110 protein-coding genes and 1 riboswitch (1 of these 111 only partly in view) are annotated in these 112,316 nt (G+C 62.0%); of the genes, 56 read left to right on the top strand and 54 right to left on the bottom strand.

The features are described 5' to 3' along the window. The 3 genes from DL86_RS16465 to DL86_RS16450 all read right to left on the bottom strand — a co-directional run. Positions 1-290, bottom strand: the 5' portion of a protein-coding gene (locus DL86_RS16465; protein WP_084572980.1) for a GNAT family N-acetyltransferase. It extends 289 nt beyond the left edge of the window; only the first 290 of its 579 coding nucleotides appear in the window; the start codon lies at positions 288-290; its stop codon lies beyond the left edge, outside the window. 552 nt (positions 291-842) lie between these two features. Then, complete coding sequence (locus DL86_RS16455) at positions 843-1,547, bottom strand: response regulator transcription factor (RefSeq protein WP_051953607.1); 705 nt, start codon at positions 1,545-1,547, stop codon at positions 843-845. Between the two features lie 1,058 nt (positions 1,548-2,605). Then, complete coding sequence (locus DL86_RS16450) at positions 2,606-3,973, bottom strand: cobyrinic acid a,c-diamide synthase CobB (RefSeq protein ID WP_425348937.1); 1,368 nt, start codon at positions 3,971-3,973, stop codon at positions 2,606-2,608. 32 nt (positions 3,974-4,005) lie between these two features. On the opposite strand from DL86_RS16450, the gene DL86_RS16445 reads away from it, so the two are divergent. Next, positions 4,006-5,121, top strand: coding sequence for a cobalt-precorrin-5B (C(1))-methyltransferase (locus tag DL86_RS16445; protein WP_051953605.1), 1,116 nt, complete (start codon positions 4,006-4,008; stop codon positions 5,119-5,121). On the opposite strand, the gene cobM is transcribed toward DL86_RS16445, so the two are convergent. Genes cobM through DL86_RS16430 form a run of 3 tightly spaced genes read right to left on the bottom strand, consistent with a single transcriptional unit; the run spans position 5,115 to position 7,473 of the window. Continuing rightward, a complete protein-coding gene (gene cobM / locus DL86_RS16440; protein ID WP_036263633.1) occupies positions 5,115-5,876 on the bottom strand; it encodes a precorrin-4 C(11)-methyltransferase in 762 nt (253 codons plus the stop codon). The two genes, DL86_RS16445 and cobM, sit on opposite strands and share 7 nt — an antisense overlap. Then, the gene (locus DL86_RS16435; protein ID WP_051953658.1) at positions 5,873-6,253 is read right to left on the bottom strand and encodes a cobalamin biosynthesis protein; all 381 of its coding nucleotides are present in this window, start codon (positions 6,251-6,253) and stop codon (positions 5,873-5,875) included. The genes cobM and DL86_RS16435 overlap by 4 nt, the downstream gene beginning before the upstream one ends. Next, entirely contained in the window at positions 6,250-7,473 is a 1,224-nt protein-coding gene (locus DL86_RS16430; protein WP_036263628.1) for a bifunctional cobalt-precorrin-7 (C(5))-methyltransferase/cobalt-precorrin-6B (C(15))-methyltransferase, read from the bottom strand. The genes DL86_RS16435 and DL86_RS16430 overlap by 4 nt, the downstream gene beginning before the upstream one ends. 32 nt (positions 7,474-7,505) lie before the next feature. Between DL86_RS16430 and DL86_RS16425 the strand changes: the two genes are divergently transcribed. Beyond that, a complete protein-coding gene (locus DL86_RS16425; RefSeq protein WP_036263626.1) occupies positions 7,506-8,267 on the top strand; it encodes a cobalt-precorrin-6A reductase in 762 nt (253 codons plus the stop codon). Here DL86_RS16425 and cobJ read toward each other — a convergent pair. Genes cobJ through cobW form a run of 6 tightly spaced genes read right to left on the bottom strand, consistent with a single transcriptional unit; the run spans position 8,234 to position 16,286 of the window. Beyond that, a complete protein-coding gene (gene cobJ / locus DL86_RS16420; protein WP_036263624.1) occupies positions 8,234-9,013 on the bottom strand; it encodes a precorrin-3B C(17)-methyltransferase in 780 nt (259 codons plus the stop codon). The two genes, DL86_RS16425 and cobJ, sit on opposite strands and share 34 nt — an antisense overlap. Next, the gene (locus DL86_RS16415; protein ID WP_036263622.1) at positions 9,010-9,753 is read right to left on the bottom strand and encodes a precorrin-2 C(20)-methyltransferase; all 744 of its coding nucleotides are present in this window, start codon (positions 9,751-9,753) and stop codon (positions 9,010-9,012) included. Before DL86_RS16415 ends, cobJ begins: the two co-directional genes overlap by 4 nt. After that, a complete protein-coding gene (locus DL86_RS16410) occupies positions 9,750-10,397 on the bottom strand; it encodes a precorrin-8X methylmutase (protein ID WP_036263620.1) in 648 nt (215 codons plus the stop codon). The genes DL86_RS16415 and DL86_RS16410 overlap by 4 nt, the downstream gene beginning before the upstream one ends. Continuing rightward, the gene (cobG, locus tag DL86_RS16405; protein ID WP_051953603.1) at positions 10,394-11,740 is read right to left on the bottom strand and encodes a precorrin-3B synthase; all 1,347 of its coding nucleotides are present in this window, start codon (positions 11,738-11,740) and stop codon (positions 10,394-10,396) included. Before cobG ends, DL86_RS16410 begins: the two co-directional genes overlap by 4 nt. Beyond that, positions 11,734-15,237, bottom strand: a complete 3,504-nt coding sequence (cobN, locus tag DL86_RS16400; RefSeq protein WP_036263617.1) for a cobaltochelatase subunit CobN — start codon at positions 15,235-15,237, stop codon at positions 11,734-11,736. Before cobN ends, cobG begins: the two co-directional genes overlap by 7 nt. Next, the gene (gene cobW, locus DL86_RS16395) at positions 15,237-16,286 is read right to left on the bottom strand and encodes a cobalamin biosynthesis protein CobW (RefSeq protein ID WP_036263614.1); all 1,050 of its coding nucleotides are present in this window, start codon (positions 16,284-16,286) and stop codon (positions 15,237-15,239) included. Before cobW ends, cobN begins: the two co-directional genes overlap by 1 nt. Before the next feature lie 125 nt (positions 16,287-16,411). Next, a riboswitch (cobalamin riboswitch) is annotated at positions 16,412-16,622 on the bottom strand. 16 nt (positions 16,623-16,638) lie between these two features. Here cobW and DL86_RS18910 point away from each other — a divergent pair. The 4 genes from DL86_RS18910 to DL86_RS16370 all read left to right on the top strand — a co-directional run bounded on the left by DL86_RS18910 (position 16,639) and on the right by DL86_RS16370 (position 19,846). Next, the gene (locus DL86_RS18910) at positions 16,639-17,112 is read left to right on the top strand and encodes a hypothetical protein (RefSeq protein WP_156964715.1); all 474 of its coding nucleotides are present in this window, start codon (positions 16,639-16,641) and stop codon (positions 17,110-17,112) included. A 30-nt stretch (positions 17,113-17,142) separates the two neighbouring features. Continuing rightward, entirely contained in the window at positions 17,143-17,613 is a 471-nt protein-coding gene (locus DL86_RS16380) for a hypothetical protein (RefSeq protein ID WP_156964714.1), read from the top strand. Positions 17,614-17,759: 146 nt separating this feature from the next. Beyond that, positions 17,760-18,380: a cob(I)yrinic acid a,c-diamide adenosyltransferase gene (gene cobO / locus DL86_RS16375; RefSeq protein WP_036263607.1), complete on the top strand. Its 621-nt coding sequence runs from the start codon at positions 17,760-17,762 to the stop codon at positions 18,378-18,380. A gap of 26 nt (positions 18,381-18,406) precedes the next feature. Then, positions 18,407-19,846: a cobyric acid synthase gene (locus tag DL86_RS16370; protein WP_036263603.1), complete on the top strand. Its 1,440-nt coding sequence runs from the start codon at positions 18,407-18,409 to the stop codon at positions 19,844-19,846. Here the strand turns inward: DL86_RS16370 and cbiB are convergent. Next, positions 19,830-20,837, bottom strand: a complete 1,008-nt coding sequence (gene cbiB / locus DL86_RS16365; RefSeq protein ID WP_036263601.1) for an adenosylcobinamide-phosphate synthase CbiB — start codon at positions 20,835-20,837, stop codon at positions 19,830-19,832. The two genes, DL86_RS16370 and cbiB, sit on opposite strands and share 17 nt — an antisense overlap. Between cbiB and cobD the strand changes: the two genes are divergently transcribed. From cobD to DL86_RS16250, 23 genes are all read left to right on the top strand, one after another. Further along, positions 20,836-21,897 (top strand): threonine-phosphate decarboxylase CobD, encoded by a 1,062-nt coding sequence (gene cobD, locus DL86_RS16360; protein ID WP_036263599.1) that lies wholly within the window; start codon positions 20,836-20,838, stop codon positions 21,895-21,897. The two genes, cbiB and cobD, sit on opposite strands and share 2 nt — an antisense overlap. Positions 21,898-22,096: 199 nt before the next feature. Continuing rightward, positions 22,097-22,639, top strand: coding sequence for an iron transporter (locus tag DL86_RS16355; protein WP_036263597.1), 543 nt, complete (start codon positions 22,097-22,099; stop codon positions 22,637-22,639). Positions 22,640-22,695: 56 nt separating this feature from the next. Further along, on the top strand, positions 22,696-23,034 hold the full coding sequence (locus DL86_RS16350) for a cupredoxin domain-containing protein (RefSeq protein ID WP_036264003.1): 339 nt from the start codon (positions 22,696-22,698) through the stop codon (positions 23,032-23,034). 177 nt (positions 23,035-23,211) lie between these two features. After that, positions 23,212-24,669 carry a 4Fe-4S binding protein gene (locus tag DL86_RS16345; protein ID WP_084572979.1) on the top strand — a complete coding sequence of 486 codons (1,458 nt, stop codon included), beginning with the start codon at positions 23,212-23,214 and terminating at the stop codon, positions 24,667-24,669. A gap of 454 nt (positions 24,670-25,123) precedes the next feature. Beyond that, positions 25,124-26,890: a nif-specific transcriptional activator NifA gene (gene nifA, locus DL86_RS16340; RefSeq protein ID WP_051953599.1), complete on the top strand. Its 1,767-nt coding sequence runs from the start codon at positions 25,124-25,126 to the stop codon at positions 26,888-26,890. 359 nt (positions 26,891-27,249) lie between these two features. Further along, complete coding sequence (locus DL86_RS16335; RefSeq protein WP_036263594.1) at positions 27,250-27,444, top strand: 4Fe-4S dicluster domain-containing protein; 195 nt, start codon at positions 27,250-27,252, stop codon at positions 27,442-27,444. A 197-nt stretch (positions 27,445-27,641) separates the two neighbouring features. After that, a complete protein-coding gene (locus DL86_RS16330) occupies positions 27,642-28,460 on the top strand; it encodes a 4Fe4S-binding leucine-rich repeat protein (RefSeq protein WP_084572978.1) in 819 nt (272 codons plus the stop codon). Between the two features lie 470 nt (positions 28,461-28,930). Continuing rightward, positions 28,931-30,520 carry a nitrogenase cofactor biosynthesis protein NifB gene (nifB, locus tag DL86_RS16325; protein ID WP_036263592.1) on the top strand — a complete coding sequence of 530 codons (1,590 nt, stop codon included), beginning with the start codon at positions 28,931-28,933 and terminating at the stop codon, positions 30,518-30,520. Between the two features lie 77 nt (positions 30,521-30,597). After that, a complete protein-coding gene (locus DL86_RS16320) occupies positions 30,598-30,819 on the top strand; it encodes a YfhL family 4Fe-4S dicluster ferredoxin (protein WP_036263591.1) in 222 nt (73 codons plus the stop codon). Positions 30,820-30,821: 2 nt separating this feature from the next. Further along, positions 30,822-31,187, top strand: a complete 366-nt coding sequence (locus tag DL86_RS16315) for a HesB/IscA family protein (protein WP_036263588.1) — start codon at positions 30,822-30,824, stop codon at positions 31,185-31,187. Positions 31,188-31,199: 12 nt separating this feature from the next. Further along, positions 31,200-31,727: a hypothetical protein gene (locus tag DL86_RS16310; protein WP_036263586.1), complete on the top strand. Its 528-nt coding sequence runs from the start codon at positions 31,200-31,202 to the stop codon at positions 31,725-31,727. Then, entirely contained in the window at positions 31,717-32,505 is a 789-nt protein-coding gene (locus DL86_RS16305) for a 4Fe4S-binding leucine-rich repeat protein (protein ID WP_036263584.1), read from the top strand. Before DL86_RS16310 ends, DL86_RS16305 begins: the two co-directional genes overlap by 11 nt. A 100-nt stretch (positions 32,506-32,605) precedes the next feature. Further along, positions 32,606-32,941, top strand: a complete 336-nt coding sequence (locus DL86_RS16300) for a nitrogen fixation protein NifZ (protein WP_036263583.1) — start codon at positions 32,606-32,608, stop codon at positions 32,939-32,941. Further along, the gene (locus tag DL86_RS16295; RefSeq protein WP_245276406.1) at positions 32,938-33,198 is read left to right on the top strand and encodes a nitrogen fixation protein NifZ; all 261 of its coding nucleotides are present in this window, start codon (positions 32,938-32,940) and stop codon (positions 33,196-33,198) included. The genes DL86_RS16300 and DL86_RS16295 overlap by 4 nt, the downstream gene beginning before the upstream one ends. A gap of 718 nt (positions 33,199-33,916) precedes the next feature. After that, positions 33,917-35,053 carry a cysteine desulfurase family protein gene (locus DL86_RS16290; protein ID WP_036263578.1) on the top strand — a complete coding sequence of 379 codons (1,137 nt, stop codon included), beginning with the start codon at positions 33,917-33,919 and terminating at the stop codon, positions 35,051-35,053. A gap of 40 nt (positions 35,054-35,093) precedes the next feature. After that, entirely contained in the window at positions 35,094-35,306 is a 213-nt protein-coding gene (gene nifT, locus DL86_RS16285; protein ID WP_036263576.1) for a putative nitrogen fixation protein NifT, read from the top strand. An 8-nt stretch (positions 35,307-35,314) separates the two neighbouring features. Continuing rightward, positions 35,315-35,590 carry a hypothetical protein gene (locus DL86_RS16280; protein WP_036263574.1) on the top strand — a complete coding sequence of 92 codons (276 nt, stop codon included), beginning with the start codon at positions 35,315-35,317 and terminating at the stop codon, positions 35,588-35,590. Further along, positions 35,587-36,738, top strand: coding sequence for a DegT/DnrJ/EryC1/StrS family aminotransferase (locus tag DL86_RS16275; protein ID WP_036263573.1), 1,152 nt, complete (start codon positions 35,587-35,589; stop codon positions 36,736-36,738). The genes DL86_RS16280 and DL86_RS16275 overlap by 4 nt, the downstream gene beginning before the upstream one ends. A gap of 69 nt (positions 36,739-36,807) precedes the next feature. Next, positions 36,808-37,113 carry a 2Fe-2S iron-sulfur cluster-binding protein gene (locus DL86_RS16270; protein ID WP_036263572.1) on the top strand — a complete coding sequence of 102 codons (306 nt, stop codon included), beginning with the start codon at positions 36,808-36,810 and terminating at the stop codon, positions 37,111-37,113. Positions 37,114-37,160: 47 nt separating this feature from the next. Next, entirely contained in the window at positions 37,161-37,385 is a 225-nt protein-coding gene (locus tag DL86_RS16265) for a hypothetical protein (RefSeq protein ID WP_036263999.1), read from the top strand. Further along, positions 37,385-38,242 (top strand): SIR2 family NAD-dependent protein deacylase, encoded by an 858-nt coding sequence (locus DL86_RS16260; RefSeq protein WP_036263570.1) that lies wholly within the window; start codon positions 37,385-37,387, stop codon positions 38,240-38,242. Before DL86_RS16265 ends, DL86_RS16260 begins: the two co-directional genes overlap by 1 nt. Before the next feature lie 64 nt (positions 38,243-38,306). After that, positions 38,307-38,723, top strand: a complete 417-nt coding sequence (locus DL86_RS16255) for a group II truncated hemoglobin (protein ID WP_245276405.1) — start codon at positions 38,307-38,309, stop codon at positions 38,721-38,723. Continuing rightward, complete coding sequence (locus DL86_RS16250; protein ID WP_202899223.1) at positions 38,707-39,297, top strand: hypothetical protein; 591 nt, start codon at positions 38,707-38,709, stop codon at positions 39,295-39,297. The genes DL86_RS16255 and DL86_RS16250 overlap by 17 nt, the downstream gene beginning before the upstream one ends. Positions 39,298-39,370: 73 nt before the next feature. On the opposite strand, the gene DL86_RS16245 is transcribed toward DL86_RS16250, so the two are convergent. From DL86_RS16245 to rplU, 7 genes are all read right to left on the bottom strand, one after another. Beyond that, the gene (locus DL86_RS16245; protein ID WP_084572976.1) at positions 39,371-39,961 is read right to left on the bottom strand and encodes a nicotinate-nucleotide adenylyltransferase; all 591 of its coding nucleotides are present in this window, start codon (positions 39,959-39,961) and stop codon (positions 39,371-39,373) included. 32 nt (positions 39,962-39,993) lie between these two features. Further along, a complete protein-coding gene (locus DL86_RS16240; RefSeq protein WP_036263564.1) occupies positions 39,994-41,292 on the bottom strand; it encodes a glutamate-5-semialdehyde dehydrogenase in 1,299 nt (432 codons plus the stop codon). 116 nt (positions 41,293-41,408) lie between these two features. After that, positions 41,409-42,572: a glutamate 5-kinase gene (gene proB / locus DL86_RS16235; RefSeq protein ID WP_036263561.1), complete on the bottom strand. Its 1,164-nt coding sequence runs from the start codon at positions 42,570-42,572 to the stop codon at positions 41,409-41,411. Further along, complete coding sequence (obgE, locus tag DL86_RS16230) at positions 42,560-43,597, bottom strand: GTPase ObgE (RefSeq protein ID WP_036263558.1); 1,038 nt, start codon at positions 43,595-43,597, stop codon at positions 42,560-42,562. Before obgE ends, proB begins: the two co-directional genes overlap by 13 nt. Positions 43,598-43,682: 85 nt before the next feature. Next, the gene (locus tag DL86_RS16225; RefSeq protein ID WP_036263556.1) at positions 43,683-44,345 is read right to left on the bottom strand and encodes a GNAT family N-acetyltransferase; all 663 of its coding nucleotides are present in this window, start codon (positions 44,343-44,345) and stop codon (positions 43,683-43,685) included. 188 nt (positions 44,346-44,533) lie between these two features. Beyond that, positions 44,534-44,809: a 50S ribosomal protein L27 gene (rpmA, locus tag DL86_RS16220; protein WP_036263554.1), complete on the bottom strand. Its 276-nt coding sequence runs from the start codon at positions 44,807-44,809 to the stop codon at positions 44,534-44,536. Between the two features lie 111 nt (positions 44,810-44,920). Next, positions 44,921-45,271, bottom strand: coding sequence for a 50S ribosomal protein L21 (gene rplU, locus DL86_RS16215; protein WP_036263551.1), 351 nt, complete (start codon positions 45,269-45,271; stop codon positions 44,921-44,923). A 664-nt stretch (positions 45,272-45,935) separates the two neighbouring features. Here rplU and DL86_RS16205 point away from each other — a divergent pair. After that, positions 45,936-47,948 (top strand): M23 family metallopeptidase, encoded by a 2,013-nt coding sequence (locus DL86_RS16205; protein ID WP_036263546.1) that lies wholly within the window; start codon positions 45,936-45,938, stop codon positions 47,946-47,948. Positions 47,949-47,999: 51 nt separating this feature from the next. Here the strand turns inward: DL86_RS16205 and DL86_RS16200 are convergent, their stop codons facing one another. Beyond that, positions 48,000-48,575, bottom strand: a complete 576-nt coding sequence (locus tag DL86_RS16200) for an arylesterase (protein WP_245276404.1) — start codon at positions 48,573-48,575, stop codon at positions 48,000-48,002. A gap of 182 nt (positions 48,576-48,757) precedes the next feature. Here DL86_RS16200 and DL86_RS16195 point away from each other — a divergent pair, with 182 nt between their 5' ends. From DL86_RS16195 to DL86_RS16170, 6 genes are all read left to right on the top strand, one after another. Continuing rightward, entirely contained in the window at positions 48,758-49,462 is a 705-nt protein-coding gene (locus DL86_RS16195) for an ABC transporter ATP-binding protein (protein WP_156964713.1), read from the top strand. 259 nt (positions 49,463-49,721) lie between these two features. Continuing rightward, complete coding sequence (locus tag DL86_RS16190) at positions 49,722-50,156, top strand: YeeE/YedE family protein (RefSeq protein ID WP_036263541.1); 435 nt, start codon at positions 49,722-49,724, stop codon at positions 50,154-50,156. After that, positions 50,153-50,635: a YeeE/YedE family protein gene (locus tag DL86_RS16185; RefSeq protein ID WP_051953597.1), complete on the top strand. Its 483-nt coding sequence runs from the start codon at positions 50,153-50,155 to the stop codon at positions 50,633-50,635. The genes DL86_RS16190 and DL86_RS16185 overlap by 4 nt, the downstream gene beginning before the upstream one ends. 12 nt (positions 50,636-50,647) lie before the next feature. Continuing rightward, entirely contained in the window at positions 50,648-51,013 is a 366-nt protein-coding gene (locus DL86_RS16180; protein ID WP_036263537.1) for a cupin domain-containing protein, read from the top strand. A 142-nt stretch (positions 51,014-51,155) separates the two neighbouring features. Then, on the top strand, positions 51,156-53,786 hold the full coding sequence (locus DL86_RS16175; RefSeq protein ID WP_084572999.1) for an ABC transporter permease: 2,631 nt from the start codon (positions 51,156-51,158) through the stop codon (positions 53,784-53,786). A gap of 211 nt (positions 53,787-53,997) precedes the next feature. Next, positions 53,998-54,783: a Bax inhibitor-1/YccA family protein gene (locus DL86_RS16170; protein WP_036263535.1), complete on the top strand. Its 786-nt coding sequence runs from the start codon at positions 53,998-54,000 to the stop codon at positions 54,781-54,783. A gap of 78 nt (positions 54,784-54,861) precedes the next feature. Here the strand turns inward: DL86_RS16170 and DL86_RS16165 are convergent, their stop codons facing one another. After that, positions 54,862-55,284, bottom strand: a complete 423-nt coding sequence (locus DL86_RS16165; protein WP_036263533.1) for a DUF2794 domain-containing protein — start codon at positions 55,282-55,284, stop codon at positions 54,862-54,864. A gap of 206 nt (positions 55,285-55,490) precedes the next feature. Here DL86_RS16165 and htpG point away from each other — a divergent pair, with 206 nt between their 5' ends. From htpG to DL86_RS16135, 7 genes are all read left to right on the top strand, one after another. Then, positions 55,491-57,431, top strand: coding sequence for a molecular chaperone HtpG (gene htpG, locus DL86_RS16160; RefSeq protein WP_036263531.1), 1,941 nt, complete (start codon positions 55,491-55,493; stop codon positions 57,429-57,431). Then, positions 57,428-58,321 carry a peptide chain release factor N(5)-glutamine methyltransferase gene (prmC, locus tag DL86_RS16155; protein ID WP_245276403.1) on the top strand — a complete coding sequence of 298 codons (894 nt, stop codon included), beginning with the start codon at positions 57,428-57,430 and terminating at the stop codon, positions 58,319-58,321. Before htpG ends, prmC begins: the two co-directional genes overlap by 4 nt. Before the next feature lie 718 nt (positions 58,322-59,039). Then, positions 59,040-60,008, top strand: a complete 969-nt coding sequence (locus DL86_RS18905; RefSeq protein ID WP_084572975.1) for a DUF4167 domain-containing protein — start codon at positions 59,040-59,042, stop codon at positions 60,006-60,008. A gap of 116 nt (positions 60,009-60,124) precedes the next feature. Continuing rightward, entirely contained in the window at positions 60,125-60,376 is a 252-nt protein-coding gene (locus DL86_RS20885) for a GCG_CRPN prefix-to-repeats domain-containing protein (protein ID WP_084572974.1), read from the top strand. A gap of 309 nt (positions 60,377-60,685) precedes the next feature. Then, entirely contained in the window at positions 60,686-63,283 is a 2,598-nt protein-coding gene (gene clpB / locus DL86_RS16145) for an ATP-dependent chaperone ClpB (RefSeq protein ID WP_036263528.1), read from the top strand. A gap of 208 nt (positions 63,284-63,491) precedes the next feature. After that, positions 63,492-63,980, top strand: a complete 489-nt coding sequence (locus DL86_RS16140) for a hypothetical protein (RefSeq protein ID WP_036263525.1) — start codon at positions 63,492-63,494, stop codon at positions 63,978-63,980. 212 nt (positions 63,981-64,192) lie between these two features. Then, on the top strand, positions 64,193-64,615 hold the full coding sequence (locus tag DL86_RS16135) for a hypothetical protein (protein WP_036263986.1): 423 nt from the start codon (positions 64,193-64,195) through the stop codon (positions 64,613-64,615). Positions 64,616-64,731: 116 nt separating this feature from the next. Here DL86_RS16135 and DL86_RS16130 read toward each other — a convergent pair whose 3' ends face one another. After that, positions 64,732-64,986, bottom strand: a complete 255-nt coding sequence (locus DL86_RS16130) for a hypothetical protein (protein WP_036263523.1) — start codon at positions 64,984-64,986, stop codon at positions 64,732-64,734. A gap of 397 nt (positions 64,987-65,383) precedes the next feature. Between DL86_RS16130 and gyrB the strand changes: the two genes are divergently transcribed. The 3 genes from gyrB (at position 65,384) to DL86_RS18900 (ending at position 69,389) form a co-directional block, all read left to right on the top strand. Beyond that, positions 65,384-67,846, top strand: a complete 2,463-nt coding sequence (gene gyrB / locus DL86_RS16125) for a DNA topoisomerase (ATP-hydrolyzing) subunit B (RefSeq protein ID WP_036263520.1) — start codon at positions 65,384-65,386, stop codon at positions 67,844-67,846. Between the two features lie 31 nt (positions 67,847-67,877). After that, complete coding sequence (gene msrB / locus DL86_RS16120; protein WP_036263983.1) at positions 67,878-68,279, top strand: peptide-methionine (R)-S-oxide reductase MsrB; 402 nt, start codon at positions 67,878-67,880, stop codon at positions 68,277-68,279. A 264-nt stretch (positions 68,280-68,543) separates the two neighbouring features. Further along, positions 68,544-69,389 (top strand): hypothetical protein, encoded by an 846-nt coding sequence (locus tag DL86_RS18900; protein ID WP_051953593.1) that lies wholly within the window; start codon positions 68,544-68,546, stop codon positions 69,387-69,389. A gap of 56 nt (positions 69,390-69,445) precedes the next feature. Here DL86_RS18900 and DL86_RS20630 read toward each other — a convergent pair whose 3' ends face one another. Continuing rightward, a complete protein-coding gene (locus DL86_RS20630; protein WP_245276402.1) occupies positions 69,446-69,796 on the bottom strand; it encodes a hypothetical protein in 351 nt (116 codons plus the stop codon). 264 nt (positions 69,797-70,060) lie between these two features. On the opposite strand from DL86_RS20630, the gene DL86_RS16105 reads away from it, so the two are divergent. Continuing rightward, complete coding sequence (locus DL86_RS16105; protein WP_036263517.1) at positions 70,061-70,759, top strand: alpha/beta hydrolase; 699 nt, start codon at positions 70,061-70,063, stop codon at positions 70,757-70,759. Between the two features lie 243 nt (positions 70,760-71,002). Here DL86_RS16105 and DL86_RS16100 read toward each other — a convergent pair whose 3' ends face one another. The 11 genes from DL86_RS16100 to zapE all read right to left on the bottom strand — a co-directional run bounded on the left by DL86_RS16100 (position 71,003) and on the right by zapE (position 84,012). Continuing rightward, entirely contained in the window at positions 71,003-71,764 is a 762-nt protein-coding gene (locus DL86_RS16100; RefSeq protein ID WP_036263514.1) for a class I SAM-dependent methyltransferase, read from the bottom strand. Positions 71,765-71,834: 70 nt separating this feature from the next. Then, positions 71,835-73,232, bottom strand: a complete 1,398-nt coding sequence (gene lpdA / locus DL86_RS16095; protein ID WP_036263512.1) for a dihydrolipoyl dehydrogenase — start codon at positions 73,230-73,232, stop codon at positions 71,835-71,837. Positions 73,233-73,309: 77 nt separating this feature from the next. After that, positions 73,310-73,600, bottom strand: coding sequence for a DUF2442 domain-containing protein (locus tag DL86_RS16090; protein WP_036263509.1), 291 nt, complete (start codon positions 73,598-73,600; stop codon positions 73,310-73,312). Beyond that, positions 73,597-73,848 (bottom strand): DUF4160 domain-containing protein, encoded by a 252-nt coding sequence (locus DL86_RS16085; RefSeq protein ID WP_036263507.1) that lies wholly within the window; start codon positions 73,846-73,848, stop codon positions 73,597-73,599. The genes DL86_RS16090 and DL86_RS16085 overlap by 4 nt, the downstream gene beginning before the upstream one ends. Positions 73,849-74,053: 205 nt before the next feature. Beyond that, a complete protein-coding gene (gene odhB, locus DL86_RS16080) occupies positions 74,054-75,298 on the bottom strand; it encodes a 2-oxoglutarate dehydrogenase complex dihydrolipoyllysine-residue succinyltransferase (RefSeq protein WP_036263975.1) in 1,245 nt (414 codons plus the stop codon). 256 nt (positions 75,299-75,554) lie between these two features. After that, on the bottom strand, positions 75,555-78,599 hold the full coding sequence (locus tag DL86_RS16075) for a 2-oxoglutarate dehydrogenase E1 component (RefSeq protein WP_084572998.1): 3,045 nt from the start codon (positions 78,597-78,599) through the stop codon (positions 75,555-75,557). Between the two features lie 432 nt (positions 78,600-79,031). Further along, positions 79,032-79,916: a succinate--CoA ligase subunit alpha gene (gene sucD, locus DL86_RS16065; protein WP_036263504.1), complete on the bottom strand. Its 885-nt coding sequence runs from the start codon at positions 79,914-79,916 to the stop codon at positions 79,032-79,034. A 4-nt stretch (positions 79,917-79,920) separates the two neighbouring features. Continuing rightward, a complete protein-coding gene (gene sucC, locus DL86_RS16060) occupies positions 79,921-81,117 on the bottom strand; it encodes an ADP-forming succinate--CoA ligase subunit beta (protein ID WP_036263502.1) in 1,197 nt (398 codons plus the stop codon). A 46-nt stretch (positions 81,118-81,163) separates the two neighbouring features. Next, a complete protein-coding gene (locus DL86_RS16055; RefSeq protein ID WP_036263501.1) occupies positions 81,164-81,373 on the bottom strand; it encodes a hypothetical protein in 210 nt (69 codons plus the stop codon). A gap of 111 nt (positions 81,374-81,484) precedes the next feature. After that, a complete protein-coding gene (gene mdh, locus DL86_RS16050) occupies positions 81,485-82,450 on the bottom strand; it encodes a malate dehydrogenase (RefSeq protein ID WP_036263500.1) in 966 nt (321 codons plus the stop codon). A gap of 305 nt (positions 82,451-82,755) precedes the next feature. Next, entirely contained in the window at positions 82,756-84,012 is a 1,257-nt protein-coding gene (zapE, locus tag DL86_RS16045) for a cell division protein ZapE (RefSeq protein ID WP_084572973.1), read from the bottom strand. 435 nt (positions 84,013-84,447) lie between these two features. Between zapE and DL86_RS16035 the strand changes: the two genes are divergently transcribed. Then, a complete protein-coding gene (locus tag DL86_RS16035; RefSeq protein ID WP_245276401.1) occupies positions 84,448-85,329 on the top strand; it encodes a trypsin-like peptidase domain-containing protein in 882 nt (293 codons plus the stop codon). Between the two features lie 105 nt (positions 85,330-85,434). Here the strand turns inward: DL86_RS16035 and DL86_RS16030 are convergent, their stop codons facing one another. From DL86_RS16030 to DL86_RS16020, 3 genes are all read right to left on the bottom strand, one after another. Next, positions 85,435-86,112, bottom strand: coding sequence for an HAD family hydrolase (locus DL86_RS16030; RefSeq protein WP_036263493.1), 678 nt, complete (start codon positions 86,110-86,112; stop codon positions 85,435-85,437). Between the two features lie 29 nt (positions 86,113-86,141). Then, entirely contained in the window at positions 86,142-87,125 is a 984-nt protein-coding gene (locus tag DL86_RS16025; RefSeq protein ID WP_280948998.1) for a beta-ketoacyl-ACP synthase III, read from the bottom strand. Between the two features lie 208 nt (positions 87,126-87,333). Further along, positions 87,334-87,612, bottom strand: coding sequence for a hypothetical protein (locus tag DL86_RS16020; protein WP_036263491.1), 279 nt, complete (start codon positions 87,610-87,612; stop codon positions 87,334-87,336). Between the two features lie 556 nt (positions 87,613-88,168). On the opposite strand from DL86_RS16020, the gene DL86_RS16010 reads away from it, so the two are divergent. Continuing rightward, the gene (locus tag DL86_RS16010) at positions 88,169-88,372 is read left to right on the top strand and encodes a hypothetical protein (protein ID WP_084572997.1); all 204 of its coding nucleotides are present in this window, start codon (positions 88,169-88,171) and stop codon (positions 88,370-88,372) included. A 37-nt stretch (positions 88,373-88,409) separates the two neighbouring features. Here the strand turns inward: DL86_RS16010 and DL86_RS16005 are convergent, their stop codons facing one another. After that, on the bottom strand, positions 88,410-88,991 hold the full coding sequence (locus DL86_RS16005; RefSeq protein WP_084572996.1) for an SH3 domain-containing protein: 582 nt from the start codon (positions 88,989-88,991) through the stop codon (positions 88,410-88,412). 449 nt (positions 88,992-89,440) lie between these two features. Here DL86_RS16005 and DL86_RS16000 point away from each other — a divergent pair, with 449 nt between their 5' ends. Beyond that, the gene (locus tag DL86_RS16000) at positions 89,441-90,436 is read left to right on the top strand and encodes a 2-hydroxyacid dehydrogenase (protein WP_036263966.1); all 996 of its coding nucleotides are present in this window, start codon (positions 89,441-89,443) and stop codon (positions 90,434-90,436) included. 38 nt (positions 90,437-90,474) lie between these two features. Here the strand turns inward: DL86_RS16000 and DL86_RS15995 are convergent, their stop codons facing one another. Next, a complete protein-coding gene (locus tag DL86_RS15995) occupies positions 90,475-90,780 on the bottom strand; it encodes a hypothetical protein (RefSeq protein ID WP_036263962.1) in 306 nt (101 codons plus the stop codon). A gap of 558 nt (positions 90,781-91,338) precedes the next feature. Here DL86_RS15995 and DL86_RS15990 point away from each other — a divergent pair. Continuing rightward, entirely contained in the window at positions 91,339-91,857 is a 519-nt protein-coding gene (locus tag DL86_RS15990) for an Hsp20/alpha crystallin family protein (protein ID WP_036263486.1), read from the top strand. Between the two features lie 99 nt (positions 91,858-91,956). Here DL86_RS15990 and DL86_RS15985 read toward each other — a convergent pair whose 3' ends face one another. Then, positions 91,957-93,963, bottom strand: a complete 2,007-nt coding sequence (locus tag DL86_RS15985; RefSeq protein ID WP_036263959.1) for an acetyl-CoA carboxylase biotin carboxylase subunit — start codon at positions 93,961-93,963, stop codon at positions 91,957-91,959. 507 nt (positions 93,964-94,470) lie between these two features. On the opposite strand from DL86_RS15985, the gene DL86_RS15980 reads away from it, so the two are divergent. Beyond that, complete coding sequence (locus DL86_RS15980; protein WP_156964711.1) at positions 94,471-96,471, top strand: TonB-dependent receptor; 2,001 nt, start codon at positions 94,471-94,473, stop codon at positions 96,469-96,471. A 25-nt stretch (positions 96,472-96,496) separates the two neighbouring features. On the opposite strand, the gene DL86_RS15975 is transcribed toward DL86_RS15980, so the two are convergent. Continuing rightward, positions 96,497-98,029, bottom strand: a complete 1,533-nt coding sequence (locus DL86_RS15975) for an acyl-CoA carboxylase subunit beta (RefSeq protein ID WP_036263484.1) — start codon at positions 98,027-98,029, stop codon at positions 96,497-96,499. Positions 98,030-98,114: 85 nt separating this feature from the next. Between DL86_RS15975 and DL86_RS15970 the strand changes: the two genes are divergently transcribed. After that, entirely contained in the window at positions 98,115-98,513 is a 399-nt protein-coding gene (locus DL86_RS15970; protein ID WP_036263482.1) for a DUF4260 domain-containing protein, read from the top strand. A gap of 20 nt (positions 98,514-98,533) precedes the next feature. On the opposite strand, the gene DL86_RS15965 is transcribed toward DL86_RS15970, so the two are convergent. The 4 genes from DL86_RS15965 to DL86_RS15950 form a co-directional block, all read right to left on the bottom strand. Next, the gene (locus tag DL86_RS15965; protein WP_036263954.1) at positions 98,534-99,100 is read right to left on the bottom strand and encodes an HdeD family acid-resistance protein; all 567 of its coding nucleotides are present in this window, start codon (positions 99,098-99,100) and stop codon (positions 98,534-98,536) included. A 250-nt stretch (positions 99,101-99,350) separates the two neighbouring features. Further along, the gene (locus DL86_RS15960; RefSeq protein ID WP_084572995.1) at positions 99,351-100,190 is read right to left on the bottom strand and encodes an ATP12 family chaperone protein; all 840 of its coding nucleotides are present in this window, start codon (positions 100,188-100,190) and stop codon (positions 99,351-99,353) included. 115 nt (positions 100,191-100,305) lie between these two features. Further along, complete coding sequence (locus tag DL86_RS15955) at positions 100,306-100,953, bottom strand: HAD-IA family hydrolase (protein ID WP_036263949.1); 648 nt, start codon at positions 100,951-100,953, stop codon at positions 100,306-100,308. A 197-nt stretch (positions 100,954-101,150) separates the two neighbouring features. After that, positions 101,151-101,417 carry a hypothetical protein gene (locus DL86_RS15950; protein ID WP_051953589.1) on the bottom strand — a complete coding sequence of 89 codons (267 nt, stop codon included), beginning with the start codon at positions 101,415-101,417 and terminating at the stop codon, positions 101,151-101,153. 135 nt (positions 101,418-101,552) lie between these two features. On the opposite strand from DL86_RS15950, the gene DL86_RS15945 reads away from it, so the two are divergent. Beyond that, a complete protein-coding gene (locus tag DL86_RS15945; RefSeq protein WP_036263941.1) occupies positions 101,553-102,494 on the top strand; it encodes a 50S ribosomal protein L11 methyltransferase in 942 nt (313 codons plus the stop codon). A 103-nt stretch (positions 102,495-102,597) separates the two neighbouring features. Here DL86_RS15945 and DL86_RS15940 read toward each other — a convergent pair whose 3' ends face one another. Then, a complete protein-coding gene (locus tag DL86_RS15940; protein WP_036263480.1) occupies positions 102,598-104,034 on the bottom strand; it encodes a lipopolysaccharide biosynthesis protein in 1,437 nt (478 codons plus the stop codon). A 324-nt stretch (positions 104,035-104,358) separates the two neighbouring features. Between DL86_RS15940 and DL86_RS15935 the strand changes: the two genes are divergently transcribed. Next, positions 104,359-105,090, top strand: a complete 732-nt coding sequence (locus tag DL86_RS15935) for a cytochrome c biogenesis CcdA family protein (protein WP_036263478.1) — start codon at positions 104,359-104,361, stop codon at positions 105,088-105,090. A gap of 15 nt (positions 105,091-105,105) precedes the next feature. Here the strand turns inward: DL86_RS15935 and DL86_RS15930 are convergent, their stop codons facing one another. The 6 genes from DL86_RS15930 to DL86_RS15905 are packed head-to-tail and all read right to left on the bottom strand — an operon-like array spanning position 105,106 to position 110,544. Then, positions 105,106-106,233: a branched-chain amino acid ABC transporter substrate-binding protein gene (locus DL86_RS15930; protein ID WP_051953587.1), complete on the bottom strand. Its 1,128-nt coding sequence runs from the start codon at positions 106,231-106,233 to the stop codon at positions 105,106-105,108. Between the two features lie 19 nt (positions 106,234-106,252). Then, complete coding sequence (locus tag DL86_RS15925) at positions 106,253-106,597, bottom strand: DUF6867 family protein (RefSeq protein ID WP_051953585.1); 345 nt, start codon at positions 106,595-106,597, stop codon at positions 106,253-106,255. Then, positions 106,594-107,343, bottom strand: coding sequence for an ABC transporter ATP-binding protein (locus DL86_RS15920; protein WP_036263476.1), 750 nt, complete (start codon positions 107,341-107,343; stop codon positions 106,594-106,596). The genes DL86_RS15925 and DL86_RS15920 overlap by 4 nt, the downstream gene beginning before the upstream one ends. Then, positions 107,325-108,245: an ABC transporter ATP-binding protein gene (locus DL86_RS15915; protein ID WP_036263475.1), complete on the bottom strand. Its 921-nt coding sequence runs from the start codon at positions 108,243-108,245 to the stop codon at positions 107,325-107,327. The genes DL86_RS15920 and DL86_RS15915 overlap by 19 nt, the downstream gene beginning before the upstream one ends. Next, complete coding sequence (livM, locus tag DL86_RS15910) at positions 108,245-109,618, bottom strand: high-affinity branched-chain amino acid ABC transporter permease LivM (protein ID WP_036263473.1); 1,374 nt, start codon at positions 109,616-109,618, stop codon at positions 108,245-108,247. Before livM ends, DL86_RS15915 begins: the two co-directional genes overlap by 1 nt. A gap of 8 nt (positions 109,619-109,626) precedes the next feature. Continuing rightward, entirely contained in the window at positions 109,627-110,544 is a 918-nt protein-coding gene (locus DL86_RS15905; protein ID WP_036263938.1) for a branched-chain amino acid ABC transporter permease, read from the bottom strand. 345 nt (positions 110,545-110,889) lie between these two features. On the opposite strand from DL86_RS15905, the gene DL86_RS15900 reads away from it, so the two are divergent. Continuing rightward, complete coding sequence (locus DL86_RS15900; protein WP_051953583.1) at positions 110,890-111,408, top strand: flavin reductase family protein; 519 nt, start codon at positions 110,890-110,892, stop codon at positions 111,406-111,408. A gap of 563 nt (positions 111,409-111,971) precedes the next feature. Here the strand turns inward: DL86_RS15900 and DL86_RS20185 are convergent. Next, positions 111,972-112,316 (bottom strand): FG-GAP repeat domain-containing protein (locus DL86_RS20185; protein WP_162180451.1); only part of this gene is annotated, 345 nt, incomplete at its 5' end.

The raw sequence follows: 112,316 nt of genomic DNA, 5'->3' as shown, positions 1-112,316 counted from the left end.
ACGATATGAACGGCGCCGAGGATTTCCTCCGGCGTCTGCCCGGGGAGCGTCGTCGCCACCAGGGCCACTTCCGTCTTCGGGTCGAGATGGGCCAGGCGTTTTGCCATATGGCCGGCAAAATCATGCATCGCGCCGAAGCAGCGATAGTGAATATCCTCCGGCGAGGCCTGCGCAAACATGGCCCGGAGACGCGCTTCATCGTCGCGCCGGACGCTGCGCAGGATGATATGTGCGCCTTCCCGGAGAGCAATCTCGCGATCCGGCATGAGGGGGTCTGCTTGCAGGTTCATGACGTCGCCATTTGCCAGTGGTGATGCCGCGCCATGGCCAGGAGCGGGGAGCCTAGGACGGCGAAGGGTTCAATGTGGATCGGCTCTGATTCTTCGATCTTGGCCCGATCGATGAATGAAATATCTGATCGGCGCGCTTCTGAGCCTAGCGCTTCAGGGCTAATCGATCATGCCCTTGTGAGCTTCCTTATAGCGCATGGATGAGCCCAATCTTGTCCAAAAACGATGTAAATTATTTGACAGGATGGAGCGCCGGAGGATTTTTCAGTTTCGGGGGAGCGCGGCAAGCGCTTTCTGCCTCCGCAGATTCAGATAGCAACTCTAGATTGCTATTTTATTGCATGTCTTGCCGCGAATTGGGCAACTGCTTCGCAAAACGCGCTCAGCGTCCGCAGGCACTGATTGTCGGGGTTTGCTCGCCGGGACTCGGCATCCGGTTCGCTTGAAGGTGCCCCGCTTGGTTAGAAGGGCGTCGATGCCCCTGCGCGCCCGGCAAATCGCCTCGGCATGTTGCCGATCAAGGCGCAGAGCTAAGCGCAAGCCGAGGAGGGTTCAGCGCTTCATTTCCATATAATGACAGATCGCCTGGGTCCGATTGCGGACATCGAGCTTGCCGAACAGGTTTCGCAAATGAAATTTGATCGTATTGATGGATACTCCGAACTCCCGCGCCAGTTGAGCGTTGCTCTGCCCTGACTCGCCAAGAGCGGCGAGAAGATCGCGCTCACGGTGGGTAAGGCTTGCGAGCGGGTCCATCCGGCCCTTCTGCATATCGACGAAGGGAAACACCATGTCTCCGCCAGCAACGGCGGCGAATACTTCCAGCAGCCGTTCGGGGGGAGAGAGCTTGCTTACGAAACCAGCGCCTCCGAGCCGCCATGTTTCGGTTGGCGCCGCCGGATCCTTGGTGCCGCTATAAACGACGATTTTGGGCGCGCTGGGGCGCTTTGAAAGCGCGTGCAAGATTTCGCGGGCATGCATCAGCGGCAATTCCCAGCCAATGACGCCGAGGCTGACCGGGACGGGAAGCCGCCCTAAATTGTTTAGAAATTGCTCTCCGTCGCTCGATATGAGCACCAGATTGAACCGCTTGTCCTGAGTGAGCAGCGCCTTAAGAGCGGCGAGCACCATTGGATTCTTGTCGGCGATGGCGACATTGACGGGAAAAACGGTTCGAACCCGCTCATTGGGAGCGGCCCCCTCTAGGAAGGGCGCCTCATTTTGGTGGAAACCGCGCGGATTATCATTGACAGGCATGCGATCATTGTTCAGTGAAAGATCAGCTGATTTCCTGCGTCGAGATGCCGCGGGCAAGCCGTCGAACGCCTGGGCATGCCCAGTCCCCATCCTCGTCGAAGGCTCCTGAACCAAGGTGTCCTCCCGCGGTTCTCTATTCCATCCGGCGTTGCGGCGCCCTCATGAATCCGAAGTAAAAGACCCATGATGTTGACATGATGATCGAAGGAGACGGGAGACCCGTCGCCTATCAAACCTTGCCTATAATCCAGATGAGGCCTTGCTGATTGGGCGGCGCGCTGACATGCCGGAGACGGCCCCAAAACGCTCGCCAAAAAACGCTCGCTCGTCTTAGACAAGCGCGACTGGGCCTCTTATGTCAATGATGGATGCAGCGCGAGACGCCTCTGGACCGTTGTTCAGCGCAAGCTCCGCTGCCGATCCAGAGAATGCGTCAAGATCTTTAGTCGGTGAGAACCCACCGGCCAAAAAAGAACAAGGCGGCTCCGCCAGCAATCGCGGCAATCGCGCCGATCGGCGTCGAAAGGTAGCCCAGCAAGTCCAGAATTGCACCCATTGTTTCCTCCTAAGATTTGATTACGCGATGCGGCGTATTATCGGTGCGCTTTTGTATAATCTAAATCTTCTTGTCAATCTAGATTGGCGCAACTTGCAATAAGGCATCTCTTATTACAAGAATTCCGAATTGGCTCATCGAATATGTAACCGGGAATTTCCTCACCGCGGACTGTTTCTTTACGCACGCGGTTCGCGTCGGACTTTCCAGGCAACACCTAGAAGCCCTCCAGTCTTTCCTCGATTTGCCCTTATAAAAGGAATTCTAACTCGGGGTCAAGCGGCACTTGCGGATATCTCCTTGGCAAAGAAGGCCAAAGCGCCAAGGGTGACGACTAGGAAAAAGCCTCTTTTATCAGTCGCCGTTTGAGTATGGAGCTTTCGAACAGACGTTGACGGTCCGGGCGGGACATCTTCGTCGTCCCAAGCTTAAATATGGCGCAGCAAGATCTATTGTGCTCCTTTCGGCTGTCCCGCTTCCCGCGCCGGCAGAGCATTTCGGACTATATCTTGGTCAGTCCGTCCGATCGCGCGGCGCTCAAGACGTGGAAGAAACTCCCGGTCGCATGGCCGCGTCTGGCCCCTTCGGCTTGTTCGGGATTTCCATGCGCATCCTTGACGAAGGCGAAAGGCGGGTCGGATGCGTCCGCCGCCTCGACGGTCGCATAATGGAATTCATGACCGCGCAGGCATGCGCCGGCGGGGCCTAAAGGGTGGTCGGCGGCGATCCGCGCATCGCGATAGCCCAGGTGGAGTTTGCGCTTCGCGAAGCTGAAGGAAGCGCCAAGCAGGCCGGCCATGCGATGCGTCTTCCCATCCTTGTCGACCAGTCCTTGACCTAAAACCATGTAGCCGCCGCATTCCCCGTGGACCGGTTTGGTTTGCGCGAAGCGGCGCAGACCATCGAGGAAAGCGGAGGCCGCGGCAATTTGTCCCGCATGGAGTTCCGGATAGCCGCCCGGCAGCCAGCAAAGGTCGCAATGCTCGGGCGCCGGCTCGTCGGCGAGGGGCGAAAACCAACAAATTTCCGCCCCGGCGCTTCGCCAGCCAGCGAGGATATGTGGATAAAGAAAGGAAAAGGCCTCGTCCCGGGCGATTGCGATCCGCTGGGCGGGCGGCGCTAAGGCGGACATTTGAGCATCGACCCCAACCGCCGCCGCCTGCGCGCGGGGCAAAATAGCCTTCAAGTCGATATGCTCGCTGACAAAGCCGGCGATTGCGTCGAGCAGCGCCTCGAGATTTTCGGTCTCCCCGGCTTGCACCAGGCCGAGATGGCGCTCCGGCAGCTGAACGCTTTTCGCGCGCGGCAATGCGCCGAAAACCGCGATGCCCTGACTTTCTATGGCTCGCGCAGCGAGTTGGCGATGACGCTCGCTGGCGACGCGGTTGAGGACGACGCCGGCGATCTCGATGCGCGGATCGTAAAGCGCGCAGCCCTTGGCGATTGCGGCGGCGCTTTGCGCCTGGCCGCTGACGTCGATGACGAGCAGAACTGGCCAGCCGAGCGCCGCCGCGACATCCGCCGAGGCGCCGGTCCGCCCCGGCTCCCCCGCCACGCCGTCAAAAAGCCCCATCGAGCCTTCGCACAGGATGAGATCGCAAGCCTCGCCGGCCGCCGCCGCCAAGGCGCGCAGGAGAGGCGGCGCCATCGCCCAACTGTCGAGATTGAGGCTCTGCTGACCCGTCGCGGCGGCGTGGAACGCCGGGTCGATGTAATCCGGCCCGCATTTGGCGCCGCCGACGCGCAGGCCTTGGTTGCGGAACGCGCGCATAAGGCCAAGGGTCAGCAGGGTCTTGCCGCTGCCCGATCGGGGAGCCGCGACGACGAGGCCGCGTGTTAAACTTGTTGAACTTCGATCAGGCAAGCTCACCAGCCAGCTCCCGAGAAAGAGCCTATCGCTCCATGAGCCAAATCGAGATGGACCCCGAACGGCGGCCGCATTTGCGCAAAGGCTGGACGACCGGCGCTTGCGCCACCGCTGCCGCGCGCGCGGCCTTCGAGGCGCTGCTGTGCGGGCGGTTTCCCGATCCCGTCGGCATAACCCTGCCGGGCGGCGCGCGGCCCTCGTTCGCGCTGGCGTTCGAGGAGCTTGGCGTCGATTTTGCGCGCGCTGGCATCGTCAAGGACGCGGGCGACGACCCCGATGTGACGCATGGCGCGCTGGTGATCGCGAAGGTGCGCCGCGCCGCTGCGGGAACCGGGGTTGCGTTCGCCGCCGGCGAAGGGGTCGGCATGATCACCCGCGCCGGCCTGCCTCTGCCGCCGGGGGAGCCCGCGATCAATCCCGCCCCGCGCAAAATGATCGCCGCGGCCATCGATGAAGTCGCGCGCCGTTTTGGCGTGGCCGGCGACGTTCTCGTCGAAATTTCGGTCCCCGGCGGCGAAAAAATCGCCGAGCGGACCCTCAACGCCCGGCTCGGCATTATCGGCGGTCTCTCGATCCTGGGCACGACCGGAATCGTCGTGCCATTTTCCTGCGCGGCCTGGATCGATGCGATTCATCGCGGCATTGACGTCGCCCGCGCCGCCGGCCTCAATCATATCGCCGGCGCCACAGGCTCGACCTCGGAGGCGGCGGTGAAGGCCTTGCACGATATGCCCGACGTCGCCTTGATCGAGATGGGCGATTTTGTCGGCGGCATGCTGAAATATCTCCGCCGGCGCGAGGTCGCCAGAGTGACGATCGCCGGCGGTTTCGCCAAGATGACCAAGCTCGGCCAGGGCCTGCTCGACCTCCATTCGCGCCGGGGAGAGGTCGATTTCAACTGGCTCGCCGAGCGTTGCGGCGATGCCGGCGCCGACCTCGAATTCGTCGCGGGGGCAAGGCGCGCCAACACGGCGAAGGAAGTCGTCGATCTTGCGATCGCGCGACGCATCGATGTTGGCGCGCAGGTGGCGGAGGCGGCGTGGCGGACCGCCGCGAAGGCTCTGCGGGGGAGCGCCATTGCGCTTGAAATCGCGGTTTTCGATCGCGACGGCGGTCTCATCGCGCGAACGCCGTTTCGCAAGGTTCATTGAGGCTTTCCCCGGAACCTGCGTTGATAGTCCGGATCATACAGCGCGCTGTCGCGAAAGTCGTGCGGCTCGAGAACTTGCCCGACGAAGATCAGCGCGGTGCGCTCTATCGGCGCCCCGGCGAGTTGTTCGGCGATCGTCCGCAGCGTCCCGCGCAAAATTCTTTGATCCGGCCAGGAGGCGCGAAACACGATGGCGACGGGGCAATCGGCGCCGTAATGCGGCGTCAGATCCGCGACGACCTGGTCGACGGCGTGGATCGAGAGATGGATGGCGAGCGTCGCCCGCGTCGCGGCGAAAGCTTTGAGCGTCTCACGGTCGGGCATTGATGAAGCGCGCCCTTGCGTGCGGGTCAGCACGAGGGACTGGGCCACTTCCGGCAGGGTCAACTCGCGGCCCAAGGCGGCGGCGGCGGCGGCGAAAGAGGGAACGCCGGGCGTGATCGTATAGGGAATGGCGAGCTGGTCGAGCCGGCGGATCTGTTCGCCCAAGGCGCTCCAGATCGAGAGATCGCCGGAATGGAGCCGCGCGACATCCTCGCCCTCGCGTTGGGCGCGGACAAATTCAGCGCAGATCTCATCAAGGCTCATCGGCGCCGTATCGAGGACGCGCGCGTCCTTGGGGCAATGCTCCAGCAACGCGCGGGGCACGAGCGACCCGGCGTAGAGGCAGACCTTCGAGCTTGCGATCAGATCGCGGCCGCGCAGGGTGATGAGATCGGCCGCGCCAGGACCGGCGCCGATGAAATGAACGGTCATGGCTCTCTGCTTCCAGCGATCGCGCAGCTTGCTCCGGCCTCGCTGACGCGCGGCGCGAGCAGGATGGAGGCGGGGCCGGCGCCTGCCAGCGCCGCGGTTTCCGCGATGGAGGGCAGGCCGAACATAGCCATTACCCGGTCCGAGCGCGTGATGGCGCGTCCCGAGGCTTGGCGCAAAATCTCCGCGTCCAGAAAGACAAGGGGCAGGCCCAGTTCCTGCGCGGCGTCGTGCAATCCCGTCTCCCCTTGCTTGTCCGCGAGCGTGAACAGGGTCGCGGGGGCGCCAGCATCGTCGATCGACGCCCGTGCGGTGCGCACCAGGGCGACGATCCTTTGGGCGGGGCAGCCTTTCTTGCAGCCGATTCCAATGGCGATCATTGCTTCGCCACCGACCATTGCGTGATCGGCATCGCGGGACGCCAGCCAAGAAAGCCGCCGATAGGCGTCGCGCGGGAGATGTCTATTTTGACGAGTTCGCCGCCCTGCGCCTTGAAGCGCGCGATCAGCTCCGCCTCGGTCTCGAGCGTCACGGCATTGACGACAAGCCTTCCGCCAATGGGGAGGGCTGCGAAAGCGGCATCGAGGATGCTCCTTTCGCTGGCGCCGCCGCCGACGAAGATCGCCTGTGGCTGCGGCAGGTTCGCGAAGGCCGCCGGAGCCTTGCCCGTCACGATTTCGATCTGAGGGACGCCGAGGGTCTTGGCGTTGCGCAAGATCCGCTCGGCGCGATCCGGGCGCGCCTCGATCGCGATGGCGCGATTGGCCGGGTCGCGCAGCAGCCATTCGATTGCGATCGACCCCGAACCCGCGCCGACATCCCAAAGCAATTCTCCGCTTCGGAGCGCCAGCGCCGACAAAGCGATGGCGCGAACCGGCTGTTTGGTGAGTTGGCCGTCGGTTTCGAAAAAACCGTCGGCGAGAGCGCCGCCAGTGGGAATGATGCGCGAGTGCGCCGCCACTTTGATGTCGAGCGCGACGAGATTCAAGGGATCGATTTCGTTCATGTCGAAAGCCTGCGCCGTCGAGGCGCGCACGCGCTCCCTTGGCCCGCCCAAGGCCTCCATGACGACGATTTCGGACTGGCCGAGTCCTCGCGCGCGCAGCAACTCGGCGAGGCGCGGCGGCGTCGTCTCGTCCCAGGACAGGCAGAGGAGTTTGCCCGCCGGTTGCAGCGCCGGAATGATCCGCTCGAAATCGCGGCCATGCAGCGACATGAGCCGGCAGTCCTGCAAACTCCAACGCAAGCGCGCCGCCGCGAGGCTGAAGGCGGAAGGCGCCGGCAAGCATTGCATTTCTTCCGCCGCGAAATGGGCGCTTAGCAGGGCGCCGATGCCGTAAAAGAAGGGATCGCCGGAGGCGAGCACGCAGACAGGCGACCCTCTGTGCGCAAGAATCGCCGGCAGCGCCGTCGATAGCGGCGAGGGCCATTGCAAGGTTTGCGCGTCAAGCTTTCCGGCAAGCTTAAGATGCCGTGCGCCGCCGATGACGAAATGGGCTTGCGCCAGCAGCGCCCGCGCGGCAGGAGAAAGCGCATCGAAGCCATCTTCGCCAATGCCGATCAGCGACAACCATGGCTGCGTTGCGGATGGCGAGGTCATGGCGCGCGCGGCGAACGGTTGGAGGTCGAGCGATGCGGGTTCTCTTGCTCGGCGGAACATCCGAGGCGAGCCGGCTCGCCGCCTTGTTCGCGGGCCGCAGGGACATCGACGCCACGCTGTCCTTCGCCGGCCGCACCAAGGCACCCATCGCACCGCCGATCCCCTATCGGACCGGAGGATTTGGCGGGATCGAGGGGCTGGCCGCTTATCTCAAGGCCCAGCGCGTCGATGTCCTGGTCGACGCCACGCATCCTTTCGCCGAACAGATGTCGCGCCATGCCGCTTTGGCCGCCGCGCGCGCAAATGTCCCGCTGATCGTCTTGTCGCGTCCGCCTTGGGCGCCCGAGCCGGACGATCGATGGATCAATGTCGACGACATGGCTGGAGCGGCGGCGGCGCTCGGGCCGCAGGCGCAGCGCGTTCTCCTCACCGTCGGCCGTTTGCAGCTCAAGGCTTTCGAGGCGGCGCCGCATCATTTCTATCTTATTCGCGCGATCGATCCGATCGAACCCAAGCCGAATCTGCCGCGCCATCGCGTGATCGCGGAGCGCGGCCCCTTTGCGGTCGAGGCCGAGGAGCGCCTTTTGCGCGAGGAAAAAATCGATGTGATCGTCACCAAGAACAGCGGCGCGGCGGCGACCTTCGCCAAAATCGTCGCGGCGCGGCGACTCGCCCTGCCGGTGATTATGGTCGCGCGGCCAAGCAGCGCATCGACTCCAGCGCTGAACGATCCCTCCGATGCGCTCGCCGCCATCTTGCGTCATGTAAAGGCCCCCGCGCCGCGCGGCGTATAGATAAAGGGCGCGCCGCTTTCGCGGGCGATGATGCGCGTTTCGCTTGAGCCGATGATGACCAACGTGCTCATATCGGCAAGGCCTGGGTCTGCATTATCGAGCGTCGCCAAGTGGATGCGTTCATCCTCGCGCCCGACCGCGCGAGCAAATATGACCGGAGCGGCGCCCACCCTATGCGCGCGCAGCAGAGCGAAGGCGTCATGGATCTGCGTTGGTCTCGCTTTCGATGCGGGATTGTAAAGCGCGATGACGAAATCGCCGACCGCTGCGGCGGCGAGTCGCTTCTCCACCAGCGCCCAGGGCTTGCGATTGTCGGATAAGGAGATCGCGCAGAAATCATGGCCCAAGGGCGCGCCGATCCGCGCCGCCGCCGCCTGCATCGCGGAGATTCCGGGGCAGACCGCGATGTCGATGTCGCGCCAGGCGGGATCGCCCAAATCGATCGCCTCGAAAACGGCGGCGGCCATGGCGAATACGCCCGGATCGCCGCCGGAGACGATGGCGACGGAACGCCCCTCCTGAGCCAGGCGAAGCGCATGGCGGGCGCGCTCCAGTTCGACCCTGTTGTCGCTTGGATGCCGCGTTTGCCCATCTCGGAGCGGCAGCCTGTCGAGATAGGGCGCGTAGCCGACGAGATCGCTGGCGCCTTCGAGGACGCTCGAGGCTTCCGGCGTGATCCAGGCCGCAAGGCCGGGGCCGAGGCCGACGATCCGCAGGGCGCCCGGGCTGGCGCAAAAAGCCGTCATGGCCGCCTGCCTTGGCCGGGAATGAGGATCATCGAAAAATAAGGCCCAATATCGTCGGTCTTTTCGATCAGCGGAAGGACTATTTCATTCTCCCTCGTGGCGCATTCCACATAGATCGCCGCGTCGGCGCGGCCGGCCTTCGCGATCGCCGCGCGGATCTTGCCGAGATTTTCGCCGATCTTGATGATGACGGCGGCGTCGCTCGACATGAGATGGCGCGTCAGCGACGCTGCGTCGAGCGTGCCGGGAAGAACGCTCAGGACATCGTCGCCCCAGGTCATCGGAATCTTGGCCGCGCTCCAGCATCCGGACATCCCGGTGACGCCGGGAATGACCTCGACCTCGAAGCGATCCTTCAGCCGGATAAAAAGATGCATGAACGAGCCGTAGAAAAGCGGATCGCCGGCGCAGACGAGAGCGACGTCGCGTCCGGCCTGAAGATGATCGGCGACGGCGCCGCTCGCCTCGGCGTAGAAACCGCGCATTTCTTCGACATAGGCAGGATCGCAAAAAGGGATTTCCGTCGTCAGCGGATAGAGCAGCGGCAATTCAATGCACCGATCGCCTATCCAGCGATCGAGCGTGGCGCGGGCTTTTCCGGGCGCGCCCTTCTTGGCGAAAAAGGCGACGACCGGCGCGCTGGCGAGGATCCTCGCGGCCTTGATCGTCACAAGCTCGGGATCGCCGGGGCCAAGGCCGACGCCGAAAAGCCGCCCATTGCCTTGAGTGGAATCGCTCATTCCTTTTCGCTCGCGAGCGCGTTCAGGGCGGCGGCGGTCATGGCGCTGCCGCCCCTGCGTCCCCGCACCGTGATGAAGGGCGCGGGCGCCTCCATGATCAGCGCCTCCTTCGATTCCGCAGCGCCGACGAAGCCCACCGGCATGCCGATGATGCAAGCTGGCCGCGCCGAAATTTCATCAAACATTTCTAGAAGATGAAACAAGGCGGTCGGCGCATTGCCGATGGCGACGATGGCGCCTTCCAGACGATCCCGCCAGAGTTCGAGCGCCGCCGCGCTGCGGGTCGTCCCGAGCGAGCGCGCCAGTGCGGCGACGGCCGGGTCCTCAAGCGCGCATATCACTTCATTGCGGCGGGGAAGGCGCGATGCGGTGACGCCTTGCGCAACCATTTTGGCGTCGCAAAGGATCGGCGCGCCATCCTGAAGCGCCCGCCGCGCGCGTTGCGCCGCTCCTTCCGAAAACACCAGATCGGCGGCGACATCGACCATGCCGCAAGCATGGATCACCCGGACGGCGACGGCTTCTTCAACCCCAACGAAGCGGGCGAGATCGGCCTCGGCGCGGATCGTTGAGAAGGAGCGGCGGTAGATCTCCGCGCCGTCCTTGATGTAGTCGAAGCGGCGCGACTGCTGTTGAGTTGTCATGGACTGTTGCGTTCCGCTTGTTGAGCATTTTTTTGGGCGATCGGATCCAACATCTCTTCCAACAGGCCTTCCAACATGTCTTGCGCCATCGTCAAGGAAAGACCTTTGGCGAGATAGGTTGCGCGGTTTGGATCAAGCGACGCGGCGTCAATGGCGAGATCATACCGTCCGCCGTTCGCGACAAGCGCGTAGGGTGTCGCGGATTGGCGCGCGCAACCCTTGGCGCAGCCGGACACATGCAGCGCGACGCCGGTCCCGCGCAGACGCCGCGCCAGAGGCGCCAGGGCCAAAGCGTCGGCATGGGTTGGCGTTGAGCCTCGCTCGCAGGCGTCGGCGCCGCCGCAGGCCGCGACCGCGAGCCTCGGGTCATCCTTGTCGAGGATGAAATCTTGCGCGGCAAAAGCGGCGCGCATGGCGTCCTCGCTTCTTGCGTCGACTCGCGGAAAAATCAGCGCGCGCCAAGGCGTCAATCTGATGTCGCCATGCGCGAAAAGAGCAGCGGCCCGCGCCGCAGCCTCGAGCATGGGCGCCGTGAAGCGGCCAAAGGGGGCGCCAACGCCAAAGCAGAATGTGTCGTCGCCGAGGGCGATCAATCCAACCGGGCAGGGTTCGGCGGCAAGCTCGCCCTTTGGCGCTGGCGTCAGATTGAGGCCCGCAGCGGCGACGAGGGGTTTCGGCCCCTGTTGCCGCAACAGGTCTCGCATGCGCCGGGGCGGCTCCAGCATCTCTCCGCCAAGCCGTCGGAAGGCGCGAGCAAGGCGCAAAGCTATGTCGACGAGCGCCTCGGGTTCGCATGCGCCAAGGCAAATAGCCTCGCCCGCGGCTCCGCCGACGCCGATCGCGAAATGGCCGCGCCTTCGGTCGTAGTCGAACCTGATATCGGCTGGCGTGTGTGCGAGAGAAAGCGGGCCGCCGTCGTCGATCAGAAAGCCGAATTTGCCGGGCAGTCCGCGCAGGTCATAGGCGCGAATGAGTTCGGCCTCCAGCGCCTTGCCGATCGCGCCGACGTCAATTGGCGCCTCGAGGCCGCAAAGCGGGCTCACGAGAACATTGCGAACGGCTTCCGTCCCGGCGTCAGCGTCGAGCAGTCCGAGATCTTCAAGCCGCGCATGGAGCAAGGGCAGGCGCGTTGGGGATACTCCGCGCAACTGCAAATTGCCGCGTGAGGACAGATCGAACAGCCCATTGCCAAGATCGCGTCCGGCGCGCGCAAGCGCCGCCAGCGCATCGGCCGAGACGATGCCGCCGCTGATGCGCAGCCGGACGAGAAGGCCGTCTTTCGCCGGCATCGGCGCCAGCGCGCCGGGGCACCAGCCTTTGCGAAGTTCAGCCCGGGTCAGCATGTCAGCGCCTCCCGCATCCCGCCGAGGCAGTCGAGGCTGGAGTTGCGGCGGCTTCGCCAATAGCCTCTGCGCAAGGCCTCCTCAAAGCGCTCGACGATGGCGAGCGCGGCCTTCGGATTGGCCCTTATCAGAAAATCTCGCACCTCGGGTGTGGCGCAGGTCGCCTCGAAAACAAGCTCGAAATGCCGGCTCTTCACGGCGTCCGTGAGCGCCGCGAAAGCGAAGAGATGGTCAACCGTCTCGGCGATTTCGGCGCCGCCGCGATGGCCATGGCGCATCTGCCCTTTGATCCAGCGCGGATTGCTCGCCCGGGCGCGAACGACGCGGGCGATTTGTTCCGGCAAGCTGCGCGCTTTGATCGCGTCGGGGCGGGCGGAATCGACCTGGTAGAGCGGCGCGTCATTGCCAAGCATATGCGCTGCGGCGGCGAAGCCGCCTACATGGTCGACGATGGCGTCGGAATCGAGAATGTCGCGCTCGTCCTGGTCCTCTACATGGACAAATGCGTCAGCCGCGGCGACTCGCTCGCGAAAACCTGGCGTCGCGAGGCCTTCTCCCCGCGCGCCGCCATAGGCATGCGACGTCGCGGCGAGATAAAGCGCGCCGAGGTCCGAGCGGGTATGCCCGCCGTCGAGGCGCCGCGAAAGGCCAATGCCATAGGTTGAAGGCGCCGCGCCAAAGATGCGCATGGGCATTTCCGATGTGCGCCGCCACTCCGCCGCCAAGGGATTGATGCCGGCGTCTTCCTCGAGGGCGGCGATGGCGCGCACGGCGGAATCGAACAATGCGATCTGCGCCGGAAACACATCCCGGAAGAGGCCGGAGATGCGCAGGGTGACGTCGACGCGGGGATGCTCCAGCCGGGCAGGGGGAATGATCTCGAAGCCATTAACGCGAGAGGAGGCGTGATCCCAGCTTGGCTTGACGCCGAGAAGAGCGAAGCCTTGCGCCAGATCGTCGCCGCCGGTGCGCATGGTCGCGCTCGCCCAAAGATCCATGACGATGCGCTGTGGCCATTCGCCGTGATCCTGGGCATGGCGGTTCAACACCTCCCGCGCCGCGCGCCGTCCGATTTCCCAGGCGGTGCGGGTTGGAACCGCGCGCGGATCGACGCCATAGAGGTTGCGGCCGGTGGGCAGCACGTCGAGCCGCCCGCGCGAGGGCGCGCCGCCAGGGCCGGGCGCGACGAAACAGCCGTCGAGGGCCTTGAGGAGGTTGCCGCATTCCGCCGGCCCGCAGCGATCGATGAGGCTGCTTATGCGCTCTAGAGCGCTTTCCGATCGAATGGAGTCATTCGATCGATCAGAAATCGCTCCAGTGTTAAAGATCTGAGCATATTCTCGCCGAACAGATTGAACCAATCTGTTTAGAATATGCTCCAAAGCCTCGGCGGCGGAGGTTTCCGGGGAGGGTTCCCGCATCGCCTGGATCAGACTGGCCGCAGCGGCGTCGCGCAAGGCGGGGTCGGGCGATTGCCCGAAAACATGCAAGCCATCGGCGATCCGCATGTCCTTCAGGTCGCAAAGCCAGCTGTCGAGATGTTGCAAGGCGGCGGTCGGACCGGCGCCTTCTTGCAATCCGCTGTCTTGCGCCAAACCCGTTTCTCTCGCCCGATCGAGGATCGCCTGCGCCAGGAGGCGGGCGCGTTTGGGGTCAAGCGGTTCGGCCGCGGCATATTCATCGAGCAGGGATTCGATTTCGAGCGCCGCGCCATGGCTTCCCGCTGCGGTCAAGGGCGGGGTCATATGGCCGATGGTCAGCGCGTTGATGCGGCGTTTGGCCTGCGCCGCCTCGCCCGAATTATTAACGATGAAAGGATAGATGACCGGCAGCGCTCCGAGCACGGCTTCCGGCGCGCAGGCCTCGCCAAGCGCGGTGGCCTTGCCGGGCAGCCATTCCAGCGTGCCATGCGCGCCGCAATGAATCATGGCGTCGATCTTAGCGATCTCGCGCAGCCAGACATAGAAGGCGACAAAGGAATGGCGTGGCGCCAGAGCGGCATTGTGATATTGCGCCTTGCGCTCGTCGCGGGCACCTCGGTCCGGCTGCAGCGCGACGAGGAAATTCTGCGCGGAGAGAATCGGAAAGGAGAAGGCGCCGGAGGCCGCCAGGGCGTCCTGCTCGGGCTCGCCCCATTGCGCCCGGAGGCTTTCGACAAAGCTGGGCGGCATGGCGCTAAGGGCGACCCGGTATTGCGCCAGGCTCAGCCGCGCGCCCGCGTTCGCCGCCTCCAGGTTGCGCATAAGATCGTCCGATTCCGGAAGCGATCCGATATCATATCCGGCCTCGCGCAAAAGCGCGGCGATCGAGGCGACGCTCTTTGCCGTATCGAGCCCGACCGCATAGCCGCCGCGCCCGCTCTTGCCTGGATAATCCGATAGGATGCAGGCGATCTTGCGCTCGCCGGGCGGGGTCTTGCGCAATCTGACCCAAGCGATGGCGAGGTCGGCGACGAAGCCCACGCGGGAAGGGGCGGTACAATGCTTGAGAGGCGTGAATTCAAGATCTTGTCTGGGCTCGGCGGGCGCCTTGAAGGCGATCGCGCGGGTGATCAAACGTCCGTCCATTTCCGGCAGGACGATGTTCATGGCGAGATCGGCGGCGCCAAGACCGCGTGGATCGGCCTCCCATTGCGCCTTGGTCGCGCCGGAAAGGATCGCCTGCAGGATGGGCGCGTCGGCCTCCTCGAGAACGCTGTGTTCATCGCCAAGCCGGGCCGAGAAGGCTGTCGTATTGAGGATGACATCGGGCCTGTCGCGGCTGATTTCAGCGCGAACGAAAGCGATCGCCTCCAGGTCTTTGAGACTGGCGACGAAAATCGAGGCGACATCCAGGCCGCGCGCCGCAAGAGCCTCCGCGAGCGCTTCGATCGGCGTCGTATCGTCAGCCAGCAGGAAGGAGCGGTAGAAAACGATCAGCGCATGTCCCTTGGCGCCGGCGCGGGGGCGGCAACCGGCCTCGAAGCGGCCGGCGGCGGCGATGCGCCGCGGCTCGGACCCAGCGAGCGGTTCGCCTGAAGCGACTTCGATCCAGTCGAGCAGCGCAGCGATGTTTTTGGGTCCGCCTTCCTGGAAACAGGCGGAAATGGCGCGAAGGTCAGAGGCGGGCAAGGTCGAGGCGGCGCCGAGCCGGTCATCCTCCATGGCGTCGCCGGGGATCACGGCCAGCGCGAAATTCTCTTGCCGCGCCGCGCGGGCCAACTCCTCGACGCCATAGCGCCAATAATCGAGGCCGCCGAGCAGGCGCACCAGGACGAAGCGGGCCTTGGCGGCGACCTTTTCAATATAGAGATCAACCGAGAACGGATGTTTGAGCTGCGCGATATTGGCGAGCCGCAGGCTCATGGCGCGGTTGGGTCGGCTCTGCGCGGCGGCGGCGACGATCGCGAGATCGCTGTCGGACAACGACAAGAACACCAGATCGGCCGGCGTCTGCGCGAGGTCGACGGCGGCCTCCGCTTCGTCCAGCGATCGGGTTTCTGTGCGCAGGAGATGCATCAGGCGAGGGCTTCCCGGCGCGCCGGAAGAAGCTCGGCGATGGCGGCCGCGTCGAGGCCTTTCTCGCCAATGATGACAAGGCGCCCGCGACGCGGCTCGTCAGCGCGCCATGGCCGATCGAAACTGTGCTGCAACCGTTGGCCGACGCCCTGGACCAGCAGCCGCATCGGCTTGCCGCGCACCTCGACGAAGCCCTTGATTCGCAGCACGTCGCAGCGCTCGGCGACGGCGGCCAATTGGCGCATGAGCGTGGCGCTGTCGTCGATGGCGGCGACTTCGACGATGATGCTTTCGAAATCGTCGTGATCATGCTCGCCTTCGCCGTCATGATGCGAGGGCCTGGCGGCGAGATCGTCCTCGGCGGCGGCGCCCAATCCCAGGAGGACGGCGGCGTCGATCCGGCCTTCGAAAGCGGCGACGATCTTTGCGCGGGGGGCGCGGGCAAAGATGTCGGCCTCGATGCGCTCAAACTCGCCGGCGGCGAGAAGGTCGGCCTTGCTGACGACGATGAGATCGGCGCAAAGCAATTGATCCTCGAACACCTCTTCGAGCGGATTGTCATGCTCGATGGAGGGATCGGCCTGTCGCTGGCGCGCCAGCTTGATCGGATCGTCGGCGAAACGCCCTTCCGCGACGGCCGCGCCATCGACGATGGCGATCACGCCGTCGACCGTCAATTTCGAGCGGATGGCGGGCCAGTCGAAGGCCTTGACCAGGGGCTTCGGCAGAGCGAGGCCGGAGGTCTCTATGATTATATGTTCGGGCGGCGGATCGAGCGCCAGAAGCTGCTCGATCGCGGGCAGGAAATCGTCGGCGACGGTGCAGCAGATGCAGCCATTGGCGAGTTCGATGATGCTGTCTTCGCGGCAGGCGAGGTCGCCGCAGCCCTTCAAAATCTCGCTATCGACGCCGATGTCGCCGAATTCATTGATGATGAGCGCAAGCCGCCGGCCGCCGGCGTTGGAGAGAATATGGCGGATGAGCGTCGTCTTGCCGGCGCCGAGAAAGCCGGTGATGATCGTCGCCGGAATTTTGGCGAGGCTGTTCATGAATGCACCCGGTTCCTTCGCCGCGCCAAATGACGCGCAGGGGTGCTTGGGCCGGAGCGCCGTGAAAACGCGGCCTCCTTCACCGGCCTGCGCCGGCATCGAGACAGGCCGGAGCACCCCGCCGGCCCATTTTCGATCGAACGGCAGGTTTCCTGGCTGGCGGATCGACGTCGCGCGCCGCCTTCCCAAGCGCCGGAATCCCGGCCGCCCAGTGGCGATTTTGCGCGCGACTACCCGCTGACAGTTGCGGGGGCAGCTGTGGTTTGACGCGCAAGAGCGCACCGCCACATTCCCATTTACCCCTCGAAGCGAGGGACCGTTGCGGAGGGGGAGACTAGACGGAAAGGCGGGCGTGTCAATCGGGTGCGTTCCAGTGCCCGGCAAGGAGGGGCGCTTCGCCTCAATCGGATCTGCGCCAGATCAGTGCGCCAAGGCGCGGGTGGGCGAGTATATCTGCATTCCCGGTTCGGTGGCGCCCATGCTGACTTACAGGATTTACGGCGCGGCTGCGCTTCTACTGCTTTGCGGCGTGCTTGGCGCCTCCGCAAGGACCGGCCCATCCTTCTTCGTGGTGCTGTCTGCGTTTGACGCCTATGCCGGCGATGCGACCTTCAGCGCCGCCGAGCGGGGGAAGCGCGCCGCCGCCGAGTGCGGCATCGAGGCATGGACGGAATATACCAGCAAGATAAGGGGCTTCCGGCCGGGCTATTTCGCCGTCTTGCTTGGACCTTATCGAACACGCCTGGAAGCCGAGGCCCTGCGTCGGCGCGTCGCGCCTTGCGCGCCGGGTGCCTATGTCAAGTCCGGCGTCGACCTGGGAGAATGAAGCGCAGACCTAAACCCCGAGGCGCCCTTTATGTGGACATCTAACGAGCCATGGTTCATCGTTTCGACTATTGTCTTCTTGGGCCTGCTGGCGCTCGCGAGTCTGGCTTATGCTGTCCTGAAGCCTGTCATTTCGGCGCATTTCAAAGGCGCCGGCGGCGGGTGGAGCCATTTGGCGTATTATTATGCCGCCCCGGAGGGTCCGAGACGCGATATATCGAGGCGCGAGACCTTGGTCGTCGGAAAAATTCTCTATCGAAACTGCGTTGCGGTCGGTTTGGCGGAAGATGGCCTGCGCCTTTCGATCGACATGCCATTGGGTCTATTCTATAAGCCGCCGCTTTTGATCCCCTGGACGGAGATCACGGGGGTCGAGGAAGCCCGGCTCTATTGGCGAAGGGCGGTTCTGCTGCGCCTCGGCGCGCCGCCGGTGGGCAGCATCACCGCGCCAATGCAGCTTTACGAGAAAATCCGGCCGTGGATCGGAAAGAGAAGTTTGTGAGCGCTGCTTGATGCGGGAGCCGAGTTCGAGAAGCTGTCGGGCGCCTTCAGTGGGGCGGTGAGCGGCCCTTCGTGATGGTCTTGTCATGCGCTATAGGAAAAGTCGGCGGCGGGCCTTCCCCTTCTCGATTCACTTGTGAAACGCCGATGAACTCAGCTCATGACCAATCCGAAGCCCTCCGCCATCGCGAAAAAATGGCGAAGCGCAAAGCGGTCCAGGACGCCGAGGTGGCCGGCAAGACCATTGCCGAAAAAGGCCTCCTCATCGTCCATACCGGACCCGGAAAGGGCAAATCTACGGCGGCTTTCGGGCTCTTGCTGCGCGCGCTCGGGCATGGCTGGCCCTGCGGCGTCGTGCAATTCATCAAGGGCGCCTGGGAGACCGGCGAGCGCACCGCCTTGAACCGTTTCTCCGACCTGATCTCCTGGCATACGATGGGCGAGGGCTTCACCTGGGAGACGCAGGATCGCGCCCGCGACATGGCGGCGGCTGAGGCGGCCTGGACGAAGGCGCTTGAATTGATGGCCGATCCGAAAATAAGGCTTCTTATCCTCGACGAATTGAACATCGCCTTGCGCTACGATTATCTGTCGCTTGGCGATGTCGTTGCGGCGCTTTCCGGCCGCCGGCCGGATCTGCATGTCGTCGTTACCGGCCGCAACGCCAAGCCGGAAATGTTGGAGGCCGCCGATCTCGTCACCGAAATGACGCTCGTCAAGCACCATTTCAAGGCGGGCGTGAAGGCGCAACGGGGAATCGAGTTCTGACCGAAGCTCGGCGGGCGAAGGCGCTCATGCTGCAAGGGACAGGGTCCGACGTTGGCAAATCGCTGATCGTCGCCGGGCTCTGCCGCGCCTATCGCAAGCGCGGTCTGCGCGTTCTGCCGTTCAAGCCGCAGAATATGTCGAATAATGCCGCTGCGACGCAAGATGGCGGCGAGATCGGCCGCGCCCAGGCGGTCCAGGCTCTCGCTTGCGGCGTTGCGCCAAGTGTCGACATGAATCCGGTCCTGTTGAAGCCGCAGAGCGGAACCGGCGCGCAGATCATTCTGCGAGGCGCCGTGATCGGCAATGCGCAAGCGCGGGACTACCAGGAGTGGAAGCCAAGGCTGCTCGGCGATGTGCTCGAAAGCTTCGCGCGGCTGGCGCGCCGGGCCGATCTCGTCCTTGTCGAAGGCGCGGGAAGCGCGTCGGAGATCAATCTGCGCAAGAACGACATCGCCAATATGGGCTTTTCCCGCGCCGCCGATGTCCCGGTGATTTTGCTCGGCGACATCGATCGCGGCGGCGTCATCGCCCAGATCGTCGGCGCCAAGGCCGTGCTCGACCCGGCCGACGCCGCCATGATCCAGGGATTTCTCGTCAATAAGTTTCGCGGCGACCCGGCGCTGTTTGCCGATGGCATGCGGTTGATCGAAAGCCACACCGGTTGGCCGGCGCTGGGGCTCATTCCTTTTTGCTCCGAGGCGGGGCGCCTGCCGGCGGAGGATTCGTTTGGGCTCGCCGGCAGACGCCCCGGCTCGGGAAAAATAACCATCGCGGTTCCGGTTCTGCCGGGGATCGCCAATTTCGACGATCTCGATCCTTTCGCGCTCGAGGACGAGGTCTCTCTCGTCATGACGCCGCGCGGACAAACCTTGCCGGTCGAGGCCGCGCTGGTCCTGTTGCCGGGGTCGAAAACGACAATCGCGGATCTCGCCGCGTTCCGGAGCGAGGGCTGGGATATCGACCTTGCCGCGCATGTGCGGCGCGGCGGCCATGTTTTCGGTCTGTGCGGCGGCTATCAGATGCTGGGCAAGAGCATTCGCGACAGTTTGGGCTTTGAGGGGCCGCCGGGCGCGGCGCCGGGGCTCGGCCTGCTCGATATTCACACCGAGTTTCTCGGCGAAAAAATTCTGGCGCCGGCGCGGGGCGTCGGGGTGGAGGACGGCGCGCCCTTCAAGGGCTATGAAATGCATTTTGGCAAAAGTTTCGGGCCGGATTGCGCGCGGCCGCTGCTGGTCTTCGAGGATGGGCGAACCGATGGCGCGATCTCCGCCAATGGCCGGGTTCGCGGCAGCTATGTGCATGGGCTTTTTGCGGAGGCGGCGCAGCGGAGCGCCTTGCTCGCGCGCCTCGGCGGCGCGGGGTCCGGCGCCTCCTACGAGCAAACGCTTGAAGATGCCCTTGATGCTGTCGCCGCGCATCTCGAAGCGCATTTGGATCTCGATCTTCTCCTTACGCTGGCCAGATGAGACTCCGCCCAAGGAGCAAGAGCGCCGGGAGCGCGAGAAAGCCGCAATGGACGGCGCAGGCGCGGCGATAGAGCGCGAGCGCGCGGCGGATGTCGCGCGCTCCGGCGGCGCTGTCGCCGGAGCCGATCCAGGCGTCGTCGATTCGGGTCTGGCCATAAAAGCGTGGGCCGCCAAGCTGGAAGCCGAGCGCGCCGGCGAAGGCCGCCTCCGGCCAGCCGGCATTGGGCGAAGGATGTCCCCGGCTATCGCGCCGCGCGACCCGCTGCGAGGCTTTAGGCGAAGCTCCGGGCAGGAAAGCCGCTGCGATCGAAATCCAAAGGGCAGAAAGCCGCGCGGGCAAGAAATTGACGAGATCATCGAGCTTGGCGGCGGCGAAGCCGAAAGCGGCGTGACGTTTGGTGCGGTGGCCGATCATGCTGTCGGCGGTATTGATCGCCTTGTAGCAAACCCCGCCGGGAAGGCCGCCGAACGCGATCCAGAAGGCGGGCGCGACGACGCCGTCGGAAAAATTTTCGGCGAGGCTCTCGATCGCCGCGCGGGCGACGCCGGTCTCGTCGAGCGCGCGGACGTCGCGGCCGACGATCGCGCCAACGGCTTTTTGCGCCGCCTCCAATCCGGCATGGTCGAGAGCCGTCGCGACGGCGAGGACATGCGCGTGCAGGCTGCGTTGCGCGATGAGGCTTGAAGCGATAAGCGCAGTGATGAAGAGGGAAAGCGGTCGCGCCAATTCCAGACTCGCCAACCCGAGGCTTAAGAGCTGCGCGCCGCCGCCGGCGACGGTCAAAATAAGGCCAAGGGCAAGGGCCCCCATGATGCGCCGGCGCGCGAAGGACTGATCCTCATGGTTCAGGCGCCCATCGGCGCGGGCGATCAGCGCGCCGATCCAGGTGACCGGATGGCCGATCGCCTTGAAGAGACGTTGCGGATAGCCAATGCCCGCCTCGATCGCCACCGTGGCCGCCGCGAGCGTGAAAGTTGCGATAAGATCCATGCATGACCATAGGATTGCCGGGGGGCGAGGGTTAGCCGAGGAGGCGCATGGCGGCAATCTCGCCGCCGCGCGCAAGGCTTTTCCGCAGGCGCCGGAGCCTTGGCTCGATCTCTCAACCGGGGTCAACCCTTATTCCTATCCGATTGGCGATCTGCCCGCTGAAGCCTTCACCCGGCTGCCGGATCCGGTCGAGCTCGCCGGTTTGGAAAGCGCGGCGGCGCTGGCCTATGACGCTTGCGCCGGCTTTGAAACGGTCGCCGCGCCGGGCAGTCAGGCGATCATTGCCTGGCTCCCCCACCTATTGCCGGCGCGTCGGGTGGGCGTTTTGGGCTTCGCCTATGCCGAGCATGCGCGAAGCTGGCGCGCCAGCGGCGCCGAGGTGACGGTCGTCGATGATCTCGCCGCGCTCGCCGACAAGGATGTCGCCGTCGTCGTCAATCCCAATAATCCTGATGGACGGCTTGTCTCGGCTGACGATCTGCGGGAACTGGCGAGGGTCCTTGGCGAACGGGGCGGCCAGTTGATCGTCGACGAAGCTTTCATGGATTTCTTGCCGCCCGGCGCCAGCGTCGTTCCGCAAATGCCCATCGGCGGGATCGTCGCTCTGCGCTCCTTCGGCAAGACCTATGGCCTGCCGGGGCTTCGGCTGGGGTTTGCGATCGCACCGGAGGCCTTGGCCGGGAAATTACGTCGCGCCTTGGGGTGCTGGCCGGTCTCGGGAGCGGCCGTCGAGATTGGGACAAGGGCCCTGGCGGACCCGGCTTGGCTCGGCTCGACGCGGCGCAAACTGGAAGCCGACGCCAAGGCGCGGGACGAAATTCTCGCCGCGGCGCGCCTCGCCCCGCTTGGCGGCGGCTTGTTGTTCCAGCTGGTGGCGCGCGAGGATGCGCGCAGCCTATTTGAAGGCCTGGCGAAGGCCGGGATTTGGGTGCGGCGTTTCGACGCCCAGCCGAACTGGCTCCGGTTCGGGACGCCCAATCGGGAGAGCGACCGGGCGCGCCTTCGCGCCGCGCTCGGATTGGGGGAGCGATGCGGCGATAGCTTGATGCGAGGCGAGTGACTGTGAGGATCAAGATTAGACGCGGCAGCTTTCTCGTAGTCTATATTAAAATGATTATAAACTAGACTTCTTTTTGTATTTTCTAGCCGGATGATCTATTAGAATATCCGATTTCAGCCGGCTTTAGCGCCTTTTGCTGTTTATGCGCTGAAATTGCGCCGAAGCTTTCCAAGCGTAAGCTTCGTATGGAGAAAACATAATGCGATTTCGCTTTGGTCTGGTTTATGCTGCGCTCGCCCTGCTGGTCGGGTTTCCGCTCGCAGCCAAGGAATATCCGATCGGCAAGCCGCAGGAAAAAGGCGGCATGGACATAGCCGCTGTCTATTTGCAGCCGATTGAAATGGACCCGCCCGGCGCGATGCGCCTTGCAAAAGAATCCGACGTCCATCTAGAGGCCGACATCAAGGCGGCCAAGGACAATAAGAACGGGTTCGCGCAAGGCGATTGGATTCCCTATCTCGCGGTCGCCTATGAATTGACCAAGCTTGATGACAATCAGACCCAAAAGGGCGCATTCATGGCGATGGTCGCCAATGACGGACCCCATTATGGCGACAACGTCAAGATGATGGGGCCGGGCAAATACAGGCTTCTTCTGACCATCGCGCCGCCGAGCGAGAATCCGCATGCCCATTTCGGCCGCCATGTCGATAAGGAAACCGGCGTCGAGCCTTGGTTCAAGACCTTCACCGTCGAATATGAATTCGTCTATGCCGGAACTGGAAAAAAAGGCGCCTATTGACAGACCAGCGTCGCGGGAAAGACGGCAATATGCATAAGAACACGGTGACTTGGCCAATGACTTGGCCCTTGCGCTTTTTTGCTTTGAGCCTGTTCCTCGCCGCGGCTTCGACCCATCTCCGCGCCGAAGAGGAGCCGGTTTTCAGGATCGAGTTTCATGACGGAAAAGTCGAGCCGCTCCGTCTCGAAGTGCCGGCCAACACGCGGTTCAAGCTCGAATTGCGCAACAGCGGCGATACGCCGGCTGAATTCGAAAGCAATGAGCTGCGCAAGGAAAAAGTTCTGGCGCCGAACTCGACGTCGATTCTGGTGTTCCGGACCCTCGATCCTGGCGAATATGCCTTTTTCGACGATTTTCATCCTGACGCGCCCCAAGCCGTGCTCGTCGCGAAATGAGGCTCGAAAATGGGCGCTGCCGGCTTTGTTCGATTCCTGACCTCAGGGGGTGCGCACTGCGCTCCGGGGAAGGGAGACGCCAATGACTGAAACCCTACAATCGTCCCGGCGTCATTCCCATCCGCGCCGCCGGCGGGTGTGCGGCAGGGCTCGTCAAGAGCTTGGAGAGAAGCGTTGATGGATTTCCTGGTTGCGGCCGAGGCCGACAATGGGCCGGCGAAGCAAGCACATCGAGCCGCACTGCCGCCGCGCCGGGGCTTCATCGAGCGTGGTCTGAATCAAATCGGCGGATGGCTGCGGCGGCGCCAAGGCCTGATCCAGCGCGTCCAATGGTCGATCGTCATTGTCTATCTTGTGCTCGTCGCGACTCCGGCCTTCCTGCCCTTGCCAGGACGCATGGCGCATATTTGGGACAATCTGACCCTTTTCGCGCAATTCGCCTTTTGGGGCATTTGGTGGCCTTTCGTCCTGCTCAGCATGGTTTTGGTGGGGCGGGCCTGGTGCGGCTTGTTCTGTCCGGAAGGGGCGCTGTCGGAGGCGACAAGCCGGTTTGGCAAAGGCTACGCCGTGCCGCGCTGGATCACCTGGAAGGGCTGGCCTTTTGTCGCTTTCGTCTGCACCACGGTCTATGGCCAGATGGTCAGCGTCTATCAATATCCAAAGCCCGCCCTCTTGATTCTAGGCGGCTCGACGCTTGGCGCGATCGCGGTCGGCTATCTATACGGGCGCAACAAAAGAGTCTGGTGCCGCTATCTCTGTCCGGTGAATGGCGTTTTTGGGCTTTTGGCGAAGCTCGCGCCGGTGCATTTCAGCGTCGATCAGGACGCCTGGACGGCCTCGCGCCTTTCCGGACACGCCCATGCCGCGCCCATCAATTGCGCGCCGCTTGTCCCGATCCGAACCATGCGCGGCGGCGCCGATTGCCATATGTGCGGCCGTTGCGAGGGCTTTCGCGGCGCCATTGAACTCGCGCCGCGCGCGCCCAATCATGAAATCGTCCATGTCGCGGGATCGGCGCCGAAACCCTGGGAAACCCTGCTGATCGTCTTCGGCTTGATGGGCGTGGCGGCCGGCGCGTTCCATTGGAGCGCCAGCCCGTGGTATGTCTCGATCAAGCAGGCCTTGGCGGGATGGCTCATCGAGCAGGGCCTCGTCTGGCCGCTGCAGGTGCAGCCGCCCTGGTGGATCCTGACCGATTATCCCGATCTCAACGATCAATTGACGCTGCTCGACGGCGCCGTCTTGCTCTTCTATATCGGAGCGACCGCAGCGATCATCGGCGGATTGGTCTCGCTCTGCCTTTGGCTGGCGACGCGCAGCCTCGGGCCGTGGTCGTCCGCGGCTTTTCACCATTTCGCGCAAAGCCTCATTCCGATCGCCGCCTGCGGCGTTTTTCTTGGGCTGAGCGCCATGACCGTCACCTTCTTGCGCGCCGAGGGGGCGTCGCTCGGCTTTGTCGGGCTTCTTCGGGGCGGCTTGCTCGCTGGCGCCGCGCTCTGGTCGATCGGCCTCAGCTGGCGGATCGCCGGCCTGCGGACCCGGCATGCGCCGCGCCGATTTCTGGCGACGGCATGGATCGCGCTCGCCGCTTCGATCGGCGTTGGAAGCTGGGTCCTGCTGTTCTGGGTCTGGTGAGATCGGCGCGGTTGACGATCCAGCCTAATTTGATGGCGCCTTTGCCGCTTTCCGATGACCGACGCCCGACAGTTTCATGCAGGGCCATTGGCGCAATGGGCGCAATCGCAACAAATAAGACGCTTGCGCCCGGGCATATGAAGTAGAGAACTTTTTGTTAAAGCCTCGATTGTAATAGTGTCGCGGTCTTTGTTTCAGGTCAGACAATTGCGTAAAGATTACTTTGAGCGCGATTTCAAGCCTTCATTTCTGCTGGCAAACAAGGCGCAATGCTCAGAGGTTTTGCATATCCATGCTCAAAATTTAAGGGCGACAGGATTTCTTAGTCGGGTTAGAACTTCACGTTGGAATCTAGACAAAGGGCGTGTCGAAAAAACGACCCCACTCTCTGGATAATTGGCATATGTCGGAAGTCCGACAGGGAGGAAACTCCCGAGCTATTGAAGGCCGCGCAATGACAGAGCTCGACTCCTTGGCCGCCAGCAAGCCCGCCGCATCGTCGCAACGCATCCAATTAAGCGAGATCGCGCTGATCGGCGTCTATGAAATCTCGAAGATCCTGACCGCGCCGACGCGGCTTGAGACAACGCTCGCGAACGTCCTCAATCTGCTCTCCTCATTTCTGCAGATGCGGCACGGAACCATCGTGCTTCTTGCCGATGACGGCGTGCCTGAGGTGGCGGTCGGGGCGGGATGGAGCGAGGAGACCTTACCGCATTCACCCTTGCGCTATCCTGAGCGGGCGATCGGCCAGATCGTCGCGACCGATGTCCCGCTTGTCGTGCATAATGTCGCTGACCACGATCTCTTCGATGCGAACGACGTCGCCGTCCTCGCCTCCGATGGCGTCAAGGTCTCCTTCATGGGCGTGCCGATTCGCGCCGGCGACAGGGTGGTCGGCACCTTGACCGTGGATCGGATCTGGGATGGCGAGAGCGTCTTCAGGTTCGATTCCGATGTTCGTTTTCTGGTGATGATCGCCAACCTGATCGGCCAAACCGTCAAATTGCATCGCGTCGTCGCCCGCGACCGGGACCGCTTGATCGAGGAAAGTCATCGTTTGCAGAAAGAGATCACCAAGTTGCAGCCGACGCCGACGAGCAAGCCGCGGGCGTCCGGCATTATTGGAGAAAGTCCGGCGATTCGTTCGGTTCTCGACAAAATCTCGATTGTCGCCCGCTCCAATGCGACCATGCTGCTTCGCGGCGAATCAGGAACCGGCAAAGAACTGTTCGCCCGCGCCTTGCACGAAATGTCGCCGCGCGCCTCGCATGCTTTCGTCAAGGTCAATTGCGCGGCTTTGGCGGAAAGCGTTCTCGAATCGGAATTGTTCGGGCATGAAAAGGGCGCTTTCACCGGCGCCGTCGCGACCCGGAAGGGGCGTTTCGAACTCGCCGACGGCGGCACGCTTTTCCTCGACGAGATCGGTGAAATTTCGTCCTCGTTCCAGGCCAAGCTCTTGCGCGTCCTGCAGAGCGGCGAGTTCGAAAGGGTTGGCGGAACCAAGACGTTGAAGGCCGACGTGCGGTTGATCACCGCGACCAACAAGAATTTGGAAGAGGCGGTCCGCAATGGCGAGTTCCGCGCCGACCTCTATTATCGCATCAGTGTCGTGCCCCTGCTCCTGCCGCCGCTGCGCGAGCGCAGCAGCGATATTCCGCTGCTCGCGGCGCGTTTTCTCGAACAATTCAACGAAGAGAATGGCCGCGAACTCGCCTTCAGCAAGCAGGCGATGCAGGTTTTGAAATCCTGCTATTTTCCCGGCAATGTGCGGGAACTTGAAAATTGCGTCCAGCGCACCGCGACCTTCGCCGCCGATGACGCAATCGTCGCCGCGGATTTCGCTTGCGGGCAGGACCAATGCCTCTCTGCGACGCTCTGGAAAGGCAAGACTTCGGCGGACGCCTGGTCGAAGCCGATCGGCGGCTTGGGGCCTTTTTCAGGCGCTCCAGCGCCGGCCGAACCCTATCGGGAGACGCCGCAGCCCTCGCCCCGAGCCCTTGCGCCCTCCAGCCCCGAGTCTTCGGCTGCGGTGTCGGCCGAGTCTCAGGGCGAATATTTCGACGGCGCCGGGAGCGACGCCTCGGAGCGGGAGCGCTTGCTCGAGGCGATGGAAAAGTCCGGCTGGGTCCAGGCGAAAGCCGCCCGAATGATGGGGTTGACCCCACGCCAGATCGGCTATGCGCTGCGCAAGCACGGGATCGAAATCAAAAAGTTCTGAGCGCGCCGCAGGGGCCAAGAGGCGCCCGGACTCAAGGCGCGGATGGATCTGGCTCGGCGGCGGCGCGCGAAACCTTCCATGAAATTGTCCAAGGTGGAACATTGCGGTCGTCGCAACGCTTGCGCGCCGCCGCTTTTCCCAAGGGACGGCCGAACATCGGAGCGCTGGTATAGAACTTGCTGCGCCGTGTAGCGGTTTCAACGGCATGAATACGGCGCGGCGCCGGTGTTGGTTGGGGTTCGTCACCTTCTGCATCAATTGGCCTATGCACGGGCGGAGCCGGCGAACATTTGACCTTTTACCTTTGGTCCAGGATGTAAGGAAGTTTCCCGGACGTTTTTTTGAAGGAGAATTCTAAAATGGCCTACAAGATCATCGCCTCTCAATGCACCGTCTGCGGCGCTTGCGAATTTGAGTGCCCCAATGCGGCGATCTCGTTCAAGAATGAGACCTATGTCATTGATCCGAAGAAGTGCACCGAATGCGAGAACGACTTTGATCATCCGCAATGCGATACCGTGTGCCCGGTCCCGCAGACCTGCGTGCCAGCCTGAAATTCGACGGCATTTACAAAGCCCGCCTCTGCAATCTGGCGGGTTAGAACATTTTCGAGCGAAGCGGACCCCGGTCCGCGCTAAGAAAATGCGATGAAATGAAAAGCTAGAGCAGCTTTCTGATTCCGTGGAGTCTGAAAGCGCTTTAGCACCGGCCCGGTTGCGTCCGACCGAGGCCAGCCTGTGTGGAGCGCGCCATGGATGCGGCTGACGACGCTCGCAACTGGTTGGGGCAGCCAATTCATTGCAATCAATGCGTCCATAAAGCGCTGCTTGCCGAGGATAGGTGCCGCAAGGGCTATAGCTGCGCGCATGACCGCGTCATCAAGCATATGGACCGCTTTTTCCGGGCCTCGCCGCAGCTCGCCGACGCCTATCTCCACCACCCCTATTTCGAGTTGCGCGCGGTCGCCGTAAAATATGCGAGCCTGTTTCGCGTCGCTCCGATGTTGTCCGATTCCGAACCCGAGGTTCGGACCATGGCGGTGTCACGCCTGCCGCGCGAGCGGGTCAAGCCTTTGGCGAATGATCCCGACAGGCGGGTTCGCATCGGCGTCGCCATGAAGATGGACGGCAAGGATTTGATTGCGATGCTCGGCGACGCGGATCCCTTTGTTCGCGGCGTGGTTGTTCGCAGGATCGCGCCAGACCTCCTGGTCATGGCGATGCGCGATCGCGATCCCGCCGTGCGGCGATGGGTCGCGCGCAGGATTCCCGCCGGTCGCCTGTTCGATATGCGGACCGACGCCGATCCGATGGTCCGGATGGAGGTGGCGGAACGTCTGCCTCCGGCGCGTCTGGCGGCTCTTGTCAATGATCCGGACCTCCGTGTTCGATTCACCGTCGCGGAGCGGATCGACCCGGATTCTCTGCCGCTCTTTCTCAGCGATGCCGACCCGATCGTCCGCGACATGGCGCGCCTCAGGATGCGGGAGCTTGGTCTAACTCCATCGCTGCATCAGGCGGATATTAATGATCGCGTGGGCGGCGACGGCGCCCCGCGCGGCATTCACTGAACGAAAACCGACACGCCCCGATCGCGCCTGGATTAGACCATTCGCCGCATGCGCCGATTGGCCTCAGGTTTCCGGCCTCCGCGCTGGCTGCAACGCCTTAATTGGCGGACCGGGAGGCGCTGGCCAAGCTTGTCGGGCATCTTATCCGCCGCCCATTTCGCTTCGCTTTATCGCGTGAGGCGGAGGGCTTTCTGACCTAGAGCACCCGGGGGCTCAGATGGGTGTCGCCTTTCAAACAGACGCCAGTTGCGCCTATTGGACGGCGCGTCGGGATCGCGACAGCCTGAGGTTTTCGGGAAACCTCCGCTGATTCAAGTGATTAGACTTATTCCATTTTTGGCATGCTAGTTGCTCAACCTTGGCCAAGCGATCTTACCTATCCAGATCGCAGTTGAGCTTATCGGCGGAAGAGGGAAAGCGTGGCGCGCCCCTTGTTACCAATAGGTTCCAGCCAAAAGCGAGGATCGAACATGGATTTGTCAGAACACGAGGTCGCAGCTGCGGCAGCTAAGGCCGGCGCAACGGCCGAAGAGATTATGCAGAAGATGGCCGAGCACAAGGGTTGCGAAACCAACAGCGACGGCGGCAAAAAGGCGAGCTGCGGCACGGCGGCCGGCGAGAACGATCTCGCCCCGGAGATTTGGGAAAAGGTCAAGAACCATCCTTGCTACAGCGAAGAAGCGCATCATCATTACGCGCGCATGCATGTCGCCGTGGCTCCGGCTTGCAACATCCAATGCAATTATTGCAATCGCAAATATGATTGCGCCAATGAGTCCCGCCCGGGCGTGGTCAGCGAACGCTTGACCCCAGAGCAGGCCGCGAAGAAAGTCCTCGCCGTTGCGTCCACCATTCCGCAGATGACGGTTCTTGGCATTGCCGGCCCCGGCGACCCCCTCGCCAATCCGGAAAAGACCTTCAAGACCTTCGACCTGATCGCGAAGACCGCTCCCGACATCAAGCTCTGCCTTTCCACGAACGGGCTGACCCTTCCCGACCACGTCGACACGATCGCCAAATACAATGTCGATCACGTCACGATCACCGTCAACATGGTCGACGCCGACGTCGGAGCGAAGATCTATCCCTGGATCTTCTACAAGCATAAACGCTATACCGGCCGCGAAGCCGCCCAGATCCTGACCGATCGTCAGATGCAGGGCCTGGAAATGCTCACCGCGCGCGGCATCCTTTCCAAGATCAACTCAGTCATGATCCCCGGCGTCAACGATCAGCATCTCGTCGAGGTGAACCGGGCCGTCAAGTCGCGCGGCGCTTTCTTGCACAACATCATGCCGCTGATCTCCGCCGCCGAGCACGGCACGGTGTTTGGCTTGACCGGCCAGCGCGGCCCGACGGCGCAGGAGTTGAAGCGCCTGCAGGACAGCTGCGAAGGCGAAATGAACATGATGCGCCACTGCCGCCAGTGCCGCGCCGACGCCGTTGGCCTTCTCGGCGAAGACCGCAGCGCCGAGTTCACCACCGAAAAAATCATGGAGATGGACGTCAACTACGACCTCGCGACCCGCCAGGCCTATCAGGCCAAGGTCGAGGAGGAGCGTCTCGCCGTTTCCGGCGCCAAGGCTTCCGAGCTTCAGATTCTCGCTGGCGTGGAAAGCGACATCAAGATCCTCATTGCTGTCGCGACGAAGGGCAGCGGCCGGATCAACGAGCATTTCGGCCACGCCGCCGAGTTCCAGATCTATGAACTCAGCACCGGCAAGGGCGCTCACTTCATCGGCCATCGCCGCGTCGACCTTTATTGCCAGGGCGGCTACGGCGAAGAAGACGCGCTTGAAACTGTGATCCGCGCCATCAAGGACTGCCATGCGGTCTTCGTCGCGAAGATCGGCGGCTGCCCGAAGAAGGACCTGCTCGCTGCCGGCATCGAAGCGGTCGACGAATTCGCGCATGAGTTCATCGAGAAGTCGGCGATCACCTACTTCAAGCGCTATCTCGAAGGCGTCAAAGACGGTTCGATCGTTCATGTTGAAAAGGGCGACGCCGAAATTCGTCCTGGCGAAGTCGCGGTGGACGTCGCCGCCGTGGCCGCCGAATAAGCTGGCCTAAATCAAGGCGTCGGGGCGCGTCATGCGCGTTCCGACGCCCTCCCATTCGTCCCTGATAGGAGCGGCTTATGACATTGAAAATCGCGGTGTCTTGCGTGAATTGCTCGGCGTGCGAGGCGGAATGCCCCAACGAAGCGATTAGCGCCGCTGAAGGGATCTATGTCATCGATCCGACCAAATGCACCGAATGCATCGGCTTTCACGATGACCCGCAATGTGCTTTGATTTGTCCGGTCGAAGAGACCTGCATCGTCGATGAGTCTTATCCACGTTACCAACCGGCGGCTTGAATATGCAAAATCTGAATGTGACGATCACTCCCGCGGCCGACAAATTCGTCCGGCGCATGCTTCGATTCGATGGCGGCCCAGGCAGCGGCCTGAGTCTCTCGGTTTCTCCGGGCGGCTGTTCCGGCCTTTCCGCCGAGTTCAGCGTTCAAGCGGCGCCGGCCGCCGGCGAGACCGTTCATGAATATAATGGCTTGCGGTTTTTTCTGCCCGCCCAGAGCCGGCTTCTGCTGCAAGGCGTGACCATGGACTTTGTCGAGACTCCGACGTCCGCCGGATTGAAGTTTCACGACCCCAAGAATGTCTCTACCTGTGGTTCTCACAGCGCTCCGGACGTTGGCCATCTCCACGAACACGATCATCAACATTAAGCGAGGCCGCGCATGGACTTGACGACTGGCTTCAATGAGCCGCCGTCGATCCAGGCGGTTGAGGCGCTGCTTGGCGGAGGCTTGCCTCCTGCGGCGGAGGAGCATCTTGCGCTCGCCGCGAGCCTCTATGATCGCGATGAGCTTGCCTTGGCGCATCTCCGTCAGGCGGAGGCGATAGCCCCTGCCCATCCGGCGGTGCTGATTGGCTTGTATCGTTTCTACTTTTACAAAGGGCGACTGGTCGAATGCTTGGATGTCGCCCGCATTTGTCTCGCCGAAGCGGCGCATCATAACAATCTGGCTGACGACTGGCGGGAGGTCCAAAGCGGCGACGCCAATTTCAGCAGCTATGACGCAATGCTGCCGCGGTTTTATTTGTTCGTCTTGAAGGGTTACGCCTATCTGCAGATGCGGTTGGGCAATCTCGACGAAGGCCTCGCCGCGGCGATGAAGCTTCTTGAGCTTGATGCGAGCGACAAGATCGGCGCGACTGTGCTGATCGAGGTCCATCAACGCATGGAGCAGGGCGATGAAGAGTGAAATCGACGAAGCCCGCGATTTCGCCGGCAAGGAAATCGACTGCGCCGCGTGCAAATATCAGAACTTGCAGAAGCAGGGCAAATGCCAGTTGAAGCAGGCCTGCGTGAAGGATCGGTACGCGCGCCGCATCGACCGGTTCTTCGACTGGAATCCCAGTCTGGCGAATGATCATCTGGCGGATCCCTATTTCGAGGCGCGGGCGGTCGCCGCCAAACACGCCGACATTTTTCGACTGCCCGCCATGCTGGCCGATTCCGATGAGACGGTCCGCTGGGCGGCGGCGGCGCGGCTCCCGGACAGCTATCTTCTGCGCCTTCGCGACGATCCGCATCGCGAGGTTCGCATTCGCGTCGCCTCGCGTCTCGATGACGCCGGGCTGGTCTCGATGATGAACGATCGCGATTACTACGTCCGCACCATGATCGCGCGTCGCCTGTCCCCCTCGACATTGCCGATGATGATCAACGATCCCGAGCCGGAAGTCAGGCGCACCATCGTGCGCCGCATCGATGCGGCTTGGTTGATGCGGATGGCGCAGGATAAGGATCCCGGCGTCAGGCTCGAAGTGGCGCGTCGGCTCTCGGACGAACAGCTCGGCGGCTTGCAACAGGATCCGGATTGGCGGGTTCGCTACGAAGTGGCGAGCCGGATTGCTGTTTCCCGGCTGGCGGACATGCAGGACGACGCCGATCCGCTGGTGCGGGACGTTGCGCGCCAACGGGGCGGCAATGTGAAGGCGCTCGATGGCTCGGCGCCGATTGTGAAGATGATCAGCTGAGCAAGGATCGATAGGTTTCTTGGCGGGCGATCGCAGGGCGCTTGCGACCTTGGCGCGGGCGAACTATTTGATATCGGGAAGATTGTCGAGGAGATGCTAGATGACCAACATCAGCCGCGATAGCGACGTCGTCGAGCTCAATGAACCGCCGCGGTTCACCTATGGCCAGCGCGTGCGGACCAAACGCACCGTTCGCAATGATGGGACCTATTGCGGCAAGGACGTCGGCGACATACTCGCCAAGAAAGGCGAGGAGGGCTATGTCTGCAACATTGGCACGTTCCTCCAACAATTCTACATTTTTGGCGTCGAGTTCATTCAGACCGGAAATAAGGTTGGAATGAAATCGAAGGAGTTGGAGGCTTGCGACGACGAGGACGATGTGGCGAGCGCCAAGAAAAAGCCGGCCAAACCGGCGAAGGAGAGCGGAGAATGATGGATCCCGGTGGCGCGAATCCGCCAAAGTTTCAATGGGGCCAGCGCGTGTTGGCGGTGGAGGATCTCTATAACGATGGGTCCTATCCCGATCAACCGCTCGATGTTTTGCTGGTGCGGACGGGCGACGCCGGTGAAATCGTCAATATTGGAATGATCGAAGAGACCAAAAAGCCAATCTATCTTGTCGAATTCGATGGGACGCGACTGGTGGTTGGCTGTCTCGAAGAAGAACTCGCTGTCGAAGACGACCGCTAGAGGGCTTCCCGATCACATAGATCATCTGACCGAACAGGAATCGCTTCAGATCAAAGAGTTGGAGCATGTTCTTATGAGACATCGAATATATCTGATGTCTCCCTATTTAGACATCGGATATATCCGACGTCTAAATAGGGAGGGCTCCGACGCAAATGGATAGGCAGGGATCGGTTTGGTTGACCGTCACGGCGACCGCGGCGATATCTAGATCTATAATCTGCTTATATTTTAGGCGCCTTGCGGGATCTCTGCCGCTAAAGCGTGTTCCGAAAAATTTGACCGACTTTTTCGATCAGAACATGCTGCTCCAACCATTTGAAATCTGAGCGACTCCTGTTCGATCAGATGATTCCATCTGATCGGGAGGCGCTCCAGGCTGAAGCGGTCCGGTCGCCAACCCCTTGGCCATCGGACGGGCGTGAAAGCCCTTAGTTGGCTTTGGCGTCGATCGCGCCGGGCTGGCGGATATCCCTGATCGGACAAGGGCGCCGCCGATGATTAGCCGCCCGTCGAAACAAGATCATTGGTCCGAACAAATAGATAAAAGCGTGATTGCTCGCGGCGGGGCGCGCGGCCGCAGGCGGCGCAACAATGCGCCTGTCGGCTTACGAGCAGTTGCACGAAACTTGCTTAGGGGGCTGTGGTCGGTTGAGGTCAGGTCAGGGTGGCGGCGGCGCCTCCTGATCGCCAATTTATTTGCTGTGAGTGGAAGGCGATGATCTACTTCGACAATAACGCGACGACTGCGGTCGCTCTGGAGGCCATCGAGGCGATGGCCGCCTGCATGCGGACCGGGCCGACCAATCCGTCCAGCAAGCACAAGGCGGGTGAGTGCAGCAAGGAGGCGGTCATGGGCGCGCGCAGCGAGGTCGCCCGTCTTCTGGGCTGTTCGCCGCCCGAAATCGTCTTCACAAGTTGCGGCACGGAATCGAATCATCTTGCGATCCTCGGCGCGCTGGCCCTCGATCCGGCAAAGCAGCATATCGTTGCGAGCGCCGTGGAGCATCCCTCGTGTTTGGAGCTCTTGGCTCATCTCGAAACGAAGGGCGTGCGCGTCACCTATGTCCCGGTCGACTCCCGGGGGCAGTTAGATCCGGAAACCGTGGCTGCGAGTCTTGCGCCCGATACCGCCCTCGTCTCGATCATGTGGGCGAATAATGAAACCGGCGTCGTGTTCCCGATTGAGGCGATCGCCGCGCTCGCCAAGGCTCGGAGCGTCTTATTCCATACGGATGCAGTGCAGGCCGTCGGCAAGCTCCGGGTCGATCTCAAGACGATTCCCGTCGATTTGTTGTCATTGTCGGGACATAAGCTGCATGGGCCGACCGGGATCGGCGCGCTTTTCGTGCGCAAAGGCGTCAAGCTCGCCTCGCAAATATTCGGGCATCAGGAGCGGGCCCGGCGCGGCGGCACGGAAAACGTGCCGGGCATTATCGGACTCGGCAAGGCCGCCGCGCTGGCGCAAAAGGAGTTGGCGCAGCAGGACGCCCATCTCTCGTCATTGCGGGACAGGCTGGAGGCCGGCATCCTCGCGCGCGTGCCGATCGCTTCGATCAATGGCCTCGGCGCGGCGCGCGTCGCCAATACGACGAATATCCGCTTCGGCGATCTCGAAGCCGAGTTGCTTCTCGAACGTCTCGATCGCGCCGGGATTTGCGCCTCTGCGGGGGCCGCCTGCACCTCGGCGGGAACCGAACCCTCGCATGTGCTGCTCGCGATGGGGCTTGGCGAACGCGGCGCGTTGTCGTCTGTCCGCTTTTCTCTTGGCCGCGACAATACCGAGGCCGAAGTCGACGCGCTCCTCGAAGTGTTGCCAAGGATCGTGAACGAAGCGGCTGCGATCGCCGCTTGATGAAACACTCCCGCACTCCGTGGGATCAGTGAGGACTTAGATGAAGATCATGCTTCGCAAGGACGGCGCCGGCGTTCTTTCTGTCTACGTGCCAAAAAAGGACCTCGAAGAGCCCGTGGTGTCGATGGAAAAGCCCGAAATGTGGGGCGGCATCGTTACGCTGGCCAATGGCTGGCAGCTCGAGCTGCCGCCGATGACGCCGGGCGTCGATATTCCGTGCACGGTGGAAGCGCGCAAATTGAGCGATGATTGAGTCTGGCCATGAGCAGTCTTTCGACGGAAAATCTTGCGCAGATCGAAGCGCTCCTTGCGGCGCCCGACGCTGACGCGGCGGTGCTGCAGGATTTTCGCCAGCGCTTTCCCGGCGTCTCGCTGACCCGTTGCGATCCGAGCGACGTCGATGGAGAGCGCCCGTATAAGGAGTTTGCGCGCTTCACCCTCTATTTGGTGAGCGCCGTGAATCACTGCGTCACGATGACGAGAGATCCCTCTATCGCGACTGGAATTATCGTTGTTCAGAATAAGGTCGCGCCATGACCGTGAACATGATTCCGCTTTCCGATCCCGACATGTCGCAGGCCGAATTGGATGCGGTCAGCGAGGTTCTTCAATCTTCGCAAATCACGACGGGAGAAGCGATCGAGGCCTTCGAAGAAGCTTTCGCGCGATATGCGGGTCGCAAATACGCCGTTGCGGTGTCGAGCGGCGCAATGGGCTTGATGCTGGTGCTGGACGCCTACGGGATCGGGCCGGGCGATGAAGTCATCACGTCATCCCATTCGTTTCGGGAAATCACGCATGCGATCACCATTCGCGGCGCTTTCCCGATTTTTGCCGACATCGACTATTGGTCCGGCACGCTGGCGCCCGACAAGGCCGAACGGAAAATTTCCGAGAAGACCAAGGCGATTGTCGTCAGCAACAACAATGGGCACCCGGCGCCCTGGACGGAGTTTCGCGCGATCGCCGATCGGCATAAGTTGATCCTGATCGAGGATTCGAGCGAAGCGATCGGATCGACCTACAAGGGAGCCTTGGTCGGAACCTTTGGCGATTGTTCGATTTTCGACTTCTCGCAGCCGGGCCCGCTTGTTTGCGGCGATGGCGGCATGGTGCTCACCGACGATATCGATGTTGCGATGGCGATCCGCCGCCATCGCAACCACAGTCTTGACGAACGGCCTTCGGTCGTTGTCGGCGGCGCGCCTTCCTATCATGGGAGCATGAGCAATCTATCGGCGACGCTCGGTTTGGTGCAACTTCAGCGGCTCGAATTGATCCTTGAACGGCGGAAGCGGACTGAATATTGGTACTATGATTACGTCAAATCCTTCGAGGGGATCAAGGATCCCTACATAGGGCCCGACGTGACCGAAGTGCATTGGTTCTTATATGCCGTCCATCTGGGCACGCGTTTTTCACGCTCCAGCCGCGACGGCATCATCGAGGACCTAGCCAAAGAGGAAATCGAGGCCGCGGCTTACTCCGTGCCGCTGCATCTTCAGCCGCATTATTTCAATCTCGGCTATCGCAAGAAGGACTTTCTTGTAACGGAAAAGGTCGCTGATCGGGCGGTCGTGCTGCCGTTCCACGCCCATCTTACCGAGGATCAAATCGCTTTCATCGTCGGCTCGATGAAGGACGCTTCGATCAATATCGGGGCGGGCGCCGAAATCACCCTTTGAAGTCCACGCCACTCCTCACAGGGCGGCGAATGTCGTTAATCCAACCACGCAAACAGGGAATGAGTTTAAATGCCGACCATCACTATCAAACCTTCAGGCAAGACGCTGGAAGCCGCGGAAGGTTCGACCCTCCTTGAAGCAATTCAGGCGGCTGGTGTGCCGATCGAATGCACATGTGAGACCGCCAAAAAATATGACCCCTGCCACATTTTTGTTCTCGAGGGCAGAAAAGGTCTCGCTAAGATGGTGAATCCTGAGAACGAGCGGCTCGATGCGATGGTCGGCGTCGGATCTAAATCTCGCTTGGCCTGCCAATGCGTCGTCAACGGCACGGAAAATGTAACAATCGAATTGCTCGGCGCACTTTCCGGTTGAGCCATTCCAACGGTTTCCTGAAGCAAACTCAAAAAGGAGTTCCGAAAATGTCTACAGCTGAAGTCGTGATCCAGGTCCGCTACAATCCTAGAGGCGATTGCGTTTTCTGTGGAGAAGCGCCCGTCGGCGTGTCGCCGCAGGATTGGCACAATTATCTTTCCAACCATCTCCCAATTCATGCTCTTTCTGGCGGCCGCGCGGCGTTCTACACGACGTTCGAGGACCTCGCCAAGTTCAAGACCATGGAAGGCGCGAAACTCGAGGCTCTTTGATGAACACGCACACGCTCGAAGAGATTCATGCGGCGCTTGATGCTGGCCGCCTTATCCCCTACGTGGGACCGGGCGCTTTGTCGCTTGTCGGCCCGGATTGTCCGCTTCCCGCGGGCCCGGACCGGTTGGTGGAAAAGCTGACCGCCAGGGCGACCGTCCCGCACAAGATCCGCAAGAATCTTTCGGCGGCGGCGCAGTTCATTGAGAATTTCAAGCATCGCAAGACCATTAGTTCGGTCATGACTGAAGCATTCAAGCCGCATGTCGAGCCAACCGAGTTCCACGCGTGGATCGCGTCCTGGCCGAAATTGCCGCTGGTGGTGCATGTCTGGTACGATGATCTCATGCAGCAGGCCCTCGCGGGCCGCGAAAATTGGGGTTACGTGCAAGGCGTCAGTCAGGCCGAACATCTTGCGACCTGGGTCCATTATTTCAACCCGGACGGGTCGCGGATCGAAAAAGACGCGGAGCTTGCGGCCGCCGAGGCTTGGTCGACGGTTCTTTACCAGCCTCTGGGATCGGTTGCTCCGGAAGGCAATTTCCTGGTTTCTGATTCCGATTATGTGGAGGTCTTGACCGAGATCGACATCCAGACGCCGATCCCCGAGAAGGTCCAGCAGATCCGCACCGATCGGAACTTTCTGTTTCTTGGCTGCCGCTTCATCAATCAGGTCGAGCGGATTTTCGCCTGGCAGATCATGAAGCGTTCGTCGGAAAAACATTGGGCGGTCCTGCCCGAAACGCCGACAAAAAATGAACTCAAGTTCCTCGAGCGTTATAATGTCGAACGGATCGACATGCCGCTCGCCGAGTTCATGGGCAAATTCGCCCCAGAGAAAGTGGCTGCTCTCGTTTGAGCAGAACGAATCCTGCCGGTTCCGGCGCGAAAGCATCGGACCCGCTGGAGAATGGTCGGAGATAGTGACTAGCTCTCAGGACTCCACTCCATTCGTCCGCATTGGCGGCCAGGCGACAATCGACCAACTCGTCGACGCATTCTACCGGCAGATGGATCGTTTGCCGGAAGCCAAGACGATCCGGGCCATGCATGCCGATGATCTGACGTCCGTAGGTCAGGTGCTCAAGCGCTACCTGGGGGAATGGCTCGGCGGCCCAAAGCTCTATTCGCAAGAGCGCGGGCATCCGCGCTTGCGCATGCGGCATATGCCATTTCGGATCGGGGAAGCGGAACGGGACGCCTGGATGGCCTGCATGAGCCGCGCGCTCGAAGAAGTGGTCGCCGAAGCGCAGCTTCGGACGGACTTGCTCCAATCCTTTTACAAATTGGCGGACTGGGTCCGCAATGATGACGGGAACCCTCATGACGCTCACAATTGAAAAAACGCTTTTCACCCGCCTCGACGCTGAGGGACGTCTGACGCATCCGATCATCAAGGAAGAGATAAGCCCTGGCCGGTTCGGCTTTCGCGGCGAGATCGCCCTGAAGTTTCAGGCTTCCATGGCCGACGAAAAGCGTCCGCCCGAATTGTCCATCTGGCAGGTGTTCGCCACTGCGAGAGAAGGAGAGCCCGCCTTCGAACTCTTCATGTGCTATCTCCTGTCGTTCGAATATCTGCAAACGACAATCGAGGTCCTCGGCGATCTGTTCAAGCCGGGCGGGAAATATTTCATCTATTCCAACAATCAGGACTTGTTGATGAAGTATCGCATCCCGATGGGCGACGTCACTTTCTATTGTCTGCCGATCGGCGAGGCGACCGCCTATAATGAGTTCCTTGAACTGCTCGACATCGACAAGAACGACATCAAGAAACTCAACACCGCCGGGAAGATGGACTACATCACCAAGAAGGCGCTCGAGTTCGACGCTGACTGGGATGTGATCAGCTTCGAAGAGGGGATCAAGCGCATGGGACCCGTCCGCAACCCCAATGAAAACCGGCCGGTTTGACGGCTCGGCGTGACCGAGTTGATCACAGCCATTTTGCTGGAGCGGCGCGCCGCTTCGAACTTTTGCTCCTCTCTCAACCTCTCTTGAGACAGTCCGCTCGGTCGTCGGCGGCGCGGCGCAGCGCCGTCGATGAGAGGGGAGAACGCGGCCCGTGCAAGAATGCGAAGGCGGGCGTCGGCGCATCCGCCAGACAAGCCGCGGCGCCCTCGTCTAGACGATAAGGCGCCAACGCCAGCGCCGCCCGAGAGTGCATTGCCTTCAATGTCGAGCCGGGACGATCGATGACGGCGATCGGGACAAGATCGGCAATGTCGCGCCAGCGCTTCCAGGAATGAAAGCTGGATAAGTTATCGGCGCCCATCAGCCAGACGAAATGAACGCCGCGGCAGCGTTGCTTCAAGTAAGAGATCGTCCCGAAGGTGAAGGCGGTTCCGATCATCGCTTCAATCGCGGTGGGTTCGATGCGCGGATGGCGGGCGAGCGCCCGCGCCGCCTCGAGACGCGCGGCGAGCGGGGCGAGTTGGAGCGGGTCCTTCAATGGATTGCCGGGGCTGACAAGCCACCAGATCCGGTCGAGCCGCAGCCGCCGCAGGGCCAATAGGCTCGCCTCTCTATGGCCGTCGTGCGGTGGATTGAAACTGCCCCCGAAGAGCCCAATGCGCATTCCGGGCGCATGCGGCGGCAAGCTTGCTCCGCTCACGGGCGAATCTGTCCCTGGCCATGCACCCTATATTTGAAGGAGGTCAATTGCTCCAGTCCCACCGGTCCGCGCGCGTGCATCCGCCCGGTGGCGATGCCGATCTCGGCGCCAAAGCCGAATTCGCCGCCATCGGCGAATTGAGTCGAGGCATTGTGCATCACAATGGCCGAATCGACCTCCTTCAAGAAGCAGTCCGCCGCCGCCTGATCTTCGGTCACGATGCAGTCGGTATGATGCGAGCCGAAATTCTGAATATGCTCGATCGCCTGCTTCAGACCGTCGACGACCCGCACGGCGATGATCGCATCGAGATATTCCGCGGTCCAATCCGCGTCGCTCGCGGTGGCGACCCTTGAATCCGTCGCGCGCGCCATGGCGTCGCCCCGGACCTCGCAGCCGGCGTCAAGCAACATTTTCACCAGCGGCGAGAGCAGCGTCGCCGCGCCGGCCCGATCGACAAGCAGCGTCTCGGCGGCGCCGCAAATGCCGGTGCGCCGCATCTTGGCGTTGAGAACGATTTTTTTCGCCTTGGCGAGATCGGCGTCGCGATGCACGAAAACATGCACGATGCCTTCAAGATGCGCGAAGACCGGCACCCGCGCCTCGGTCTGGACTCGGGCGACGAGGCTCTTGCCGCCGCGCGGCACGATGACGTCGAGATTGCCGCCAAGCCCGGCGAGCATTTCGCCGACGGCGGCTCGGTCCTTGGTCGGCACGCGAGCGATGGCCGCCCGAGGCAGACCGGCCTCATCGAGACCGGTGACGAGGCAGTCGTGGATGGCTTTCGTGGAAAGGAAGCTTTCCGAACCGCCGCGCAGGATCGCCGCGTTGCCAGCCTTGAGACAGAGCGCGCCGGCGTCCGCCGTCACCGCTGGGCGGCTTTCGTAGATGACGCCGATCACCCCGAGCGGCGTCGACACGCGCTCGATCAAGAGCCCATTCGGCCGCTCGAAACGGGCGAGAAGGCGCCCGACCGGATCGGGAAGCGCCGCAATGTCCTCAAGGCCTTTGGCCATGGTCTCGATGCGTCCCACATCGAGACGCAGCCGATCGAGAAAGGAGCCGGCGGCGCCGTTCGCCTCCGCCGCCGCTGCATCCTGCGCATTGGCGGCGAGGATGACGTCAGCCCTCTGGCGGATCGCTTGGGCGGCTTTGAGGATCGCGCGGTTCTTCGTCTCAGTGGAGGCGAGCGAAAGCACATGCGCGGCGGCGCGGGCGGCTCGGCCGATTTCGGCCATAACGCCGGCGGCGGCGTCCTCGTTGGCGTCGGGCTCGACGCGTTTCAGATTTTCCAACGCGAGCGGCTCCTATGCGCGGATCTGAAGTCATTGTCCGAATGCTCTGATTCGGCAGCCAACTCCAGCGATTTATTTTGCCGCATTTTGCGACTTCGGCTTTCCTTGAGAAGGCTCTATTCGCCGGCGACCACCATGTCGTCTCGGTGAATGATCGCCGCGCGGCCCGGCGCGCCGAGCAAAGCCTCGATATCCTGCGAATTGCGTCCGGCGATCAAGACCGCCTCGCTGGCGTCATAGGCGACAAGGCCGCGGCCGATTTCGCCGCCATCGGCGTTGCGGATCAAGACGCAATCGCCGCGCGCGAAATTGCCCTCGATTCGGGTGACGCCGGCCGGCAGCAGACTCTTGCCGCTCACGATGGCTCGGGCGGCGCCGGCGTCGAGATGCAAGGCGCCGCGCGGCTCGAGCGAACCGGCGATCCATTTTTTTCGCGCGGTGACCGGATTGGAGCCGGTCAGGAACCATGTGCATGGGGCGCCGGAGCCGATCCGGGCGACCGGGTGCGCGACCCTTCCATCGGCGATGAGCATATGGGCTCCGCCGGTCGTGGCGATCTTCGCCGCCTCGATCTTCGTCCGCATTCCGCCCCGCGAAAGCTGCGAGGCTGCGCCGCCGGCCATGGCCTCGATCTCGGCGGTGACGCGGGTCACAATTGGGATCAGCACCGCTTCGGGGTTCTCGTTCGGCGGCGCCGTGTAGAGCCCTTGAACATCGGACAATAGGATCAGAAGATCGGCGCTCGCCATGGTCGCGACGCGGGCGGCGAGGCGGTCATTGTCGCCATAGCGAATTTCGGAAGTGGCGACCGTGTCGTTTTCATTGATGACCGGCACGGCGCGCAGATCGAGAAGGCGGCCGATCGTCGCCCGCGCATTGAGATAGCGGCGGCGCTCTTCAGTGTCGCCGAAGGTCACCAGAATTTGTCCGGCCGCGATTTTCTCGTCGGCGAGGACTTCCGCCCAGATCCGCGCCAAGGCGATCTGGCCGACGGCGGCGGCCGCCTGGCTGTCTTCGAGCTTCAGACCACCATTGGGAAACGCTAGAACTGTCCGCCCGAGCGCAACCGACCCCGAAGAAACGACAAGAATATCGGCGCCTTGCCGGTGCAGATCCGCGATGTCCCGGGCCAGCGCCGCAAGCCATTCCCGCTTGACGCAGCCTTGCTCGCGATCGACGAGCAGGGACGACCCAACCTTGATGACGATGCGCCGGAAGTTTTCAAGACGCGGAGCGAGCGCCGCGCTTGCTGCGGGGCCGGCAAGGCTCACGGGCGCCATTCCGCGACCGCTTCAGCACTTGCCGCTTTGAGCGCCTGGGCCTCGTCGATCAGCTTCAAGAGCTCGCGCAACGTCTCGCGGAGATTGGCGCCGGTTGCCGCCGAAACTTTGAGCGGCGTGCGTTTGGCGGCGCGCTTCAGACGTTGGAGCTGGAGCTTCAGCATTTCAGGATCGACGCTGTCGATTTTGGACATCGCAACAATTTCCGGCTTTTCCGCAAGGCCTTCGCCATAGGATTCAAGTTCGCGGCGAACGGTCTTATAGGCCTTGCCGGCGTGTTCCGTTCCGGCGTCGACCAGATGGAGAAGGACGCGGCAGCGCTCGACATGGCCAAGGAACCTGTCGCCGAGGCCGTGTCCTTCATGCGCGCCTTCGATCAAGCCTGGAATATCGGCGAGAACAAATTCCCGGTCGTCGCATGCGACGACGCCGAGCTGCGGATGAAGGGTGGTGAATGGATAATCGGCGATCTTCGGCCGCGCCGCGCTGACCGTCGCCAGGAAGGTCGACTTGCCGGCATTGGGCAGTCCGACGAGCCCGGCGTCGGCGATCAGCTTCAACCGCAGCCAGAGGGTGCGCTCCTCGCCCGCTTGGCCGGGATTGGCGCGGCGCGGGGCCTGATTGGTCGAGGTCTTGAAATGCGTATTGCCGAAGCCGCCATTGCCGCCGTGGGCGAGTTCGACGCGTTGGCCGATCTCGGTCAGATCGGCAATCAGCACTTCGCCGTCCTCGTCGAAAATCTGGGTTCCGGCCGGCACTTTCAAGATCGCGTCGGCGCCTTTGCCGCCGGTGCGGTTCTTGCCCATGCCGTGCATCCCGGTGCGCGCCTTGAAATGCTGCTTGTAGCGGTAATCGATCAATGTGTTGAGACCGCCGACGCATTCGGCGACGACGTCGCCGCCGCGACCGCCATCGCCGCCGTCCGGGCCGCCGAATTCGATGAATTTTTCGCGCCGGAACGACAGGCAGCCAGCGCCGCCGTCGCCTGAGCGGATATGGACCCTGGCCTGATCAAGAAATTTCATCGCAATTCTTTATCTAAACGAGATTCTACTCTGTTCCACTTATTTCGCCGCTCTTCGCATTGGGATGCGGCAGCGGCGAAAAGAATCAAGCCTCGGCCCGCGTCGGCGCCGTGGCGTCCTCGGTCGGGCGCTCGTCCGATTCGTGGACCTGATGCACCATGGGCCGAAGCTGACGGCTCCAACGGTTGGCCGCCCAGGTCTTGCGATCGAGCCGGAATCGATCGCAAGGATGCAGGCCGCCGCGCGCCGGCAAGTGGTCGAGCCCTGTATCGATATAGGCAAAGCCGCATTTTTCGAGCACGCGGCGGGAGGCCGGATTGATCGTGCGCGCATTGGCGAGGACGCGATCAGCGTTGGTTAGGCCAAAAATCGTCTCGACGAGCGCCTTCGCGGCTTCGCTCGCGAAGCCTTTGCCTCGGGCGGCGGGCGCAACGACATAGCCAAGCTCGATCTCCCGGGCCTGGGATGGGGTCGCGCTGACGAGGCCGATGGTTGGGCGGACGCCGCTTTTTTGCGTGATCGCCAGGACCAGAGATTTGCCATTGGCGTTATCGGCGCGTGCACTCAAGATGAAGCGCTCCGCCTCGCCCGCCGGATAGGGATGCGGAATCGCCGCGGTCATCCGCGCGGTTTCCGCCTCGCTTGCGAAGCTTGCGATGGCCGCGGCGTCGGCGGCGCGGGGCCAGCGCAACCAAAGACGTTTCGTCTCGAGATGGAAAATGTCGTCTGAGGTCAAATCCGGGAACATGCTGGCTCCGGCCGGCGGACCCCCCGAGGGCCCTGCACCAAAAGAGAGCTTTCCCCACCTCCCCTTAAAGCCCTTGCGGGCTTTCCGGACTTTTACTCCTCATATTGCAGGAGCGGTCTTCGATCGGGAAAAACCAAGTCCACCAGGTCCGTGGGATCGGGTGGAGGCTTTTCGCGAAATCTCCACCTTTATTCTGCGGCCTCTGCTTGTGGCAAAGGTAGGACTGAAACGTAGGAGCGGCCATTGCCTTTGGTTTGGAACGCGACTTTGCCTTCAATCAAAGCAAATAACGTATGATCGGTTCCCATCCCGACATTGGCGCCCGGATGCCACGTGGTGCCGCGTTGTCGCACAATGATATTGCCGCCGATCACGGCCTCGCCGCCGAATTTCTTCACGCCGAGCCGCCGGCCCTTGGAATCGCGGCCGTTGCGGGACGAACCGCCTGCCTTCTTATGCGCCATCGATTTGGCTCCAGATCAAACTGCAAAAATCGAACTGCAAGAGATATGCCTTTAAACATACCCTAGCACTAAATGCGAAACATGCTCAAGCTCAAAGCGTGAACAGGCGGTTCATTCGGCGGCGGTTCCCACGCCGGAAGGCTTGGCGCCGCCGGTCAGGAGCTCAGTGATCCGCACCAAGGTCAAGTCCTGGCGATGGCCGCGCTTGCGCTTCGAATTCTGGCGCCGCCTTTTCTTGAAGGAGATCGCCTTCGGACCGCGCTTGTGCTCGACGATCTCGCCGGCGACGCTGGCGCCTTCGATGAAAGGGGCGCCAATCGTCGGTTCGCCTTCTCCGGCGAGCATCAGAACGTCATCGAAAGTCACCGCATCGCCGGGTTCTCCAGCAAGCGACATGACCGTTATTGTATCGTCGGCGGCGACGCTATATTGCTTGCCGCCGGTTTTGATGACTGCGAACATCGTTTTTCCTCATGTTCGATCCGGCTCTGCCACGGGCAAAAACTCCCGGCGGCCGGCTTCTTAGCAGCTTTCACAAAGCCAATGGCGCGCCGGTCATCCCATCTTGGACCATCATGCCCAAGTCTTGGACTATCAAGTCCAAGAGCCAAAAGTCTGCGGAGCGGCGCGACGCAAACAAAAAACGCGGCAATGACGCCGCGTCGAGATGTATGGTCCTTTATAAAGGATAGGGCCAGTTGTCAACCGTTCCAGACGCCGTAGAGATAAAATCCTCGACAGCCCCGCGCCAGGGCGCGCCGCATTTGAGCCATCTTCGACTGGCTTTGTCTGTAACCTTGGGCGTCATCGGCGTTCGCCGACCGCAAACGAACTGACTCCGGGCGAACTCGGCGCAAGCATGAACCGCAAAATCCATCGATGGATTGACGTTGAGCCTGCGCCGCTGAGACGACTTGCCCGGCTTTTGGTCGGGACATGGCTCCATTCGATCCGGATGTCCTCTGGATCTCCCGGGAGGCTTTTGTGAATTTGGCTTTCGAGAGGTCCCTTGTTGCATAATCTGGTTGAGGCTCGCGGCGCGGGCTGGCGGCGTTTTCGTCGTTTCGCTGGCGCCCAAGCGGTTGGAAATGAGCAGCGCAGTGCGGTCTAGGGTCGAAACAGCGCAATGACTATGGATGCGCATTGGCGAAGTCAGACCGGCGCGCGGCCGTGGGCGGCGCGATTCCCAGGCTGCGCTGATTTGGGGCTCGATCCGGCGATCGAAGCCGATGGGGAGCGCCATACGCCATTCGATCGCCGGCGGATCTCGCTGCGCTGGTTTTCCGGCACGATTCTCACCGGCCTGTCCGGCGCGGCGCTGTTTGGCGCGGCGATCTATGCGGCGCTTGGCCACCAAGCGAATTTCACCGAGCCGCCGGCGCTCTCGCCGCGCAAGGAGATCACGCTCGATTTCGGCGTCAATCCGCGCAAGGCCGATCGGCTGGTCAAATCGGTCGATATCGTGGCGGCGAAGCAGACTTTTCACGCTCCGACGGCGATCCGGATCGGCGATAAGGAGGTGATGAAGGTCCATACCTTCACCCGCGTCGAGACAACTCTGGTCCTGACGGGCGTCGGCTTCGCCGACGACGTTCCCACCTTCAATCCGTTGAAGCTCCTGGCCGACGCGCGCAATCCGATCGAGGCGAGCCAACAGGAGCCGGTTCAGGACGACGCCGAAATCTCCTGGTCGACCCGCGATCTTTCCGCCGAGAAACTGTCGCCGACGGTCGCCTTGACCTTGGACGAAGTGCAGGCCCAGGTTGCCGAACAGGTCAAAAACACGGCGGCCGCGGGAGCGAAGACCATCGCCTTGCCGCCGCAGCTTCTTCTGATGCGGACCAGCCGCACCAATTTCCCCGGCGTTCTCTCCTACGCCAATCCAAGCGAGCCCGTCGCGACGACGCCATTCTCGGCGATCGAGGTCCGCATGGTCCCCGAAAACGTGACCAATGTCGGACGCTCGACGCAAGCGCCCCAGCCGACGCAAATGGAGGAGCGCCTCGTCGTGGTCCGCCAGGGCGAGACGCTCGATGACGTTCTGGCCGCGGCGGGGCTCAAGAAAGATGCGATCAGCGCCGTGGTCGCCGCCTTCGGCCTCAAGCGCGGCGAGACCGCAGTCGCGGAAGGGCGCCGCGTCAAGTTGCTTTTCGCCGATCTCGACGGCTCCGGCGCGAAAATGACCTTGGCGCGCCTGTCGGTCTATTCCGACGAGACATTGGAGACCAATATCGCGATCAACGACCGTGGCGCCTATGTCCGGGTCACGTCGCCGCAGCGCGCGCCCAAGCGTCCGGTCCAAAACAACGATGACGAGGACGATGGCGACGGCTTGCGCCTCTACGATTCATTGTATGAGACCGCGCTGAAGCAGGAAATACCGCGTCCGATCATCGACGATCTCGTTCGCATCTTCGCCAATGACGTCGATTTTCAAAGGCCGGTGACCGTCGGCGATTCCTTCGAGGCCTTCTACGACGAAACCGAAGAAGGCGATGGCCGCAACCAGCTTCTCTACGCGACCATAACGGCGCGCAACGAGACCTACCATTATTATCGCTTTCAGACGCCCGATGATGGCCTCATCGACTTTTACGATCCAAATGGCCGTTCTACGCGCAAGTTCCTGGTCCGCACGCCGATCGTTTCAGCCCGATTCACCTCCGGATTCGGCATTCGCTTCCATCCGATCCTCGGTTATTCGCGCCCGCATACCGGCGTCGATTGGGCGGCGCCGATGGGAACGCCGATTTTCGCCGCCGGAAACGGCGTGATCGTCAAGGCCGGTTGGGATTCCGGCTATGGCCGCCGAATCGAGATCCAGCACGCGAATGGCTACATCACGACCTATAATCACATGTCCGGCTTTGCCCGCGGCGCCACCGAAGGCTCCCGCGTGCGGCAGGGGCAGGTCATCGGCTATCTCGGCCAGACGGGTCTCGCGACAGGGCCGCATCTCCATTATGAAATCATGGTCAATGGGCATTTCGTTGATCCGATGCGGGTCAAGCTCGCCCGCACGCGGGAGTTCGATGGGCGCATGCTCGCCAATTTCAAACGCGAGCGCGAACGAATCGACAGTCTGTTGGCCAAGGCGCCGGCGGCCGATCGCGTCGCCGCCATCCGGCAGGACAAGTGACGCGACGCGCCTTCCGATCGAAAAAGCCACTCAACCCTTTCGAAACATGCTCTAGCGCGCTCCCCCGGTTTTATTGCCGATTTCGCCGATGAGCGCGCGGACGCTTGGGAGAATTCCTTGCGCGATGCGCTCGACCCCAGCCGCATTGGGATGAATTCCATCGGCAAGCGTCAGACCCCGTTCGCCGGCCACGCCCTCAAGAAAGAACGGATAGAGCGGCGCGCCATATTTGGCGGAGAGATCTGGAAAAATGGCGTCGAACCGCGCCTTGAAGTCCTTGCCGAGGCTTGGGCTGGCGCGCATGCCCGCGATCAAGACTTTGATGTTTCGGGATTTCAGCGTCTGCAGCATGGCTCCGAGGGCAGCCTTGGTCACTTCCGGGTCGATCCCGCGCAGCATGTCGTTCGCGCCGAGCTCAAGGATGAGGCCGTCGGCGCCTTCGGCTATGCTCCAGTCCAGCCGGGCAAGCCCGCCGGAGGAAGTGTCGCCCGAGACGCCGGCGTTGGCGACCGCCACACGATAGCCTTCGCGGCGCAATTCTTTTTCGAGAACGGCGGGGAAGGCGGCGGCGGCCGGCAGTTGGAAGCCGGCCGAAAGGCTATCGCCGAAGGCGATCAACTTGATCATTGGCGCGGAATCCGTGGCCCAGGCTGCGGCCGGAAGAAGCGTCGCGGCCAGCAGAATGGCCGCGGACGATTGGAGAAACGCGCGGCGCCCCCCATATCCGACCGGGTCCGGTTGCTTTGGCGCGCGCGCCTTGTCAAAGCTGATTCGGGAAGCGGCAATGCGGTCGATGATGGATGGCATGGATGATTGAACCTGCGGTTGAACTCGAAAACATACATCTCAGTCTCGGCCGCGGCGCTGCGCGGGTTCATATTCTCAAAGGGCTGTCATTGACCATCGGCCGTGGCGAAACCGTCGGCTTGGTGGGGCCTTCGGGATCGGGCAAATCCACGCTGCTGATGATCATGGCCGGCCTCGAGCGGCCGGACTCCGGCGTGGTCAAGGTCGACGGCGCCTTGCTGAATGGATTCGACGAGGATCAGCTCGCGCGCTTTCGCGGCGCGGCGATCGGCATCGTGTTCCAATCGTTTCATCTGATCCCGACCATGACCGCTCTGGAAAATGTCGCAATTCCGCTTGAATTGGCGGGCGCCGCCTCCGCTTTCGATCGCGCGGCCGCCGAACTCAAGGCGGTCGGCCTTGAAGATAGGCTCGCCCATTACCCAGCGCAATTGTCGGGCGGCGAACAGCAGCGCGTCGCGCTGGCCAGGGCGCTGGCGCCCAATCCCGCCATTCTCGTCGCCGACGAGCCGACCGGGAACCTCGACGAGGCGACGGGTCAAAGCATCATCGATCTTATGTTCGCCTTGAAGCGCGATCGCGGCTCGACCCTGATCCTTGTGACGCATGATCTCGCGCTCGCCGCCAGATGCGACCGCTCGATCCGGCTGCGGTCCGGCCGGATCGAGGAAGAGCCCGAAAAAGCTCTGCCGAAATTATTCGCATGAGCGATGGCTTTTAGAACGCCGCCTGCGAAAGGCCAGCAGGGAGGCGTTGTGGAGGGTGGGTTTCTTTGGGCTGTTTGCGGCGTCGCGCCTGCCGATAGGGCCCGCTAATCGCCCGCGTTCAAGCCATTGAAGAGGCGTGGCGCGGCGCTTGCGTCACTTTAATTTGCGGTGCGGCGGTTGGCGGCCGCGGTTATCCAAGACTCAAATCCGAGGCGGACTTTCGCTCCGCTGGCTTTCGATTGACGCGGTGGGATCATCCATGGACGGCATTCTCTGGCAAACCTATCTGCAATCCCTGATGGGAGGCGCCTTGATCGGGCTCGCCGCCGCGCTGTTTCTGCTCCTCGACGGCCGCATTGCCGGGATCAGTCAGATCGTCGGCGGGGCTTTCCTGCAATTTGACGGAAGCCAGCGCAGAAACGCCGCTTTCGTGCTGGGCCTTCTCCTTGGTCCGCTTCTTTATCGCTTTTGGTTCGGCGCATGGCCGGCCGTGCATATCGAAGCCAAACTCTGGCTAATGGCGTTCGCCGGGCTCCTCGTCGGTTTCGGCGCGCGGCTCGGCTCCGGCTGCACGAGCGGTCACGGCGTTTGCGGCCTGGCCCAATTGTCGCCAAGATCGCTGGCCGCGGTTCTCATATTTCTCGCCGCGGGCATGATCACTGTCGCCGCGATGAACGCCTTGGGGGGCGCATGAACGGCCAAACCCATATCGGAACCCATGCCAGATCCATTGTCGCGGCCTTGATCTCGGGCGCAATCTTCGGCTTCGGCCTGGCGCTTTCCGGCATGCTGGACCCGGCCCGCGTGCGCGGATTTCTCGATGTGACGGGGGATTTCGATCCGAGCCTTGGTTTCGTGCTCGCCGGGGCGGTTGCTGTGTCCGGGGCGGGCTACCGGATCTCCCGGCGGATGCGCCGCCCCTTGTTCGACAGCGCCTTTCATCTGCCGGCTCGAAAGGACATCGATATGAGGCTCGCCGCCGGCGCCGCGATTTTCGGGGTCGGTTGGGGCATTGCCGGGCTTTGTCCAGGGCCGGCCATCGCCGATCTCGCGCTTGGTCTAGCGCCCGTCTTTCTCTTCACGGCGATGATGCTGGTTGGCATTCTTATTCATGATAAAGGGGCGGCAATGCTCCCGGCGCCATCGAAACAGGATGCGGATGCGCAAGTCTGACCGTCTTTCGCCATGCTGAGCCCGCCCGGCAACCTGTTCGACAGCGATTCGAGGTCAGCAGGCCAGACCCTGGGCAAAGAAGATTTTGCCGTTCTGGTCGATTCTCCCCATGTGAAGGTCGAGCGGATCGTTTCCAATGGTGACGCGAGCCCGCCTGGCTTCTGGTACGATCAGCCGTGGGCCGAATGGGTCGCGGTCCTGGCGGGCTCCGCGGGGCTCGCCTTCGAGAATGAGCCGGAGGTCATGGTCTTGCGGGTCGGCGATCATATTCTCATTCCCCCGCGCAAGCGGCATCGGGTGGAATGGACCGACAAGCGATGCGCGACGATCTGGCTCGCCGTCCATTATCCCGGGCCGTCGCAGTCGCTCCCGATATAGGGACAAGGGATTCGATACCTTCGCTAGAGCGCTTTCAGTTTCGGCGGAATCAGAAAGCAGCTCTAGGTCTTTGTTTTGTCGCATTTTTTTAACGCGAACCGGCATCCACTTCGCTCGAAAATGCTCCAGCTTCAAGGCGCTCATGAAATTGCTTGAAACGCCCTCCTCGTCGCGGGAACTGGTCTGTAAAGGGCGCACGCGGGGCCTGCGCCTGCCGCTGGTCCTGCGCGTCGCCTTGCGCGATTTTCGCGGCGGGTTGCACGGGTTTGGAATCTTCCTCGGCTGCATCGCCCTCGGCGTCGCGGCGATCACCGGCGTCGGCTCGGTGTCCCTGTCCCTCGCCGATGGCCTGGCATGGCAAGGGCGCGCGATCCTTGGCGGCGATGTCTCATTCGATCTCATTCAGCGCGAATTATCCGCGCCGGAGCGGGCCTTTTTCGATTCGCAGGCCGGGGAGGGGAGGGTCCGCCTCAGCTCCGTCGCCAAGATGCGCGCCATGGCGCGGCGCGCGGATGGCGAGGCCGCCCTGATCGAGATCAAGGCGGTCGATGGCGCCTATCCTTTGGTGGGCGAAGTCGGCCTCGAGCCGCGCCAAGACTTCGCCGGCATCCTCGGTGAGCGCGACGGGGCCTTTGGGATCGCCGCCGATCCGGCCTTGCTGGCGCGGCTCGACCTTGCGCTTGGCGATCGTCTGACCATCGGCGAGGGGCGGTTCGAATTGCGCGCCGCGCTCGTCGGCGAGCCCGATCAGCTCTCCGGCGGGATAGCGTTTGGCCCGCGCGTCATGATGAGCGAGCGCGCCCTGCGTGAAACCGGGCTTCTCCAGCCGGGTTCGCTCGTCAGATGGCTTTATCGCGTTGCGCTGGGGCGCGAGGGCGCGGCCTCGCCAGCGAGCGTGGCGGAGACCGAGGATTTCGCGCAACTCGCGCAAGAGACCTTTCCGGAGGCCGGATGGGAAGTTCGCACGCGCAAGAACATCTCGCCGCAATTTTCGCGCAACCTCGACCGGTTCACCCAATTTCTCAGCCTTGTCGGTCTGACCTCCCTGATCATCGGCGGAGTTGGCGTCGCCAATGCTATTTTCGGCTATGTCGAGCGCAAGCGGGCGACGATCGCAACCTTGAAGGCGCTGGGCGCCACAGGTTCGACGGTCTTCGCCCTGATGCTCACGCAGGTGATGCTGGTCGCCGGTCTGGGCATAGCGATTGGCGTTCTGATCGGCGCGGCCTTGCCCTATGTCGCGGTCTTGGGATTGGGCGAGCTGATTCCGTTCCCGATCAGCCCCGCGATCCATCCGGCCGCGATCGGTCAAGGAGCGCTTTACGGTTTTCTGACCGCGCTGGCTTTTGCCTTGGGGCCGCTTGGCCACGCTCATGACATTCCGGTGCAGGCGATGTTCCGGGAGGAGATCGAGCCGCGGCGGGCGAGGCCGAGGCCGCGCTATCTCGTCTTGACCGCCGCCGCCGCCTTGGGCCTCGTCGCCGCGGTCCTCATCCTCTCCAGCGACCGCAAGCTCGCCCTGATCTACATGGGCGCGACTCTTGCGGGCTTCGCCCTGCTGCGCCTTGTCGGATTTTTGATCATGGCGGGCGCGCGCAGGCTGCCGCATATGCGGCAAGTCGCTCTGCGGCTGGCGATTGGAAACATCCATCGGCCGGGCGCGCTGACCCCTTCCGTCGTGCTCTCGCTCGGCCTCGGTCTCGCCCTCCTCGTCGCCTTGACGCTGATCGATGGCAACATTCGCGCCGAACTCAGGACCGGCCTGCCCGGCAAGACGCCAAGCTTCTTCTTCCTCGACATTCAGAACGCTAAGGCGGCGGAATTCACAAGATTTTTGCAAGCCCATGCGCCGGAGGGCAAGATCGATCTGGAGCCGATGCTGCGGGGGCGGATCGTCAAGCTGAACAACGTCCCCGCCGAGGCCGCGCGGCCCAGGGCGAGCGCCGCCTGGGCCCTGCAGGGCGATCGCGGCGTCACCTTCACGCCGACCTTGCCGGAGGGCTCCACCCTGGTCGAAGGGGAGTGGTGGCCAAAGGACTATAGCGGGCCGCCTCTGGTTTCGATGGAGAATGAAATCGCCGACGGGCTCGGGCTCGCGATCGGCGATGAGATCACCGTCAACGTCCTTGGCCGCAATATGACCGCCAGGATCGCCAATACGCGGATGGTGAATTGGCGCACATTCGGAATCAATTTCCTCCTCGTGTTTTCGCCAAACAGCTTTGTTGGGGCGCCCTATAACGATCTTGCGACGCTGACTTTTCCGGACGGCGGCGAAACCGGCCGGGAGCTCGCTTTGCTGCGCGAGACCGCGCGGGCCTTTCCGGCAGTGACCAGCATCCGGGTCAAGGATGCGCTTGACGCCGCCAACGCGATCGTCGGGCGGCTCGCGGTCGCGGTCAGAGGCGCTTCGAGCGTGGCGCTTCTGGCCTCGATCCTGGTTCTGGGCGGCGCGCTGGCGGCGGGCCAGAAAGCCCGCGTTCACGACGCCGTCGTCCTCAAGACGCTTGGCGCCACGCGGGCGCGCCTCCTTACCGCTTTCCTCTATGAATATGGCCTCATCGGCCTTGGCGCGGCCTTGTTCGGCCTCGCGGCGGGCGCCGCCGCCGCCTTCGCAATTGTATATTACGTCATGAGCCTGGATTTCGTCTGGCTCTGGCCGCAGGCCCTGGCCGCCGCCGGCGGCGCGCTGGCGCTGACCGTTGTGCTCGGGCTGCTGGGAACCTGGCGGATTCTTGGGCGCAAACCCGCGCCTTATCTCCGCGATTTGTAACGAAGCCCGGCGCGGGCGGCGGGCCAAATCGACTTTTCTTCATTCTGCATCATTTTCTCCACTTTTCGAAGATGATGCTTGGAACGTTAAGTATTGTTCATTTGCCGCGCCCTTGTGCGGGAGGGGCGTCTGCGCCATATTAGCTCACACGCTGATCCTGCGAAGGCAGCGGCCGGAGGCGGTTAAGCCTCCCTAACGTTTAGAGGAAAACATGTCCGACTTCGACCGCAACGTAAGCGCCCGCTGGGGGCAGAGCGTCGCCCGGGCAGGTCGCGCCGAAATCGACCAGGGCCTGCGCTCCTACATGCTGGGCGTCTACAACAATATGGTGGTTGGCCTCGCCCTTACCGGGGTGGTGGCGCTTGGCGTGAACATGCTGGCCGTCGCCTCCGATGCCTCGATGGCTGCCGCCCAAATGGGACGGATCCCGCTGACGGCGTTTGGCGTGGCGCTTTACGGCAGCCCGCTGAAATATCTCGTGATGCTGGCGCCGCTCGCCTTCGTGCTCTTTTTCTCGTTCCGCATTAATCAAATGTCGGCTTCGAGCGCGCGCATCCTGTTCTTCGCCTTCGCGGCGACGATGGGGCTTTCGCTTTCGTCGATCCTCCTCATCTATACCGGGACGTCGGTGGCGCGCGCCTTCTTCGTGACCGCGGCCGCGTTCGGCGGGTTGAGCCTTTATGGCTATGCGACGAAGCGCGATCTCTCGGCGATGGGCTCGTTCCTGGTGATGGGCTTGATTGGCCTCATCATCGCCAGCATCGTCAATCTGTTCGTACAGAGCTCGGCATTCCAGTTCGGCCTGTCGATCCTGTCCGTGCTGATCTTCTCGGGCCTCACCGCCTGGGATACGCAGGCAATCAAGGAGATGTATTATGCTGGCGACGGGTTCGAGGTCGCCACGAAGAAATCCGTGAACGGCGCTTTGATGCTCTATCTGGATTTCATCAACATCTTCCAATCGCTCCTGTTCCTGACAGGCTCGCGCAACGAATAATGGACGCTGGTCCAGAATTTCGGCTCCAGAAAAGGCTCCGCGCAAGCGGGGCCTTTTTCGCAACGGTGGAGCTGGATTTCAGCCGGAAACCAGCTTCAGCTTCCGGTCGAGCGCGCCGATGACTCGGCGCAGGTCAGGGCCGCGCTTGAGGACGAGGCCGCTCGCCGCGACGACGCAATAGGCGCCCTGCTTTTTGGCGAGTTTCGGGATTTTTTCGATCCGGTAAAGAGCGCATTCCGAGGCCCGCCGGTAGATCGAGAAAACCGCCTTCTGATCGGTGAAATCGATAGCGTAATCGCGCCATTCGCCAGCGGCCACCTTGCGTCCGTAGAGATTGAGGATCTCGCGCAATTCGGTCTGGTCGAAAGACACGGGCTCCGCCTCGCCGCCTAGGACGGCAGGGGTCGCGCCAACGTGAGGCGGGGACGGATGGCGGCGCACCCTTATCCTGTCGGCGAAACTTGCGGCGCGATGATCTTCCTTCGACTCCAGATCGCTCATGCGGTTCTGTCGCTTGTCCTATCGATTCAAGTCCATCATCGCGCGCGGGCCTCGATGGGGCAAGCCTTATCTTGACGGTTTTACGACGGCTTGGGGCGTTATGAAACACGCTTGCATCGGGCTGCCGCAAAGCCAATATCTGCGCTGACCGCAGGCGGTGCGGGCTGTCGGTCAGGAAAATCATTTACCGGAAGGGGGCGTTGGAAATGTCTGAAGGCGCGGGCCAAACTCAAGCGTTTCAAGCGGATGTCGCGAAACTTCTGCATCTAATGGTGCATTCGGTCTATTCAGACCGCGATATCTTCCTGCGCGAACTTCTCTCCAACGCCGCCGACGCTTGTGAGAAATTGCGGTATGACGCGCTCAAGGATCCAGCGCTCGCCGCCGCGCCTTTCGTGATCCGGATCGGCATCGACAAAGCGGCGCAAACCCTTTCCATCGAAGATAATGGAATCGGCATGACGCGCGAGGAGCTCGCCGATCAGCTCGGCACGATCGCGCGGTCCGGCACGCGCGCCTTTCTCGATCGGCTTGGCGCCCAGGGGGAAGGCGCGCCAGAAGAGAACCAGGCGGAAGAGAGTCAAAACCGCGCGCCCGGCCTGGACTTGATCGGCCAATTCGGAATCGGCTTTTATTCGGCCTTCATGGTCGCGGACCATGTCGATGTCCTGACCCGCCGCGCCGGTTCGCAGGAAGCCTTCATCTGGCGTTCGGATGGAAAGGGCGCTTTTTCCATCGCGCCTTTGCCGCTCGATGAGGCGCCCGCGCACGGCGCGCGCGTCGTCCTGCATTTGAACGAGGCGTCGAAGGATTATCTGGAGGCCGGGCGGATCGAACGGATCGTCCGCGAGCATTCGAGCGCTCTTGCCGCACCGATCGAACTTGTCGAAAGCGAGGGCGCCGAACCGCGCCGCCTGACCGACGGCGTTGCGCTCTGGACCAAGCCGAAAAGCGCGATTACAGAGCATGAATATACCGAGTTCTATCGCGATCTCGGCGGCCAGTTCGACGAGCCGGCGCTGACCGTTCATTGGCGCGCCGAAGGGCGCCATGAATATACCGTCCTCGCCTTCATCCCGGGGTCGCGGCCGTTCGATCTGTTCGATCCGGCGCGCCAGGGCCGCGCCAAGCTCTATGTCCGCCATGTCCTGATTTCGGATGACGCCGACGTCCTGCCAAGGTGGCTGCGCTTCGTGCGCCTCGTGGTCGATTCCGCCGATCTGCCGCTCAATGTCTCGCGCGAGATGATCCAGGAAAGCCCGCTCTTCGCGGCCATCAAGAAGGGCGTCGCCAATCGCCTTCTGCAGGAGTTGACCAAGCTCGCCGAGCATGAGCCGGAAAAATTCGCGCGGGTATGGGAGCATTTCGGCGCGGTCCTCAAGGAAGGCCTCTACGAGGAGCCGGAAAAGCGGGACGCGCTCTTTTCCCTTGCGCGTTTTGCGACCTCGACCCATCCGGAAGGGGGCCGGACCCTCAAGGACTATGTCGCCGGGCTGCAGCCCAATCAGACCGCGATCTACTATCTTCTTGGCGACGACTTGAAGAGGCTTGGCTCCAGTCCGCAGCTCGAGGGTTTCCGCGCCCGCGGCATTGAAGTCTTGCTCCTGCCCGATCCGATCGACGCCTTCTGGGTCGCGACGGCGGTCGGGTTCGACGGCAAGCCCTATAAGTCGGTGACGCAAGGCGCCGCCGACATTAAATCCATTCCGCTCCAGAAGGAGGAGGGCGCCGAAAAGCCCGCGGACGAACCGCCCGCGGCCGGTCTTGCGACCCTCTTTGTCCTCATGAAACAGACTCTCGGCGAGGCGGTTGAGGACGTGCGGGCGTCGGACCGGCTGTCCGAGAGCCCGGCCTGTCTCGTCGCCTCCGACCATGGACCGGACCGCCGGCTCGAGCGGCTGCTCGCCGATCACGGTCAACTCGGCGCATCGACGAAACCGGTGCTTGAAGTCAATCCCGCCCATCCGCTGATCCTGGCGTTGGCGGCCCTGGTCGGCGCGCCGGACAAGCAGAAGGTCGAGGACATCATCTGGCTGCTTTTCGACGAGGCGCGGCTGGTGGAAGGCGAGAAGCCGGCGGACGCCTCCGATTTTGCGGCCCGGCTAACCCGGGTTCTGTTCGGCGCCGCCAGTCAGCCTGCGGCGTGAGCTTCGGGATCGACCAGAAAACCGAGGCGCCGGCCTTCGAACCCGCGATGGGGCGGGAGGAGGCGCGGCGCGCTCTGGCTCGCGCCTTGGCGGCGGCGGCGATTCCGTCCGCCGACCTCGATGCGCGGGTGCTGCTCTGCGCCGCGCTCGGGATCGATCATGCCGGTCTCGTGCGTGATCCGGACCTCCCGCTGGGGGCCAAGTGCGGGCGCGTCGGCGCTTTTGCGTTGCGGCGGCTGCGCCGCGAGCCGGTGTCGCGCATTGTCGGCTTCAAGGAGTTCTGGGGCGCGAGGTTTGAGATCGGCTCCCCCGTGCTCGATCCGCGCCCGGACACGGAAACCTTGATCGAGGCGGTCCTCAGCCATGTCGCCGGCGAAAGCGGCAGGAACTGGCGGATTCTTGACCTTGGCGTCGGATCCGGGGCCATTCTTGGCATTCTGCTGCAATGCCTGCCGCAAGCTTTCGGCGTCGGCGTCGATGTGTCGCCGAAAGCCTGCGCCATCGCGCAACGCAATCTCGACGCGCTGGGAGTGGCGTCCCGCGGCGCGATCCTGTGCGGCGACTGGACCTCGGCCTTGCGCGGACGGTTCGATCTCATTGTCTCCAATCCGCCCTATATCGCGGCCGGCGCGATCGGCGGACTCGAGCCCGAAGTCGCGGTCCATGATCCGCGCCTCGCCCTTGACGGCGGCGACGACGGCCTCGACGCCTATCGCGCAATCATTCCCGCTCTGGCGGATCTGATGGAGCCCGGCGGATTGGTCGCATTCGAATTCGGCGAGGGGCAGGGCCAGGCCGTCGAAGCGCTCTTGCGCGGCGCTGGCCTCGCAGCTTTCGAGGTCAGCCGCGATTTGGCCGGCCGCGAGCGGGTCATTGCGGCAAGGGCATGAGCAAAGCCAATTTCCGTTCTAAGGAGAGGGAACCGGCTTGGACGCTTGGGGTTCTAGCAATGCCTTCCTTAGCGATCTAGCCGATAGGGACGCGGCCTAAAGTCGATGAACCGGAGCTCGCCGGAGCGAAAAGCCGGGCGGCTCTTTGCAGGATGCGCCCAAAATCTAGAGCATTTTGGAGCGAAGCGGATACCGGTTCGCGTTAGGAAAATGTGACCAACCAAAGCCTAGAGCTGCTTTCTGATTCCGCGGAAACTGAAAGCGCTCTGGGCCTCGCGATAAGCGTGACAAATCCGCCACGCCCAAGCCAGAGAGTGAGATATTTTCTGAAAAGCTCTTGGCGTTTCAAACGAAAGCGGCTAGTTTCCTTTCCAAGGAACACCTTTTGGCTCCCGATGGAGAGCTGAGGCAGGCGTTGAGATCCTCTTGTCGGCGCGACTGCTTTGCGCTTGGACATTTAGGGTGATGTCCGCGCCCAGCTCCACTGCGACGCTCGGCGTAACCGAGGTAAGTGTCCCCAGACTCTTGGACTCTTTCGAATCGAGAGTCGAAGATCAGTGCCGCGGCCGTCCCGCGAGCACAATCGCCAACGGCTGGAGAGCCCGCCACTCGCTCGCGCCTTCGTGTTTTTGAAGCAAAGGTCCGATAGGACCGTGAACGACGCGCCAAACCGGCGATGCTCGAGGGTTGCGATTACGATGCCACTCAGGGATCATCGATGAGACCAGGACAGAACAAACAACGCATGCGCGGCCGCCCCAACACCAATCGCAAAGGCCCGAACCCTCTGACGCGCTCATACGAGTCAAGTGGGCCCGATGTGAAGATTCGCGGCACAGCCCATCATATTGGCGAGAAATATCTCCAATTGGCGCGCGACGCGCAGTCCTCGGGCGATCCGGTCACGGCCGAGAGCTACCTCCAGCATGCCGAACATTATTTCCGGCTGATCGCCATGGCGCAGCAGGCTCAGCAACAGAGCGCCAGCGGCTATCAACGCCAGCCCGGCGACGCCCTGGCGGACGAAATCGACGATGGCGACGATTTCACCGGCATTCCCGACCGGTTCGCCTCGCCGCCCGAGCGTTTCGCGCCGGCGCCGCAACCGGCGTTCGCCCCCCAGCCGAGTTCTGGCGGCCAGCAGCCCAATGTGGACCGCGCTTTCTACAATGCGCCTGACAAACAGGGCTTCGAACGCCCGGAGCGCGGCCCTCGTCAAGACCAGCGTCCAGAGCGGCCCTTCCAAGATAAGGGCTACCAGGACAGGTCTTATTCGGACCGTTCCTATTCGGATCGCTCGGGCCAAGATCGCTCAGGACAAGATCGCGGCGGATCCGGCCGGGATCAGGACAATCGGGGCCAGCGGCAGGGACGCGGTTCGCGCGACTATCGCAACGACGGCCCCCCCCGCGGCGATCAGCGCGCGCCGGTCGAGGATGCGGAGCGCAAAGGCCTTCCCGCCTTCATCACTGCTCCGGTGCGCATTCCAGCAGAGCCTCTTGGAACGGGAACCGAATCGCCGGTCGAGACCCTCGCCACCGCCCTGGTCGATCAGCCGGAGGCGGAGCACGACGTGAATTCATACCATCTCCGCCCGCGCCGGCGGCGGCGCAGCAAGGCGGAAATGGCGCTCGATCACGCCGCGAACAGTGAAGAGACCAGCGCCACGGACCCCGTTGGGGAGTGAACCGGGACAAGCGCCGAAATTTCTTTGCGACCGAAAATCGATGTTTCCATCTCTGCTTGCCTGTGACGGCGAATGATGTTTTCGTTGAACATTGGCAATAGGGAGGGCAATCCTTCATGATTGAAAAATTTGCAGTCGCCGCGGCCGCGGGCGTTCTGATGATGCTGGCGTCTTTTGACGCCGAGGCGCTTCCGGTTGCTCCTGTCCCATTCGATCAGCCTTCGATGATTACGCAGGTTGCCGGGGGGTGCGGACCCGGTTGGCATCGCGGCCCTTGGGGTGGTTGCCGGCGCAACTGGGGTCCCTATGGCCGGCGCTGCTGGTTCCGGCCGTCCCCCTGGGGACCGCGCCGGGTTTGCCGCTGGTAACAACCCCCTCGTGGCTTGAAGCCCCGCCGCTGCGCGGGGTTTCCTTTTGCCGCCTTTCGGCGGCGGAGCGATTTTGGCTCGCCTTAGTGCTGGCCGGCCGAGATCCAGCAAGACCCTTCGGCGGGACCCGCAGCTTTCTGGCTGCATGAAAGTATTTTGGAGCGAAGCGGTTAGCTTAGCGGCGAAGAGCCCTTCCGCTCGCGCTTTTCTTCCCTACATTTCAATCGAAAGGCCGCCGCAAGGGGCGCAAGTTATGATGCCGCGACAGTTGCCGCCACGGGGCGATGGCGCGGGCGGGAGGCGATAGCCATGAATATTGAAAAATACACCGAAAGAACGCGCGGGTTCATCCAGAGCGCTCAATCGCTCGCCATGCGCGAGGGAAACCAGCAACTCACCCCCGAACATATTTTGAAGGTTTTGCTCGACGACGAGGAGGGACTCGCCGCGGGCCTCATCGACAGGGCGGGGGGACGCTCTCGCGACGCTTTGGTCGCGACCGAACTCGCCTTGGCGAAGCTGCCGAAGGTCGGCGGTTCGGGAGCGGGCCAGGTTTATATGGCGCCGACGACGGCGCGGATTTTTGAGAATGCCGAACAGATCGCCCAAAAAGCCGGCGATTCCTATGTCACGGTCGAGCGCCTCTTGCTCGCCCTCGCCATGGAAAAAAGCTCGGAAGCCGGCAAGATCCTCGAAAAGGCGGGGCTGACGCCGCAAAATCTCAACAAAGCCATCGAAGATCTGCGCAAGGGCCGCACCGCCGACAATGCGACGGCGGAAAACGCTTATGACGCCTTGAAAAAATACACCCGCGATCTGACCGAGTCGGCGCGCGCGGGGAAACTCGACCCGGTCATCGGCCGCGACGAGGAGATCCGGCGGACCATCCAGGTCCTGTCCCGGCGCACGAAAAACAACCCGGTGCTGATCGGCGAACCTGGCGTCGGCAAGACGGCGATCGTCGAGGGGCTCGCCTTGCGCATCGTCAATGGCGACGTGCCCGAAAGCCTGCGGGACAAGAAGCTTCTTGCGCTTGACATGGGATCGCTCATCGCCGGCGCCAAATATCGCGGCGAGTTCGAGGAGCGGCTGAAAAGCATTCTGAACGAAGTCACTGCGGCGGCGGGCGGCATCATATTGTTCATCGACGAGATGCACACGCTTGTCGGGGCCGGGAAGGCGGATGGGGCGATGGACGCCTCGAACCTTTTGAAGCCGGCGCTTGCGCGGGGCGAACTCCATTGCATCGGCGCGACGACGCTCGATGAATATCGGAAGCATGTCGAGAAGGACGCCGCGCTTGCGCGTCGTTTCCAGCCGGTGTTCGTCTCCGAACCGACCGTTGCCGACACGATCTCGATCCTCCGCGGCCTCAAGGAAAAATATGAATTGCACCATGGCGTGCGCATCACCGACGCCGCGACCGTCGCGGCGGCGACATTATCGCACCGCTATATCGCCGATCGCTTCCTGCCGGATAAGGCGATCGACCTCATCGATGAATCGGCGGCGCGCCTGCGCATGCAGGTCGATTCCAAGCCCGAGGAGCTCGATGAACTCGATCGCCGGATCGTCCAGCTGAAGATCGAGCAGGAGGCCTTGAAGAAAGAGACCGATGCGGCGTCGAAAGACCGTTTGGCGAGGCTTGAAGGCGAGCTCGCCGACCTTGAGGAAAAGGCGACGTCGCTGACCGCCCGCTGGCGCGCCGAAAAGGACAAGCTCGGCTCCGAGCAAAAGCTGAAAGAGCAACTCGAGGCGGCGCGCAATGATCTCGTTCAGGCGCAGCGCCGGGGCGAATATCAGCGCGCCGGCGAACTCACCTATGGGGTCATTCCCGACCTTGAGAAGCGGCTCGTTGAGATCGAGGCGAGACGCGGCGACGTGTTAGTCGACGAGGCGGTGACCCCCGATCACATCGCCCAGGTCGTCTCGCGCTGGACCGGGGTTCCGGTCGACAAGATGCTCGAAGGCGAGCGCGACAAGCTTCTGAAGATGGAGGAGGAGATCGGCAAGCGCGTGGTCGGTCAGGCCGAGGCGGTGAAGGCGGTCTCGACCGCGGTGCGCCGCGCCCGCGCGGGCTTGCAGGACCCCAATCGTCCGATCGGCTCATTCATGTTCCTTGGACCGACCGGCGTCGGCAAGACCGAACTGACCAAGGCGCTCGCGGGCTTTCTCTTCGATGATGAAAACGCGCTGCTGCGCATCGACATGTCGGAATATATGGAGAAACATTCGGTGGCCCGGCTGATCGGCGCGCCTCCAGGCTATGTCGGTTATGAGGAAGGCGGCGCCCTGACCGAAGCAGTCCGGCGGCGGCCCTATCAGGTCCTGCTCTTCGACGAGATCGAGAAGGCTCATCCCGACGTGTTCAACATCCTGTTGCAGGTGCTCGATGACGGCCGCCTGACCGATGGGCAGGGCCGGACGGTCGATTTCCGCAATGTGCTGATCGTCATGACCTCCAATCTCGGCGCTGATTTTCTTGTGCTTCAGAAAGAAGGGGAGGATTCGAACGCCGTCCACGCCGAGGTGATGCAGGTGGTGCGGGCGCATTTCCGGCCGGAATTCTTGAACCGGATCGACGAGATCATCCTGTTCCATCGCCTGCGCCGCGAGGATATGGGGGCCATTGTCGACATCCAATTCGGCCGGCTCGCCAAGCTTCTGGAGGATCGCAAGATCACCCTGGAGCTGAAGCCGGAAGCCCGCGCCTGGCTTGCCGATAAAGGCTATGATTCGGCCTATGGCGCGCGGCCCTTGAAGCGGGTCATTCAGAAGACCGTTCAGGATCCGCTGGCGGAAATGATCCTCGCCGGCGAAATCCATGACGGCGAGAGGGTCGTCATCGGCGCGGATGCAAGCGGGCTTGTGATCGGCGAAAAGGGAGTCGCTCACGCGGCGGAATAGGGCGGCTAGGGCGCGGCAGCGGCAGCCAATGCTTCGGACGGATGCGGCGCAATCCGTCCGGAGCTAGGGCTTGCGAGGCCAGATGCTGGAGTCTTGGACCCTTCAGCTTGGCCGCTCGTCTTGGGCCACGGGTCTTGGGCCTTTGTCGCAAAGGTGATGGTCCGATATTTGCTGGGCTTTCGGGTGGTTGCAACAGAGGAGATCAAAGATGCAGCTAGCCGAGGCCTATGCCAATAAGAGCGTGGACGAGATCAAGGAAGCGCTCGCCGGCGCCACTTTGCGGGTTTATTCGTGCCCTCAACCCCTGACCGCCGACAAGCCGATCATCCGCAATGGCCTTCTCGCCGAGTTCACATTGGGTTCGCCTGCGCTGAACGGCGATATTGTCGTCGCGGAAACGGTTCCGGCCAAAAATGTCGGAACGCCCTTGTTCTCTCGCGCGACGACGCCAGACGGCGCGACAATCGCTGATTTCAGCACCGGACCTGGCGATTCGGACATCAAGCTTGCCGAAGTGTCCTGCTCCAAGGATGCGCCGGTCAAGATCACGAAGTTTCAAATCCGCCCCGACGTGCCAAATGGCGTTCAGCCGATCAACGCGTCCGACAAGATGCGCGAATCGATGGGCACCCGCCAGATCTCGCATGAGCAGACCTATGCCTGGAATGATGATTTCGCGGCAAGGAAAACCAAGTAACATCAAAGCCCGATCCTCCGTGCGGCGGTCGGGCTTTTCCTGAAGCGCTTTTTTGTCCTTGAAACAGGAAAGCGCCGCCATAGGCCGGTCTGTCGCATTTATTTCTTGTCGCAATCGGCTTTCCGATTTGCGACAAGAAAATGTGCGCGGTCGGGCTTGTTATTTTCACGGCCGGGCATCCGATCGCTCGTTCGCGAGAAAGGCGTTCACGCATGAAGCTCGCTGAAGCCTATGCCGGCCAAGGAATCGACGAGATCAAGGCGGCGCTGGCGGGGGCGACCCTGCGCGTCTATTCCTGCCCGCAGCCCTCCAGCCCCGAGAAGCCCGTCTTTCGCAACGGCTTTCTGGCGGAATTCCTGCTCGCCTCCCCGGCGTTCGAGGGCGAGGCGCTCCAACCGGTGGAAAGTCCCGTCGCGGGCAAGGATGTCGGCGTGCCGCTCTTCGTGCGCGCGACGAAGCCTGATGGCGCGGTCATCGCCGATTTTTCCGCCGGGCCGGGCGACATGGATGTGAAACTGGCGGAAACCTCCTGTTCGATCGGCGCTCCCGTGCGAATTGTGAAATTCCAGATCCGGCCTCTATCGGACAATCCGAGCCGGCCGGTCAGCGCGCGCGACCGCATGCTTGGGCGCTAACTATGAATCAAAAGCCCGAGCAAGCGATGGTTCGGACTTTTATTCATGATCGGCGGTGAGTGCACAGCAGGTGAACGGGCCGCTCAACCGAGCGGCGCCGCCGGGTGAACTCCGCGTCACTCGATCGAGGAAATCTTGATCGTCTCGGTGAGATCGGCGTGAATGACCTTGATGCCGGCTTTTTCGACATCCGCCACGGTGGGATACCAGGTCGATTCATGATCGAGCCCGCCGTATTTATTTAACACCATGACATATTTGGACTTCTTGTCGACCTCACAGCGCAGGCCCTTGCCCGGCTGATCGATTGGCCGAGTCTTGCCGTCCCAGTCGATGAAAAACCCCTCGGGCGCCTCGGGTGCGTCGGTCATCTGTTGCTTTCCTTACAAAATGCTTCCATGAGCGGGTCCCGATCAAACGGCGCATGTGTTCGCCCGCGTGATCGCCAAGCCTCGCATCCGCCAAAAACACGCCCAAAATCAACGCGTTGAAGCAGATTCAGCGCGAAAAAAAGCCGGGCAACTTTTGGAGGACCGGCGCCAAGAGCAAAGCATGACTCAGGCCAAGGCCTGAGCGATTGCATTCGACCTCGCGCGATCCCGCTCCGCTCGGGGCGGAGATGCGTCAATCAAGATGTGGACAGATCGCTCGAAAAGCGTCGCGAAACGCACAAAAACACATTAAAAAACATGACCTTCAGCCCGTCTCAGGCTATAGTTCAAAGATCGTGATCACGCCTTCGTCAACATGAGAAAGTCCGCATTGTCCATGGCAGAACCCGCCGCCGCGCAGCCGGCGTCCACTCCCGAAGCCGATGCCTATTACGGGGCCGATTCGATCAAAGTGCTGCGCGGCCTCGACGCCGTGCGCAAGCGGCCGGGCATGTATATTGGCGATACCGATGATGGCTCCGGTCTGCATCACATGGTCTATGAGGTCGTCGACAACGCTATCGACGAGGCGCTCGCCGGCTACGCCACGCGGGTCACGGTCACTCTCAACGCTGAAGGGTCGGTCACGGTCACCGATGACGGGCGCGGAATCCCGACCGATATTCACAGCGAGGAAGGGGTCTCGGCGGCGGAAGTCATCATGACCCAGCTCCACGCCGGCGGAAAATTCGATCAGAACTCCTACAAAGTGTCGGGTGGACTGCATGGCGTCGGCGTCTCTGTCGTGAACGCCCTTTCGACTTGGTTGCGGCTGCGGATCTGGCGCGACGGCAAGGAGCATGTCCTTGGCTTCGAGCATGGCGACGCGACCATGCCGCTGCAGATCCTGGGGCCGGCGCCGATGGTCGACGGCAAGCCCAAGCGCGGCACCGAAGTGACCTTCATGGCTTCGCCCGAAACCTTCACCATGGTCGATTATGACTATGCGACGATCGAACACCGGCTGCGCGAACTTGCCTTCCTGAATTCCGGGGTGCGGATCGACCTGACCGACGCGCGCGGCGCCGAGGTCAAGCTGGAGGAGCTTTACTACGACGGCGGCCTCGAGGCCTTCGTGCGCTATCTCGACCGCGCCAAGGCGCCGCTTATCACAAAGCCTATTCTGATCAAGGGCGAGCGCGACAATATCACCGTGGAAGTCGCCCTGTGGTGGAACGACTCCTATCATGAGCATGTGCTCGCCTTCACCAACAACATCCCGCAGCGCGACGGCGGCACTCATCTCGCGGGCCTGCGCGCTGGACTGACCCGTCAGGTGACGGGCTATGCGGATCGCTCGGGCCTGACCAAGCGGGAGAAGGTCGATCTCACCGGAGACGATTGCCGCGAGGGCCTGACTTGCGTCCTCTCCGTAAAGGTTCCCGACCCGAAATTTTCGTCCCAGACCAAGGAAAAGCTCGTCTCTTCGGAGGTGCGCCCGGTGGTCGAGGGCCTCGTCAACGAAATGCTCGGCCATTGGTTTGAGGAGCATCCGCAGGAGGCTCGCACCGTCGTCGGCAAGGTCGTGGAGGCGGCGCAGGCGCGCGAGGCGGCGCGCAAGGCGCGCGAACTCACCCGCCGCAAAGGCGCGCTCGACGTCGCCAATCTCCCCGGCAAGCTCGCAGATTGCCAGGAGCGCGATCCGGCCAAGGCCGAGCTGTTCCTCGTCGAAGGCGATTCGGCCGGCGGCTCGGCCAAGCAGGGCCGCAATCGCGAATATCAGGCGGTTCTTCCCTTGCGCGGCAAAATCCTCAATGTCGAACGGGCGCGGTTCGATAAAATGCTGTCGAGCCAGGAGATCGGAACGCTGATCACGGCGCTCGGCACCGGGATCGGGCGCGACGATTTCAACCCCGATAAATTGCGCTATCACAAGATCATCATCATGACCGACGCGGATGTCGACGGCTCGCATATCCGCACCCTGCTGCTGACTTTCTTCTTCCGCCAGATGCACGAACTCATCGAACGCGGCCATCTCTATATCGCGCAGCCGCCGCTCTATAAGGTCAAGCGCGGCGCCTCCGAACAATATTTGAAGGACGAGCGGGCGCGGGAGGATTACCTCATCGGCAATGGCCTCGATGGCGGCGTGTTGCGGCTGGCGAACGGCGTCGAGCGCGCCGGCGCGGATCTACGCTCCATCCTCGATGAGGCGCGGATCGTGCGGCAGGGACTGACCGCCTTGCATTCGCGCTATCATCGCACCGTCGTGGAGCAGGCCGCGATCGCCGGCGCCTTGAAGCCGATCGGTCCAGACGGCGAGGCGGAGGCCGAAGCTTTCGCAGCGACGATCGCGGCGCGGCTCGATGCGCTCGCCGAGGATATGGAGCGCGGCTGGGAAGGGCGGGTCGATCGTGGCGGCTATGTCTTTTCGCGCGAAATTCGCGGCGTGCGCCAGGCCGCGACTCTCGACGCGGGGCTTTTGGCTTCCGCCGAGGCGCGCCGCCTCAACGATCACGCCTTGAGCCTGCATGATGTGTTCTCCCTGCCGGCGGCATACGCGCGGCGGGGCGACGAGAAACAGGTCTCGGGTCCGGGCGATCTGCTCGACGCCGTGATGGCGGCCGGACAAAAAGGCATTTCCCAGATGCAGCGCTACAAGGGCCTTGGCGAAATGAACCCCGAACAGCTCTGGGAGACGACGCTGGACCGCGACGCCCGCTCCCTGCTGCAGGTCAAGATCAAGGAAGGCGACGACGCCGACGATATTTTCGTCAAGCTCATGGGCGATGTCGTCGAGCCGCGTCGCGAATTCATCCAGGAGAACGCCCTGAACGTTGCCAATTTGGACGTTTGAGGGCTGTTTTGGGGCGATGGGGCATAGGATCATGCACGCCAAGACATTCGAGGTTGCACATACCGACGAGGAATGGCGTAAGCTTCTCACGCCGGAGCAATATCAGGTTCTGCGCGGCCATGGCACCGAGGCGCCCGGCAGTTGCGCGCTCAACCATGAAAAGCGCGCCGGCGTCTTCGCCTGCGCCGGATGCCGTCAGCCCCTTTTTGCGGCGAAAATGAAATTCGAGAGTGGCACCGGCTGGCCGAGCTTCAACGATCCGATCGAAGGCGCGGTCGAGGCCTCGGAAGACGCCACCCACGGAATGCGCCGCACGGAGGTCCATTGCAGCCGCTGCGGCGGGCATTTGGGCCATGTCTTTCCCGACGGGCCGCCGCCGACGGATTTGCGCTATTGCATCAACGGCGTCGCGATGAATTTTGTGCCGGAGTAGGGTCGCGCCAAGCAACGTTTGCGTCGCATTCTCGTCGCCATGTGCTCCGCATCGCCCGACATTCCGGACGAGGAGCGTCTCAGGATGAAATTTCGGCGTCGGCCCAATGCAGCTCTCCGCGGCGCTCGAATTCGATTTATGGTTCGTATTGTGCCGCTTGTATGTTCGCTCATCCGCCAGCCTGACCCCCTTGGCGTGGCGATCTCGTCCTTAAGAGGAGTTGGCTCCGATAGGATCTACTGAGAGCGTAATTTAGGGTCGAACATGTCAACGCATATTTACACTGATCTTGAATGCGAAGTGATCATTCTTAAGGCAGTGACCGATCTGATCGACGACATGGTTAACTACGAGATATTCAGGAAATTTTCGAGCACCAGCGACATGAGTCTTGTGTTCAAGACACCAACACATCAGCGTCTATTTAATGTGCTGCTAATCGACATGCTGTCGAAGCCAAAAAACGATCATCTTGGGCTTCCAGTATTTCCGGCAGACGCGTCAGGATCGGCCGGAACGTTTCTCCATTATCTAAGGCTGATCGGCCAAAATCCACGGCTGAATGTGGTTGGAGCCGCCCTTGCTGACCCCGTCGAAGTATTTGCCACTTGGCTCGACGCGGAATGTCATGTCGAAAAGGTGTGGCTAGGGGCGATCAACATCGAAACCACGATCCGTGTATCACGCATTTCGTTCATCAAGATATGTGGGGACATCGCAAAGCACAGCTTTCCGCGGATGAGCGTCAATGCGCGTCGGATCAAGAAACTGCTTGCAGACAATGGCCATCAGATCGACATCGAACAAGCGTACTTGGCTATGCCAGATTTTTATCAGTGGTTTCACACCAACATATTCGCTTACCACAGCAGTGCTATCGGTGAGTTCCTCAATAATATCAGGTGGGGCATATACGATTACCTGACACCGGAATTCGTCCGCTCGTACAGAAAAACCGAGGCGACATCGCTCAGTTACAGTTTTGATTATCCCAATAATTGCACCAGTTATCTAGCGCGGGCAATGTATTGGGAGCTAATGAATTGGTCTAGATCGACACCCTACATGCCTAGGTTCGAGGTCATGAAATATCTCAAGATGCTGTATTGACCACAATAATTGCAACACAGGCACCCGCGCTACTGGCGGCATCGCGCCGTTTCGGCTCAGGGAATATAAACCGCCTCGATCACCTTGAGCTCTTCGCCCATCGGATCGGCTTCGAGGCGCACAACTTCCGCCATCAGCCGGTCGCGGAATTTATAGGCTCGGCGCCAGCCGTCCTCGCTTACCGGCGGCCAAGGGGTGAAGCTTTTCTTGTCGACCATCAAGGCTTCGCAGCGAAGGCGCGGGCCAGTGATGTTGCGGGCGATGATATACATGGAAGGCCCTTTCGACGCGCGCTCGTCCTTAGCGGCCGCCGGGCGAATTGAAATAGCCTTGATCTCGTCGCGCCACTGGCGAAAATAAGCATAAACCCGACCGCCAAGGCCGGCAAATGTGAATCTGAACGGCATGATGATGCCTCCGGCGGCGCCCTAGAGCCGGATGATTTTGGACGGAATCGCAGCGCGATCTCGTCCAAAGTCTTAAATCCGCCTCTCATCAAAGAGTTAGAGCATGATGTCGTCCGAAAACCGGCTTCCACTTTTCGGCGTCATACTCTAGCGCGAAAAGGCTCGCATAACCAATTTCCAGAGCCCGAAACGGTTCCGCTTTGACGCAAAATGAATTAGATCGCATGGGCCGGAAGAAACCCAAACACAATCGTGGATGCTCAAATGGCGCTATTGATCGATGGCCCTCGGATTGCCGCGAAGACCCGCGCGACGAAGCAGCTCGTCGTCTTCCTGCATGGCTATGGCTCGGACGGCAACGATCTGATTGCGATCGCCAAGCAATGGCAGGGGTTCATGCCCGACGCCGCCTTCCTCTCGCCCCATGCGCCGGAGCCCTGCGCCCTGGCGCCCGGCGGACGGCAATGGTTCGCCTTGACCATGCGCGACCCCGAGGAGCGCTGGATCGGCGTCAACAAGGCCGCGCCCGGCCTCCATGCCTTTCTTGACGCGGAGCTCGACCGCTACGGCCTCGACGACGCCAATCTGGTCCTGGTCGGCTTCAGCCAAGGAACGATGCTGGCGCTCCATGTCGGGCTTCGGCGCGCCCACGCGCCTGCGGGCATTCTCGGCTATTCCGGAGAGCTCGTCGGGCCGGAGCATCTGGGCGAGGCGACAGCCCGCACCGCTTCGGGCAAGGCTCCGCCGATCCTCCTGGTGCACGGCGACCGAGACGATGTCATTTCGGCCGAAGCGCTGTTTCTTTCGGCGGAGGCTCTGGCCAAGGGCGGCATTCCTTGCCAATGGCATCTTTCGACCGGTCTTGGCCATGGGATCGACGGCCCCGGCCTCATGCATGGCGGCCTGTTCGCCGCAAAATGCCTCAAGCTGAAACTCGGACCCGACGCCAAGGCGGCGCGCTAGAGCCGGATGACTTTGGACGGAATCGCAACGCGATCTCGTCCAAAGTCTTAAATCCGCCTCTCATCAAAGAGTTAGAGCATGATGTCGTCCGAAAACCGGTTTCCACTTTTCGGCATCATGCGCTAGAGCGATTTCAGTTTCCGCGGAATCGGAAAGCAGCTCTAGGTCTTTGTTTTGTCGCATTTTCTGAACGCGAACCGGCATCCACTTCGCTCGAAAATGCTCTAATCACCGCGCGGCGCATCAGTCTTCGTCGGCGCGGACCGCAGGCGCGACGCCGATCGGCTGCGGCTCGAGCGCCGGCCGAAAGCGCGGGATCGCCTGGTGCGCCATTCGGCGCAGGCCGACCGGGCGATAGAGTTGCTTGGTCGCCTCGACGATCAGAACGCCGGCGCCAGGCAGCCCGAAATAAGCGCCGATCCGCTCGAAAGCGAGCGCCGAGCGCAAGGGCGTGCGCCGTTGGAACGGCGGGACATAAAGCGCTTCATCCCAATGGGTCGGGGAAAACAGCGTCTCGCGCATCAATTCGCGCAATTGGCCGAGCGAATAGGGCTGGCCATGGCCAAAGGGCGTGCGGTCGATGCGCGCCCAAAGCCCGGTGCGGCTCGGCGCGATGACGATGATCCGGCCGCCCGGCGTCAGAATGCGCCAGATTTCGGCGAGAAGATCGCGCGGATGTTCGGTGATTTCGAGCGCATGGACGACGAGCGCCCTGTCGATGCAGCTGTCCGGTAAAGGCATCATCGTCGGCTCGACCAGGGCGGAGGCCGAATGGCCCGAGGAAGGCCAATTCACGACGCCCTGCTCGGCCGGCATGAAGGCGAGCACGCGCACCGCCTCCTCGCGAAAAATCTCGAGATAAGGCGTCGCATAGCCAACGCCCAGGATCGAATAGCCAGTGCAATTGCAGAAGCGCTGCCGCACCATCTCGCCGACGAAGCGCTGCGCAACCTCGCCCAATGGCGAAGCGTAAAATGAGCGAAGGTCCACAACGTCGAGGTGCATGAAATCTTCTACGCGTCTTGATGCCGCCGACGCCAGCGCCGACGCCAGCGCCGGCTCCAACTTGGAGCCCTCAGATATGGATCGCCCGCTTGTCGACTGCGAGCGCGGCTTCCTTGATCGCTTCCGACAGGGTCGGATGGGCGTGGCAGGTGCGGGCGAGATCCTCGGCCGAGCCAGAAAACTCCATGAGCACGGTCGCCTCGGCGATGAGTTCGCCGGCGCCGGCGCCAACGATGTGCATGCCGAGAACGCGGTCGGTCGCCGCATCTGCGAGGATTTTCACAAATCCGTCCATATGCCGCATCGCCCGCGCCCGGCCGTTTGCGGTGAAGGGAAATTTGCCAACCCTATAGGCGGTTCCCTTGGCCTGCAGCTCTTCCTCGGTCGCGCCTACCGCAGCGATTTCCGGCATGGTGTAGACGACCGAGGGAATCGCCTCGTAATTCACATGGCCATGCTGGCCAGCGAGAATTTCGGCGACCGCGATCCCCTCATCCTCGGCCTTATGGGCGAGCATGGGACCGCGCACGACGTCGCCAATCGCGTAGATCCCGGCGACATTGGTCGCGAATTGGTCGTCGATCACGACGCGGCCGCGATCAAGCGCGACGCCCAAGGCTTCGAGGCCGAGGCCCTCGGTGACGGGGCGCCGGCCGATCGCGACCAGCACGACATCGGCTTCGAGAATAGACCTCTCGCCGCCAGCCGCGGGCTCGATCGCAACCTGCAAACCCGCTGCTTGCTTCTCGACCGCCGCGACTTTGTGGCCGAGGTGGAATTCAAATCCTTGCTTCTGCAAGATGCGCTGAAACTGCTTGGCCGTTTCGCCATCGAGGCCCGGCAGAATGCGATCCAGAAATTCGACGACGGTGACCTTGCTCCCGAGCCGGGACCAGACCGAACCGAGTTCGAGGCCGATTACCCCGGCGCCGATGACGAGAAGTCTCGCCGGCGGTTTGTCGAGACTGAGGGCGCCGGTCGAGGAGACAATGGCTTTTTCATCGATCTCGACGCCGGGAAGCCGCGCGACATCCGATCCGGTGGCGATCACGATATTTTTGGCGGCAAGCGTTTGCGTCGCGCCGTCGTCGGCCTTCACCAAGACCTCGCCCGGCGCCGTAATCGTCCCGACCCCGAAAAAAGCGTCGATCTTGTGCTTTTTGAGGAGGAAGCCGACGCCATTGACGTTGGCGGCGACGGTGTCGTCCTTGTGCTTCATCATGGCGGCGAGATCGAGCTTCGGCTTGTCGGTGATAATTCCGAGGGCGGCGAGATCATGGCCCGCCTCCTCGAATTTTTCCGAGGCGTAGAGCAGGGCCTTGGAAGGAATGCAGCCGATGTTGAGACAGGTCCCGCCATGGGTCTTGCGCTTTTCGACGACGGCGGTCTTGAGGCCAAGCTGCGCCGCGCGGATGGCGCAGACATAGCCGCCGGGGCCGGTTCCGATGACGATGAGATCGTAGGACATGGGACCTTCGGAGTTAGGGCATTCTCAAGCGAACCGAATGCAGTTCGCGTCAGGAAAATGCGACAGAATAATAGGTTCTAGCTGGCCAGGCGGAGAATTTCAGCTTGACGTTCGGCGCGGCGGCGAAGCTGCTCCGATCCAAAGTCGATTTCGTCGCCCTCATGGTCGAGCCAATAAATTGCGTGCCCGAACTCGGCGAGCTTCACGGTCTGGAAGCGTTCGGGAGAGCTGCGGAGAAATCCAAAAGCGTCCCCTTCGGCGATCACTGGGCGCAGGTCGACGATCGCTTCGTAGCCATCTAACCAAATGACTTTGATGACGCCATAAAGGACAGGCTCGACGGATCTTATTCGAATGATCTCGCTCATTGCAGCCTCGTTGGCTTCTGTCCGGTTGCGAGAGCAGCCCAAGCGCACATCAACTCGTCTCGATTCCTCGCCGCCCAGGCAAGCACCGCTGCAAACTTCGTTGGTGGCAGCGATCCGCGCAAGACCTTCGGAGGATCAATTTGGATCTGCGCCACAAATTCAGCAAAAACAGCGTGGAAATGCGGCGGTGGGTGTTCGTCGAAAAAGAACTGGATTTTCACGCCATCTATAATGGCTACTGTCGGCATCCTACTATTCCCGGAAATGATCAATCGGAGTCCGGGCCGATTGTACGAAATTTGACGGTGGTCTCGGTCGCTATTTCGACGAGGCGCCAAACCTCGTGGAGAACAGCTCAACCGTCTGACCATATGGGGATCACTCCATGAGGCAGCGGAGAAAACGCCAGTTTGCAAAACCAAGACGCCGCAGATTGCCCCGCTGCCTTCGATGTCACAAATCCAAAACAAGCCGCGCTGGATCTTCCAGCGCCTCCTTGACGCGGACGAGAAACGTCACCGCCTCCTTGCCGTCGACAATGCGGTGATCGTAGCTGAGCGCGAGATACATCATCGGGCGGATCTCGATCTTGCCGTTGACGACCACCGGGCGCTCTTGAATTTTGTGCATGCCCAAAATGCCCGATTGCGGCGCGTTGAGAATCGGGGTCGACATCAGCGAACCGTAGATCCCGCCATTGGTGATCGTGAAAGTGCCGCCCTGCAGTTCCTCGATTTTAAGCTGCCCGTCTCGCGCGCGTTTGCCGAGATTGGCGATGGTCTTCTCGATGGCCGCGAGGCCGAGCTGGTCACAGTCGCGCACAACCGGCACGACAAGGCCCTTGTCGGAGCCGACCGCTATGCCGAGGTGGTAATAGTTCTTGTAGATAAGATCATTGCCGTCGATCTCGGCGTTGACCGCCGGAATCTCCTTCAGCGCGCCGACGCAGGCCTTGACGAAAAACCCCATGAAGCCAAGCTTGGAGCCGTGCTTTTTCTCAAACACATCCTTGTATTTGCCACGCAACCCGATGATCTCGGTCATGTCGACCTCGTTGAAGGTCGTCAGCATGGCGGCGGTGTTTTGCGCTTCCTTCAGCCGCCGCGCGATGGTCTGGCGCAGCCGCGTCATGGGGATGCGCTCCTCGCGCGCCGCGTCCGAAACCGGCGCGGGGGCGCGGACCTGAACCGGAGCGGGAACCGGCTGGGGCGCTGAAGCCGGCGCCTGGGGTCTGGCGATATAATCGAGGACATCGCCCTTCAAAACCTGGCCGCGCTTGCCCGATCCTTCGGCCAGGGCCGGATCAAAGCCATGATCGGCGGCGATCTTGGCGGCGGCGGGCGAAGCGGGCGGCGTCGAGGGCGCCGCAATGGCCGGCGCGACGGCCGGCGCTGGTTCAGATGCGGGGGCGGCAGGCGGCGCGATCGGTCCTGCGGCGGCAGGTTTGCCTGGCGCTGCGGCGCCTTCAGCGATCTGGCCGAGCAGCGCGCCGACGCCGACTGTCGCGCCATCCTTGGCGGCGATCTCCGCCAGGACGCCTGCGGCCGGGGCGTTCACCTCAAGGGTGACCTTGTCCGTTTCGAGCTCGACGATCGGCTCGTCCGCCTTGACCTGATCGCCCGCCTTCTTGAACCATCGTCCAACGGTCGCTTCGGTGACGGATTCCCCCAAAGTCGGAACTCGGATTTCGGTCGTCATGTCGGTCACGTCCATTGCCTTGCGGCTGCTTCAAGAAGTTTGCTTGGGTCGCACAAGCGCGTCCAGGTCAAAAAAAGCTCTGTCCCATTGTTTTAGCGCATGACATCACTCGAAAGGCTCGCGGCCGTCGGCATCCGCGCTTTAGAGCATATTCCGAACAGATTGATTCAATCTGTTCGAAGAGAATATGCTCAGATTCTTTAACACTGGAGCGATTTCTGATCGATCGAATGACTCCATTCGATCGGAAAGCGCTCTAGCGGGCGAAAACCTCGTCCAGGAACGTCTTAAGTTGAGCGAGATGTTTCGACATCAATCCGGTCGCGGTCGCGGCGGAGGCGGGCCTGCCGGCATAGCGCGGACGCCTGACCCTGCCGCCGGTTTGGCCGAGCACCCATTCGAGATAGGGCTCGACGAAACCCCAGGCCCCCATGTTCTTCGGTTCTTCCTGACACCAAATCACATCGGCCTGCTTGAACCGGGACAGGGCCGCGACGAGCGCCTTCAGCGGGAAGGGATAAAGCTGCTCGACGCGCAAGAGATAAACATCGTCGAGGCCGCGCTTTTGGCGGTCGTCGTAAAGATCGTAATAGACCTTGCCGGTGCAAAGCACCACCCGGCGCATCTTCGCGTCCTCGACCAGCTTCATCGGCTGAGGGTTCGAACGTTCGGCGTCATCGGCCAGAATGCGATGGAAGAATTCGCCTTCCGCCATCTCGTCGAGCCTCGAGACCGCGTGCTTGTGGCGCAGCAGCGATTTCGGCGTCATGAGGATGAGCGGCTTGCGGATGTCGCGCTTCAACTGCCGCCGCAGGACATGGAAATAATTCGCGGGCGTCGTGCAATTGGCGACCTGCATATTGTCTTCGGCGCATAGTTGCAGATAGCGTTCGAGCCGGGCCGAGGAATGTTCCGGCCCCTGGCCTTCATAGCCATGCGGCAGAAGGCAGACGAGGCCGGACATCCGCAGCCATTTGCGCTCGCCCGATGAGATGAACTGATCGAAAACCACCTGCGCGCCATTGGCGAAATCGCCGAACTGGGCTTCCCAGAGAACGAGCGCATTGGGCTCGGCGAGCGAATAGCCATATTCGAATCCGAGCACGGCCTCCTCCGACAGCATCGAATTGATGACTTCGTAATGCGCCTGCCCGTCGCGGATATGGTTCAGGGGAATGTAGCGGGCTTCCGTCTCCTGGTCGATCAGAACCGAATGGCGCTGCGAAAATGTTCCGCGCTCGCTGTCCTGGCCGGAAAAACGCACCTGATGGCCTTCATCGACCAAGGATCCCAAGGCCAGCGCCTCGCCCATCGCCCAGTCGACGCCTTCGCCGGTCTCGATCATCTTGCGCCGATTGGCGAGCAGGCGGGCGATGGTGCGATGGAGGGTGAAGCCTTCGGGAGCGGAGGCGAGGCGGAGGCCAATCTCGGTCAGGCGGGCGCGGTCAACGCCGGTGCGGCCGCGCCGCGCCTCCTCGCCGACCGCGAGCGCCGGCTTGAGGCCGGCCCAGCGGCCATCGAGCCAATCCGCCTTGTTGGGCTTATAGGACTGGCTGGCCTCGAAGGCGGTCTCGAGATGGTGATGCCAATTGGCCTGCAGCTTGACGATCTCGCCGGCGGTCAGGAGGCCCTCGGCGATAAGCCGCTCGGCATAGATTTCGAGCGTCGTCTTATGTGAACGGATCTTCTGGTACATGAGCGGCTGGGTGAACGCCGGCTCGTCGCCCTCGTTATGACCGAAGCGGCGATAGCAGAACATGTCGATGACGACCGGCTTATGGAATTTCTGCCGGAACTCGATCGCGATCTTGGCGGCGTAGACCACGGCTTCGGGATCGTCGCCATTGACGTGAATGATCGGCGCCTCGATCATTTTCGCGGTGTCCGAGGGATAGGGCGAGGATCGCGAATAGCGCGGCGCGGTGGTGAACCCGATCTGATTGTTGATGATGAAATGGATCGAGCCGCCGGTCCGATATCCTTTCAGGCCGGACAGGCCGAAACATTCGGCGATCACGCCCTGTCCCGCGAAGGCCGCGTCGCCGTGGATCAGCAGCGGCAGCACCTTGGTCCGCTCGACGACGTCCTGCAACTGGTCCTGTTTGGCGCGGACCTTGCCGAGGACCACGGGATCGACGATCTCGAGGTGCGAGGGGTTCGCGGTCAGCGAGAGATGGACCTTGTTATGGTCGAAGTCGCGGTCGGAAGAGGCGCCGAGATGATATTTGACGTCGCCCGACCCCTCGACGTCTTCCGGCGTGAAGGAGCCGCCCTTGAATTCATGGAAAATCGCGCGATGCGGCTTGCCCATGACCTGGGAGAGGACATTGAGGCGGCCGCGATGGGCCATGCCGAGCACGATATCGCCGACGCCGAGCGCGCCGCCGCGCTTGATGATCTGCTCCAAGGCAGGGACCATGGCCTCGCCGCCGTCGAGGCCGAAGCGTTTAGTGCCGGTATATTTGACGTCGAGAAACTTCTCGAATCCCTCGGCCTCGACCAGCTTGTATAAAATCGCGCGCTTGCCTTCCCGGGTGAAGCTGATCTCCTTGCCGGGGCCTTCGATCCGCTCCTGCATCCAGGCCTTTTCGGCCGGATCGGACATATGCATGAACTCGAAGCCGATCGTGTCGCAATAGGTGCGGCGCAGGATCTGCAGCATTTCGCGAACGGTCGCGAATTCAAGCCCGAGGACATTGTCGATGAATATCTTGCGGTCGTAATCCGACTCGGTGAAGCCATAGGTCGCCGGATGCAGCTCCTCGTGATCCTTTTGCGGCTCGAGGCCGAGCGGGTCCAGATTGGCGTGAAGATGGCCGCGCATGCGATAGGCCCGGATCATCATCAGGGCGCGCACCGAATCGCGCGTCGCGCGGCGCAAATCCGCTGGAGACAGCTGGCCGGCCTCGCTGGGCTTTCCCGCATCCTTGGCCTGCGGTTTACCCTCCGCTTTGCCTTCTCCCCTGGCGGCGCCCGGTTTTTCGGCGGCCGGCCAATCGCCGTCGAGCGCCGAGACGAGTTCGCCATTGGCGGCGATCGGCCAGCCTGGCGTCTTCCATCGCGGTCCATGCGCGCTGCGTTCGATCGCGGCGCCATCGTCGCTCAAGCGCTCGAAAAAGGCGCGCCACTCGGGGTCGACGGAAGCCGGATCGCGCAGATAGGCGTCCTGGAGCTGCTCGACATAGGCGGCGTTGCCGCCATAGAGAAACGACGTCCGCGCGAAATTGGCGTTGGGATCCGAACGCGGAGCATTCGCGCCTCCCGAACCATTCATTGCGCCATTCGAATCCTGGCGGGCCATCGTCATCTCCATCAAAGCTCGCATGATCGCATGACTTGGAGTCGATCATGCTCTTATTTTGTTTGGCTTAACGCATGACCTTGCGCAAAAGTCCGCAACGTCTTGGCGGCATGGTCTTGGGGTCATGTTTCCACGCTTTTCCAATCGGGGGCGATTGGAAAGCGGCGCCAAAAATCCTGGTCCTGTCGCATTTTCTTGTTGCGGACAAAGGCGCGCTTCGTTCGAAAGCCCCGCCTCATCGTCATCTCTGCAAAGCAGCCGATGATTTTCGTGGGAAACGATGCGCAATCAATAAATCCAGGCAAGATCGCCTCGCTTGCCGATGCGGAATCTTTGCTTAGCAGCAATAGGTTATCGCGAGAATTCAAGCCTGCGTTATTCGCCCTTTTGCCTCGACCATAAGCTTTGTCGCGTCGTTGAATCTGTCTCGTTTCAGCTTTTCAAGAGTTCGGCGAGCGTCTTTCCAAGCCTTGCCGGCGAAGCCGATACGCGAATGCCGGCGGCCTCCAATGCGGCGATCTTGCCCTCGGCGCCGCCTTTCCCGCCGGCGATAATGGCGCCTGCGTGGCCCATGCGCCGGCCGGACGGGGCGGTGCGGCCGGCAATGAAGCCGACCGTTGGCTTCTTGCGGCCGCGCTTGGCTTCGTCGATGATGAATTGCGCCGCATCCTCCTCGGCGCCGCCGCCGATCTCGCCGATCATGATGATCGACGTGGTGTCGGGGTCGCCCAAAAACAATTCAAGCATGTCGATGAATTCGGCGCCTTTTACCGGATCGCCGCCGATCCCGACGGCGGTTGTCTGGCCAAGGCCCTCGCGGGTGGTTTGAAAGACGGCCTCGTAGGTCAAGGTTCCCGAGCGCGACACGATGCCGACAGAGCCCTTTTTGAAGATATTGCCGGGCATGATGCCGATCTTGCTTTCGCCGGCGGTCATGACGCCAGGGCAGTTCGGCCCGATCAGGCGCGATTTCGAACCGGAAAGCGCACGCTTGACCTTGATCATGTCCTGGACTGGAATCCCCTCGGTGATGCAGACGATCAGCGGAATTTCAGCGTCGATCGCCTCGCAAATCGCGTCGGCCGCGCCGGGCGGCGGAACATAGATGACCGTGGCGTCGGCCCCGGTCGCCGCCCGCGCCTCGAGCACGGTGTCGAAGACCGGTAGGCCGAGATGGGTTGCGCCGCCCTTGCCGGGCGAGGTGCCGCCGACCATGAAAGTGCCATAGGCTATAGCCTGTTCGGAGTGGAAGGTGCCGTTCTTGCCGGTAAAGCCTTGGCAGATGACCTTTGTCTCTTTCGTGATGAGAATAGACATTCGTTCAGGCCTTCCCAACCGCATTGACGATTTTTTGCGCGGCGTCGTCGAGGTCGTCGGCCGAGATGACGTTGAGCCGGGAGTCGGCGATGATCTTCTTGCCGATGTCCACATTGGTGCCCTCGAGCCGCACGACGAGGGGCACTTCGAGGCCGACCTCCTTCACCGCCGCGATCACGCCTTCGGCGATCACGTCGCATTTCATGATCCCGCCGAAGATGTTGACGAGAATGCCTTTGACCTGCGGGTCGGCGGTGATGATCTTGAACGCCGCCGACACTTTGTCCTTGGTGGCGCCGCCGCCGACATCGAGGAAATTCGCGGGCTCGGCGCCATAGAGCTTGATGATGTCCATCGTCGCCATGGCGAGACCGGCGCCGTTCACCATGCAGCCGATCGCGCCATCGAGCGCGACATAGCTGAGATCATGTTTCGAGGCTTCGATTTCCTTGGGGTCCTCCTCGGTCTCGTCGCGCAGGGCGAGGATCTCGGGATGCCGATAGAGCGCGTTGGCGTCGAAGGAAATCTTGGCGTCGAGGCATTTGAGCCGCCCCTCCGCCGAGACGATGAGCGGATTGATTTCGAGCATCGCCATGTCCTTGGCGACGAAGGCCGCATAAAGCCGCGCGGTCAGCGCCTCCGCCTGATCGGCGAGGTCGCCGGCAAGGCCCAAGGTCTTGGCGACGATCCGCCCGTGATGCGGCAGTGCGCCGGTGACCGGATCGACCGAAAACGTAACGATTTTGTCCGACGCGTGATGCGCGACTTCCTCGATCTCCATGCCGCCTTCGGTCGAAACGACGAAAGCGACGCGGCTTGTCGATCGGTCGACAAGAAGCGAAAGATAAAATTCCTTCGCTATATTGGCGCCTTCTTCGAGATAGATCCGATTGACCTGCTTGCCGGCCGGGCCGGTCTGTGCGGTCACCAAGGTCTTGCCGAGCATTTGCGCGACGAAACTCTCGACTTCCTTGACCGATTTGGCGAGCCGCACGCCCCCCTTTTCGCCGGCCTCCGCCTCCTTGAACTTGCCCTTGCCTCGCCCGCCCGCGTGGATCTGCGATTTCACGACCCAAAGCGGGCCGCCGAGTTCCTTCGCGGCGGCCCCGGCGTCGCTCGCCTTCAACACCGCAACCCCACGCGAGACCGGGACGCCGAATTCCTTGAGGACGGCCTTGGCTTGATACTCGTGAATGTTCATTTCGATGTCTCTTTTAGAGCGGTTGACGGCTGCGGCGCGCTCAACCTTACGAAAAGAAGGGCTTGATCAGCGGAATCACGACGACGACCAATCCAAGCATCCATTTGATGACTAGCAGCTCTTTTCCGAGCTTCACGATGTCGGCCTTTGTGGCGAGTTGGTCTTCGGATAAGGCTTCAGCGGGGGCCCTGGCCTTGTCCTCGGGAACGCCAGCGGAGCGGAAGGCGTCGTAAACTTCGGAAATCATAGTGCTCATTTCGGCTGTCCCTTGGACGGCGGCAACGCTACGAATATATAAATTAGAAAATACCGGGGCGGGGTCCGTTTCAGGCAAGTCCTCGGCCGAAAACAAAATCAAGGCGCCGACTTACTTCGCGAGGCTGGGGTCGATCGTCTTGCAGGCCTCGACGAGGCCGCGCACCGAACTGACCGATTTGTCGAACATTTCCTGTTCAGAGGCGTCGAGCTTGACCTCGACAATTCTCTCGACCCCATTCGCTCCAATCACGACCGGCACGCCGACATAAAGATCATTGACGCCATATTCGCCGCTGAGCTTGGCCGCGCAGGGCAATACGCGGCGCTTGTCCTTGAGATAAGACTCGGCCATTGAAATCGCCGATGCGGCCGGGGCGTAGAAGGCCGAGCCGGTTTTCAACAGATTGACGATCTCGCCGCCGCCCTTGCGGGTCCGCTCGACGATCTCGTCCAGTCGCGCCTGCGTCGTCCACCCCATCGCCACGAGATCGGGCAGGGGAATCCCGGCGACGGTCGAGTAGCGCAAGGAGGGAACCATGTCGTCGCCGTGGCTGCCGAGGACGAAGGCGGTGACGTCTTCGACGGAGACCTTGAACTCCTCCGCGAGGAAATGGCGAAAGCGGGCCGAATCGAGGACCCCCGCCATGCCGACGATCTTGGCAGGGGGGAGTTTCGAGGCTTTTTGCAGCGCCCAGACCATCGCGTCGAGCGGATTGGTGATGCAGATCACGAAAGCATTGGAGGCATATTGCCGGATGCCTTCGCCGACAGCCTCCATGACCTTGAGATTGATGCCGAGCAGGTCGTCGCGGCTCATGCCGGGCTTGCGCGGCACGCCGGCGGTGACGATGACCACGTCGGCGCCGGCGATCGCCGAATAGGAATTGGCGCCTTGGAGGCTCGCATTGAAGCCGTGGATCGGGCCGGATTGCGCAAGATCGAGCGCTTTTCCTTGCGGCGTGCCCTCGGCGATGTCGAAGAGAACGATGTCGCCAAGTTCCTTCAGAGCCGCGAGATGAGCCAGGGTTCCGCCGATCTGACCGGCTCCGATCAATGCGATCTTGCTACGCGCCATTTTTTGCCTGTTCCTTGTCGGTCGCCAAGCCGCGTCGGCTTGCGAAGCAGGGTTTTCTTGAAGGGTGAGGCTTATGTCTTAACCGCTGACGAAGCCGGAAGGCGCCGGCGGCGCCGGCGAGGCCTTGAATCCGGTTCTCTATTCCTTTTGCGCATCCTTTAGGTTCGGGCGCGGATCAATCATGCGCGAGCAGAGGCGAAAGGCCCCATCGCGAACGACCGGCTCCGGTCAGGCACAATAGCGGAAACATCTGGCCGCCGCCAGCGCGAGCGCGATCCCGGCGACGGCGATTTCAACCGCGATCTTCAGGTTTCAACCAATCCCCTGGCGTCGCCCGAACCAAACGAGGCGACGGAGCCATGCGGCAGGCCAAGATAGGCGACGGAGCGCATTTCGATGAGGCGCGAAGCGGTCCGCTCGAACTCGAACGCCTCGCGGCCTTGCGCGCCGAGATAGAGGCCGGCCGGCTCCGCTTCGGCCGAGGCGATCAATTTCACATGCCGGTCGTAGAGCGCATCGATCAAGGTGATGAACCGTCGGGCTTCGTCGCGCCGCGCCGCTTCGAGGATCGGAATCGCATCGACGATTACGGTATGGAATTGCCGCGCGATCGCGAGATAATCCGCCGGGCCGAGCGCCGTGCCGCAGAGATCGGCGAAGGAGCCGCGGGCGACGTTCGCGCGCGCTTCGGGCAGGCGAACCGCGCGGCCGAGGACGTCGAGCGTCGCCGGCGCGCCGCGCTCGGCTCCGGTCAGCGCCTTGAAGGCGGCCGTAAGGGCGGCGGCCGACTTCGGGTTCGGCGGCACGTAATAGACCGCGCGACCCTGAAGCTTTTCCAGCCGGAAGTCGGCGCGGGCGTCGAGCCGGACGACGTCCATCCGCGCCTCGATCAGATCGATGAAAGGCAGGAACAGCGCGCGATTGAGGCCATCCCGGTAAAGCTCGGCGGGGGCGACATTGGAGGTCGCCACGATGATCACGCCGCGCGCGAACAAAGCCGCGAAGAGCCGGCCGAGAATCATCGCATCGGTAATGTCGGTGACGTTGAACTCGTCGAAACATAAGAGAAAGGCCTGCGCCGCGATCGCGTCCGCCACTGCGCCGATCGGATCGGCGCCTTTTCCCGCGCCGCGCGCGGCGTCTTGGCGCCAGGCGTGCACGCGGGCGTGGACGTCGGCCATGAAAGCATGGAAATGGACGCGGCGCTTGCGCCGCACGGGGGCGGCTTCGAAGAACATATCCATCAACATCGTCTTGCCGCGCCCGACCGCCCCCCAAAGATACAGTCCGCGCAAGGGCGCGGCCTTGCGCCTCGCGCCGAAAAACCAGCCGAGGGGAAGCGACTTTTGCGCCGACGGATGGTGGGCGAGAGCGGAGCGCAGCTGTTCAAGCTTGTGCAGGACGAGTTCTTGTCCCTTGTCGCGCTCGATGTCGCCTCGGTTCAGTTTTTCGGCATAACGATTGAGAAGCGAACCCGTCACCGGAGCCTCAAGGACAAGAGCCGCCAGGCATGGCCACGGGCTCGCCGCAGCAGGCGGCAGGCCGCGGCGGCTTCGCCCCATTTTTCACCCTCGCCGCCATGGCAAGCTCCCATTTGCCCAGAGCGCTTTCAAATTCAGCGGACTTAAGAACGCTGCTTCAACTCGTCGTCTTGTCGCTTTTTCTTGACGCGGAGCAGTGTCCCCTTCGCGCGAAAATGCGCTAAAGCGCTTCCCGATCAGGTGAAATCGCCTGATCGAAAAGGGATCGCTCGGATTCAAAAGTACAAGCATGTCGGAATCGAAAAAGTCGATTAACTTTTTTAAGAGCATGCTTTAGCCGCCGACGACGGTCAAGGCGGCGCACTCGCGGCGCGCTCCTTGCTTGCGCCTGGCGCAAGGGTTCGCTGCAATCCTGCCTTTTTCTGTTCGCATTCGCAAAATATACATTATTCCCAAGCTTGAATTTCGATTGGGCTCACCTTTACACTCGCGTCGCTGGATGGACAGGAGATTCTCATGATGTTCAACAAGGGCGGAATGCGCGCCGCCGCCGTTTCCGTTTTCCTTCTTGGACTTTCAGCCCAGGCCTCCGCCGTTCCGCTTTTTGAACGCAAAATCGCGGATTCACGCCCTGTCTTCGCTGACGCGGACGTCACCCCGGTGGTTGTCTTCGGCCGAAATAGTCGGCGCAGCGTCGAGGATTTCGCGGCGGAGCACAAGCTTAGCGCGACGGAGCTTCGGCGCAAGTTCTCGGCCTCCGGCCTCATCGAATGCGGCGCCGCCCATGGCGCCGGCCAGTTGACGCTCACCGATGATCTGGTGACGACGGCCGCGCATGTCTTCTACGACGAAAAAGGCGCCCCGCGCGCCAAGACGTGCTTCTTTGTGATCGAGGCCGACGGCAAGCAGATCCGGACGCCGATCGATCTTCGCTCCATCGTCGCGGGCAGCACAAATCCTTATGCGATCGAGGCCGTTCACGATTGGGCGGTGGCCCGCCTGACGCGTCCCGTTGACGGCGTGACGCCTTACGGCCTCGCGGATGCCGCAATGCCGAACACGCCGGTGGAATTCGTCGCCCGCGGCCATATCGATTGGGGCGATGGGCGCCGGCTTTCGATGGAAAAATGCGTGCTGCACGATCAATTATCGGCCGGCGCGGAAGGGACGCGGGAGTTCTCCTTCGATTGCGAGACCGGCGATGGAGCGTCCGGCGGCGCCGTCCTCCTCGGCGCGCATGAGCCGGCCATCGGCGCGATCCTGGTCGGTTGGCGCAGCAATAAACCATTTCGCTCGGCGCCGTTCTCGCACACCCATTACAATTTCGCGGTGACGATCGAAGGCGCGTTCAAGAAGGCGGTTGTCGCGGCGGCCAATAAGCTTGTAGTCGCGAAATAAGCCGTCCGCCCTCCGTTCTCGCCAGCGCGTGAGGGCGGCAAAACCAAAGCGAGAAGAGCTTCGGCAGAGCCATTTTCCCGTCGCCCTGCGTTCGAAAGCCGGCGGTCACTTCTCGACGACGCTTAGGCAGTCCTCCAGCGCAAACTGAACTTGCTCGAGGCTTCCGACCACGCCGATGCATAAGGACCGGATTTCATCGGTCGGCTGGAGCATGTCCGGCACCATGATGGTCGCCATTCCGGCGGCGCTGGCGGCCCGGACGCCATTGTGCGAATCCTCAAGCGCCAGGCAGCGAAGCGGGTCGACGCCCAGCAACTCCGCCGCTTTAAGGTAAGTCTCGGGGTGTGGCTTGCCGAAGGCGACATCGGTGCGGGTCACGAGAACATCGAGCAGATCGAACAAGCCCGCCTGTCTCAGATGGCCTTCGGCGGTCTCGCGCGCGGTCGATGTGGCTAATCCTCTTGGCACGCCTCGGCCTTTCAAAAACGCGAGGAGGTCGCGGGCGCCCGGCTTCAATCCGACGCCAGCGCCGCACAGGTCCTCGAATATGACCCTGCAGCGCGCGTCGAATTGCAACAGCGGAAAGTCAGGCCCGAAGTGCGCCATGATCAGGGCCGCGGCGGCGTCCTTGGGCGCGCCTACGAGGCTTAGATGCAGCGCATCCGCCATTTCGCGCCCCAGGTCCGCGCAGGCTTCGAAGAGCGCCGTCCGATAGAGCGTTTCGGTATCCAGCAACAGGCCGTCCATATCGAAGACGACGGCGGCGAGAGGGGAGGGGATCATCTGGGCCGTTGGGGACAAAATAAGGCAACTCACCATCGCATCAAGGCGCTGCCCCAGGCCATGCCCGCGCCGATCGCCATCATGGCAATAAGGTCGCCCTTCTTGAGTCGGCCGGCCCGATTCGCTTCGTCGAGCGAAATCGGCAGCGATGCGCTGGAGGTATTGCCGTAGCGATCGAGATTTAGCCAGCACTTTTCGAGAGGAACGCCCAGCCGGTCCAGCACCGACTCGACAATGCGCGCATTGGCCTGATGCGAAACAATATGGTCGATGTCGCTGACTTGCAGTCCATTCGCGTCGAGCGCTTCGAGGATCGCCGGCGGCAGCACCCGCACCGCGAACTTGTAGATCTCCCGCCCGTTCATCGCGATCTTATGCATGTTATTGGCGAGGACTTCCTCGGACTGTGGGTGCAGGCTGCCGCCCCCCGGAATCGATAGCATTCCCGCCGCGCCGCCGTCGGAATGGAGATGAGTCGAAAGCAACCCCCGTTCCGGGTCGGACGCCGGCCCGATGACCATGGCTCCCGCCGCATCGCCGAAGAGGACGCAGGTATTGCGGTCGCTCCAATCGACGAGGCGGCTCAACAGTTCGGCGCCGACGACGAGAACGCGCTTCGCCTTGCCGGTGCTGATGAACTGGTCGGCGATGCTCAATCCGTACAGCGAGCCGGCGCAAGCCGCCGACAGATCGAAGGCGAAAGCGCGGCTCGCGCCGAGCTTGGCTTGAACCATGACGGCGCATGAAGGCAGCGGCATATCGGCCGACACCGTGGCGACGATGATCATGTCGAGATCTTCGGCGCTGCATCCCGCCATCGCGAGCGCATGCCGCGCCGCCACGACCGCCATGTCCGAGGTGGCTTCGCCTTCCGCCGCGATCCTGCGCTCTTTGATGCCGGTGCGCTCGGTGATCCAGGCGTCGGTCGTTGCGACCATTTTTTCGAGGTCTTGGTTGGTCAGTATCCGCTTCGGAGCATAGCCGCCAGTCCCGAGAATATGGGAATATATCAAAGCCCTGGCCCCTTTCACCACGGACGGGGAAAACGAACAGAGGGCCGCGGCGCAACGGCGGCTTGAGTTAGGGGATAGGCCCAAACTCCGCCATTTGCCAGCCGTCTACGCCCCATCTTGGCGAAGAAGAGGTGACCTGGCATCAAATGTCATTAACATACTGCAACAAAGCGCCGCCCCGGGGCGGGGCGATGCGCTTAGCTAAGACTCAGCGGCGCTGCCGGGGCGGCGGCGGAGCGGTTTCGGCGTTCAACTGATAAGTTTGCTGCAAGACGGCGATGGCGCCGCCTGCCGCACGCAGAAACCGATTTTCGACACGGGGCCTGACCGCCGCCAGCGTCCAATTGGCAAAACCTTCGGCATTCTCGCGCGGCTGCACCAAGACCTCATTGACCTGTTCGAACCCTTGGCATTGCTTCAAGGTCTGCAAGCAGACGGCCTGGAGCTCCGCGCAAGATCTGACTTCGCGGGTGTTGCTCTTGCTCAAATGGAGTGTCCTTTGGATTGAGAGGGAGCGATCCGGAATGTTTCCGATTGCATGTATCCTGATTATCCGAGCTCGGACGAGGCCTTGCTCAAACTCCTGCCGGACGCCAGTGGCGCGGCGCCGCGTTGCTGCGATGCGCCGACGCCTGTTGGAAGGATTTATGAACTCGGCCGGCATCCAATCGCGGCGGTCGATCGAAAGCCGATCGCCAACGCCAAAGTTCTTCATATTGAGATCTTGTTGGGCCGACCCCTATATTTGCTAAAGCTGGCCCTCTGACCTTTGGTCGAAGGACTCATCTGGCGAATAGCCCTGCTCTTCACAACTAATAAGAGAACGTCGCACGCGCAGATCCGTTCCCTGCTCCGTGCGGTGGAGCTATCGCCTGCCAGACTCCGCCATGCCGGGAACTAAGCCAGGAGCCGCGTCAGGGAGCCCCAGTTGCGCGCAAAACGAGGTTGCGCGCCAAGCGCGCTTGACCGCCCCGACTGACAAAAGTTAGTGTGATGATATCGCCACGAGAAATCATTCTGGGCGAGAAAGGGCACGTATGCGCATGTTCTTCGGAATTATTCTCGGCATACTCCTAACGATCGGCTCGGTCTATGTTTATGATTCGATGCGCAAGAGCGGCGGGCCGGACGGATCGGGCGAGCGTCCCGTGGTCAATTGGGACGTCGTTGAGCGCGGAGTCAAGGCATTGTCGTCCAGTCTGCAGGAAGGCTGGTCGCGTTTGAGCGGGCGCGGCAAGGATACGTGAGAGGCAACCGTCGCCTAAAGTAAGTCTCAAGCGAAGCCTATTCGATCTTTTCATTGGGGTAGACCCCCCAAAGATTGGATTGCTGAATATAGCCGCTGAAGCTTTCGACCGAAACCTTGCACCAGGCGCCATCGCAGCCGCGCACATTGGCGATGACGTTCGGCTGCAATTTCGCGATCAACGAGGATTCGGCGTTGGCCTTGTCGTGGAGGGCGGCGTCGATCCCTTTCTTCCACGGCGCGACCAGAGCTGTCCGGCGGCCTGAAAGAAGCGAATGGAGCACCCAGCCTTCGGCGCCTTCCGAATCGCGGACCTTGCGCCAGATTTCGAACTCCGCCGTGATTTCGACGGGAAGCCCGGCGCGTTGAAAGACCCAGATGGTCCGATGGTCCTTGGAAGGGCCTTCGCGAAGGTTTACGCGATCCGATTTCAAGCTGACGTAACGGGGAATGGGCAAGCCGCTGGCTGAGCCGACCTGCTCCGCCAGCGCCGCATGGATAGCGGTCGCAGCGCAGGAAGAGGCCGCCGAAAACAAGAAAAAGCATCGCAACGCGCAAGCGTAGATCGGCGCGGTCCGCGACAGCTTTTTCTCCAACGTCCCGCTTGTCGCATCATTCATTTCTGGTTCGCTCGCGTTGCGCCGATGTCGGGGCCGCTCGCCGGCAAAAAGGCCGGCCTGCATCCTTGTCTTTGAACGGCCATCTGCTAGGAAGGCCAAGTGGGGCGCATGGAAGAGTGGGCGCATGGAAGGAATTCGCCTCCCTTGTGCATCGATTATCGTTAAGGCTGGGTGAAGACCCGAGCGTCCTGATGCGCGACAGGCTCTGGATAGGGTCTTGGGGCAAAAGCAAGAGACTTAAGTCCGCGAAAGCGGGCGCCTACGACGCGCGGGAGCATGCTCGGAACATTGATCTGGAGCAATTCTGGAATCGTCGGCTGCGTTGATCTGATGGGTAGGATTGTTCTGATAGGTTAAGGTCATTGGCGCGGCCTCGCCGAGGCGGCCAGATTTCGCGGCCCCGACGATCTTGGATGGCCGCGCGACCAGCCTGGAGGACGGGAGAGAGAATGGGCCGGAAAAAGCCGCTCGTTGTCGTAACGCGCAAATTGCCCGACGTTGTCGAAACGCGGATGTGCGAACTGTTCGATGCGAGGCTCAATATTGACGATAAGCCGATGTCGCGGAGCGAACTCGCGGAGGCCATGCGCCTCGCCGAGGTTCTCGTTCCAACCGTCACCGACCGGATCGACGCCGAGTTGATTGCAACAGCTGGCGAGCAGATGAAACTCATCGCCAATTTCGGCAATGGCGTCGACAATATCGATGTCTCGGCGGCCCTGGGCCGCGGCGTTACCGTCACCAACACGCCGGGGGTTCTCACCGAGGATACCGCCGATATGACGATGGCCCTCGTTCTGGCCGTCGCGCGGCGAGTCGTCGAAGGCGCGAAAGCCATTCCGGCGGGCGAATGGACCGGCTGGACGCCGACCTGGATGCTGGGGCGCAGGATCACTGGAAAACGGCTTGGCATCGTCGGCATGGGCCGGATCGGCCAGGCCGTCGCTCGCCGCGCCAAGGCCTTTGGTCTGCAAATCCATTATCATAACCGCCGCCATGTCGCCTCGGCGATCGAGGAGGCGCTGGACGCGACCTATTGGGAATCGCTCGATCAGATGCTTGCCCGGATGGACATCGTCTCGGTCAATTGTCCGCATACGCCGGCGACCTATCATCTTCTCTCGGCGCGCCGGCTGAAATATTTGCGTCCGCACGCCATTCTCATCAATACGGCGCGGGGCGAAATCATCGACGAAAACGCATTGACGCGCATGCTCGAACTTGGCGAGTTGGCGGGCGCCGGGCTCGATGTTTTCGAGCATGAGCCGGCGGTATCGCCGAAATTGATCAAGCTCGCAAATGCCGGCAAGGTGACGCTGCTGCCGCATATGGGATCGGCGACGACCGAGGGCCGCGTCGACATGGGCGAGAAGGTCATCATCAATGTGAAGACCTTCATGGATGGTCACCGCCCGCCCGATCGAGTCCTGCCCACTATGTTGTAAGGGGGCCGCTCGGAGTCCGCAGCGCGACCAGAGCCCCCTCATAATTTTGCGAGCGCAGCCTCGACGATCTCCTTGCACCGATTGAGGCGCGCGTATTCATCCCGGTCGACGAGGATTGTTTCGGGCGTCGCCTCGGGCTCGGCGCCGGGCGGGAGCTTTGCCGCATTGCCGGCGTCCTGGAGCGCCATTTCGAGCTGCGAGATGCGTTCGCTCGCGCGTTCGAGATAAGGCAGGGGATTGGCCAGAACTTTGGCCTCGTGCTGGGCCTCGAGGCTGATCAATTTGGCGAAGCGCTTGACGCTATCGCGATCCTTCTTGCCGAAATCATGTTCGATGATCGTCATGGGCGTCTCCGGTCGCGGCGCAAGAATATTCGCCGCGCATGTCCAGAAAGGCGCGCATGGGCGCGCATCCTGGATTTCATAGAGCGCTTTCAGTCTTGCGGAATCCGAAAGCAGCTCTAGGTCTTTGTTTTGTCGCATTTTCTTAACGCGAACCGGCATCCGCTTCGCTCGAAAATGCTCTAGATCCTGCGTCGCCTTCTCCCGAAATTCGGCGCACTGTTGGGAAACGACGCCTCGCGAGCCGCCGCAGCTTTGCTTCAGAATGGCTCGGACATAGCCGGGGCGCAAGAGCCAAATCGCGGCTTTGAAAAGGCGGCGTCGGGGGCGCTCGCGCGGCATCGAGATCGCAACTGAGGCGTTTGGCCACGGCGCCCCTTGATTGCGGGAAACCGCTCGCCAAATCTTGGTCGCCGCGCCTAGGGCAATCCGCGACGCGGCCAGAAGCGCTAGACGGGTTTGCGGAAGTGCGGCGGCTGCGCTCATTGGCGGGGGCGTCGCATTGGGGAAACGGGCGCGGACTCAGCGCTATGCGTCAAATCAAATTCAGGAGAAGAAGTCATGAATATGCGTGATCTGATTCCTTGGACGCGAGGCTCCCATCAGGCCCCCGATTTCTATCGCGATGACGCATCGTCCCCATTTCTCTCGCTTCAGCGCGAAATGAATCGGCTGTTGGATGAGGCGTTTCGCGGGTTCGAAGCGCCGGCCCTATTTGGCCGCCGGGCCGGTTTTTCCAATATCGGCTGGCCACGGATCGAACTGGCGGAAACCGACAAGGAAATTTCCGTCTCGGCCGAGATGCCGGGGCTTGAGGAAAAGGACGTCGAGGTATTGTTGAACGAGGGCAATTTGACTATCCGCGGCGAAAAGAAGTCCGACGTGGAGGACAAGGAGCGCCAGTTCAGCGAACATTTCTACGGGCGGTTCGAGCGCCAGATTCCGGTTGGGCTCGACATCGAGGAAGATAAGATCGAGGCGTCGTTCAAGAACGGGATCCTCAAGGTCACTTTGCCGAAAACCGAGCGGGCGAGGACCAAGGCGAAACGGATCGCCATCAACGCGCCGACCAAACACTGAGGCTCTCGACGCGGCGGTCCGGATTATTCCGCCGCGTAATTTCGAACGGCCGACCTTGGGTTGAAACAATGCTTGAGCATGATCGCCCGCCGATGATGCTCAAGCAAATTCCATGATCACCGCGTCGACGGCAAGGCAATCGCCTTCCCTGACGTGGATTTTCTTTACCGTGACGTCGCGCTCGGCGGATAGCACATTCTCCATTTTCATGGCCTCGACCATGCAGAGGGCTTCGCCGGCCTTTACCTCCTGCCCGACAACAGCATGTATCGTCTTGATGAGGCCGGGCATCGGGCACAGCAGCGCCTTCGAACCGTCCGGCTGCTTCCTCACAGGCATCAGCGCGGCGAGTTCGGCTTCACGTCGCGTGTAGACATAGGCCTCGGTTGCGACGCCGCGATGGCCGAGCGCAAAGCCATTGAGGATGGGCCGCACCTGAACCGCGATCGCCTCGCCGTCGATGGCGCCGTTCCACACCAATTGGCCCGCGCCCCAATCCGACGCGCAAACATGGGCGTGGCCAGTCGCCTCGAAGCGCACCAGCAGGCCATCATCGCCCTCTTCGATTCGCACGTCATGGCGGCTCTTGCCGAGCAGGACTGAGCGGTCGCGCTCGAAGCGAACCGGGTGGGCGGCGCGCATCTGGCCAGAGATCTGGCGCTTGCGTTCGTTCATGACATGATCGATCGCGGCCGCGACGGCGGCCAGCCGATGCGCGGTCTCCCCGGCGGGCGAGGGCGGCATGAAGCCGTTTGGATATTCCTGCGCGATGAAGGCCGTCGTGAGATGTCCCGCCCGCCAGCGCGGATGCGCCATGAGCGCGGCGAGAAAGGGAATATTATGACGAATGCCGTCGATGGCGAATTGATCGAGCGCCTGGGCCTGAGCCTCGATGGCGGCGGCGCGATCGCCGGCATGGGTCACGAGCTTCGCGATCATCGGATCGTAATAGATTGAGATTTCGTCGCCTTCCGCGACGCCCGCGTCATTGCGCAGCGTGACGCCAGCGCGGCGCCCCTCGGCCGGCGGCCGATAGATCGCAAGCCGTCCGGTGGAGGGAAGAAAATGGCGCGTCGGGTCTTCCGCATAGACGCGGGATTCGATCGCCGAGCCGCGCAGATGGACATCGCCTTGAATAATCCGCAGGGGCTCGCCGAAGGCGATGCGGATCATCTGCTCCACGAGATCGACGCCGGTGACGAGTTCCGTCACCGGATGCTCGACCTGAAGCCGCGTGTTCATCTCAAGGAAATAGAAGCTCTTATCCTTTCCGACGACGAATTCGACGGTGCCGGCCGAATCATAATCGACCGCCTTGGCGAGGGCGATCGCCTGTTCGCCCATCTTGGCGCGGGTGACCTCATCGATGAACGGAGAGGGCGCCTCCTCGACGATCTTTTGATTGCGGCGCTGGATCGAACATTCGCGTTCGCCGAGATGAATGACGTTGCCGTATTTATCGCCCAGAATTTGAATTTCGATATGACGCGGATCTTCGATGAATTTCTCGATGAAGACCCTGTCGTCGCCAAATGAGGCCTTTGCTTCCGACTTCGCGCGGGAAAACCCTTCGGCGACCTCATTCGGGAGCGAGGCGACGCGCATCCCCTTGCCGCCGCCCCCGCCGGAGGCTTTGATCATCACCGGGTAGCCGATCGCATCGGCGATCCTGAGAGCATCGGCGGCGCTCTCGACGGCGCCGAGGAACCCGGGGACGATCGATACCTGCGCGGCCTTGGCGAATTGTTTCGCGGCGATCTTATCGCCCATGGCGGCGATGGCCTTGGGATTCGGGCCAATGAAGCAAACCCCATTCTCCGCCAGCGCCAGCGCGAAGTCGCCCCGCTCCGACAGGAAGCCGTAACCTGGATGCACCGCTTGGGCGCCGGTCGCCCTGCAGGCTGCGACGATCTTTTCGATGACGAGATAAGACTGCGCCGCGGGCGCCGGGCCAATAGACACAGCCTCGTCCGCCATAGCGACATGCAGGCCATCGCTGTCCGCGTCTGAATAGACGGCGACCGTCGCAATTCCCATGCGCCGCGCGGTCTTGATCACCCTGCAAGCGATCTCGCCGCGGTTGGCGATGAGGATTTTCTTGAACATGCGCGCCTCGAGACTGCCGACCGAACCCGTGCCCCCTGGTAACCCGGAGATTTGGGCGTCTTCGGGCATGAGGCAAGGCTACGTCTATTGAGCCAAGGTTGAAACCTCGCTTCGCATAAAATGGAGCCCAGCGGTCGTGATTTGGCCCGCGCCTTGGCTCGCGCGCATCGGCTTGGAATCGAACCGCGTCTGCAGGCTGTTGCTTCGCGGCAACCGTTTCGCCTTATCGCATATGGCGGGGACCAAGCTTATTGACTCATCAGCAAAGCGATATGTTATAACATCGTCATCTGCTCTGTTCGGGGGAATGGCAATATGGTTGCGCTTTGCAGCAAATGGCGTCGGGGCTGGCCCTTGACCCTCTGTCTAGCTCTTTCGCCGTTCGCGCCGGCGGCGCATGGCCAAGTGGCTCTACCGACCGTTGACGTGCCCGCGCCTACCCAGGACTCCCCCTCGCAAACGGGAGAGTCTCCAATTGCGTCGGGGCTTGCTCCAAGCCCGGAGCTCGTGAGGGAGACGCAAAAATTCGACAAAGGCCTGAGCCAGATTTTCGCGCCGACTGGGAGTAATGTCTACACATTTGATAGACAAGAAATCGAAGCGTTGCCGCAAGGGGATAACGCGCCGCTCGATAGGGTCCTCCTGCAGGCTCCCGGCGTGACGCAGGACTCCGCGGCGGGCGGCGCTTTTCATGTGCGCAATGAGCACGCCAATGTTGCCTATCGGCTGAACGGAATTCTCTTGCCGGACGGCGTCGCGGGCTTTGGGCAGGTCCTGGAAACGAGCTTTGTTGGTAGTTTGGCGCTGATCACAGGCGTCCTGCCGGCCCAATATGGGCTGCGCTCGGCGGGCGTCGTCGATATCAAGACGCGGAGCGGCGTATCCGATCCTGGCGGCGAGGTGAGCGTCTATGGCGGAAGCCACGCCACATTGACGCCGAGCCTCGACTATGGGGGCGCGATCGGGCAAACGCAGTTTTTCGCAACGGGGCGCTATCTCACCAATAATGTAGGCATCGAAAACCCCACCTCGAATTATGACGCCATTCACGATCTGACGCGACAAGCCAAGTTTTTTGGCTATGCCTCCACGCTTCTCGACGATGCGACGCGGGCGAGCTTCATCACCGGCATGGCGTCAAGCGCGTATCAGATCCCAAATTCTCCCGGCCAATCGCCGCAATTTGCCGCCTACGGCATCCGCAATTTCAATTCGGCGCTGTTGAACGAAAATCAGATCGAACGAGCTTACTACAATATCCTGTCGGTGCAGAGATCGGTCGACAACCTGGATGCGCAATTGTCTTTCTTCTCGCGCTACAGCACCCTTCACTTCATGCCGGACCCGATCGGCGATTTGGTTTTCAACGGCGTCGCGTCGAATGTCACTCGCGACAGCATGGTCAATGGAATTCAGGGCGACGCCGCCGAGCGCTTCGGTGCGCACATTTTCCGGGTCGGCTTCCTGGCCAGCGCGGAAAATTCCCGTGCGACCGATTCAAACATATTGTTTCCCTTGAATGGTTTGGGCAATCCAATCGACGCGCCCTTCAGCATTGCCCAGACGGTTCCCAAGATCGGCTGGCTCGGCTCCCTCTATGTGGCGGACGAGTGGAAGATTGCCGATCAATTGACCTTGAATGCGGGGCTGCGCTTCGACCAGATGGTTCAATATGTCGACGCCAATCAGATCAGTCCGCGCATCAGCTTGATTTACCAACCCTTCGAATCCACAACATTCCATGCTGGATTTGCGCGCTATTTCACCCCGCCGTCGCAAAGCCTCGCGGCGCCCATCAACATCGTCCCCTATGCCAATACGACGCTGCAACCCGAAGTGACGTTGAACAGCCCGGCGCGGCCGGAGCGCTCGAGTTATTTCGACGCCGGGGTGACGCAAAATATTCTACCCGGTCTGGAAGCGGGGGTAGACGTCTATTACAAGCGCGCGAGAAATCTGCTCGACGATGGGCAATTCGGCCAAGCGCTTGTCTTGACCGCGTTCAATTACGATCGCGGCTATAATACGGGCGTCGAGTTCAAGGTAAATTATCAGATCGAAAACTTCCGGGCCTATGCGAATTTCGCTTGGGCGCGGCAGCGGGCGACAGAGGCGTCGTCCAGCCAATATTTGCTCGGCGCCGACGAGTTTTCCTATATCCTGGATCATTACGTCTACACCGATCACGCGCAGACCCTGACTGGTTCGGGCGGCGTCTCCTATTTGTGGAACGGAGCGAGGTTCACCGCCGATCTTATTTATGGCAGCGGGTTGCGCAGCGGATTCGCCAATACGGCAACCGTCTCTCCCTATGCGCAGGTCAATCTTGGCGTCACGCGCGAATTCGCGATGGAAGGGATCGGCGTCGGTCCGCTCACCTTGCGTTTCGATGTGATCAATCTCTTCGATCATGTCTATCAGCTGAGAGATGGATCGGGCATTGGCGTGTTCGCGCCCCAATATGGGCCGCGCCGGGGGTTTTTTGCCGGGCTCTCGCAAAAATTCTAAAGTTGGAAGATCAGAGCGGGCGCCGTCACAGCGGAATATTATCGTGCTTCTTCCAAGGGTTTTCGAGCTCCTTGTGGCGGAGCATCGCCAGCGCGCGAGCGACGCGCTTGCGGGTGGCGCGCGGCATGATGATTTCATCGATATAGCCGCGCTCCGCCGCGATGAAAGGCGACAGGAACCGCTCCTCATATTCGCGCGTGCGGGCCGCGATTTTTTCTGGATCGTCCATGTCTTGCCGGAAGATGATTTCGACCGCCCCCTTGGCGCCCATCACCGCGATTTGCGCCGTCGGCCACGCGAAATTAATGTCGCCGCGCAAATGTTTCGAGGCCATCACGTCATAGGCGCCGCCGAAAGCCTTGCGGATGATGATCGTCACTTTCGGGGCCGTCGCTTCGGCATAGGCGAAGAGCAGCTTCGCGCCATGCTTGATGAGGCCGCCATATTCTTGCGCGATGCCGGGAAGAAACCCCGGGACGTCGACGAAGCTGACGATTGGAATGTTGAAACAATCGCAGAACCGCACGAAGCGCGCCGCCTTGCGCGAGGCGTCGCTGTCGAGCACGCCGGCGAGGACCAGGGGCTGATTGGCGACGAAGCCGACCGTTCGTCCCTCGATGCGTCCAAAGCCGGTCACGATATTGCGCGCGAAAGCCTCCTGGATCTCGAAGAAATCGCCTTCGTCCACCGTTTTGTTGATGAGCTCCTTGATATCGTAGGGCTTGTTGGGATTGTCCGGGGCGAGGGTATCGAGCGAGGCGTCGCATCGCTCGGCGTCGTCGAAGGTTGGCCATTCGGGTATTTCGTCGGTGTTGGACGAGGGCAAAAAGTCGATGAGGCGGCGCATTTGCAAGAGCGCTTCGACGTCATTCTCATAGGCCCCGTCGGCGACCGCGCTTTTCACGGTGTGCACCGATGCGCCGCCGAGGCCTTCCGCGCTGACCGCCTCGTTGGTGACGGTCTTGATGACGTCGGGGCCAGTCACGAACATGTAGCTCGTATCCTTGACCATGAAGATGAAGTCGGTCATGGCTGGGGAATAGACGTCGCCGCCGGCGCAGGGTCCCATGATGACGGAAATCTGGGGTATCACCCCGGACGCCAGAACATTGCGTTGGAACACCTCGCCATAGCCGCCGAGCGCCGCGACCCCTTCCTGGATGCGGGCGCCGCCGCTATCATAGAGGCCGATGATTGGCGCGCGGTTGCGCAGCGCCATGTCCTGCACCTTGTTGATTTTCCGGGCATGGGTCTCCGAAAGCGAACCGCCAAAGACCGTGAAATCCTTGGAGAAGACGTAAACGGCGCGCCCGTTCACGGTGCCCCAGCCGGTGACGACGCCATCGCCCGGCACATGTTGCTTGTCCATGCCGAAGTCGGTCGCGCGGTGGCGCACGAACATGTCGAATTCCTCGAACGAGCCATGATCGAGCAGGAGCTCGATCCGCTCCCGAGCGGTCAATTTGCCGCGCTTGTGCTGGGCGTCGATTCGCTGCGCGCCGCCGCCGCGCTCAGCTTCGGCGCGGCGTTCGGCGAGCCGTTCGAGGATATGTTTCATGAAGCTTGTTCCGGCTTGCGGTTCGAGCGAATCCGCGCAACAGCATGAGGGTCGCAGCGGAAATTTGTTTAAGGGAGAATAACACGTGATCGCCAAGGCGCCAGGTTTCGTCAACGGCGCGCCGCGCCTCTTGTTGCGGTTGGAAGGGCTCGTCGTCGCGCTCGGCTCCATCGCCGCGTTCAGCCAGAGCGGAGCATCCTGGCAGCTCTTCGCGGCGCTGATCCTCGCGCCGGACCTTTCGATGCTCGCCTATCTCGCGGGATCGCGGCCCGGCGCAATGGTCTACAATGCGGCGCATATTTATCTTGGGCCAGGGATCCTTTTGGGGGTCGCCTGGGCGCTTGCGGCGCCGACCGGGATCGCGGTTGCGCTGATCTGGACGGCGCATATCGGCATCGATCGCGCGTTTGGTTACGGCCTGAAATACGGCGAAGGGTTCAGCGCTACGCACCTCGGGCGCATCGGCCGTGAGGCGGACGCGTGAACTCGGCCGCGTTCAAGCTTTCATTGCGCGAGCCGGCGAAGGCTGAGGCCCAAAGCGACGATTGCGCCGCCGCGTAGGATGAGATCGATCCCTATGAAAAGACCGATCGCCCACAGTCCCGAGACCGGCCAGCCGGCAAGGAGAAGGGCGCCGAGCGCTAGGCTCAGCGCGCCGTCGGCTACGTAGAGCCATTGGCCTTCGATGTGAGACGACAGGGCGAAGCCGATGACGACAGCGCCCGTCGCCAAAAAGTAGAAGGCGATGACAACGGTGATGGCTTCGGCGCCGATCGCCGGGCGGGTCACCAGGATGAAGCCGATGATCGCCAGCAGGATGGCCCAGAGGACATGGATGAAAAAGGCGGTCCAATAGCCGGTGAATGAAAATGCGACGGTGAATACGCCAATGGCTCCGACGAGGAGCAGCGCGCCGATGATGGCCACGGAGACCAAAGTTGCGGTCCGCGCCCGCCAGATCGCTAGGATCCCGAGCACGGAAAGAGCTGCGCCAAGCGCGACGAGCCAACCCCAATGGGCGCCAACGCCGCTTGGCGTTTGCGCGATGAAAATATCAAATTGCTGTTGCATGGAAAACCCCGTTGTTTCAATGACTGCTAGAGCGCTCCCAGTTTCGGCGGAATCGGAAAGCAGCTCTAGGTCTTTGTTTTGGCGCATTTTCTTAACGCGAACCGGTATCCACTTCGCTCGAAAATGCTCTAGAACGATTTGCGCGTATGCTTTGCGCCAATGCATCTGACGCTTAGCCGCGGTCAGTATAGCCTATTTGGAGCGGAGCGCCTGCGGTAGGCTCGCGTCGGCCCATTGCCAGGCGGAGCTCCTACGCGACGAGTCTGAAAAGCTTCGCCGCCGCCTCCATCTCGATCCATCGCCGCGCCCGGCGCGCCATCGCCTCTTCATCGGCGCCCCAAAGCCGCATCTGGAAATCCTCGTCGACATGCGCGGCGGCCCAGGCCTCGGCGGGCGTTATCTCGCCCCGGGCGACGGCGAGGGCGATGAGGGCCGAGCCGGTCAGCGTCGTCATCACATGCAGCGCGGCCAGCGCAAAGGGCGCGGCTGGTCCGGACTCGGCAATCTGCTTGAGCGCGTCTCTCACGGCGCGGCGGGCCGGCTCGGGCTGTTCGAGGAACATCACGCCTTCGGCGCAGATAAGGCGCGCGCCGATTTTTTCCCGCGCGAAGGCAAGAATGGGGTCCCAGGCGGCGGCTTGCGCCTGCGCCAGCGCTTCGGGCGCGCCGGCGCGATAGCAGACGAGATCCGAATCGGCATATTTGGCGATCTCCTCGGCGGTCGCGCCGATCTCGCGCGCGACTCCGTCGATCGCCGAATTGACGATCCGCGTGAAGGGCATGGCCCCGGGATCGATCAGTTCGCCTTGCCGGCTCCATTCGGCGGCGAGTTCCTGCGCGGCGGCCAATGTCGGCAGGGCCAGCCTATTTCGGGCGGGCGTCTTTGCGGGCCGCCCGTCGAGCAGCAGAGCGAAGGCGCCGTCCTGAGGCGAGGCCGTCGCCTCCGCGTAGAAACGCTTGGGCAGAGCCTTCTGCAAATCGCGCCTGGCCATGGCCAAAGGGTCGATCGGCCCGGCGCCCGAAGGCGAGGCGCCCTCCGCGGCGCTTGCGTCGCTGCGAGCGGGATCCTCGGGGATGATCTTGTCCGGCATCGGTCTGCCTATCTTCGAGCCAAACGCGGCTTGAGCCAAGGGCGCGGGCGCGAACCGCAATCCGCCAAAAGCGATTTTATAGTTCGAACAGCGAATGAACTGTAACGCTTGAGCTTTAGGTTTCGATCAACTGCAACAATTCGTCGAAATTAGAGACGATCCATTCGGCGCCCGCATCCCGCAGTTCGGCGCGGGCGTGATAGCCCCAGGCGACTCCGATGGGGTGGACGCCGGCGGCGCAAGCCATCTCCATATCATAGGTCGTGTCGCCGATCATATAGGTCGAGGCGGGAGCCGCGCCGGTCTCGCTCAGGGCGGCGAGAATCATGCCGGGCGCCGGCTTCGAGGGATGTTCATCGGAGGTCTGCACTGTGGAAAACCAGCCCTCCCAGCCGCAACGGTCGAGAAGATGAGCGACGCCATTGCGAGATTTTCCGGTGGCGATGCCAAGAAGCACATTGTCGCGTTTGGCGAGGGCCGCCACCGCGCCGGACGCGCCGGGATAGAGGGGATCGTCAAAGGCGGGATCACCGCGCATGGTCTTCCAGGCGTCGCGATAGGCTTGCGCCAGACTGTCGACCGGCCCTTGCTCCCCGGCGAGAACGGTGAAGGCTTCACGCAGCGAGAGTCCCACGATCGAGAGCGACGTCTCGCGGCTCGGCGGCTCGATGCGATGCGCCTCGAAAGCGCGGCGTTGCGCCTCGAGGAGAAACTCCTGACTGTCGACGAGCGTCCCATCTATGTCGAAAATCACGAGCTTCACAGATTTTTCCTTTTCGCTTTCCGCGCTGCGGCGCGCCGGGCGGGTCCCTCCAATGGATGACAAGGTTCTGCCCGGATCGGAGGGGATGACAGCCGCTCGCCTGGATAAAACATCTGGGCGAGAGAGTCATTGGAAAGGATTGGGCGATCCAGAGGCGATCGCGGCGGCAATCGGCCTGGAATCCATTCATCCGCAGGTCAGCGCGCCGCCTTGCAGGCGATTTCGCCCGGTTGGCAGGCGATGCCCGGCGTCGAGCAGGCGATCTCGGCTTCGCTTTGCGAGGCGGGGTCCAGCCGACGACAGATCCGGCAGGAATCGGTCCATTCAAGGCACCCGAGGTGCTGATCGCCATAGGCTTGCATGGAAACCGGAACCGGCGCCGGCGAGCGCGGTTCATCGGCGAAGGCCGGGCCGGCGAGCGCTGTGAACAGGCAGGCTAGCGGAAGGAACGAGGCAGTCGTCATCGAGCGTGATCTTAAAGGAGTTATGGGCCTTTTGGATAAGATCATGCGTCGACGCCACAAGATAGGGAGCATCGGCTTTTCCCTTAAGACAATTGCGCGCGTTGCCGTTTCACCCGCGCCATGCTACGCGCCGCCATGCTTGAAGGTCTGCCGCCCAATAATGCCGCCTATGTGATGCGCCTTGCCTGCGACGAGACGACCGCGCGCCGGATCGCCGATATTATCGTCGAGACGTTCGACCCGGCCGACACCGCCGCTGCGGCCTTCGAAGAGACGCCCAACACCAAGGATTGGAGCCAGGGCCCCTGGATCGTCGAGGTCTATTTCGGGGCGCCGCCCGATGAGGCGAGCGTTCGCGCCCTCGTCGCCGTCGCCGCGGGCGACCAGGCCGCGAAAGCCGCGACCTTCGGCGCCGTCCATCAACGCGATTGGGTCGCCTCGTCGCTCGAAGGCCTGAAGCCGGTGCGGGCGGGGCGCTTCATCGTGCACGGCTCGCATGGCCGCGCCGCCGTGCGGGAAAATGACATCGCCATCGAAATCGAAGCGGCGCTCGCCTTCGGCACCGGGCATCACGGCTCGACGCGCGGCTGCCTTCTTATGCTGGACCGGGTCGCCCGCCGCCGCCGCCCGCGCGCCATCCTCGATCTTGGCGCGGGATCGGGCGTCCTCGCCATCGCGGCGGCCAAACTGTTCAAGCGGAAAGTGCAGGCCGGCGATATAGATCCGGTCTGCGTGACGGCGACATCGGCCAATGCGCGGCACAACGGCGTCGCAGCGTTTGTGCGTCCGGTGCTCGCGAGCGGCGCGTCCCATAACGCGCTGCGCCAGGGCGCGCCATACGATCTTGTCTTCGCCAACATCCTCGCGCGCCCATTGCGCGGGCTTGCCCCGCAGATCGCGCGATTGACCGGGGGCGGCGCCGATATTGTCCTTTCGGGGCTCATTGGCCGTGATGTGCCGGGCGTCGTCGCCGCTTATCAGACGCAGGGCGTTGCCCTAGTGCGCCGGATTGATATCGACGGCTGGGCTACGCTGCTCATGCGCAAGCGCGGCGGGGGACGCCGAGCGGAACGCTGATCACAAGACGCGGCAACCCGCAGGCAAAGATTATGCGCGCTATCTCATTGTTTTTGAGGCATGATTCTACCCAGAAAGTCTGCAGCTTTCTTGGGATCATGCTCTAAAGCGTTTTCATCCGCGCCGCCGTGAGCCGGAGGCGGGCGACCGTGATGCTGCGCAGGCCGGCGACATCGGCGCTCATCACGACGAAGGCGTAGACGCCGACGCCGACGATGATCTGTTCAACCAGAGTCGCGAGTCCAGGCTCCTTATCTCGCATCGGCAGCAGCATCGCCGACATGACCGCATTGGCGAGGACCGTGGCGGCGAGATCGCGCCGGCTCGGCCATTGCGGGCTGGAGAGGCTGGCGAAGGCGACCAGAGTTACGAGAGCCGCGACCATGGCGCCGGCCTGAGCGATGGCGAGGCTGGATGCTCCGGCGTCGCGCGGCAAGACGAGAATCAAGAGCGGATCGACGACGCAGGCGACCAAGGCGGCGGCGACCAATGGCGCGGTTCTTTTTTCGATCTGGAAAATTGGATTGATCGCATATTGGATGATGGCCATGCAGAACAGGCCGGTCATCATCAAAGGCAGCAGCAGACCGAAATGGCCGCGAAAATCGACCGGCACGATCAACTGCTCGACCGAGGGCAGGGTGAGCCAAATGCCGGTGCAGGCTGGCAGGACCATCGCGACAACAATCGTCATATTGCGGCCGATCTGCCGCTTCGCCTGCGTCGGCCCTTGCAATTCATGCGTGGCGACAGCGATCTGGAACAAGACGATGTCAAGCGCGGAGCCGATCGCCGCGATCGCCTTGGCGCCGAAATCATAGGCGAGAGAAAATTGCCCGGTTTCCGAAAATCCATAGAGGACCGCGACGATGGAGCGATTGGCGAGGGGGATCGCAAGGTAAAGCAGATTGGCCCCGACAATCGGCAGGCTGTAGCGCATCATCGCCTCTGCGATCGAGAATCTGGCGAGGCGAGGCTGCGAACTTGGATCGCGCAGCGCGGCGCGCGCGGTAATGACCGAACCGCCGAGGCTGACGATGCCGCCGATCAAGGTCATCTTGGCCGAGCCAAACCAGAAGGCCCCCCCACCCATGAGCGCGAAGGCGAACAGATTCTTGACCAGAACGAGGCGGGTGAAGAGACGATCATGGAAACGGGCGCGAACCAGCGCGGTATAATAATCAAATAGGCCGTTGGCGACGGCGACGCCGAGCGCAAGGGCGATCAAGCCGTTGGATAAGGTGAAGCTGACGCCCGAAAACAGCAGAAGCGAGGCGCCGATTGTGAGCCCGACCGTGATGATGGCGAAGCCGAAATCGAGCGTCGCGCGCAAGGCCGGCTCCTCCCGCCTTATTCTCTCCGAATAAAAACGCGTCGCGCCAAGCCGGATCCAGTCGAAAAAGCCGGTTTGCACGGCGATCGCCGTCGCATGGGCTAGGGCGAAGCGGCCATATTCCTCGGGCCCGAGGAATTTCGCGACGAGAAGCCCGATCGCAAAATTGAACAGGATATTGCAAAAAAAGGCGAGAAAGACCGTCATCGCGGCGCAGGCTCGCTCATTGCGCCAAGCCTGGCGCCCGCGCGTGAATGCCGCCCGCAGGAGCTAAGGGGCGCGCAAATCGAGAGCCCGGCGAGGGCGGGAAACTGCAAGATGGCGGCATCGATTTTTTTCAATAGGGACCTTTCCTGTAAAAGGGATCTTTTCTGAAGCAAACCTTGGGCCCCCTCATAGAAGGCCGTCCTGGAGAGCGCGGCTGGAGAGGCTTAACGCTATCACGCCTATTTTACGAAATTGGCTCCCCGCGCCCGGCCATCCGGCGCTGTTGCGGCTTTCCCCTGGCGCCGGGACCGGCTAAAAGCGCGCATGACAAATGATGTCACCCTTCCCGCCGCCGCACTCGCTGGTCTCTTGTCGTTCTTGAGCCCTTGCGTGCTGCCCTTGGTGCCGCCCTACCTCACCTTTCTCGCCGGAACGACGATCGAGGAGGTCGCGACCCGCCGCGAAAGCCGGGCGCGGCGAGACATTCTCATCGCCGCGGCGCTTTTCATTTGCGGCTTTTCGACGGTGTTTGTCGGGCTTGGGGCGACGGCTTCGGTGTTCGGCCAGGTCTTGCGCGAGCATCTCAGGCTTCTCTCGCTTCTCGCCGGATTCGCGATCATTGTCATGGGATTCCATTTCTTGGGCGTGTTCCGCTTCGCCCTGCTATATCGCGAGGCGCGCCTCGAAGTGCAGAGGCCGGTTGGGACCTGGGGCGCCTATGTCATGGGGCTGGCCTTCGCTTTCGGTTGGACGCCCTGCATCGGTCCTATTCTCGCAGCGATTCTCGCCGTCGCCGCCTCGCAGGAGACGGCCGGCAAAGGCGCCGCGCTGCTCGGGGCCTATTCAGGCGGGCTCGGCCTGCCGTTTTTTCTGGCGGCGCTGGCGATAGAGCCCTTTGTTCGTTTGATCAAGCGTTTCAGGCGCTATTTTGGCGTGCTTGAGCGGGTGGTTGGACTTCTTTTGGTCTTGACCGGCGTCGCCTTCCTGACCGGATCGGTTCAGGATGTTTCTTTTTGGCTGCTGCAGACTTTCCCCAGCCTCGCCACCATCGGCTGATCGCCCTGCCGACGGCTATCGTTCGACTTCGTAATAGCTGATCTTGCCGTCCGGCCCCTTCTTCCAGACATAGACGACATAGTCCGCGCGGGTGACGTCTCCTTTCTTGTCATAGCCGAGGTCGCCGACGACGGTCTTGAAGGTCGCGCCCGAATGCATGACCTTCGCCACCTCCATCGGATCGGCCGATTTCGCCGCCTCGGCGGCCTGTTTGATGATCTCGACGGCGGCGTAGGAATAGAGCGTATAGGTTTCGGGGTTGAAGTTTTTGGCCTTGAACTCCTGCACGACTTTCGCGGCTTCCGGCCGGTTGCGGGGGTCGGGCGGAAAGGTCATGAAGCTGCCTTCGACGCCAGGGCCGCCGATCGCGGCGAATTCATCCGAGGCTATTCCATCGCCGCCCATTAGCGCGGCGCTCACCCCTTGGCCGCGCATCTGGCGCGCGAGCAGTCCCCCCTCGGTATGGACGCCGCCCCAATAGACGATGTCCGCCCCGGAAGCCTTGATCTTGGAGACGATGGCCGAATAGTCCTTCTCGCCCTTGTTGAGCGCTTCGTAGAGGACCGGCTTCACGCCAGCCGCCTCGAGGTTCTTGCGCGTCTCGTCGGCAAGGCCTTTCCCATAAGTGCTCTTGTCATGGATGATGGCTATTTTCTTCGCGCCCTGGGCGACGAGGAACTGGGCCGCGACCTTGCCTTGTTGATCGTCCCGGCCGCAGGTTCGAAAGATCGTCTCGAGGCCGCGTTCGGTTATCTTCGGATTGGTCGAGGCCGGCGTGATCGCCAAGACGGCGTTCTCGGCGTAGATTTCCGTGGCGGGCATCGTCACGCCGGAATTGAAATGGCCGACGACGAAACGCACCTGATCGCCGACGAATTTATTGGCGATCGAGACGCCTTGCTTGGGATCTGCGCCGTCGTCGCCAACCGACAGGACCAATCGCTGGCCAAGGATTCCGCCCGCCGCGTTAATGTCTTCGACCGCCTGTTCGACGCCCATCCGCAACTGCGCGCCAAAGGTCGCATCAGGACCGGTGACCGGGCCGCCAACGCCGATCTTGACCTGCGCCTGCGCGGCGCCGGCCAGGGAAACAATGGCGGCGGCGAGCGCCGCGATCCTGATCCTTGCAGTCAGATGTTTCATGCCTCATTCCCTCTTGCTTTCAGTCCTGCTTGCAAGCGTGTTTGGCGCCGATCCAGCGATATTGTTTCTTCATCTGGCTCCCGCGAGTGAGCTTGAACCCTAGCCAGGCGAAGCTGGCGGCGACCAGGAAGTCAAGCGCATAGGCTTGCGCTGACAAGAGCCGCTCCTCGAAGAGAGCGTAGTGCAGAAAGCGCATCGCGGCGGCGAGCGGCAGGCCATAGGCGAACGCCAGCCAGAGCGGGCGCCAATTCCTGGCGAGCGCCCGGCCGGTGCTGAAGGCCGCCAAGCCGCCAAGAATGACGCTGATGCCGAGAAAGACAAACAGCCCCTTGCCGCCATCGTCAAAGAGAAAGGCCGGCGTCAATGGCCGCCCTCGAGATAGGCGGCGCGGATTTCCGGCCGCGCCAGGAGCTCGCGCCCGCTCCCCGATAAAGTAATCAGCCCATTGACCATGACATAGCCGCGGTCGGCGAGTTTCAAGGCATGGTAGGCGTTCTGCTCGACTAGGAAGACGGTCAGGCCCTCCTCTTTGTTCAGCGCCGCGATGACGTCGAAGATCTGCTTGACGATGAGCGGCGCCAGGCCAAGCGAGGGCTCATCCAGCATGAGCAGCCGCGGCCGGCTCATCAAGGCGCGCCCGATCGCCAGCATCTGTTGCTCGCCGCCCGACAATGTGCCGCCGCGCTGGCTGGAGCGCTCCTTTAGCCGAGGAAAAATGGTAAAGACGCGTTCGAGATCGGCGGCAAAATGCGCCTGGCCGCTGATCGCCGCGCCCATTTGCAAATTCTCATAGACCGTCATGCGCGGAAAAATCCGCCGCCCTTCCGGCGATTGGGCGAGCCCGAGTCTCGCGATGTCATGGGTTTTCATCGCGGCTATGTCGCGCTGCTCGAAAAGGATCGCGCCTTCTTGCGCGCGCGGGTTGCCGAAGATCGTCATCATCAAAGTCGTCTTGCCGGCGCCATTGGCGCCGATCAGGGCGACGATTTCGCCCTCGTTGATGGTGAGGTCGACGCCTTTCAGGGCGATGATATTGCCATAGAACGCCTTGACGCCATGAACCGACAACAGGAGTTTGGGGAGCGCCGCCTTCATGCGCCGATCCCGCATGCGCCGATTCCGGCTGTCGTCGCCGGGACCTCGTCCTCGACGCCAAGATAGGCCTTGATGACGTTCGGGTCCCGCCGGATGTCCGCTGGGGCGCCGTCGGCGATTTTCTGGCCGTAATCCAGAACGATGACATGGTCGGAGATTTCCATCACGACCGACATGTCATGTTCGATCAGGAGCACGGAGGTATCGTGTTCGTCGCGGATCGATCGCAGGAGAGCGTTGAGTTCGCTCGATTCGCGCGGGTTCAGTCCGGCGGCCGGTTCATCGAGGCAGAGCAGGGTCGGGCGCGAGCACATGGCCCTGGCGATCTCCAGCCGGCGCTGCGCGCCATAAGGCAGCGCGCCGGCCGGATCGTCGGCGCGCGCCAAAAGATCCAGTTTGTCGAGCCAATAGCGGGCCTTTTCGACCGCCTGTTTTTCGCGGGAGCGATAGAAGCGGGACCCGATCAGGCCGAGCAGGCCGAAGCCGGACGCCGCCATCAAGGGATTATGCTGCGCGACGATGAGATTCTCGACCAAGGTCATGCCGGCGAAGAGGCGAATGTTTTGAAACGTGCGGGCGATTCCAGCCAGCCGGGCGATTTCGAAATCCGCCATGCGTTCGAGCAGGAATATGTCGCCGCTCGGCGTTTTAGCATGGCGTCTTCCTGTTCTGGTCAGGGCCAGGACATCTTCCGGCGCGGCAGATCCGGTGCGGGCCAGGGCGAGCCGCCCGGCGCTCGGCTTGTAGAAGCCGGTGATGCAATTAAAGACCGTCGTCTTGCCGGCCCCATTCGGCCCGATCAAGGCGGTGATGTCGCCGCGTCCGACGCTGAAATCGAGATCGTCGACGGCGGTGAGGCCGCCAAAGCGCATCGTCAAATGTTCGACCGTGAGCAGTGGCGCGTTGTTCCAGCGCATCAGCCATGGCCCTCTTTGGCGAGCGCGCCGACGATGGGCTTTCGTTTGAATAAAAAAATCGACGGCGTGCGGATGGCGATGAGCCCGCGCGGCTTCCAGTTCATCATGACCACCATGGCGAAGCCAACGATGAGCATGCGATATTGGGTTGGATCGAAGGCGTCGCCAAAAATGCGCTTGAGGCCGTCGAGCTCGCGCAGCAATTCGGAGCCGCCGATAATGCCGGTCGCGGCGAGCGCGACGCCGAGCTGCGAGCCTCTGCCGCCCAGAACGACGATGGCAAGGATGGTCGCCGATTCGAGAAAGGTGAAGCTCGAGGGAGAAACGAAATTTTGCCGCGCGGCGAAGACGGCGCCGGCGAGTCCGGCGACCAGCGCCCCGAGCGCGAAGGCGGTGAGTTTCGTCGTCACCGTGTCGATCCCCAGCGAACGGCAGGCGATCTCGTCCTCGCGCAGGGCCTCCCAGGCGCGTCCGATCGGCAGGCGGCGCAGCCGCAAGGTCACGAAATTCGTCAGCAGCGCCAGAGCGAGGACAAGATAGAAAAGAAAGATCACCCGATGGATCGGCGCATATGCGAGCCCGAAATGGGCGGCGAATCCGCTAGGCCCCGCGACAAAGGGCAAGCCGAAGAAGCTGATGCGGGGGATCGAGCCAATGCCGGAGTCGCCATTGGTCAGCGCGGTCCAGTTGGTGAGAACGATCCGAATGATTTCGCCAAAGGCCAAAGTGACGATCGCGAGATAATCGCCGCGCAGTCGCAAGACCGGGAAGCCCAGCATGACGCCCCAAAAGGCCGCGAGCAGGCCGGCGACCGGCAGGCAGATCCAAAACGACCAACCCCATGTGGTCGAAAGCAAGGCATAGGAATAAGCGCCGACCGCATAGAAGGCGACATAGCCGAGATCGAGCAGCCCGGCGAGGCCGACCACGATATTGAGGCCCCATCCGAGCATGACGTAAATCAAGATCTGAATGCCGAAATTATCGATCCATTTCAGCGATCCAGCGGCTCCAAACAGCGCCAGCATGACAATCGGAAAGGCGATCAGGCAGGCGATGCCGCCCAATGAGGCGAAGCGCGCGAGCCCGGTCAAACGGATCAGCATCGCCGATGGATTTTTCGGCGCGGGCGGCGCGGCCTTATCCTGGCGCGCGAACAGGATGGATGCGAAGCGAAGGACAAAGACCGTCGCTACGGCAAAGAGGACGGCGGACCAGCGGCTCTGCAAGACGAGCTGATTGGAAAAATCCGCCTCGGCGCGATAGGCGAGAAGCGGGAACGCGAGGCCGAGCATTAGGGCGGCGGCTTTCGCCGCGCCGATCAGAGCCGGACGCAGGGCGAGTCGGCGCGGTTTATGCGAGGCTTCCGGCATTCTTAAGCTCACACTTTCTCGACGTCCGGCCGGCCGAACAGACCCGACGGCATGAAGATCAGCGTGACTGCAAGAATCGAGAAGGCGGCGACGTCCTTATAATCGCTCGAGAAATAGGCCGACCAGAAGGTCTCGATCAGCCCGATCAGCAGGCCGCCGAGGACGGCGCCGGGCAACGAGCCGATTCCTCCGAGCACGGCGGCGGTGAAGGCCTTGACGCCGGGGATGAACCCATCGCTGGAATTCACCACGCCGTAATACAACATGTAGAGGACGCCAGCGACGGCTGCGAGAGCGGCGCCGATGACGAAGGTCAAGGAGATTGTCCGGTCGACGTCAATGCCGAGCAAGGCCGCCATCCGGCTGTCCTGCTCGCAGGCGCGCTGAGCCCGCCCGAGCGATGTTTTCTGCACAAGGAGCCAGAAACCGGCGAGCAGCAACGCCGTTACGGCGACGATCAGGATTTGCTTGACCGAAAGCGTGACGTCATAGCCGCCGCCTTGAGTCACCTGAATGACGTCGTTGAACAGGGGCGGCATGGATTTATTGCGCGGCCCCTGAAGGACATAGACCAAATTCGACAGAAAAATCGACATGCCGATCGCCGAGATCAGCGGCGCCAGGCGAAACGATCCGCGAAGGCGGCGATAGGCCAGCCGTTCGATCATATAGCTCCAGAGCGAGGTCAGAACCATGGCGCCAATGAGGACCGCGATGAAGCAAAAGGGGAGGGAGGTCGCGCCCAGGATCTGGGTGAGCGCCAGAAAAGCAATCAGGGCGATGAAGGTCGAAACCATGAAAACGTCGCCATGAGCGAAGTTCACCATCCCGATAATGCCAAAAACCATCGTATAGCCGATGGCGATCAGTCCATAGATCGACCCCAGCGTGACGCCGTTGATCAATTGCTGCAGGAAGATCTCCATTTGGCGTCCTTGATGCGTTCCGCGCGGCGCTCGCGTTTCGACGCCTGGCAATGCGCCAAGCCGGAAACTAGAGCGTTTTCAGATTCGAAGGAATTAGAATGCGCTCTAGCTTTTTGTATTGTCGTAATTTCTGAACCGGCGGCCACTTCACCTGAAAATGCTCTAAAGGGATTTTGCGGCGGTGGAAAGCGCCCTGGAGCTGATGCGCGGCGCGGCAATTGCTTGGCTTCAATGAGCGCCGACCGCGCGCTTTGTTTGTAAGGCTGACTTTGCTATCAAGGAAAGTGCTCCGTCTCCGGCTTTTTTTGGCCGAAGACGGTCTGGTTGAGGAGCCTGGCGAGAAATATGACAAATTCCACCATTGGACGGTCCGACGTTTTAGTTGGGGTCGATCCGGCGCGGTTTCGCGAAGCGATGAGCCGCCTGGCCGCCGCCGTTCATATTGTGACCACAGATGGCGCGGCGGGGCTTGGCGGGATCACCGCGACCTCCGTGACGTCGATTACGGTCGAACCGCCGATGATGCTGTTTTGCATCAATGGAAACTCTCCCTCCGCAGCCAGAATCATCGAAAATGGCGTTTTCTGCATTAATACGCTGGCCCCTTCGCACGAAGCGCTTTCGAATATTTTCGCGGGCCGCACCGATCAGCATCTCGACGAAAGGTTCACCAGCGGCGAATGGGCCAAGCTCGTGACCGGCGCGCCGGCGCTCAAGAACGCGGTCGCCTCGTTCGACTGCCGCCTCATTGAGACGAAAGAGATCGCGACCCATCTTGTCATGATCGGGACCGTCGAGGCCGTGGAATATGGCCCGGAAGGCGACTGCCTCGGCTATGTCCATCGCAAATATAAAACGCTGTGAGGGCTGTCGGCAATTCACTGATTTTTCTAGCCCACGGCCTTTTTGGACGTGGTCTTTCTCGCGCCGAGTTTCTTAGCTGCACTCGTCTTCGTTGCGATCGAGGGATGTCAGGGGGCGTTTCTTGGCCGTCGCCTTTTTTGCCGGAAGCTGTTTTGACAGCGTGCTCTTGGCGAGCGCTTTCTTCGCCGGTGTTTTCCGTTCCAGCCCCATGGTTCGCCGGCTACGGCATGGTCCGCGATTTTGTCCCGTTCCGAAGAAGTTGGCTGGCGAAGCATAGTTCCCGCCACCTCGCGAATGGGGCCGTGGTCTGAATGACGATCCGCAACCACGCCCTCAACAGTCGCCAACTCCCAAAAAAGGCCGCCCCTTTTTAAGGCATGGTCGCGCATCGTCAAGCGTGACGACGTCGCCTTTGGCCGCTGATGCGGCGAGCCTCCCGATGGTCAATTCCATTCGGGAGGCTTTCTTGCGCGCAACCACTTAGCTTAGCCGCCTCAAAGCGGCCTTGGCCGGTTGTCGTGGCCCTTAAAATCGCGCTCGCGTTTAAGCGCGAGGTCCGGGCTCTATTGGTTGGGCGACAAACGCCAGCCTTGGTTGAAACCGAAATTGGCGAGCACGAATTTCTCTGGGGCAAAACCTCCGTCTCCCGCCGACAGGGCGGTCCAAACGCCGTCGTCGCCGAATCCTACGATGTCCGCCCTGCGGTCATTGTTGAGGTCGGCGACGAGGCGAACGTGCTTGTCCGGCCGCCAGCCCTGGTTGAAACCGATATTGGCGAGCACGAACTTCTCGGGGGCAAAGCCTCCATCTCCCGCCGAGAGCGCGGTCCAAACGCCGTCGTCGCCGAATCCTATGATGTCGGCCTTGCCGTCGCTGTTGATGTCGGCGACGAGACGGACGTGCTTGTC

The sequence above is a fragment of the Methylocapsa aurea genome (assembly GCF_000746085.1).
Classification (GTDB): Bacteria; Pseudomonadota; Alphaproteobacteria; order Rhizobiales; family Beijerinckiaceae; genus Methylocapsa; species Methylocapsa aurea.
This window is presented reverse-complemented; position numbering and strand designations above follow the sequence as displayed.

Excerpts from the sequence above, each read along its gene's own strand:
- DL86_RS16370 (WP_036263603.1), top strand. The coding sequence starts at position 18,407 with ATGCTGCAAGGGACAGGGTCCGACGTTGGCAAATCGCTGATCGTCGCC.
- DL86_RS18905 (WP_084572975.1), top strand. The coding sequence starts at position 59,040 with ATGAGACCAGGACAGAACAAACAACGCATGCGCGGCCGCCCCAACACC.
- htpG (WP_036263531.1), top strand. The coding sequence starts at position 55,491 with ATGTCTGAAGGCGCGGGCCAAACTCAAGCGTTTCAAGCGGATGTCGCG.
- DL86_RS15920 (WP_036263476.1), bottom strand. The coding sequence starts at position 107,343 with ATGCGGGATCGGCGCATGAAGGCGGCGCTCCCCAAACTCCTGTTGTCG.
- DL86_RS16430 (WP_036263628.1), bottom strand. The coding sequence starts at position 7,473 with ATGACCTCGCCATCCGCAACGCAGCCATGGTTGTCGCTGATCGGCATT.
- rpmA (WP_036263554.1), bottom strand. The coding sequence starts at position 44,809 with ATGGCGCATAAGAAGGCAGGCGGTTCGTCCCGCAACGGCCGCGATTCC.
- DL86_RS16190 (WP_036263541.1), top strand. The coding sequence starts at position 49,722 with ATGGACGGCATTCTCTGGCAAACCTATCTGCAATCCCTGATGGGAGGC.
- clpB (WP_036263528.1), top strand. The coding sequence starts at position 60,686 with ATGAATATTGAAAAATACACCGAAAGAACGCGCGGGTTCATCCAGAGC.
- DL86_RS16000 (WP_036263966.1), top strand. The coding sequence starts at position 89,441 with ATGGGCCGGAAAAAGCCGCTCGTTGTCGTAACGCGCAAATTGCCCGAC.
- DL86_RS16275 (WP_036263573.1), top strand. The coding sequence starts at position 35,587 with ATGACCGTGAACATGATTCCGCTTTCCGATCCCGACATGTCGCAGGCC.
- sucC (WP_036263502.1), bottom strand. The coding sequence starts at position 81,117 with ATGAACATTCACGAGTATCAAGCCAAGGCCGTCCTCAAGGAATTCGGC.
- rplU (WP_036263551.1), bottom strand. The coding sequence starts at position 45,271 with ATGTTCGCAGTCATCAAAACCGGCGGCAAGCAATATAGCGTCGCCGCC.
- nifA (WP_051953599.1), top strand. The coding sequence starts at position 25,124 with ATGACAGAGCTCGACTCCTTGGCCGCCAGCAAGCCCGCCGCATCGTCG.
- DL86_RS16330 (WP_084572978.1), top strand. The coding sequence starts at position 27,642 with ATGGATGCGGCTGACGACGCTCGCAACTGGTTGGGGCAGCCAATTCAT.
- cobG (WP_051953603.1), bottom strand. The coding sequence starts at position 11,740 with ATGCTGACCCGGGCTGAACTTCGCAAAGGCTGGTGCCCCGGCGCGCTG.
- DL86_RS16245 (WP_084572976.1), bottom strand. The coding sequence starts at position 39,961 with ATGCGCATTGGGCTCTTCGGGGGCAGTTTCAATCCACCGCACGACGGC.
- DL86_RS16075 (WP_084572998.1), bottom strand. The coding sequence starts at position 78,599 with ATGGCCCGCCAGGATTCGAATGGCGCAATGAATGGTTCGGGAGGCGCG.
- DL86_RS16320 (WP_036263591.1), top strand. The coding sequence starts at position 30,598 with ATGACATTGAAAATCGCGGTGTCTTGCGTGAATTGCTCGGCGTGCGAG.
- livM (WP_036263473.1), bottom strand. The coding sequence starts at position 109,618 with ATGCCGGAAGCCTCGCATAAACCGCGCCGACTCGCCCTGCGTCCGGCT.
- DL86_RS16280 (WP_036263574.1), top strand. The coding sequence starts at position 35,315 with ATGAGCAGTCTTTCGACGGAAAATCTTGCGCAGATCGAAGCGCTCCTT.
- cobM (WP_036263633.1), bottom strand. The coding sequence starts at position 5,876 with ATGACCGTTCATTTCATCGGCGCCGGTCCTGGCGCGGCCGATCTCATC.
- DL86_RS16250 (WP_202899223.1), top strand. The coding sequence starts at position 38,707 with ATGACGCTCACAATTGAAAAAACGCTTTTCACCCGCCTCGACGCTGAG.
- DL86_RS16295 (WP_245276406.1), top strand. The coding sequence starts at position 32,938 with ATGATGGATCCCGGTGGCGCGAATCCGCCAAAGTTTCAATGGGGCCAG.
- odhB (WP_036263975.1), bottom strand. The coding sequence starts at position 75,298 with ATGACGACCGAAATCCGAGTTCCGACTTTGGGGGAATCCGTCACCGAA.
- cobD (WP_036263599.1), top strand. The coding sequence starts at position 20,836 with ATGCATGACCATAGGATTGCCGGGGGGCGAGGGTTAGCCGAGGAGGCG.
- DL86_RS15960 (WP_084572995.1), bottom strand. The coding sequence starts at position 100,190 with ATGCCGGACAAGATCATCCCCGAGGATCCCGCTCGCAGCGACGCAAGC.
- DL86_RS16380 (WP_156964714.1), top strand. The coding sequence starts at position 17,143 with ATGTGGACATCTAACGAGCCATGGTTCATCGTTTCGACTATTGTCTTC.
- DL86_RS20630 (WP_245276402.1), bottom strand. The coding sequence starts at position 69,796 with ATGCCGTTCAGATTCACATTTGCCGGCCTTGGCGGTCGGGTTTATGCT.
- DL86_RS15965 (WP_036263954.1), bottom strand. The coding sequence starts at position 99,100 with ATGCAACAGCAATTTGATATTTTCATCGCGCAAACGCCAAGCGGCGTT.
- DL86_RS16135 (WP_036263986.1), top strand. The coding sequence starts at position 64,193 with ATGAAGCTCGCTGAAGCCTATGCCGGCCAAGGAATCGACGAGATCAAG.
- nifB (WP_036263592.1), top strand. The coding sequence starts at position 28,931 with ATGGATTTGTCAGAACACGAGGTCGCAGCTGCGGCAGCTAAGGCCGGC.
- DL86_RS16310 (WP_036263586.1), top strand. The coding sequence starts at position 31,200 with ATGGACTTGACGACTGGCTTCAATGAGCCGCCGTCGATCCAGGCGGTT.
- DL86_RS16425 (WP_036263626.1), top strand. The coding sequence starts at position 7,506 with ATGCGGGTTCTCTTGCTCGGCGGAACATCCGAGGCGAGCCGGCTCGCC.
- DL86_RS16270 (WP_036263572.1), top strand. The coding sequence starts at position 36,808 with ATGCCGACCATCACTATCAAACCTTCAGGCAAGACGCTGGAAGCCGCG.
- sucD (WP_036263504.1), bottom strand. The coding sequence starts at position 79,916 with ATGTCTATTCTCATCACGAAAGAGACAAAGGTCATCTGCCAAGGCTTT.
- DL86_RS15950 (WP_051953589.1), bottom strand. The coding sequence starts at position 101,417 with ATGACGACTGCCTCGTTCCTTCCGCTAGCCTGCCTGTTCACAGCGCTC.
- DL86_RS16205 (WP_036263546.1), top strand. The coding sequence starts at position 45,936 with ATGACTATGGATGCGCATTGGCGAAGTCAGACCGGCGCGCGGCCGTGG.
- DL86_RS16335 (WP_036263594.1), top strand. The coding sequence starts at position 27,250 with ATGGCCTACAAGATCATCGCCTCTCAATGCACCGTCTGCGGCGCTTGC.
- zapE (WP_084572973.1), bottom strand. The coding sequence starts at position 84,012 with ATGGGGCGAAGCCGCCGCGGCCTGCCGCCTGCTGCGGCGAGCCCGTGG.
- DL86_RS16140 (WP_036263525.1), top strand. The coding sequence starts at position 63,492 with ATGCAGCTAGCCGAGGCCTATGCCAATAAGAGCGTGGACGAGATCAAG.
- DL86_RS16085 (WP_036263507.1), bottom strand. The coding sequence starts at position 73,848 with ATGCCGACAGTAGCCATTATAGATGGCGTGAAAATCCAGTTCTTTTTC.
- DL86_RS16165 (WP_036263533.1), bottom strand. The coding sequence starts at position 55,284 with ATGAGCGATCTGGAGTCGAAGGAAGATCATCGCGCCGCAAGTTTCGCC.
- DL86_RS15975 (WP_036263484.1), bottom strand. The coding sequence starts at position 98,029 with ATGAAACATATCCTCGAACGGCTCGCCGAACGCCGCGCCGAAGCTGAG.
- DL86_RS16030 (WP_036263493.1), bottom strand. The coding sequence starts at position 86,112 with ATGATCCCCTCCCCTCTCGCCGCCGTCGTCTTCGATATGGACGGCCTG.
- DL86_RS16415 (WP_036263622.1), bottom strand. The coding sequence starts at position 9,753 with ATGAGCGATTCCACTCAAGGCAATGGGCGGCTTTTCGGCGTCGGCCTT.
- DL86_RS15945 (WP_036263941.1), top strand. The coding sequence starts at position 101,553 with ATGCTTGAAGGTCTGCCGCCCAATAATGCCGCCTATGTGATGCGCCTT.
- msrB (WP_036263983.1), top strand. The coding sequence starts at position 67,878 with ATGCACGCCAAGACATTCGAGGTTGCACATACCGACGAGGAATGGCGT.
- cobJ (WP_036263624.1), bottom strand. The coding sequence starts at position 9,013 with ATGACGGCTTTTTGCGCCAGCCCGGGCGCCCTGCGGATCGTCGGCCTC.
- DL86_RS16290 (WP_036263578.1), top strand. The coding sequence starts at position 33,917 with ATGATCTACTTCGACAATAACGCGACGACTGCGGTCGCTCTGGAGGCC.
- cobW (WP_036263614.1), bottom strand. The coding sequence starts at position 16,286 with ATGAACAGCCTCGCCAAAATTCCGGCGACGATCATCACCGGCTTTCTC.
- DL86_RS16100 (WP_036263514.1), bottom strand. The coding sequence starts at position 71,764 with ATGCACCTCGACGTTGTGGACCTTCGCTCATTTTACGCTTCGCCATTG.
- DL86_RS16260 (WP_036263570.1), top strand. The coding sequence starts at position 37,385 with ATGAACACGCACACGCTCGAAGAGATTCATGCGGCGCTTGATGCTGGC.
- DL86_RS16305 (WP_036263584.1), top strand. The coding sequence starts at position 31,717 with ATGAAGAGTGAAATCGACGAAGCCCGCGATTTCGCCGGCAAGGAAATC.
- DL86_RS16410 (WP_036263620.1), bottom strand. The coding sequence starts at position 10,397 with ATGACAACTCAACAGCAGTCGCGCCGCTTCGACTACATCAAGGACGGC.
- DL86_RS16315 (WP_036263588.1), top strand. The coding sequence starts at position 30,822 with ATGCAAAATCTGAATGTGACGATCACTCCCGCGGCCGACAAATTCGTC.
- DL86_RS16445 (WP_051953605.1), top strand. The coding sequence starts at position 4,006 with ATGAGCCAAATCGAGATGGACCCCGAACGGCGGCCGCATTTGCGCAAA.
- DL86_RS16455 (WP_051953607.1), bottom strand. The coding sequence starts at position 1,547 with ATGCCTGTCAATGATAATCCGCGCGGTTTCCACCAAAATGAGGCGCCC.
- DL86_RS16185 (WP_051953597.1), top strand. The coding sequence starts at position 50,153 with ATGAACGGCCAAACCCATATCGGAACCCATGCCAGATCCATTGTCGCG.
- DL86_RS16225 (WP_036263556.1), bottom strand. The coding sequence starts at position 44,345 with ATGTTCCCGGATTTGACCTCAGACGACATTTTCCATCTCGAGACGAAA.
- DL86_RS16200 (WP_245276404.1), bottom strand. The coding sequence starts at position 48,575 with ATGATCAAGTTGATCGCCTTCGGCGATAGCCTTTCGGCCGGCTTCCAA.
- DL86_RS16345 (WP_084572979.1), top strand. The coding sequence starts at position 23,212 with ATGGATTTCCTGGTTGCGGCCGAGGCCGACAATGGGCCGGCGAAGCAA.
- DL86_RS16055 (WP_036263501.1), bottom strand. The coding sequence starts at position 81,373 with ATGAGCACTATGATTTCCGAAGTTTACGACGCCTTCCGCTCCGCTGGC.
- DL86_RS16130 (WP_036263523.1), bottom strand. The coding sequence starts at position 64,986 with ATGACCGACGCACCCGAGGCGCCCGAGGGGTTTTTCATCGACTGGGAC.
- DL86_RS16300 (WP_036263583.1), top strand. The coding sequence starts at position 32,606 with ATGACCAACATCAGCCGCGATAGCGACGTCGTCGAGCTCAATGAACCG.
- DL86_RS16435 (WP_051953658.1), bottom strand. The coding sequence starts at position 6,253 with ATGATCGCCATTGGAATCGGCTGCAAGAAAGGCTGCCCCGCCCAAAGG.
- cobN (WP_036263617.1), bottom strand. The coding sequence starts at position 15,237 with ATGCATCTCCTGCGCACAGAAACCCGATCGCTGGACGAAGCGGAGGCC.
- obgE (WP_036263558.1), bottom strand. The coding sequence starts at position 43,597 with ATGAAATTTCTTGATCAGGCCAGGGTCCATATCCGCTCAGGCGACGGC.
- DL86_RS18900 (WP_051953593.1), top strand. The coding sequence starts at position 68,544 with ATGTCAACGCATATTTACACTGATCTTGAATGCGAAGTGATCATTCTT.
- gyrB (WP_036263520.1), top strand. The coding sequence starts at position 65,384 with ATGGCAGAACCCGCCGCCGCGCAGCCGGCGTCCACTCCCGAAGCCGAT.
- DL86_RS16010 (WP_084572997.1), top strand. The coding sequence starts at position 88,169 with ATGTTCTTCGGAATTATTCTCGGCATACTCCTAACGATCGGCTCGGTC.
- DL86_RS15985 (WP_036263959.1), bottom strand. The coding sequence starts at position 93,963 with ATGTTCAAGAAAATCCTCATCGCCAACCGCGGCGAGATCGCTTGCAGG.
- DL86_RS15940 (WP_036263480.1), bottom strand. The coding sequence starts at position 104,034 with ATGACGGTCTTTCTCGCCTTTTTTTGCAATATCCTGTTCAATTTTGCG.
- DL86_RS20885 (WP_084572974.1), top strand. The coding sequence starts at position 60,125 with ATGATTGAAAAATTTGCAGTCGCCGCGGCCGCGGGCGTTCTGATGATG.
- DL86_RS16090 (WP_036263509.1), bottom strand. The coding sequence starts at position 73,600 with ATGAGCGAGATCATTCGAATAAGATCCGTCGAGCCTGTCCTTTATGGC.
- DL86_RS16005 (WP_084572996.1), bottom strand. The coding sequence starts at position 88,991 with ATGAATGATGCGACAAGCGGGACGTTGGAGAAAAAGCTGTCGCGGACC.
- DL86_RS16180 (WP_036263537.1), top strand. The coding sequence starts at position 50,648 with ATGCTGAGCCCGCCCGGCAACCTGTTCGACAGCGATTCGAGGTCAGCA.
- DL86_RS15915 (WP_036263475.1), bottom strand. The coding sequence starts at position 108,245 with ATGCGCTGGAACAACGCGCCACTGCTCACGGTCGAACATTTGACGATG.
- proB (WP_036263561.1), bottom strand. The coding sequence starts at position 42,572 with ATGGCGCCCGTGAGCCTTGCCGGCCCCGCAGCAAGCGCGGCGCTCGCT.
- cobO (WP_036263607.1), top strand. The coding sequence starts at position 17,760 with ATGAACTCAGCTCATGACCAATCCGAAGCCCTCCGCCATCGCGAAAAA.
- DL86_RS16355 (WP_036263597.1), top strand. The coding sequence starts at position 22,097 with ATGCGATTTCGCTTTGGTCTGGTTTATGCTGCGCTCGCCCTGCTGGTC.
- mdh (WP_036263500.1), bottom strand. The coding sequence starts at position 82,450 with ATGGCGCGTAGCAAGATCGCATTGATCGGAGCCGGTCAGATCGGCGGA.
- DL86_RS16265 (WP_036263999.1), top strand. The coding sequence starts at position 37,161 with ATGTCTACAGCTGAAGTCGTGATCCAGGTCCGCTACAATCCTAGAGGC.
- DL86_RS16175 (WP_084572999.1), top strand. The coding sequence starts at position 51,156 with ATGAAATTGCTTGAAACGCCCTCCTCGTCGCGGGAACTGGTCTGTAAA.
- DL86_RS16350 (WP_036264003.1), top strand. The coding sequence starts at position 22,696 with ATGACTTGGCCCTTGCGCTTTTTTGCTTTGAGCCTGTTCCTCGCCGCG.
- DL86_RS15905 (WP_036263938.1), bottom strand. The coding sequence starts at position 110,544 with ATGGAGATCTTCCTGCAGCAATTGATCAACGGCGTCACGCTGGGGTCG.
- DL86_RS15990 (WP_036263486.1), top strand. The coding sequence starts at position 91,339 with ATGAATATGCGTGATCTGATTCCTTGGACGCGAGGCTCCCATCAGGCC.
- DL86_RS16035 (WP_245276401.1), top strand. The coding sequence starts at position 84,448 with ATGATGTTCAACAAGGGCGGAATGCGCGCCGCCGCCGTTTCCGTTTTC.
- DL86_RS15930 (WP_051953587.1), bottom strand. The coding sequence starts at position 106,233 with ATGAAACATCTGACTGCAAGGATCAGGATCGCGGCGCTCGCCGCCGCC.
- DL86_RS16195 (WP_156964713.1), top strand. The coding sequence starts at position 48,758 with ATGATTGAACCTGCGGTTGAACTCGAAAACATACATCTCAGTCTCGGC.
- DL86_RS16105 (WP_036263517.1), top strand. The coding sequence starts at position 70,061 with ATGGCGCTATTGATCGATGGCCCTCGGATTGCCGCGAAGACCCGCGCG.
- lpdA (WP_036263512.1), bottom strand. The coding sequence starts at position 73,232 with ATGTCCTACGATCTCATCGTCATCGGAACCGGCCCCGGCGGCTATGTC.
- nifT (WP_036263576.1), top strand. The coding sequence starts at position 35,094 with ATGAAGATCATGCTTCGCAAGGACGGCGCCGGCGTTCTTTCTGTCTAC.
- DL86_RS15900 (WP_051953583.1), top strand. The coding sequence starts at position 110,890 with ATGACAAATTCCACCATTGGACGGTCCGACGTTTTAGTTGGGGTCGAT.
- DL86_RS15995 (WP_036263962.1), bottom strand. The coding sequence starts at position 90,780 with ATGACGATCATCGAACATGATTTCGGCAAGAAGGATCGCGATAGCGTC.
- cbiB (WP_036263601.1), bottom strand. The coding sequence starts at position 20,837 with ATGGATCTTATCGCAACTTTCACGCTCGCGGCGGCCACGGTGGCGATC.
- DL86_RS15935 (WP_036263478.1), top strand. The coding sequence starts at position 104,359 with ATGACAAATGATGTCACCCTTCCCGCCGCCGCACTCGCTGGTCTCTTG.
- DL86_RS16170 (WP_036263535.1), top strand. The coding sequence starts at position 53,998 with ATGTCCGACTTCGACCGCAACGTAAGCGCCCGCTGGGGGCAGAGCGTC.